Here is a 112,235-nt window from a genome sequence, read left to right on the forward strand (position 1 = left end):
GCCTTGAGGTCGTTGAACCACACACCCAGGCCATACACGGTGATCAACAGCCCAAACGTGGCAATTATTGGCCATTTGCTTTGCGCTGGTACGTAGTACGTATCATGAGTCGACATGTATCCATTCTCCTAATCGAGCCCGCAGGCACGCCTAGCCGCCGGTATGGACAGCCACGGGCGGTTGGCGCGCAGTGATATCGAACAGCGTGTACGCCAGGGTCAAATGCTTCACATCCTTGGGCATGTCGCGATCGACAATGAAGCGCACCGGCATCTCGATGCGCTCTCCCGGCTGCAGCACTTGCTGGGTGAAGCAAAAGCACTCGGTCTTGTGGAAGTACATCGCCGCTTCGGCCGGGGAAATACTCGGGATCGCCTGGGCGGTCATCGGCTTGTCGGTGGGGTTGAAGGCCACGAACACCATCTCGTTGACCGCACCGGGGTGGACCACGATTTCGTCGGCCCTGGAGTGAAATTCCCAGACCATATCGATGGCATTGGTCGACAGGAACTGCACCCGTATCTGACGTGACGGATCGACCACCTGCGAGCCTTCGTACTGCCCCGCGGTCTTGCCGTTGATGCCGAACGCCTTGCACATCACGTCGTAGATCGGCACCAGGGCAAAACCGAAGGCGAACATCGCCAACACCAGGATCAGCAGGCGCGTGACCAGGCGGTTGAGGGGGACGGAGTCAGCCATGGCGCCCACCTGGGCGAGCTGGCTTCGCGATGAGGCCCTCAAGCTCTGCAGGGGTCTTGAGGCCGCCATCGCGGGCAAGCCCGCTCCCACAGGGGATCGGGAGTGTTTTCATGACCGGGCTCATTTGACCTCCGGCGGCGTGGTGAAGGTGTGATACGGCGCCGGCGAAGGAATGCTCCACTCCAGCCCTTCGGCGCCATCCCACGGCTTGGCCGGCGCCGGCTTACCGCCCCGGATGCACTTGATCACGATAAACAGGAAGAAGATCTGCGTGGCGCCGAACATAAAGGCGCCAATCGACGACACCATGTTGAAGTCGGCGAACTGCAGGTTGTAGTCCGGCACCCGCCGTGGCATGCCGGCCAGCCCCACGAAGTGCATCGGGAAGAACGCCATGTTCATCCCCACGAACGACAGCCAGAAGTGCAGCTTGCCCAGGGTTTCGTCGTACATATGGCCGGTCCATTTCGGCAGCCAGTAGTAAGCCGAGGCGAAGATCCCGAAGATCGCTCCAGGCACCAGTACGTAATGGAAATGCGCCACCACAAAGTAGGTGTCGTGGTACTGGAAGTCCGCTGGGGCAATCGCCAGCATCAGCCCGGAAAAGCCGCCGATGGTGAACAGGATCACAAAGGCCACGGCAAACAGCATGGGCGTCTCGAACGTCAGCGAGCCTTGCCACATGGTGCTGACCCAGTTGAACACCTTGACCCCGGTGGGCACCGCGATCAGCAGGGTGGCGTACATGAAGAACAGCTCGCCCACCAGCGGAATACCCACCACGAACATGTGGTGCGCCCACACGATAAACGACAGGAACGCGATGCTCGCCGTGGCGTAGACCATCGAGGTGTAGCCAAACAGCGGCTTGCGCGAAAAGGTCGGGATGATCGAGCTGACGGCACCGAAGGCCGGCAGGATCATGATGTACACCTCAGGATGGCCGAAGAACCAGAACACATGCTGGAACAACACCGGGTCACCACCGCCGGCAGCGCTGAAGAAGCTGGTGCCGAAGTGGATATCCATCAGCATCATCGTCACGCAACCGGCCAGCACCGGCATCACCGCAATCAGCAGGAAGGCGGTGATCAGCCAGGTCCAGACGAACAGCGGCATCTTCATCAGGGTCATGCCCGGTGCGCGCAGGTTGAGGATGGTGGCGACCACGTTGATCGCGCCCATGATCGAGCTGATACCCATCAGGTGGATGGCAAAGATAAAGAACGTCACGCTTTCCGGGGCGTAGGTGGTGGAAAGCGGCGCGTAGAAGGTCCAGCCAAAATTCGGCCCGCCACCGGGGGTGAACAGGGTCGAGACCAGCAGCAGGAACGCCGCCGGCAGCAGCCAGAAGCTGAAGTTGTTCATGCGCGGCAAGGCCATGTCCGGCGCGCCGATCATCAGTGGGATCATCCAGTTGGCCAGGCCGACAAACGCCGGCATCACCGCGCCAAACACCATGATCAAGCCATGCATGGTGGTCATCTGGTTGAAGAACGCCGGCTCGACGATCTGCAAGCCCGGCTGGAACAACTCGGCACGGATCACCATGGCGAACGAGCCGCCGAGCAGGAACATGGCGAAGCTGAACCACAGGTACATGGTCCCGATGTCTTTGTGGTTGGTGGTCAGCACCCAGCGCATCAGGCCCTTGGCGGGACCGTGGGCGTGGTCAGCGGCATGACCGTGGTCATCGATCACAGTGCTCATGGCCGTTCTCCTGCAAGCGGATGGGCGGGGCGGTTCAGGGCATACGCAATGAAGAGGTTCATTTGCTTTCCGCCTGTTTGATGGCCAGCACGTCTTTGGGCGTGACCATGTCGCCTTTGTTGTTGCCCCAGGCGTTACGCTCGTAGGTCACGACCGCCGCAATATCGACTTCCGACAGTTGTTTGCCAAAGGCCGCCATCGCCGTACCGGGCTTACCGTGGTAGACGATGCTCAGGTGGTCTGCCGCCGGTCCAGTGGCGATTTTCGAGCCTTTGAGCGCCGGGAACATCGGCGGCAGGCCCTGGCCTTCGGCCTGGTGACAGGCCACGCAGGTGGTGTGATAGACCTTGTCGCCACGGGCCACCAGCTCTTCGCGCGTCCATTCTTTAGAGGTCAGCTCCTTGAGCTTGGCGGCTTCCTCCTTGCGCTCGCCAAGCCAGGTTTCGTAGTCGGCCTTGGACTTGACCTCGACCACGATGGGCATGAAGCCGTGATCCTTGCCGCACAGCTCCGCGCACTGGCCACGGTAGATGCCGGGCTTCTCGACCCGGGTCCAGGCCTCGTTGACGAAGCCTGGGATCGCATCGCGCTTGACCGCAAACGCCGGCACCCACCACGAATGGATCACGTCGGCGGCCGTCACCAAAAAGCGCACCTTGGCGCCCACCGGCAGCACCAGCGGTTGGTCGACTTCCAGCAGATAGTGTTCGCCCTTGGTGGCCTGGTTATGGATCTGCTCGGCGGGAGTGGCCAGGTTGCTGAAGAACTCGACGTCCTGGCCCAGGTACTTGTAGTGCCACTTCCACTGGTAGCCGGTGACCTGGATATCGATATCCGATTCACTGCTGTCGTAGATGTTGATCAGGGTCTTGGTCGCCGGAATGGCCATGGCGACGAGGATCAGCAAGGGCACCACCGTCCAGAGAATCTCGACCGTCGTGCTTTCGTGGAACTTGGCCGCCACCTGGCCCGTGGAGCGTCGATGCACAATCATCGACCAGAACATGGCGCCAAACACGATGATGCCGATCACCACACAGATCCAGAAAATGGTCATGTGCAGGTCGAACACGGCGTGACTGACTTCAGTGGCCCCTGGTGCCATATTCACCGTCCAGGCGGCTTGCGCCTGGCTGAATACTGACCACAAGAGTAAGCCCATCCAAACATGTGGATGTCGCGTCATTGCGGGTTCCCCTTATCGTTCTTGTTATCCCGCCGGTTTGCACCTGCGGCCAAGGGGGCGGCTTCCAAACTGCTTACATCCGCCAAGCCTTGCCTGCCTAATGCAGTCGGGCGTCATCAGCTAATTGCGTACAAACCCGAGTATAGACAGCGACTGCGACCCCGCAATGTGTGGGGACAAATCAGTAAAAAGAGACGAACGGCATTGGCCGGCCAGCAGATTCAGGGCCTATCCGACGAACGATGGCATTTCGATATAACAGCGGCGCATAACCATGAAATAATTATGACAAATGCGTCTTAGGGGCTCGTATAAACGAGCTACCTTATGCAATCCCCTTTCCTACGCCCGTATTCCTGGAGCTTTCATGAACACCGCCGCATTGCGCGAGCAGATTTCCCGTGCCCATCAACACGAAGCGTCCACCGGCCAATTGGCTAAACAACTGGACGCACAGTTGCCACACCTGCACTCGGCCATTTCCCTGGCCGACGGTGATCGCAATGCCGTGATGACGCGTTTCGTCACCGCCTACATCGACCAGGTCCCGGACCTGCTGGACGCCGCCAACGACGTGGCCCGGGAAGCCGGGATTGAAAGCCAGATCAAGCCGGTGCTGAAAATCGCCGAGCATTTCTTTCTACAGCCGCCGGCGATCCTGACGGCCCATGAAGGCCTCAACGGCCTGTTGGACGAGGCCTACCTGGCCCACCGACTGGTGGAAGAAGTAAACGATCTGTATATCAAGCATTTCGGCCAGCCGTTGATTCCGGCAGACACCACCGTTGCCAACGTGATTGCCCACCAACTGATCGGCGAAGATTTCGCCAATCAGCTGGATGAAGCCGTGCACCTGGCGGTGGATGAAATGCTCAATGAAGAGAGCTTCGCCCTGGAGTCCGTCGAGGCCTATCGCGAACAGCTCAAGAGCCCGGCAACGGAAGCGGCGTGGAAGCGCTGGCCGTGCCTGTCGCGCCAGTTGGGCGTGGAGTTGGAGCTGGATCAGCCAGCCTGAATTTCCGGCCTGGCGTAGAACAAAGTGTGGGAGCGGGCAAGTCGAATCGTCGCACCGCCGCTCCCACATTTTTTTATCCGGTTTCGTCAGCCCACTGACGGGGCCGAACCAATCCGCGTCGTGGTACGTATCCGCCCTTCCAACCTGCGCTTCAACCCGCGCGCCTCGATCACCAACTTCGAGCCCTTGGCTGCATTGGCCCGCCCCCATTCCTCCAGCAATTCCAGGCACGAGTGATCCACGTAGCTCAGGTTATTGAGCGGCACATGCACCGTGGTCCCCGCAGGCACCGTCGCCAGCACCTGGGTCAATGCGGGCACTTTGAGAAAGGTCGCCGCACCGGTCAATCGCAACTCCATCTCACCGTCCTGGGGCAGGTCGATCAGGCTGACTTTCAACCGTGAAGCCTTCCACGCCAGTTTGACCAGGGTCAGGCCGAAGCCCACCAGCACTCCCGTCAGCAAATCGGTGAAGATGATCGCCAGGGCCGTGGCGGCGTAGGTGAACATCGGCATCCGGCCATAACGCGCCAGGCCACGGAACGCCTTGAGGTCCACCAGCTTGATGCCGGTGTACACCAGCACCCCCGCCAGGCTCGCCACCGGAATACTTTGCAGCACGCTCGACAACAGCAATACGAAGGCCAGTAGCCAAAGGCCGTGGAACATCGCCGACAAGCGCGTGGTTGCCCCCGCCTGGACGTTGGCCGAACTGCGCACGATCACCCCGGTCATGGGCAATGCGCCTACCAGGCCGCATAGCATGTTGCCTACACCCTGGGCGGACAATTCCTTGTCGAAGTCCGAACGCTGACCGTTGTGCATACGGTCCACAGCCGCCGCCGAAAGCAACGTTTCGGCACTGGCGATAAAGGCTACCGCGAAGGCCGCGATCAACAGGTTGGGGTCGGCCAGGTTCAGCAGGTCGCTGGGGCGCAACCAATCAATGGCATCGGCGAGGTTTTCCGGCACCTCCACGCGCTTGACCTGCAAGGCCAGCGCCAGGCTGGTCACAGTCGCCAGGCCCACGCCAAGCAATGCGCCGGGGACAAAACGCAGCTTTTGCGGGCGAAACCGGTCCCACAACCACATCACCAGCATGGTCGCCAAGCCCAGCAGGCCGGCTTGCCAACCGAGCCCGCCACCCAGGCTGGGAATGGCCTGGGCCACTGCGGCGGGGAAGCCCGCGAGGTTATCCAGCCCCGAAGGCTTGGGCGCCCCATCGAGCATCACATGCACTTGCGACAGGACGATCAACACCCCGATCCCCGCCAGCATGCCGTAGACCACCGCCGGCGCCGTCACCCGGAACCAGCAGCCCAGGCGCAGGCGCCCGGCCACCAGTTGCAGGAAACCCGCCAACAGCAGGATCGGCCCGAGCATCAGCATGCCGTGCTGGCGCACCAGTTCGAACACCAACACCGCCAGGCCCGCCGCCGGGCCGCTGACTTGCAGGGGCGAACCGGCCAGCCAGCCCACCACCAGGCCACCGATAATCCCGGTGATCAGGCCCTTGGCCGGTGGCATCCCGGATGCAATGGCGATCCCCATGCACAGGGGCAAGGCCACCAGAAACACCACCACCGAAGCCAACAGCTCCCGTGGCAGCACTGTTTTTAATTGAGCTGCACGCATGATGACTCTCCCGAGGCATTCGCCGGGCGTGGCAAGGCCTGGCTGCATCCATGGCAGCCATCGCATTACCCGGCAGGGGATTGTTTTAGAAGCGCGCTTTGGGCGTCGCCGAAGGGATCGGTCCGGACCCGCTCAGCGGCCGGAACGTGGCCTGGTCCGCATCGTAGGCTTTGATCTCGCTGGTCTCGATGTTGTAGATCCAGCCGTGGATGAACAAATGGCCGTTGGCCATGCGCGAAGCCACAGAGGGGTGGGTGCGCAAGTGTTGCAACTGGGCGATGACGTTTTCTTCGGTCAGCACCTGCATGCTTTCGCCTTCATTGGCGCAATCACAGTTGTCCTGGACCATGGTCTTGGCGACCTCGGCGTGGCGCAGCCAGGCTTTGACCGTGGGCATTTTTTCCAGGCTCTGGGGGTTGAGCACGGCCCGCATGGCGCCACAATCGGAGTGGCCGCAAACGATGATGTGCTGCACGCCAAGCGCCAGCACCGCGTACTCGATGGCCGTGGACACACCGCCGTTCATCTGCCCGTAAGGCGGCACGACGTTACCCACGTTACGGGTGACGAACAAATCGCCCGGGGAGCTCTGGGTGATCAGTTCCGGAACAATGCGCGAGTCGGCACAGGTGATAAACATCGCCCGTGGGCTCTGGGCCGTGGCGAGTTTCTTGAAGAGCTCTTCCTGCTGGGGAAAGACCTCGTTATGGAAATGCAAAAAGCCATCAACGATGTGCTGCAGCGCTGCATCGGCGGACTCCGCCTCGTGAGGGGCTGAAGCCGACGCAGCCAACGGCTGTTTATCCTTGTCACTCATGATTCATCCTCGTGGTTGGGGCAGGAGAGTCTTGCAGTTGAGGTCGACGCGCGATCACCGGGAAACAACACATGCAAACCACCCAGCCAGCGCCGCCGACCCATCAGTCACTCGATGAACAAGGTACCTGCCGAAACTTAACTCAAACTGAATCAACCGCTCTATCTCGCGGGTTTCAGTGATATCAAAACGCGACCACCCTGGCCGGGAAACCCGCGCATTTGTATCAGTCTACAACAAAGCCAGCTGCCTGCCGGGTGGACAGAATGCACTGCAATCGAGATTGAAGCCCTCACGCCGGTCAAGCCCCAAACGCTTGATCGCCTTGGCAAATCGTTGCGCCAGCAGGTCGGCAAACGGTCCTTCACCGCGCATGCGCACACCGAAGCGGCTGTCATAGACTTCGCCACCGCGCACCTGGCGTACCAGGCTCATCACATGGGCCGCCCGTTGCGGGTAATGGGCCGCCAACCACTCCTCGAACAGCGGCGCCACCTCAAGGGGCAGGCGCAGCATCATATAGGCGGCGCTCTGCGCCCCGGCGGCATGGGCCTCGACGAGCAGGCTTTCCAGTTCGCTGTCGTTGATCATCGGAATCATCGGCGAGCACAGCACGCCTACCGGGATCCCTGCCTCGCGCATCACCCGGATCGCCCGCAGCCGCGCCTTGGGCGCCGCTGCACGAGGTTCCAGGATGCGCTTGAGTTCGTCGTCCAGGCTAGTAAGGCTGATCATCACCGCCACCAGCCGCTGGCGGGCCAGTTCGGTGAGCAGGTCAAGGTCACGCAGGATCAACGAACCCTTGGTCACGATAGTCACCGGGTGGCGATAGCGCAGCAGCACTTGCAGGGTTTGCCGGGTGATCTGGTACTCGCGCTCGATGGGCTGGTACGGGTCCGTGTTGGAGCCCAGGTTGATCGGCGCGCACACATAACCGGGCTTGGACAATTGTTGCTCCAGCACCTGGGCGGCGTTGCTCTTGGCGATCAGCTTGGTTTCAAAATCCAGGCCCGGGGACATGTCCCAATAGGCATGGCTGGGCCGCGCATAACAATAAATGCAACCGTGCTCACACCCCCGGTAAGGGTTGATGGAGCGGTCGAACGGCAGGTCCGGCGAGGTGTTGCGGGTGATGATGGTCTTTGCCGTCTCGATGCGCACTTCGGTGCCCTGGGTCGGCGGCACTTCCTGATACCAGCCGTCATCCTCGGCCACACTCACCGTGGGCGCGAAGCGATTGTGCAGGTTGGTGGCGGTGCCTCGCCCGCGCGGCGGCAGAGGAGTGGACATGAAAGCGCCTCGATACTGTTTTTATATACAGTATCGAGGCGCAGCGTATCTGACCAGTGCCGTTGGGCGGCAAAGGCAAAATCAGTGACTCGTCACTTGCCCCAGATCGTCGCCCGAGGTGGTGTGTTTATCGCTTTTGCGCAGGTCGGCCACGTCACCAGCCTTCACCGGCGCGCCCTGGTTACCCCAGCTGCCCCGAATAAAGCTGACCACATCCGCCACTTCCTGATCCGACAAGCGCCAGGCAAAGGCCGGCATGGTGAATGTAGAAGGCGCTGCGTGTGTGGCCGGCAGGGTTCCACCATTCAACACAATGTTGATCAACGATGTGGCATCCGCCGTCTGCAACACCGGGTTGCCCGCCAGCGCCGGGAACACCCGGGTGTAGCCATGGCCATCGGTGCGATGGCAGGCCGCGCAGTTGTCGATGTACACCGCAGCGCCCGGCTGGCTGTCATCGCCTTTCCATAAAGCCTCGGCCACCTGCTTGTCGTACTGGTGCGGCTGATCCTTGGGATCGACTGCCGGCAGGCTCTTGAGGTAACGGGCGATAGCGGTCAGGTCGTCTTCAGACATGTACTGCATGCTGTGGACTACAACGTCGCTCATGCCGCCAAACACGGCGCTGCGATCACTGCGGCCGGTCTTGAGAAACTGCACCAGTTGCTCTTCGCTCCAACTGCCCAGGCCATCCTTGTGGTCACCGCGCAGGCTTTTGGCGATCCAGCCTTCCAGGGGCGCACTGCCGGACAGGAACGCCGCACCTTGCGACGCGCTCAGGGCCTTTTCCTGCATGGTCAGGGCCCGCGGGGTATGGCAGGCGCCACAGTGACCGAGGCCTTCCACCAGGTAGGCGCCACGGCTGATCACCGGGTCGGCATCGGCCGGGGCCTGATAGCCCGCCACCTCGGGCGCAAACATCCAACGCCATGCCGCCAGGGGCCAGCGCATGCTCAAGGGCCAGGGAATATCACTGTCCTGGTTCGCCTGGGCGACCGGTTCCACGCCTTTCATAAAGTACGCATACAGCGCCTGCATGTCGGTTTCGCTGACACGTGCGTAAGACGGGTAAGGCATCGCCGGGTAAAGGGTACTACCGCTTTTGGCGACGCCATGGCGCACGGCCTTGTCGAAATCTTCAAAGCTGTAGTCCCCCAGGCCGGTTTTGTCCGGGGTGATGTTGGTGGAGTAGATCACGCCGATCGGGGTTTCCATCGCCAGGCCACCGGCAAACGGCTTGCCGCCCTTGGCGGTGTGGCAGGCCACGCAGTCACCGGCGCGAGCCAGGTATTCGCCCTGTTTGACCAGATCAGTTTCAGCGGCGCTCACCGAGCAACTGCTGAACAGGGCCAGGGTTGCGATAACAAATGCTTTCATAGTCGTCGCTCCTTATGCCTGAACCAGCGGGCCGGGATTTTTCAGGTACTGCTCGCGTATCGCCCGGGCCGACCAATAGGTCAGCGCCGCCACCAGGCCCGTAGGGTTGTAGCCCAAGCCTTGTGGGAAAGCGGATGCGCCTGGGACAAACACGTTGTGCACATCCCAGCACTGCAGGTAGCGGTTCAACGCGCTGGTCTTCGGGTCGGTACCCATGATCGCGCCACCGTTGAGGTGCGTGGTCTGGTAAGACGCGGTGTTGAAGTGCTCGCCGACCTTCTTGCCGAGTACGGCAATCGCCTTGGGGTTCATCGCTTCGGCGATCTTGCCCATTTTCTCGACCATGAAGCGGTTCATCTTGATGTCGTTTTCCTGCCAGTCGAAGGTCATGCGCAGCAACGGCAGGCCGTAGGCATCACGGTAAACCGGGTCCAGATCGAGGTAGTTGCCCCGGTAGGATTGATGAGCGCCATGGGCGTCCATCGACACTTGGTGGGTGTAGTAATCGGCCGTGGCGCGCTTCCACGCACTGCCCCAGGCCGGCGTGCCCGGTGGGTTGGAGGTACCGGCAATCGGCCGGCTGCCCGCCTGGTTGACCCACATCGGCGAGCCGCCGACGAAGCCATGGGGGCCATGATCAAAGTTATCGGCGTTGAAGTCGTCCACCGCCACGCCATTGCCGCCAGCGCCGATGAAGTTGTTGGTGTGCACGTCTTTGTCGAAGTAGGCCTTGATGGTGGCCATGTTCTGGTAGGCGAAGTTCTTGCCCACCACCCCTTCGCCCGTGATCGGGTCGTAGGGCTTGCCGATGCCCGAGAGCAGCATCAGGCGCACGTTGTGGAACTGGAAGGCGCCAAGAATCACCAGGTCTGCCGGTTGCTCGATCTCGCGGCCCTGGGCGTCGATATAGGTCACGCCAGTGGCCTTGCGCTTGGTGCTGTCGAGATTGACTTTGAGCACGTGGGAATTTGGCCGCAGTTCAAAGTTCGGCACCTGGCGCAGGGCCGGCAGGATGTTCACGTTGGGCGATGCCTTGGAGTACATGTAGCAGACATACCCGCTGCAAAAACCACAGAAGTTGCACGGCCCCATCTGCGCGCCATAGGGGTTGGTGTAAGGCCCCGAGGTATTGGCCGAAGGCAGGTTGTAGGGCTTGTAGCCCACGGCAGTGGCGGCCTGCTGAAACAGCTGCGCCGAGTAGGTATTTTTCTGCGATTCCAGTGGGAAATGGCTGGAACGATCCGGCGCGTAAGGGTTGCCGCCCTTGCCTTCACCCACCAGTTGGCCCTTCACGGTCCAGGCCTGGCCGGAGGTGCCGAAGACCTTTTCGGCGTAGTCAAAGAACGGTTCCAGTTCTTCGTAGCTGACGCCGAAGTCCTGGATGGTCATGTCCTTGGGAATGAAGTTTTTGCCGTAGCGTTCTTCGTAGTGGCTGCGCATGCGCAGTTCGATAGGGTCCACCCGAAAATGCACGCCCGACCAGTGCAGGCCCGCGCCGCCTACGCCGTTGCCCGGGAGGAAGGCGCCCAACTGACGGTTGGGCAGGGCGATGTCATTCACGCTATGGCGAATGGTCACAGTTTCCTTGGAAATGTCCTGGAACAGCTTTTTGCGCACGCTGTAGGTCAGTTCGTCGATCACTTGTGGGTAATTGCCGTCCGGGTAGGTGTCCTGCATCGGGCCGCGCTCCAGCGCTACCACGTGCAAGCCGGCTTCCGTCAGCTCCTTGGCCATGATCGCGCCAGTCCAGCCAAAGCCGACGATGACTGCATCCACTTTCTTCATGATGGTCGCCACGTTTATGCCCTCTCGCCACGGATGGAAACAGCCGGGAAGGGGTATTGCTCGTTGCGTTCAACCCAATCCATGAAATCGGCGCGGGCGCCGGGGAAGCCGATCATGGTCCAGCCGACCATGCCTTTGTTGCCGCCGTGGATCGGGTCGCAGAAGAACCCTTCCTTGGTGTTTTGCAGCAACAAGTTGAAGAAAATCTTCGGCGGGACCGCGGCGAAATGCTCGCCGGTTTCGGCACCTCCCGCCTCCAGGCGGCGCAGCAAATCATCCTGGGTAGCGCTGTCTTGCCCAGCAAATGTTTTACCGTTGAACGCTTTCGACCAGGAATCCGTGGCAGCAATACCCAGGCGATAGATCTCCTTGGGCACCAGTTTGCTCTGCCAGCCCATCTCGGGCGGTGCGTCGGCATTGAACGGGCCTTGCATGAACCACAGGGCGCCGCTGGCGTAGGGCGTGTTCATCTGCCGGTCGATGTATTCCGGTGCACCGGCTTCCAGGGCACCTGGGCCTTGGGCATCTGCGGGGATCAGGCGCGCGACGGCCGCGTTGACGAAGGCCCACTCCTCAGCGGTGAAGTAACTGGGCTCGTAGGTCTTTTCGCTGGTAGGTGCCTTGGCCGGGCTGGCCTGGACAGGCTCGGGCGTGGCCATCAGCATCGAGCCGCCAAGGCCGGTGCTGGCAACCGTGACCACCGGGATCAAGGTCAAGGATTTGCGCAAAAAGTCACGCCGGGGGTTGTCTCGATCTTGATCAGACATGGTGGCACCTCATCATGTGGTCACGGGTTTGAGCAGTCGCTTCATGGAGCGGCTTGTCGTTGTGGATGTAATCAATGGTTACAAATGATAGCAGGCTAAGGAATGAGAGAACCGTTTCAGCCAGGAAAATCGAGAAATGCGCGCAAAAAAAAGTGGGAACAGGCTTGTGTAGGAGCTGGCTTGCCTGCGATGCAGACACCTCGGTGTATCAGTGACACCGAGGTGATGCTATCGCTGGCAAGCCAGCTCCTACATGAGCCTGTTCCCACAGGTTGGACGGAGTAAGGTCCGTCAGTCTTTTTTCAGCTTGGGATTAGGGAAGAACTGCACCGCCTGCACCTTGGGGTCCGCCGGCGCTTTCAACGCCGAGGTGTTGACCCGCGTGCCCAATTCCTTGGGCACCGACAAACCCTGGTCGTTGAGCGTGTCGGTATAGCCACAGGCCACGCATTCGCGATGGGGCACGCTGTCTTCGGTCCACATCTTCAACTTGTCCGGCTCGCTGCACGCCGGGCACACGGCGCCGGCGATAAATTGCTTTTTGGTGATCACAGGCCCGTCACTCATGCTGCCGCGTCCTCACTCAGGCCGCTGTGGCGCAAGAGTGCGTCAATCGACGGTGCGCGTCCGCGGAAGTCGACGAACAGCACCATCGGCGCCTGGGAGCCGCCACGGGCCAGGATCGCCTCGCGGAAGGCCCGGCCAGTCTCGGCATTGAGCACGCCGTCTTCTTCGAACTTGGAGAAGGCATCTGCCGACAATACTTCGGCCCACTTGTAGCTGTAGTACCCCGCCGCGTAACCGCCGGCGAAGATATGCGCGAAGCTGTTGGGGAAGCGGTTATAGGCCGGCGGACGCATCACCGACACCTCGTCGCGCACGCCTTCGAGCACCTGCGCCACGCTGCGGCCATCACCGTGGGTGGCATGCAGTTCAAAGTCGAACAGCGAGAATTCCAGCTGGCGCACCATCATCAGGCCAGACTGGAAGTTCTTCGCCGCGAGCATTTTTTGCAGCAGGTCCTGGGGCAATGCTTCGCCACTTTCATAGTGACCGGAAATCAGCGCCAGGCCTTCAGGTTCCCAGCACCAGTTCTCCATGAACTGGCTCGGCAACTCCACCGCGTCCCAGGCCACGCCGTTGATGCCGGACACGCCCGCATGTTCGACGCGGGTCAGCAGGTGGTGCAGGCCGTGACCGAATTCGTGGAACAGGGTGGTGACTTCATCGTGGGTCAGCAGGGCTGGCTTGCCGCTGTCGGCCGGGGTGAAGTTGCACACAAGGTTAGCCACCGGGCTTTGCAGCACACCCTCGGCGGTGCGCCGACGATCCCGGGCGCCGTCCATCCAGGCACCGCCACGCTTGTTGGCGCGGGCATACAGGTCGAAGAAGAAGCGGCCGACGTGCTGGCCGTTTTCCTTGATTTCGAACAGGCGAACATCCGGGTGCCAGGTGTCGAAGCCTTTCTGCTCGGCGATCTCGATGCCATACAGGCGCTGGACGATGGCAAACAGCCCGCCCAGCACTTTGTCGATCGGGAAGTAGGCACGCAGGGCTTCCTGGGACACGCTGTAGCGCTGTTCACGCAGCTTTTCGCCGTAGAAACCACTGTCCCAGCTTTGCAGGTCGTTGCAGCCTTGTTCGGCGGCGTAGGCCTTGAGCTGTTGCAGGTCCTGGTTGGCGAATGGCTTGCTGCGTTTGGCCAGGTCGCGTAGGAAACTGAGTACCTGGTCGCTGGATTCGGCCATTTTGGTGGCCAGGCTCAGTTCGGAGAAAGAAGCGAAACCGAGCAGTTGGGCCAGTTCCTGACGCAAGTCGAGGATCTGTTCCATCACCGGGCCGTTATCGTTCTGACCGGCATTCGGGCCTTGGTCCGACGCACGGGTGCAGTAGGCCGCGTAGATTTCTTCGCGCAGGGCGCGGTCGTGGGCGTAGGTCATCACCGCGTAGTAGCTGGGGAACTCCAGGCTGATCAGCCAGCCGTCGAGGCCTTTGGCCTGGGCCGCAGCCGCCATTTGCGCCTTGGCCGAGTCGGTCAGGCCGGCGAGGGTGGCTTCGTCGGTGACGTGCTTGGTCCAGGCCTGGGTGGCGTCGAGCAATTGGTTGGAGAACTTGCTGCCCAGTTCGGAGAGTTTGCTCTGCACCTCGGCGTAGCGCTTCTGCTGCTCAGGCGGCAGGTCGATACCCGACAGGCGGAAGTCGCGCAGTGCGTGCTCCAGAATGGTTTTTTGCGCCACGTCGAAACCGGCCGCTTGCGGGCTGTTGGCCAGGGCTTCGAAGGCCTGGAACAGCTCGCGGTTCTGGCCCATCTCGGTGGAATAGGCGCTCAATGCCGGCAGGCAGGCCTCATAGGCCTCACGCAGTTCAGCGCTGTTGCACACGGCATTGAGATGGCTGACCGGGCTCCAGGCGGCGCCCAGGCGGTCGTTGAGTTCATCCATGGCCAGGACCAGGCCGGCCCAGGTCGGATTTTTCCCCTGGCTTTGCAGGATGCCTTCGATGGCGACGCGGTTGTCGGCCAGGATCTGTTCGATGGCCGGTTGGACGTGCTCGGCACGGATCGCCGAGAACGGCGGCAGGTCGTAGGACTGCAAAAGAGGGTTGTTCGCGCTCACGGTTGGCACCTTGGCTGAAGAAACAGGTAAGACAAAGATGGGGCCATCTTAATTACAATCAACGTCCACCGCAGCTATCAACCAAACAGAGAGAGGCTATCGTGACCCTTCGCACCTATCAGAATCACACGCCAACCCTCGGCGCCGGGGCTTTCGTCGATGCTTCGGCGGTGGTGATCGGCGATGTTCAAATCGGCGCCGACAGCTCGGTCTGGCCGCTGACGGTGATTCGCGGCGACATGCACCGCATCCGCATCGGCGCGCGCACCAGCGTGCAGGACGGCTGCGTGCTGCACATTACCCACGCCGGGCCCTTCAATCCTGACGGTTTCCCGCTGCTGATCGGCGACGATGTGACCATCGCCCACAAGGTCATGCTCCATGGCTGCACCGTCGGCAGTCGTATCCTGATCGGCATGGGCAGCATTGTGATGGACGGCGCGGTGGTTGAAGACGATGTGATCATCGGCGCCGGCAGCCTGGTGCCGCCGGGCAAAAAACTTGAAAGCGGCTTTTTGTATGTGGGCAGCCCGGTTAAACAAGTCCGCGCGCTTTCTGACAAGGAACGCGCCTTTTTCACCTACAGCGCAGCGAACTACGTGAAGCTCAAGGACCTGCACCTGGCAGAAGGATTCGACCGATGACCCTGGATTACCAAACCGTCCTGTTTGACCTGGACGGCACCCTGACCGATCCACGGGAAGGCATCACCCGCTCGATCCAGTACGCCTTGGCCAAGCTGGGCATCGATGAGCCGGACCTGACCAAGCTCGAACACTTTATCGGCCCGCCGCTGCTGCAAGCCTTTATGCAGTTCTACGATTTCGACGAGGCGCGGGCCTGGGAGGCGGTGAATTTCTATCGCGAGCGCTTCAAAGTCACCGGGCTCTATGAAAACCGGGTGTTCGATGGGGTCATGCCGTTGCTGGAGGAGCTCAATGCCCAGGGTCGCCAACTGTATGTGGCCACCTCCAAACCGTGGGAATTTGCCCGGGAGATCGCCCGGCATTTCGATTTCGCCAAGCACTTCAAGGTGATTTACGGCAGTGAATTGGACGGTACCCGCACCAACAAGGTCGAGCTGATCGCCCATTTGATGCACGAGGAAGGCCTGGATCCGGCCAGTACCTTGATGATCGGCGACCGCAAGCACGACCTGATCGGCGCACGTAGCAACGGGCTGGATGCAGCGGCGGTGGGGTATGGGTTTGGTAGTTTTGCCGAGTTGAATGCTGAAGCGCCGCGCTGGCATTTTGAGACGCTGGAGGAGATGCATCAGGCGTTTTTGCGGCGGGCTTGAGACCGCTATCGCGGGCAGGCCCGCTCCCACATTGGACGGTGTTCACACATCAACATGTGGGAGCTGGCTTGCCTGCGATGAGGCCCTAAACGTCACCGCTTACCAACTGCCGCAACGCTAATTTGCGCTGTTCCACCGGCAAGCGCCCCAACTGCTCCACGGCGCCGTAGAACCTCAGCCAATCCCCGCCCTCCCGGCGAAACAACGCCGCAAACGCCGGTACCCACTGGTCATACAGCCCAAACGGCAACAACCGCGCATTGTTCATCGGCTGATTGACCCAGGCGTCATAACGCGGGTCGCCGCCCCACTGGCTGTCGCGCATCTGCCGATACTCACGGCGCAAGCGCTCGAATTCGGCCGCCTTGGCCTGGCGCATCGCATCTGCGGCCAACGGCTGCGCATACAGGCGCTCCAGGCGACTGCGGGTGTCGAGGATCAGTTGGATAAACTGGTCGCGCTGCTTCAGCGTCGATTCGCTTGCAGGCGCCAGGCCACGGGCCGCGCGCCATTGCCGGGTGCCTTCCTGCTCGACGAAGGTGGCAAACGACTCATTGAACTCCGTGTCGTCCTTCACATAAAAACGCTGGTGCGCCAGCTCGTGAAAAATCACCGTGGCCAGGCGCTCATCACCCCAGCGCATCATCGAACTCATGATCGGGTCATTGAACCAGCCGAGGGTGGAATAGGCCTCGACGCCGCCAATCGACACATCCATGCCACGCAGTTGCAACAACGCAGCCTCGCCCCGGGCCGCGCCCTGAGTGTAATAACCGCGATAGGCCACGCAGCCGGCAATCGGGAAACAATGGGTCTGGGGTAACAAAGAAAACTCTGATGTAGCAAAGACATTCCAGACTACGTACGGCCGGCCGATATCGGCGTAAAGGCGGTAGCTCTGGTTGTCGGGCAAATGCAACTGTTGGCTGGCAAAGGTGCGTGCCTTCTGGGATTGCGCCAAATGCTCACGCAACACTTGCGGGCGCGTCGGATCGGCGATCACCTTGGCCACCGGCTCCCGCGCCTGCAGCAGCTGCCATTGGCCGCTGGCCAACTGGCTGTAATAGCTGACACTGGAACAGCCACCGAGCAATAGGCACGTCAGCCCCGCCAATAAATGCCGCACCATCTCAAACCGCTCCACAATCTTTGGCCCGCCAGACTAACTGGCTGGCAGGGGTTATGCTCATACCATTCCTACGGTTGAGTGCCCACTATGCGTCAGCTCTTGCTTCCCTTGGCGGCGATTTTTCTCAGCGCCTGCGCCTCCACCCCGATCCCGCCAGCCGACCCGCAACAGGCCTGGGTCGATTTTGCCACCCCGACACCCGGCGCCAAGCTGGTCATGGCGCAACGCCTGGACGGCAAGGCCCTGGACGATGGGCGCTACTTCCAGGTGCCACCGGGCAGCCACGAGTTGATGGTGCGTTTTGATTTTGAAGTGTATGCCGGCGCAGGCCTGGGTGGCGGGCTGAACCAGCCCCAGGAGCGCACCTGTTTTATCACCCTGCAATACGACCAGTTCCAGGCCGGCCAGCGCTACCGCCTGGAAGGGCGCTCGCTGGGCTTCACCCCGAATATCCGGCTGTATGACGCCCAGCGTCAGTTGCTGGCCGAGGAACGCAGCGTCAACTGCATTCCCTGATCAGTCATCGTTGCGCTGGTAGATGATGCGCTTGGTGCCGTTTTCGCAGGAGCCGACGATCATGGCTTCGTCATGATTCTTGGCTTCTTCGGCGGTGATGATTTCCAGGGTGTAGGACGGGATTGCCTTGGCCTGTAGGCCGACTTCAATCTCTTTCCTGAGCTCTTCACAGTCTTTGGGCGCGGCCATTGCCGATGTGGCCAAAACACCGCAGATAATCGCCAAGGCAAAACGTTTCATGTGTGAAGCTCCCTAAATGCGCTGCGCACGGGTGTGCGCCAAAGGCTGCATGGGTATGAGACCACATTTGCGAAACGCGAGTTCTGATTTAACGCAGAACAAAATGTGGGGGCGAGCAAGCCCGCTCCCACATTGGACCTGCGCAGATCAGTTGACGAGGGTGCCATCCAGGGTGATGGTGGCGTTCAGCACCTTGGATACCGGGCATCCTTCCTTGGCCTTCTTGCTCAGTTCATCGAACTGCGCCTGGCTCGCGCCGGGGATCTTGGCCTTGAGGATCAGGTGGACTGCGGTGATCGCAAAACCACCGTCCACCTGGTCCAGGGTCACTTCGGCCTGGGTGTCGATACTGTCAGCCTTGAGGCCGGCATCGCCAAGAATCATGGAAAAGGCCATGGAGAAGCAGCCGGCATGGGCCGCGCCGATCAGTTCTTCAGGGTTGGTACCCTTGCCACCTTCGAAACGTGCCTTGAAGCCGTAGGGGGCTTCGCGCAATACGCCGGTTTCGGTCGAGATCGAGCCCAGACCGGTTTTCAGGTCGCCTTCCCAGTGTGCGGAGGCTTTTTTCACGATACTCATAGCGTTCTCCCAAGCAGTGGTTGTGCATCAGTAAGGTTCTGAGGATAGAACCTCTGGCAAAGTTCACCCTGTCGGAAAAACCAAGCGGGCAAGTAGGAAATTTCATGTCCGCTATTGAATCTCGGGTATATGCCCTCATTGCATAGGGCATGCACATGAAGCGGCAGGTTTTGGTTCGTCACAAGCCTGCGCCCCTATGGAGAAGCAGGCTTATGAAACCACTGTCCGATGTGAAGTTCTCGACCCTCGACCTGGTACCGGTGCGCGCCAATGGCAGCCCGGCGCAGTCGTTGCGCAATTCCCTGGACCTGGCCCAGCACGTGGAAAAGCTCGGCTACACCCGCTTCTGGGTGGCCGAGCACCACAATATGGATGGCATCGCCAGCTCCGCGACCTCGGTGCTGCTCGGCTACCTGGCCGGTGGCACTTCGACTATCCGGGTCGGCGCAGGCGGCGTGATGCTGCCCAACCATGCGCCACTGGTGATCGCTGAACAGTTCGGCACCCTGGAAAGCCTGTACCCCGGCCGGATCGACCTGGGCCTGGGCCGCGCACCCGGCTCAGACCAGATGACCGCCCGCGCCCTGCGCCGCGAACGCTCCGGCAGCGCCGATGACTTCCCGGAAGATGTGGCCGAGTTGATGGCCTACCTGGGCCCGCGCACCCCCGACCAACGGGTGATCGCCGTACCGGGCACCGGCACCAACGTCCCGGTGTGGCTGCTCGGTTCCAGCCTGTTCAGCGCCCAACTGGCCGGCGAGCGCGGTTTGCCCTACGCCTTCGCCTCCCATTTCGCACCGCGCATGATGCATGAGGCGATTCGCGTCTATCGCAATCACTTCAAGCCTTCGGCAGTGCTCGACAAGCCCTATGTGATGCTCGGTGTGCCGCTGGTGGCCGCTGATACCGATGAGCAGGCCAATTACCTGGCCACCTCGGTCTACCAGCGAATTCTCGCGCTGATGCGTGGGCAAAGCCTGGTGCAACGCCCGCCGGTCGACAGCATGGACGGCCTGTGGCTGCCCCATGAGAAGGACGCGGTAGGCAGTTTCCTAGGCCTGGCGATGGTAGGCAGCCCGGCGAAGATTCGCGCCAAACTGGAGGTGTTGATCGAGCAGACGGGCGCCGATGAGCTGATCTTTACCTGCGACCTGTACGAACATGCTGATCGGATTCATTCCTATGAGCTACTGGCCCAGGTGATGAAAGGCTGATCGGCAGACATAAAAACCGACGCTCTGGCGTCGGTTTTTATGTCTGCCGCACGGGATCACCTGCGGTTGTAGACGATTTCCTTGGTACCACCTTCGCAACTGCCGACCACTTCGCCGTTGGTTGCGCTGCCTTTTTCGACAATTTCCAGGGTGTACCCGGACGCACCATTGGCCTGGATCTTGGCGTCGATTTCGCTTTTCAGCTCGCCACAATCCTTGCCAGCCGCCAGGGCTGTACCTGCCAGGCTCAACAAACCTACCGCTAACAGAAACTTTTTCATCCGTTACTTTCCTTGCGCTGATCAAAAAATGTACGCCGACGCATAGGGCATCGGCGCCCAAAGGGTGTAGCGCAGGTTATGGCAATCGGCCAGCGTGCAAGTTCAACCAACCCCGTCAACTATTGGCAATACGAAAGCCCACCTTGAGTGTCACCTGGAAGTGCGCGGCCTTGCCGTCCTTGATGTGGCCACGGGTTTCGGTGACCTCAAACCACTCCAGGTGCTTGATGCTCTTGCTGGCCTCGGCCAGCGCATTGTTGATGGCGTCCTCGATACTGGTTGGGGACGAGCCCACCAGTTCGACTTTCTTGTAGGTGTGATGATCAGTCATGAGTGTTCTCCTGGGTCGATGAATGAAGCCTAGCAGTGATTCTTCTTACTGCTTCTGGCGACTCTTCTCACTTGAAAGTTCAGATTTACTGCACTTTCTGAAACCCCCGCAGTCGGAATCAACACACGTTACTCATTCACTCCAGGAGAGCCCACATGGCCAACACCTCTTTACGCAAAGCGTCATTGGAAAGCATGGAAGCCGAGATTTCGAGCCTGCTCAAATCCCTTGAGAGCCTCAAGGACGATGCGTCTGACGAGTCGCGCAAAACCCTGAAGGCCCTCAAAAGCAATGCCGAGAATGCCCTCAAGCACTCCCGCCACTTGATCAGCGACGCCTACGAAGAAAGCAAAGTGAAAATCCGCGAAACCGGGGCTGCCACCCGTGACTACGCACAGGAGCACCCTTGGACCACCGCCGGCGTTGCCGTTGGCGCACTGGGCCTGCTGGCGGCTTACCTGCTGTGCAAACGCGGTGACTAAACCGGCTGGCGCGCAAGCTCAGCCTTGAGCCATTGCGCCAGCTGCCGGGCGCGCCCATCCGCGGCGCGCTTGGGTAGCCACAACGCCAGTTGCGCCGGGGTTTGACTAAAACCCCATGGCGCAACCAGGCGACCGGCGCGCACGTCCTCCGCCACCAGCGGTTGCGGTGCGATCGCCACCCCAAGGCCAGCCACGGCCGCCTCCAGCAAATAATACAAATGCTCAAACCCCTGGCCGTACTTCAATGCCCCGGGCTCGATGCCATGGTGCTGTGCCCAATTGGGCCAGGCTTGCGGGCGCGAAGTGGTGTGCAACAGGGCTTCGCCCAGCAGGGCTTGGGCGGGTGCCTGGCGCAGGGCTTGGTAGTGGGCAAAGTGCGGGCTCATCACCGGGCCAATCCGCTCGCTCGCCAGCTCGTAGACCTGCATATCCGCAGGCCACGGCGGCTCGGCAAACAGCAGCAGGGCGTCCAGGCCCGGGCGCCTTGGATCAAGGTCGCCTTCGCCCGCCGATAGATGCAGGCGCAAATCCGGCAAGTCGGCATTCAAGCGCCCCAGGCGCGGAATAAACCAACGCGCCAGCAGACTGCCGGAGCAGCCAAGGACAAACGGCGCGTCGGCGCTGCTTTGGGTCAACTCCCCGCACACATCCCGCAGACGCTCGAACGCCTCGAAGCTGGCATCGCGCAGCCGCACGCCGGCATCTGTGAGTTTAATGCCGCGTCCATCCTTGACGAAAAGACTCACCCCAAGGTGTTCTTCCAACACTTTCAGTTGTCGGCTGACCGCACCGTGGGTCACATGCAATTGCTCGGCTGCCTGGCTGACGCTGTTGAGGCGGGCGGTGGCTTCAAATGCACGCAGGGCATTAAGCGGCGGAAGGTCTCGGCTCATCTGTGAGTTTTCCTGACAGGTTGCAGCGATCTTATCGGTTTTCACGGTCCGGCGTCAGGGGTAGAGTGGCCGTCATTGCCTCTCCCAACTTTCTTCCTGGAGCGCACCATGACTCAGTCCCAGACCGATTTACGCAACGGCCCTGACGCCAACGGCCTGTTTGGCGCGTTCGGCGGCCGCTACGTGGCGGAAACCCTGATGCCGTTGATCCTCGACCTGGCCCGCGAATACGAAGCAGCCAAGATCGATCCGGCCTTCAACGAAGAACTGGCCTACTTCCAGCGCGACTATGTCGGACGCCCCAGCCCGCTGTACTTTGCCGAACGCCTGACCGAGTTCTGCGGCGGCGCCAAGATCTACCTCAAGCGCGAAGAGCTCAACCACACCGGCGCGCACAAGATCAACAACTGCATCGGCCAGATCCTGTTGGCGCGGCGCATGGGCAAGAAACGCATCATCGCCGAGACCGGCGCCGGCATGCACGGCGTGGCCACCGCCACCGTTGCCGCGCGGTTTGGCCTGCAATGTGTGATCTACATGGGCACCACTGATATCGAGCGCCAGCAGGCCAACGTGTTCCGCATGAAGCTTTTGGGCGCCGAAGTGATCCCGGTGGTGGCCGGCACCGGCACCCTCAAGGACGCGATGAACGAAGCCCTGCGCGACTGGGTGACCAACGTCGACAGCACCTTCTACCTGATCGGCACCGTGGCCGGCCCGCACCCGTACCCGGCCATGGTCCGCGACTTCCAGGCCGTGATCGGCAAGGAAACCCGTACCCAGTTGCAAGCCCAGGAAGGCCGCCTGCCCGACAGCCTGGTGGCGTGCATCGGCGGTGGCTCGAATGCCATGGGCCTGTTCCACCCGTTTCTCGATGACACCAGTGTCCAGATCATTGGCGTCGAAGCCGCAGGCTACGGCATCGAGACCGGCAAGCACGCGGCCAGCCTCAATGGCGGCGTACCAGGCGTGCTGCACGGTAACCGCACCTTCCTGTTACAGGACGACGACGGCCAGATCATCGACGCCCACTCGATTTCCGCGGGCCTCGACTACCCCGGCATCGGCCCTGAGCATGCGTGGTTGCACGATATCGGCCGCGTCCAATACACCTCGGTAACTGACGACGAAGCCCTCGACGCCTTTCACAAATGCTGCCGCCTGGAAGGGATTATTCCTGCACTGGAAAGCGCCCACGCCCTGGCCGAAGTGTTCAAGCGCGCACCGAGCCTGCCCAAGGATCACCTGATGGTGGTCAACCTGTCGGGCCGTGGCGACAAGGACATGCAGACCGTGATGCACCATATGGAACAGTCTCAGCAGGAGAAACACTAAATGAGCCGCCTGCAAACCCGCTTTGCGCAACTCAAGGAACAAAACCGCGCCGCCCTGGTGACCTTCGTCACCGCCGGCGACCCGGGGTATGACACCTCCCTGGCGATCCTCAAGGGCTTGCCGGCAGCCGGCGCCGATGTGATCGAGCTGGGCATGCCCTTCACCGATCCGATGGCCGACGGTCCGGCGATCCAACTGGCCAATATCCGCGCGTTGGGCGCCAAGCAGAACCTGCTGAAAACCCTGCAGATGGTGCGCGAGTTCCGCCAGGGCAACAGCGATACGCCGCTGGTGCTGATGGGCTACTTCAACCCGATCCACATGTACGGCGTGCCGCGCTTTATCCATGACGCAAAAGAGGCCGGCGTGGACGGCCTGATCGTGGTCGACATGCCGCCGGAACATAACAGCGAACTGTGCGACCCGGCCCAGGCCGCAGGCATCGACTTTATCCGCCTGACCACGCCCACCACCGACGATGCGCGCCTGCCCACCGTGCTCAACGGCAGCTCCGGGTTTGTGTACTACGTGTCGGTGGCCGGTGTGACCGGTGCCGGTGCCGCCACCCTGGAACACGTGGAAGAGGCCGTCGGCCGCCTGCGCCGGCATACCGACCTGCCGATCAGCATCGGCTTCGGCATCCGCACCCCGGAACAGGCCGCCGCCATCGCCCGCCTGGCGGACGGTGTGGTGGTGGGGTCGGCGCTGATCGACCACATCGCCAATGCCAGCAACGACCAGCAAGCGATTGATGGGGTGTTGAGTCTGTGTGCAGCGCTGTCGGAAGGTGTGCGTAACGCCCGTAAATAAACGCCCCCCTTGTAGGAGCGAGCCAAGCTCGCTTCTACAACAGCTTTATTCCTTCAGCTCGATCCGCTCGACCTTACCCACCAGCAATATGTAGGACAGCGCCCCCAGCAACGCCAACACCGCAATGTAGGTAATCGCCGGCGCAAACGAATCGCCCGTGGCCAGAAAGCCAATGACGATAGGCGTGGTAATCGCCGCCAGGTTGCCGATGAAGTTGAACACCCCACCCGTCAACCCCAACAGTCGCGCCGGCGCCAGTGTCGAGACCAGCGACCAGGTGATCGACGCCAGGCCGTTGCCGAAGAACGCCACCGCCAGGAATGCAATCACCAGTGGCGTGGAATCCACGAAGTTGGCGCCGATGATCGCCGTGGAGATCAGCAGGCCACTGATGATCGGCAACTTGCGCGCAAACCCCACCGAGGCGCCACGGCGGATCAGCCAGTCGGAAAACAGCCCGGAACACAACACCCCGACAAACGCCGCGAGAAACGGCAGCGAGGCAAGCAGGCCGGACTTGATGAAGTCCATGCCGCGATATTTCACCAGGTAGGTTGGGAACCATGTCAGGAAAAACCACAGGGTCGAGTTCAGGCAGAACTGGCCCAGGTAGATGCCCCACAGCTTGCGTTTAGTCAGCACGATACCCAGGTCGACCCAACTGAAAGGCGCCTTGCGCTTGGCGGTTTGTGCATCCAGGTCCACCAGGCCGCCGCCTGCGCGGATCAACTCGATTTCTGCGCTGTTGACCCCTTTGAAATCCCGCGGCTCGCGGTACACCGCATACCACACCAGTGCCCAGAGGATGCCCACCGCGCCGGTGCTGATAAACACCATGTGCCAGCCATAGTGATGCTGCAACCACGCCAGTACCGGGGTAAGGAACGCCAGCCCGACGAACTGCCCGGACGTGTAGAAACCAATGGCCGTGGCGCGCTCACGCTCGGGAAACCAGCTGGTGACGACCCGACTGTTGATCGGATAAGCCGGCGCTTCCAGGGCACCCACCGCCATGCGCAACACAAACAGCGCGATAAAGCTTGCGGCGAACCCCAGCATCACCGTGGCAATCGACCACAACAGCAAAGCCACGGTGTACAAAATGCGCGGTGGCACCCGGTCCACCAGCCAGCCGCCGGGGATTTGCATGGCGGCGTAGGTCCAGCCGAACGCCGAGAAAATCAGCCCCACATGCACCGGGTCGATCCCCAGCTCGCTGGTCAGGGCCGGCGCGGCAATCGACAGGTTGCTGCGGTCCAGGTAGTTGATCACCACCGTGATAAACAGCAGGACCATGATGAAGTAACGCTTGCGGCTGGGCGTGACGAGGGACGCCTGGCCGGTGAGGGTTTCAGGGTGCATGGGGGGAGCCTCTTATTATGTTTATTGAGGTCGGTTAACGGCTACCGGGTTGAAAGTGGGAGCTGGCTTGCCTGCGATGGCGGCGGAACATTCAACATTGCTATCGCAGGCAAGCCAGCTCCCACACTGACCGCGTTCCGTCAGGTGACAATCACCACTCGGCAAAACTGCCATCGGCATGCCGCCAGATCGGGTTGCGCCAGCGGTGACCAATGGCCGCGCGCTCGATCACGTATTCCTCGTTGATCTCAATCCCCAGCCCCGGCCCGTTGGGGATTTTCACAAAGCCCTGGTCGTAGTCGAAAACTCCCGGATCGCGCACGTAGTCGAGCAAATCGTTGCTCTCGTTGTAGTGAATGCCCAGGCTTTGCTCCTGGATAAACGCGTTGTAGCAAACCGCATCCAGTTGCAGGCACGCCGCCAGGGCAATCGGGCCCAGCGGGCAGTGCAGGGCCAGGGCCACGTCGTAGGCTTCGGCCATGTTGGCGATCTTGCGGGTTTCGGTGATGCCGCCGGCGTGGGACGCATCCGGCTGGATGATGTCGACGTAACCTTCACTGAGCACACGCTTGAAATCCCAGCGCGAGAACAGCCGCTCGCCCAGGGCAATCGGGGTGCTGGTCAAAGGCGCCAGTTCCTTGAGCGCTTCGTAGTTTTCGCTGAGTACCGGCTCTTCGATAAACATCAGCTTGTACGGGTCCAGCTCTTTCATCAGCACCTTGGCCATGGGCTTGTGGACGCGGCCATGGAAGTCCACGCCAATGCCGACATTCGGGCCGACCGCGTCGCGCACGGCGGCCACGTTGGCCAGGGCCTGGTCGACCTTGTCGAAGGTGTCGAGAAATTGCAGCTCCTCGGTGCCATTCATCTTCACCGCCGTAAACCCCCGGGCCACGGCTTCCTTGGCCGCACGGGCGGTGTCGGCCGGGCGGTCGCCGCCGATCCACGAGTAGACGCGGATCTTGTCCCGCACCTGGCCGCCCAGCAGGTCGCTGACCGACACGCCGAGGGCCTTGCCCTTGATGTCCCACAACGCCTGGTCGATCCCGGCCAGGGCGCTCATATGAATCGCGCCGCCCCGGTAGAAGCCGCCGCGATACAGCACGGTCCAGATATCTTCGATATTGCGCGGGTCTTTGCCGATCAAGTAGTCGGACAATTCCTCGACCGCCGCCGCCACGGTGTGGGCGCGGCCTTCAACCACGGGCTCGCCCCAACCGGTTACACCCTGGTCGGTTTCCACTTTGAGGAAGCACCAGCGCGGCGGCACGATAAAGGTGGTCAGTTTGGTGATTTTCATCTTCTTATCTCTCTTGTCGGATGCGGCGCCTGAGGCGCCAGGCACACTCAGTTCAAGGCATTCCAGGCAGCGACATACGCCTGGGCACGGCTCGCCACCTGCTCGACCGTCATGCCGGGCTTGAACAGCCCGGAGCCCAGGCCAAAGCCCTTGACCCCGGCGTCGACGAACACTTGCATGTTGTCCGGGGTAATCCCGCCCACCGGCAGCAGGACCGTGCCGGCCGGCAACACCGCCAGCCAGGCCTTGACCACCGCCGGGCCCATTTGCTCGGCCGGGAACAGCTTGAGCACATCGGCCCCTTCGGCCAGGGCGGCGAAGGCTTCAGTGGGCGTCGCGACCCCAGGCGACAGGTACAGGCCCGCAGCTTTTGCGGCACGCAGCACCTTGGCATCGCTGTGGGGCATGACGATCACCTGGCCACCCGCCGCCTTCACCCGCTCCACCTGCTCGGGCGTCAGCACGGTGCCAGCGCCGATCAGGCAGTCGGCGGGCAACGTCTCACGCAGGGTGCGGATGCTGGTGTAGGGATCTGGCGAATTGAGCGGCACTTCGATCACCCGGAACCCGGCCTGGTACAGCACCTGGCCGACAGCGCCAGCCTCATCCGGGAGCAGGCCCCGCAGGATCGCGATCAAACCGTTGTGTGTGAGTGCTTGCTTGAGCATGTCAGGCCTCGATTGCAGGTTGAATGAGCCCGGCGGCCAGCGCCAGTTGCCACAGGCCGCGCTCGGTCGCTGCTTGCGCGAGGCTGACGTGGTGCAAACCACACAGGGCGAGGGCACGTTGGTAGCGGGCGCAGAGGGCGGCGGCGCCCACCAGGATGATCGGCGTGTGGCGCGCACGGTCGGGCAAGCCGGCCAGTTCATGACCGATCAGCAGGCCGGACAGGTAGTCGGGCTGCTGCTCAGGAGTCAGTTCTGCGGTCAACCCCAGGGTGCGCGCGCTGAACAGGGTCGACAGCACACCGCGCCGGCCATCCTCTGAAAGTGCCACGCGCACGCCCCGGTCAAAGGCGTCGGCCTGAAACTGCCCGACGCTCTTTTGCGTACGCCCCAGAATGCTGTGCGTGCTCAGCACTGCGAACAGTTCGCCGGTCATGAAGGTGTCGAAGTGGGTGATGCGGCCTGCGACTACCTCGACCCATTTGGAATGGCTGCCGGGCAGGCCGATCAATAATTCAGCGCTGGCTGGCTGGCTTTGCAGCACGCCGAGCACCTGGGTTTCTTCGCCGCGCATCACGTTGGGCACGATATGCACATCCACACCGCGCAAACTGCGCACCTTGTGCAGCGCCAAGCCCAGGCTGGCGACGTCGACCGGCGTATTGCGGTAGGCCGCCTCACCCCAACCCTGGGCGCTGCCGACCATGCCGCAGGCGATCACCGGCAGCTCGGGCTGGGCGTCGAGCCAGTCGCCGCACGCGGTATCAAAGGCCAGCTCAAACCCATCGCTGCAATGAACACCACCGATCAATCGCGGTGCACTGGGCAAATGCATGATCCCCGACGCCAGCGAGCGCTGTTCGAGGACCTGGCCACCTGGGCCGAGCTTATAGGCACGAAGGGAACTGGTTCCCCAATCGAGCGCGATCAATTGCGCCGGCATCGCTTCACCTGGAATGTGGCAGATGGCCGACTATAAACCTAAGGCTGAAAATATCTCAATATATAAATATCAATCCCATATAGTGGAACAACCCAGAAAAAATCCCCACGTCCCTGTGCTGTTCTTCGCACCAGAACGTGAGGACTTAACTGACAGCAACTGGTTAAAAAATCGACAAATCCAACGGCCGCATGGCGCCCATCCAGATCGCATAGTCGGTGTGATCCTTCAGGTCATCGCCGGTATCCGGGTGCAGAAACACCACCAACCCGTTGCGGTTGAGCGCCAGCCACGGCAGCGCCACGCCGATGTACTCGGGGTCGAACGCCAGCTGGCAGCTCCAGTCCGGATGCGGGCCCACCGGGCGCTCGTGCATGCGCCCCATGCGCACCGGGAAGATGGCCGCCGCGTCTTCGCAGAGCTTGCGCGCCTGGTCGAGGGTGCTGGCGTCGAAGTAGATATGGGCGTGGTAGCCCTTGATACGTTGCATGACTGGCTCCGGACTCGTTGATCGGCCGATCCTAGACCGCAATCGACGGCAGGGCCAGCCCGGCCAGGGACTGCGCGCTGCTGGCCTGCTCGGCCGCCAGCCAGTCGACAAACCGTTCGATCAACTGCCCGCGCCGTTTGCGCTGGGGCAACACCACGTAATAACCAAAGCGCGAGATCACCGTGTCGCCAATCGGCCGGCACAGCCATTTCTGCTCCAGCAGGTTATCCACCAGATGGCGCCAGCCGATGGCCACGCCCTGGCCGGCAATCGCCGCCTGGATCAACAGGGTGTAATTGTCGAAACGCAGCAGGCCGGGGGTCGGCGCGGCGGTGATGCCCAGTTCGCGAAACACCCCGTTCCAGTCGAACCACTGGCTGTTTTCCTGGCGCAGGTGCAATAGCGGCAGCTCCTGCAGGCTTTGTAGCGACAGCGGCGTGGCGCGGCCCTTGAGCAGTTGCGGGCTGCACACCGGGAACACTTCCTCGTTGAACAACCACTGGCTGTGGCCCTGGCGAAAACGCCCGTCGCCAAACAACACCGCCACATCGATGTCACTGCGCAAGGCCGCGTGGTTGCGCTCGCTGGTGACCAGGCTCACATCCACTTGCGGGTTGGCCTCATGAAAGCGATGCAGACGCGGCATCAGCCAGTAGGCGGCGAAGGCGAAGTCGGTCGCCACTTGCAACACTTCGTGCTGGTCCTGCTCCGTGATTAGCCCCAGGCCCGCATCAATGCTCTGCAATCCGGCCTGGACGTGCTCGAACAACAGCATGCCCGCGTCAGTCAATTCGATGCCCCGGTAGATACGGTCGAACAGGCGTACTGCCAGCTGTTCTTCCAGGCGCTTGATCTGCTGGCTGACGGCCGGCTGGGTGGTGCCCAGCTCCATCGCCGCCGCTGTAAAGCTGCGATGACGGGCGGCGGCTTCAAAGGCGCGCAACAGATCCAGCGACAGGTTTCCCAGGGCTTTATACATAAGCGGTGCTTATCCTAGACATTGCTTTTCATGGGCTTTACCACGGTTTCCATGGCCTGCATGCTCAATCGCATAAACACTGACTATGGAATGCCGAGAGACCATGAAGCGCAAGAACATTCTTTTCATCATGGCCGATCAAATGGCCGCGCCGTTGCTTCCGTTCTACGGCCCTTCGCCGATCAAACTGCCCAACCTCAGCCGCCTGGCCGCACAAGGCGTGGTGTTCGACGCTGCGTACTGCAACAGCCCGCTGTGTGCGCCGTCGCGTTTTACCCTGGTCAGCGGCCAGTTGCCGAGCAAGATTGGCGCCTACGACAACGCGGCGGATTTCCCCGCCGATGTACCGACCTATGCCCACTACCTGCGCCGCCTCGGCTACCGCACGGCGCTGTCGGGCAAGATGCATTTCTGCGGGCCGGACCAGTTGCACGGCTATGAAGAGCGCCTCACCAGCGATATCTACCCCGCCGACTACGGCTGGGCGGTGAACTGGGATGAGCCCGACGTGCGCCCCACCTGGTATCACAACATGTCGTCGGTGCTGCAAGCCGGCCCGTGTGTGCGCACCAACCAGCTGGATTTCGACGAAGAGGTGGTGTTCAAGGCCCAGCAGTACCTGTTCGACCATATTCGCGAGGACGGCGACCAGCCATTCTGCCTCACGGTTTCCATGACTCACCCCCACGACCCGTACACCATTCCCAAACCGTTCTGGGATCTGTACGACGACAATGACATCCCAATGCCTACAACGCCGGCCCAGGCCGACCTGGACCCGCATTCCCAGCGCCTGCTCAAGGTCTACGACCTGTGGGACAAGCCGCTGCCTGTGGATAAGATCCGCGATGCGCGGCGCGCTTACTTCGGAGCGTGCAGCTACATTGACAGCAACGTCGGCAAACTCCTGCAAACCCTGCAGGACACAGGCCTGGCCGAGGACACCATCATCGTGTTCTCCGGCGACCACGGCGACATGCTCGGCGAGCGGGGGCTCTGGTACAAAATGCACTGGTTTGAAATGGCCGCGCGAGTGCCGCTGCTGGTCAGTGCACCGGGGCAATTCAAGGCCGGGCGGGTGAGTGCGGCGGTGTCCACCGCCGACCTTCTGCCGACCCTGGTGGAGCTGGCCGGCGGCGAGCTGGACCCCAACCTGCCGCTGGACGGCCGCTCACTGGTCCCGCACTTGCAAGGGCAGGGCGGGCATGACGAGGTGTTCGGCGAGTACATGGCCGAAGGCACCATCGGCCCATTGATGATGATTCGCCGGGAGGCCTACAAATTCATCTACAGCGAGGACGATCCTTGCCTACTGTTTGATGTGCACCACGACCCACGTGAGCAAGAAGAACTCAGTCAGTCGCCGGCCCATCGTGCGTTGTTCGAGGCGTTCCTGGCCGAAGCGCGGGCCAAGTGGGACATGCCGGCGATCCACCAGCAAGTGCTCGCCAGCCAACGCCGTCGGCGCCTGGTATGCGAGGCGCTGGCGGTGGGCAAACTCAAGAGCTGGGATCACCAGCCGCTGGTAGACGCAAGCCAGCAGTACATGCGCAACCATATCGACCTCGACGATCTGGAGCGCAAGGCCCGTTATCCACAACCCTGCCAAAACCAATAAATCAGTAAGGGGAAGGCCATGCAAAAGTTATCCACAATCGTGAGTGCAGTGTTGTTGCTCAGTGCCACCCATGCGTATGCCGACACCCGTTGCGAGACGGTAAAGATGGCCGACCCCGGCTGGAGCGACATTGCCGCCACCAATGCCATCGCCGGTGTTTTGCTCAGCGGCATGGGCTACAAGGCCAAGATCGATACCCTGGCGGTGCCGATCACGTTTGGCGGGCTCAAGGACGGCCAGGTGGATGTGTTTCTGGGCAACTGGATGCCGGCGCAGCAGGGCTTCTATGACAAGTTCGTGGCCAATGGCGATGTGGTGCAACTGGCGAAAAACCTCGAGGGCACCCAGTTCACCCTCGCGGTGCCGGACTATGTGTGGGAGGCCGGTGTGCGTGACTTTGCCGACCTGAACAAATTTGCCGACAAGTTCGACAAAAAGATCTACGGCATCGGCTCCGGCGCGCCGGCCAACCTTTCGCTGCAGGAGATCATCAAGAAAAACGACTTCGACCTCGGCCAGTGGAAGCTGATCGAATCCAGCGAACAGGCGATGCTCGCCGAAGTGTCCAGGGCGGTGAAGCGCGAGCGTTTCGTCACCTTCCTGGGCTGGACACCGCACCCGATGAACGTGCAGTTGAAGATGCGTTACCTCAAGGGCGGCGAAAAATACTTCGGCGACACCGGCAATGTGTACACCCTGACCCGCAAAGGTTATGCACAGGCCTGCCCGAATGTGGCCAGACTGCTGACCAACCTTACGTTTACCCAGGATATGGAAAACAGCATCATGGCCGAGGTGGTGAACAACAAGGTCAGCAATGCTGACGCGGCGAAGGCATGGATCAAGGCCAATCCGGCGGTTTTGGACAAGTGGCTGGAGGGGGTTGAAACCCTCGATGGCCAGGATGCATTGGCGGCGGTCAAAGCCAAACTCTAAATATTGCCCTGGTTCCTACAGGTCTTCCTATCACCCTGTAGGAGCCGGCTGCCGGCGAAGAATTCGAAAACGCCGCGTTTTTTCAGGCAACCCGCGTTATCGTTATCCATCTTCGCGAGCAAGCTCGCTCCTACAGTATTTCGAGCGATCCATGTCCCGGCCCCACACTCTGCTCCCATTCCTGCGCTGGCTGCCACGCCAGACCCGCGCCAGCGTCGGCCGGGATGCGCTGGTCGGCCTCAGCGGCGCGGTGCTGGCCTTGCCGCAATCGATCGCCTACGCCCTGATCGCCGGCCTGCCCCCCGAATACGGCCTGTATGCGGCGATCATCCCGGTGCTGATTGCCTGCCTGTGGGGTTCGTCCTGGCATTTGATCTGCGGCCCGACGGCGGCAATTTCCATCGTGCTCTACGCCAGCATCAGCCCGCTGGCGGTGCCTGGCTCCCAGGACTACATCACCCTGATCCTGCTGCTGACCTTACTCGCCGGCGTATTCCAATGGCTGTTGGGCATGTTGCGCTTTGGCGCGCTGGTCAATTTCGTCTCCCATTCCGTCGTCCTCGGCTTCACCCTCGGCGCGGCAGTGGTCATCGCCCTGGGCCAGTTGCCCAACCTGCTGGGGCTCGACCTGCCCAGCCAGGCCACGGCGATCAACAGCCTGCTGGCGATGATCGACCATGGTGGCGAGTGGGATCGTCCGTCACTGGCCCTTGGCCTGGGCACCTTGCTGGTGGGCGCGCTGCTTAAATACTGCGTGCCGCGCTGGCCAAGCCTGTTGATTGCCCTGGCGGTAGGCAGCCTGGCGGCGTGGGCGTGGCCGGCGATGTTCGGGCATGTGGCGCGGGTCAGCTCATTTGTTGGCCAACTGCCGCCGTTCAGCCCGTTGCCGCTGGACCTGGACATGGTCCTGCGCCTGCTACCCAGCGCCGTGGCGGTGGGCATGCTGGGGCTGGTGACCAGCCTGTCGATTGCCCGCTCGCTGTCGGCGCGTTCGCAACAGTTGCTCGACGCCAACCAGGAAGTACGCGCCCAGGGTTTATCCAATATCGTCGGCGGATTTTTCTCCGGCTACCTGTCGGCCGGATCCTTCACCCGCTCGGGCCTGAGTTACGAGGCGGGCGCCTGTTCGCCGCTGGCGGGGGTGTTTTCGGCGTTGTGGGTCGCACTGTTTGCGCTGTTTGGCGCGGCGGTGATTGCGCACATCCCGATCCCGAGCATGGCCGCCAGCATCCTGCTGATCTGCTGGGGCCTGGTGGATCATCGGGGCATCCGCGCGCTGTGGCGGGTCAGCCGTGCAGAGTGTGTGGTGATGGGCCTGACGTGCCTGGCCACCTTGCTGCTGGAGCTGCAAACGGCAATCTATGCCGGGGTGCTGGCATCGCTGTTCTTCTACCTCAAGCGCACCTCGCAGCCACGGGTGCAGCAATGGCGCGATGGGGACGACGATGTGCTGCGGGTCGGTGGCTCGATCTTCTTTGGCGCCAGCCATTACCTGCAAGTGCGCTTGCAGCGCCTGCAAGGCCAGCGGGTGGTGATCGAGGCGCAGCAGATCAACTTTATCGACTATTCCGGGGTGGAGATGCTGCACCAGGAAGCGCGGCGGTTGCAGGGGTTGGGACGCAGCCTGACGCTGCGCCGGGCGCGGCCGCAAGTGGTGGAGGAGTTGAGGAAGCTGGAAGGGGCGGACAAATGCCCGATCCTTTTCGAAGACTGACACGGTAAAAACCTGTAGGAGCTGGCTTGCCTGCGATAGCGGTGTATCAGTGGCGCATCCGGCGCTGACCCACCGCTATCGCAGGCAAGCTCCTACAGTTGATCTTCAGTGGCCTGCCAACTGGCGACGTAACTCGGCCAGCACCGGCGCCGAATCCGGCCGTACACCGCGCCACAGGTAGAAGGCTTCCGCCGCCTGCTCCACCAGCATGCCCAAGCCATCCATCGCCACCGCCGCAGCGTGTTCAGTGGCCCAGCGGCAGAAGGCGGTCGGCTCCTTGGCGTACATCATGTCGTAGCAAAAGGTCTTGCCCGGCTCGATCAGGCTGCTGGCAATCGGCGGTACATCGCCTGACAGGCTCGCAGAGGTGGCGTTGATGATCAGGTCCACCGGTTCACTCAGCCAGTCGAAACCACTGGCGGAGACCGGCCCCAGGTCATCGAACAGTTCGGCCAGCCGCTCGGCCTTTTCCACGGTGCGGTTGGCGATGATCAGCGAGGCGGGCTGTTGCGCCAGCAGTGGCTCCAGTGCACCGCGCACTGCGCCGCCGGCACCGAGCAGCAGGATGCGCTTGCCGGCCAGGCTCAGGCCGGCGTTGACGGTCAAGTCGCGCACCAGGCCGGCACCGTCGGTGTTATCGCCCAGCAGGCTGCCATCGGCCAGCTTGCTCAGGGTGTTCACCGCGCCTGCGCGTTGCGCACGCTCGGTCAGGGCGTTGGCCAGGCGGTAGGCCTCCTCTTTGAAGGGCACGGTGACGTTGGCACCGCGCCCATGCAGGAAAAATTCCTGAGCACAGCCGGTGAAATCCTCGAGCGGCGCCAGCAGGGTGCTGTAGTCCAGCGCCTGGCCGGTCTGCTCGGCAAACAGGCGATGGATCAGCGGCGATTTGCTGTGGCCGATGGGGTTGCCGAACACCACATAACGATCCATCAGCTGGCCACCTGGGGCGCAGCAAGGCCGAGCCAGTCACGGTCTTGCAGGAAGTAGTCGGTCAGGCGCGCTTCTTCGCTGCCGGCAGCGGCCTTCCAGTCATAGCTCCAGCGCACTTGCGGGGGCAACGACATCAGGATCGACTCGGTACGCCCGCCCGATTGCAGGCCAAACAGCGTGCCACGGTCATAAACCAGGTTGAATTCCACGTAGCGCCCACGGCGAAACTCCTGGAACTGGCGTTGCTGCTCGGTATAAGCCATTGCCTGGCGGCGCTGGATGATCGGCAGGTAAGCGTCGATGTAGGCGTCGCCAATCGCTCGGATAAAGGCGAAGCAGGTGTCGAAGTCCCACTCGTTCAAATCATCGAAGAACAGGCCGCCAATACCCCGGGGCTCGTTGCGATGCTTGATATGGAAGTAGCTGTCGCACCAGGCCTTGTAGCGCGGGTAAACGTCCGCGCCAAAGGGCGCGCAGGCCTGCTCGGCCACGCGGTGCCAGTGGATGCAGTCTTCTTCGTGGGCGTAGTAGGGCGTCAGGTCGAAGCCGCCACCGAACCACCACACCGGCTCTTCACCGTCTTTCTCGGCGATGAAAAATCGCACGTTGGCGTGGGACGTTGGCACATGGGGGTTATGCGGGTGGATCACCAGCGACACGCCGAGGGCTTCAAAACCACGACCGGCGAGCTCCGGGCGGTGGGCACTGGCGGACGGTGGGAGGCCGCTGCCAAAGACGTGGGAAAAGTTGACGCCGCCTTTCTCGATCACGGTCCCGTTCTCGATCACCCGCGTGCGGCCACCGCCACCAGCTGGGCGGGTCCAGGCGTCTTCGATAAAGCGTGTATGCGCCTCGAAGGTTTCCAGGGCACTGCAAATGCGGTCTTGCAGGTCGAGCAGGTAGGCTTTTACAGCCTCGGTGCGGGTAGTCATGGCATCACCTTGAATCGGGCAAAGCTACGCGAGGCCATTGGGCGTCGGCGGCAAAGGGGCGCACAGGATACCACCGCGCCGGGCACTGCCACAGTTGACGAAGGTCAAGCATAGGAGTCCGATAGGAGCCTTTCGCGAAACAGACTTGAGGACAGAACAGATGGCCAAACGTATCCAGTTCAGCGCCCATGGCGGCCCCGAAGTACTTGAGTATGTGGACTACACACCCGTGGAGCCCGGCCCACAGCAGGTTCGGGTGCGGAACAAGGCCATTGGCCTGAACTTCATCGACACCTATTACCGCAGCGGCCTGTATGCACCGCCAGCCTTGCCCTCGGGCCTGGGCGCGGAGGGCGCTGGCGTGGTGGATGCGGTGGGCAGCGCAGTCACTCAATTCAAGGTCGGCGACCGCGTGGCCTACGGCAGCGGCCCGCTGGGTGCCTACAGCGAACTGCATGTGTTGCCAGCGGCCAACCTGGTGCACCTGCCGGACGCGATCAGCTTCGAACAAGCGGCTGGCGCCATGCTCAAGGGCTTGACCGTGCAGTACCTGCTGCGCCAGACCTATGAGTTGCAAGGCGGTGAAACCATCCTGTTCCACGCCGCTGCCGGTGGCGTCGGTTCCCTGGCCTGCCAATGGGCAAAGGCCCTGGGCGTGAAGCTGATCGGTACGGTCAGTTCGCCGGAAAAAGCCGCCCTGGCCAAATCCCTCGGCGCCTGGGAAACCATCGACTACAGCCAGGAAAATGTCCCACAGCGGGTGCTGGAACTGACCGACGGCAAAAAATGCCCGGTGGTGTACGACGGCGTCGGCAAGGACACCTGGCTCGCCTCGCTGGACAGCGTGGCGCCACGTGGCCTGCTGGTGAGTTTCGGCAATGCCTCGGGCGCGGTGGACGGGGTGAACCTGGGGATTCTGGCGGCGAAAGGCTCGCTGTACATGACCCGGCCGACGCTGGCGACCTACGCCAACAATCCGCAGAACCTGCAGGCCATGGCCGATGACCTGTTTGGCATGATCGCAAGCGGCAAGGTGCGCATTGATATCAACCAGCGCTTTTCGTTGGCGGATGCGGCGAAGGCGCAGGTGGAGTTGTCGGGGCGGCGGACGACGGGGTCGACCATTCTGTTGCCTTGAGATCTCGGTGGTTTGGCAGACCGCTATCGCGGGCAAGCCCGCTCCCACATTCGACCGATTTCCAGCATGGGAATGCGCTCGAATGTGGGAGCGAGCTTGCTCGCGATGGCCACGCCTGGGTCTCAGGACGGGCGCCGAACCTCGCCCGTCGCCAGGTCCCGAATCAAACTCGGGTTCTTGCGCCCACCCAGGCTACCGCCCAGCACCAAATCCACCTGCCCACGGAAATACTGCTCCACCCGGATCCGCGTGCGCGCTGCCGGCCGGCCTTGCGGGTTGGCCGAGGTGGAAATCAACGGGCCCACCAATGCACACAAATCCCGCACCAGCGGATGATCACTGACTCGCAACGCCACGGTGTCGTGCTTGCCGGTAATCCACTCAGGCAGCAAGTCTTGATGGGGTACCAGCCAGGTATTGGGTCCCGGCCAGGTACTGGCCATGCGGTCGATCCAGGTGTCCGGGAAGTCTTCGAACAGAAAATCGAACTGCCGGATATTGTCGGCGACCAGGATCAAGCCCTTGTCCACCGAGCGGCCCTTGATCGCCAGCAAGCGCTCCACCGCCTCCTCGTTCCATGGGTCGCAGCCCAGGCCCCACACCGCCTCGGTCGGATAGGCAATCACCGCGCCTGCGCGAATTTCTCGTGCGGCTTCTTGCACACGCCACCTGTTGACCATTACTCACTCTCCGGACTAAAGCTCTGCGCAGTTTACCGATCTTCGTTACAAAACCTAACTGCGCGCGAGCCAGCGACCACTTTCGCAGATCACCCGGCCCTCCAGCTCCAGTTCGGTGAGGCTCGCCAACACCTGGGACAGGCTCTGCCCGCTGGCGATGGCCAGGCCTTCGCTGGTGTGGGGCGCCGCGTGCAGCAACGCCAGCAGCGGATGGGTCACCGCCACCGGCGCGGGCCGCGACAACGCCTGCCAGCCGCGCAGCCCCTCCAGGATGTGCTCGATGGTCTCCACCAGCACCGCCCCTTCACGGATCAGTTGGTGACAACCCCTGGCCCCCGGGTGATGAATCGACCCCGGTATGGCGTACACCTCGCGGCCCTGCTCGGCCGCCAGCCGCGCGGTGATCAGCGAACCGCTGGCCACGCTGGCTTCCACCACCAGCACGCCCAGGGACAGGCCACTGATAATGCGGTTGCGTCGCGGGAAGTTGCCGGCCTGGGGCCCGGCGTCCAGCGGGAACTCGGAAACCACCGCGCTGCCCTGGGCAATCATCGCCTCGGCGAGCCGGCGGTGGCGCTGTGGATAAAAATTTTCCAGGCCGGTGCCCAACACCCCGATTGTCTGCCCCCCGACATCTAATGCCGCCTGGTGCGCCGCCCCATCGATGCCCAGGGCCAGGCCGCTGGTGATCACAAAACCGGCGCCCGCCAGGCTGCGGGAAAAGGCCGCCGCCGTATCCATTCCGGGTCGGGAAGCACGGCGGCTGCCGACCATGGCCAGCTGCGGTTTTTCCAGGGTGGCGGGATTGCCGGCGACGAATAACAAGGGTGGCGCATCGCCCAACTCGGCCAGCAGGGCCGGGTAGTCGGGCTGGTCCCACATCAGCAAATGTTGGGCCGGATGCTCAAGCCAAGCCAATGCGACGCTGGCGCCATCACGCACCCGCACGCTGCGCCGGGCTTCGGCGCAGGCGGCCGGCAACCCCAGGGAGCGCCAGGCACTGGCCGGTGCGCCGATGGCTTTCGAGGCGCAACCAAAGGCCTCGATCAACGTCTTGAAACGCCTGGGCCCCAGCTCCGGCATGCGGTGCAAACGCAGGCGGGCTTCGAGCTCGGCAGGGGAAATATCTGCAGTAGGGATTGCTGACATATGATCATCCTTGATCAGGAACAAGCTGTGGATAACTCTGTTGGTAACTTATTTAGCAGGCTAATTATTGCAACTGGTTATTGCCGCCCAACCTGGCGCCCCGTTTTGAAGACGAGTAGCGATTTCCTCATGGGGGCAATCTCCTTTATTATGTCGGTTCGCGTGAAATGCCTTGGCCTTCGCGGCCTGCGAGCGTTTCACACCGGCCGTGCGGGGTGTCCCGAGGCCGATTTGCCTTTACCTCACATGTGCAGCAATTACGCTTATGGCTATTTTGAACATCCTCGAATTCCCGGACTCGCGCCTGCGCACTATCGCCAAACCGGTGGCCGTAGTGGACGACAAGGTTCGTCAGCTGGTCGATGACATGTTTGAAACAATGTATGAAGCCCCGGGCATCGGCCTCGCCGCCACCCAGGTCAACGTGCACCTGCGCGTGGTGGTCATGGACCTGTCCGAAGACCGCAGCGAACCGATGGTGTACATCAACCCGGAATTCGAGCCGCTGACCGACGAGATGGGCGAATACCAGGAAGGCTGCCTGTCGGTGCCGGAGTTCTACGAGAACGTCGAACGCCCACTGCGCGTCAAGATCAAGGCCCTGGACCGCGACGGAAAGCCATTCGAGCTGATTGCCGAAGGCCTGCTGGCGGTGTGCATCCAGCACGAGTGCGACCACCTCAACGGCAAGCTGTTTGTCGATTACCTGTCCACGCTCAAACGCGACCGGATCAAGAAGAAACTGGAAAAGAAGCATCGCCAGCAAGCTTGATTCCCTTCTTTCAAAGGCTTGCTCCGGCAAGCCTTTTTCTTTTGTGAGACGTTTCCCATGACCGAGCCACTGCGCATCGTTTTTGCCGGCACCCCTGAATTTGCCGCCGAACACCTCAAGGCCCTGCTTGCCAGCCCTTATGAAATCGTCGCGGTGTACACCCAGCCGGATCGCCCGGCCGGCCGTGGGCAAAAACTGATGCCCAGCCCGGTCAAGCAACTGGCGCTGGAAAACGGCATCGTCGTGCTGCAACCGCCGACCCTGCGCAATGCCGAGGCCCAGGCTGAACTGGCAGCACTGCAGCCGGACCTGCTGGTGGTGGTGGCCTACGGCCTGATCCTCCCCCAAGCAGTGCTGGATATCCCGCGCCTGGGTTGCATCAACAGCCACGCCTCGCTGCTGCCGCGCTGGCGCGGTGCGGCGCCGATCCAGCGCGCGGTGCAAGCCGGTGACGCACAAAGCGGCGTGACCGTGATGCGCATGGAAGCTGGCCTGGACACCGGGCCGATGCTGCTCAAGGTCACCACGCCCATCACCGCCCAAGACACCGGCGGCAGCCTGCACGACCGCCTGGCCGAGATGGGCCCGCCAGCGGTGGTCGAGGCGATTGCCGGCCTCGCGGCTGGCACCTTGCACGGTGAAGCGCAGGACGACAGCCTCGCCACCTACGCCCACAAGCTGAACAAGGACGAAGCGCGCATCGACTGGAGCCGCCCGGCCGTGGAACTGGAGCGCCTGGTACGTGCCTTCAACCCGTGGCCGATCTGCCACAGCACCCTCAATGGCGAAGCCTTGAAAGTCCTCGCCGCCACCCTGGCCGACGGCAGCGGCGCCCCTGGTGAAATCATCGGCGCCAGCAAGGAAGGCCTGCTGGTGGCCTGCGGCGAACAGGCACTGTGTCTGACTCGTCTGCAATTGCCCGGCGGCAAGGCGCTGAACTTCAGCGACTTGTTCAACAGCCGTCGTGAGAAATTTGCCCCCGGCATCATCCTCGGAGTGGACGCTTGATGAACCCGCGTTTGGCCGCCGCCAAGGCCCTGGCCGCCGTGCTCAATGGCAAGGCTTCCCTGAACAGCTCGTTGCCGGTGCAACTGGATAAAGTCGAAGACCGCGATCGCGGCTTCACCCAGGACCTGGCCTTTGGCACCGCCCGCTGGCAGCCGCGTCTGTCGGCGCTGGCGGCCAAGTTGCTGCAAAAGCCGTTCAAGGCTGCCGATGCCGACGTCGAGGCGCTGCTGCTGGTGGGCCTCTACCAGTTGCTCTACAGCCGCGTGCCGGCCCACGCCGCCATCGGCGAAACCGTGGGGTGCGCCGACAAGCTGAAAAAGCCCTGGGCCAAGGCCTTGCTCAACGCCGTGCTGCGCCGTGCCCAGCGCGAAAGCGAGGGGTTGCTGGCCGAGCTCGAACACGACCCGGTAGTGCGCACCGCGCACCCGCGCTGGCTGCAAAAATCCCTCAAGGCATTCTGGCCAGAGCAGTGGGAAGCCATCTGCGCCGCCAACAATGCCCACCCGCCGATGATTCTGCGGGTCAATCGCCGCTATCACAGCCGCGATGCCTATCTCCAATTACTGGCAGAGGCCGGTATCAATGCCAGCGCCTGCGTGTACAGCCAGGACGGCATCGTGCTGGAGACCGCAGGCGATGTGCGCAGCCTGCCAGGCTTTGCCGAAGGCTGGATCAGCGTGCAGGACGAAGCCGCGCAACTGGCCGCCGACCTGCTCGACCTGGCACCGGGCCAGCGGGTGCTGGACGCCTGCTGCGCCCCAGGCGGCAAGACCTGCCACATCATGGAAGTGCAGCCGGGCCTGGCCGGCGTCGTCGCCGTCGACCTGGAAGCCAAGCGCCTGGTGCGCGTGCGCGAAAACCTCGCGCGCCTGGGCCTGGACGCCGAGCTGATTGCCGCCGATGGGCGCGACACCGCCGCCTGGTGGGATGGCAAGCCGTTCCAGCGCATCCTGCTGGACGCACCCTGTTCCGCCACCGGTGTGATCCGCCGTCACCCGGATATCAAGCTCACCCGCCAACCCGACGACATCGCCGCCCTGGCTGTGCTGCAAGGCGAGTTGCTGGACGCGCTGTGGCCGACGCTGGAGGTCGGTGGCATCCTGCTCTACGCCACCTGCTCGACCTTGCCGACCGAAAACACCGACGTGATCGAAGCCTTCCTCGCCCGCACCAGCGGCGCGCGGGAGTTGGACATTGCCACTACCGCCGGCATCAAGCAGCCCCACGGCCGCCAGTTGCTGGCGCAGGAAGGCGGGCACGATGGCTTCTATTACGCCAAGCTGATCAAGATTGCCGCGGCACGCGGTTGAATGGTTTTTAAGGGAGTGACCGGATGAAGATCATCATCCTTGGCGCAGGGCAGGTCGGCGGTACGCTGGCCGAGCATTTGGCCAGTGAAGCCAACGACATTACCGTGGTCGACACCGACGCCGAACGCCTGCGCGGTCTGGGCGATCGCCTGGATATCCGTACGGTCCAGGGCCGTGCCTCGTTCCCCACCGTGCTGCGCCAGGCCGGCGCCGACGATGCCGACATGCTGGTGGCGGTGACCAACAGTGACGAGACCAATATGGTCGCCTGCCAGGTCGCCCACACCCTGTTCCACACCCCGACCAAGATCGCCCGGGTGCGTGAAGCGGCCTACCTGACCCGCGCCGGCCTGTTCGACAACGACGCGATTCCGGTGGACGTGCTGATCAGCCCCGAGCAAGTGGTTACCCACTACATCAAGCGCCTGATCGAAATCCCCGGCGCGCTGCAGGTGATCGACTTTGCCGAAGGCAAGGCGCAACTGGTGGCGGTCAAGGCCTACTACGGCGGGCCGCTGGTGGGCCAGCAACTGCGCCAATTGCGCGAACATATGCCGAATGTGGAAACCCGCGTGGCCGCGATTTTCCGTCGCGACCGGCCGATCCTGCCCCAGGGCGACACGGTGATCGAAGCCGACGACGAAGTCTTCTTCATCGCCGCCAAGGCCAATATTCGTGCCGTGATGAGCGAAATGCGCCGGCTCGACGAGAGCTACAAGCGCATCGTCATCGCCGGCGGCGGGCAGATCGGCGAGCGCCTGGCCGAGGCCATCGAAAGCCGCTACCAGGTGAAGATCATCGAGATGAACGCCGCGCGCTGCCGCTACTTGTCCGATACCCTCGACAGCACCGTGGTGCTGCAAGGCAGCGCTTCGGATCGCGACCTGCTGATGGAAGAGAACATCGCCGACGCCGATATCTTCCTGGCCCTGACCAACGACGACGAGGCCAATATCATGTCGTCACTGCTGGCCAAGCGGCTGGGGGCGAAGAAGGTGATGACCATCATCAACAACCCGGCCTATGTGGACCTGATCCAGGGTGGTGACATCGACATTGCCATCAGCCCGCAATTGGCCACCATCGGTACCCTGCTGGCCCACGTGCGGCGCGGCGATATCGTCAGCGTGCACTCATTGCGCCGGGGGGCGGCGGAAGCCATCGAGGCGATCGCCCACGGTGACTCCAAGTCGAGCAAGGTGATCGGCCGGGCGATCCGCGATATCGGCTTGCCACCGGGCACCACCATTGGCGCGATCATCCGCGATGAAGAAGTGATCATCGCCCATGACGATACGGTGATCGCCACGGGCGATCATGTGATCCTGTTCCTGGTGGATAAAAAACATATCCGCGATGTGGAGAAGCTGTTCCACGTGGGGTTGAGCTTTTTCTGATCTGACGGAGAGACCGACATGCTCGAATCCCTGGAAAAAATGCTCGCCAAGGGTGTGGATAACTCGCTGCTGCGCTTTGGCTTGGGCAAGGGTTACCTGGATTTGAAGGACAATGCCAAGGCAGCCGAGCATTTAGGCAAGTGCGTCGGGTTTGACCCGAAGTATTCGGCGGCGTGGAAGCTGTTGGGCAAGGCGCATGCTGCGCTGGGCGATAAAAGCGCGGCACGCCAGGCATGGGAGCAGGGTATTGAAGCGGCCCAGGCCCATGGCGACAAGCAGGCCGAGAAAGAGATGGCCGTATTCCTGAAAAAACTCGATCGCCAAGCCTGAGGCACCCCTGTGGGAGCTGGCTTGCCTGCGATGCAGGCGACTCGGTCTCTCAGTGACACCGAGGCGATGCTATCGCAGGCAAGCCAGCTCCTACATTTGATCTTCGTTGCTTGCAGAGCCGGGTGTATCAGTACCAACGCGCCTCGCCCGGCGGGCGTTTCTTGAAGCGCTTCATGCTCCACATGTACTGGCTCGGGTAGGCGCCGACATAACGCTCCACCACCTTGCTCATCGCCGCGCAGGACGTGGCCGTGTCGGTGCTGTACATGTCTTCTGGCGCCGCTTCCAGGATCACTTTGTAACCCGAGCCGTCCGGCAACCGCAGGGCATGCAGGAACACGCCCACTGCCTTATGGCCGGCGAGCATATTCGGCACAAACTTGCTGGTCAGCGCCTGGGTGGCGAAGAACGGTACGAAGATCCCGGCCGATTCTGCCGGCTCCGGGTCAGCGGGAATCCCCACCTGGCCGCCCTTGCGCACTTCCTTGATGACGCTGAGGATGCCTTCTTTGGTCGACGCCGCCACCCGGTTGCCCAACTGCACGCGTTGCTTGCGCAGCAGGTCATCCACCGCCTTGAGCTTGGGCGGGCGATAGAAAATGATCGGTTTGCACTGGCTGCAATAGAAGTGGTTCAACACTTCCCAGTTGCCCAGGTGGCTGGTGATGCCGACCACGCCTTTGCCAGAGGCCAGGGCTTGCTGCAGCACTTCCAGGCCTTCGACTTCACGTACCAGGTCAATAGAACGCTGGGCCGGCCAGATCCAGGCGCACGCGCTCTCGGTCAGGGACTTGCCGATGTCCATCAGGCTCTGGCCAACCAGGCGCTCGCGCTCGGCCGGGTCCATGTCCGGGAAACACTTGGAGAGGTTGATCCGCACCGTGTCGCGGGAGCGGTTGGGGGTCTTCCACATGATCCAGCCAATCGCCGAACCCACGGCTTGCACGGCGCGCCAGGGCAGCAGGGCAAACAATCGCAGAGCGCCTACCAGCAAGGCGCCTTTTAACTTTTCCACAGGTCACTCCTGATCGTGTGTGGTGCGCAAAGCGGCCATTCTACCCGGCGTTGACCAAGTCCGCGTAACGGTCGCAGTCCTGGGTGTGGTCCATGACCATCCCTGAGGCCTGCATGAACGCGTAGCAGATGGTCGGCCCGACGAACGTGAAGCCGGCTTTCTTGAGGGCTTTGCTCATGGCTTCGGCCTCTGGCGTAATCGCCGGGACCTGGCTGCGATCCTTGAAGTGATTGACCTTGGGCACGCCGCCGACAAACGACCAGAGCAACCCCACCGGGTCCTCCAGCGCCAGCCAGGCCGCGGCATTGCGCCGGGTGGCATTGAGTTTCAAGCGGTTGCGCACAATGCCTGGGTCGAGCATCAACTGCTCGATCTGGGCATCGCTCAACTGCGCCAGGCGCTTTGGATCAAAACCGAACAAGACCTTTCGATAATGCTCGCGTTTGCGTAAAACGGTGATCCAGGACAGGCCCGCCTGGAACCCTTCGAGCAAAAGCAACTCGAACAAACCCTGCGCATCGCGCAGCGGCGTTCCCCACTCTTGATCGTGATAAGCCATGTACAGCGGATCTTCAGAACACCAAAAGCAGCGTGGCATAAGGCTCCAGGGAGTGGTGGCGGGGCCGAATCGGGTATACTCCCGCCCTTTAAATCGCAGCCCAAGTAACAGGTGAATTTTGTGAGCCAGCCTACGCCAGCCGTGCGTACCTTCCAAGACTTGATCCTCGCCCTCCAGCAATACTGGGCCGAGCAAGGTTGTGTGGTACTTCAGCCCTACGATATGGAAGTAGGCGCCGGCACTTTCCACACCGCAACATTCCTGCGGGCCATCGGCCCGGAAACCTGGAACGCCGCTTATGTGCAGCCCAGTCGTCGCCCGACTGACGGCCGCTACGGCGAAAACCCCAACCGCCTGCAGCACTACTATCAGTTCCAGGTGGTCCTCAAGCCCAACCCGGACAACTTCCAGGAGCTGTACCTGGGTTCGCTGAAACATGTCGGCCTGGACCCACTGGTCCACGACATCCGTTTCGTCGAAGACAACTGGGAATCGCCAACCCTCGGCGCCTGGGGCCTGGGCTGGGAAGTCTGGCTCAACGGCATGGAAGTCACGCAGTTCACCTACTTCCAGCAGGCGGGCGGCATCGAGTGCTACCCGGTGACCGGCGAAATCACCTACGGCCTGGAACGCCTGGCCATGTACCTGCAGGGTGTGGACTCGGTCTACGACCTGGTGTGGGCTGACGGCCCGTTCGGCAAAGTGACGTATGGCGATGTGTTCCACCAGAACGAAGTGGAGCAGTCGACCTACAACTTCGAACACGCCAACGTCGAGAAGCTGTTTGAACTGTTCGACTTCTACGAAAGCGAAGCCAAGCGCCTGATCGAACTGGATCAGCCGCTGCCGTTGCCAAGCTACGAAATGGTCCTGAAGGCATCCCACACCTTCAACCTGCTGGACGCCCGCCGTGCCATCTCGGTAACTGCACGCCAGCAATACATCCTGCGTGTCCGCACCCTGGCGCGTTCCGTTGCGCAAGCCTACCTGCTGGCTCGCGCCAAGCTGGGCTTCCCGATGGCGACCCCGGATCTGCGTGATGAAGTGTTGGCTAAGCTGGAGGCTGCACAATGAGTGCTCAAGATTTCCTGGTTGAACTGGGTACCGAAGAGCTGCCACCCAAGGCCCTCAACACCCTGGCCGATGCATTTTTGGCCGGCATCGAGAAAGGCCTGCAGACTGCCGGCCTGAAGTTTGAAGCCAAGAAGGTCTACGCCGCGCCACGTCGCCTGGCAGTATTGCTGACCGCGCTGGAAACCCAGCAGCCGGACCGCAACATCAACCTCGACGGCCCACCACGCCAGGCCGCCTTTGATGCTGAAGGCAACCCGACCCAGGCTGCCCTTGGTTTTGCCAAGAAGTGCGGCGTCGAGCTGAGCGAGATCGACCAGAGCGGCCCGAAACTGCGTTTCAGCCAAGTCATCAAGGGCAAGCCGACCGCCAGCCTGTTGCCGACTATCGTTGAAGATTCTCTCAATGACCTGCCGATCCCCAAGCGCATGCGCTGGGGTGCACGCAAGGAAGAGTTCGTACGTCCGACCCAATGGTTGGTGATGCTGCTCGGTGACGAAGTCATCGATTGCACCATCCTCGCCCAGAAGGCCGGTCGTGAGTCCCGTGGTCACCGCTTCCATCATCCTGAAGCCGTGCGCATCACCTCGCCGGCCAACTACGCCACTGACCTGCGTGCCGCCTACGTGCTGGCCGATGCCAACGAGCGTCGCGAGCTGATCAGCAAGCGCACCGAAGAGCTGGCCCGTTTGCAGGAAGGCACGGCCATCGTGCCGCCAAGCCTGCTCGATGAAGTGACCGCGTTGGTTGAATGGCCGGTGCCGCTGGTGTGCTCGTTCGAAGAGCGCTTCCTCGATGTGCCGCAAGAAGCCCTGATCACCACCATGCAGGACAACCAGAAGTATTTCTGCCTGCTGGATGTGGACGGCAAGTTGCTGCCGCGCTTTATCACCGTGGCCAACATCGAAAGCAAGGACCCGCAGCAGATCATCGCCGGTAACGAGAAAGTCGTACGCCCGCGCCTGACCGACGCCGAGTTCTTCTTCAAGCAAGACAAGAAGCAGAAGCTCGAAGACTTCAACCTGCGCCTGCAGAACGTGGTGTTCCAGGAGAAGCTGGGCAGCGTCTACGACAAGGCTGTGCGGGTTTCCAAGCTGGCGGCCTACATCGCCCCACGCATTGGCGGCGACGCTGCCTTGGCCGCACGCGCGGGCCTGCTGTGCAAATGCGACCTGGCCACCGAGATGGTCGGCGAGTTCCCGGAAATGCAAGGCGTGGCCGGTTACTACTACGCGCTCAATGACGGCGAGCCTGAAGACGTCGCCCTGGCCTTGAACGAGCAGTACATGCCGCGTGGCGCTGGCGCCGAGCTGCCAACCACCCTGACCGGTGCGGCCGTGGCCATCGCCGACAAGCTGGATACCCTGGTCGGTATCTTTGGCATCGGCATGTTGCCGACCGGCAGCAAAGACCCATATGCCCTGCGCCGTGCCGCCCTGGGCGTGCTGCGCATCCTGATCGACAAAAAGCTCGACCTCGACCTGACCCAGGCCGTGGTATTTGCCGTCGGCCAGTTTGGTGGCAAGGTCAAGCAAGCCGGCCTGGCCGAGCAAGTGCTGGAGTTCGTGTTCGACCGCCTGCGTGCGCGCTACGAAGACGAAGGCGTGGACGTTTCCGTCTACCTGTCGGTACGTGCCCTGCAACCGGGTTCGGCACTGGACTTCGACCAGCGTGTGCAAGCCGTACAAGCGTTCCGCAAGCTGCCGGAAGCGGACGCCCTGGCCGCCGTGAACAAGCGCGTGTCGAACCTGCTGAGCAAGGCCGAAGGCCTGGGCAATGCCGATGTCGACCCTGGCCTGTTTGCCGATGCCAAGGAGTTCTCGCTGAACTCGGCCATCGCCAAGGCAGAAAACGCAGTGAAGCCGCTGATCGCCGAGCGCAACTACGCCGAAGCACTGGCGCGCCTGGCCACCTTGCGTGAGCCGGTGGATGCGTTCTTCGAAGCGGTGATGATCAATGCCGAAGATGCTGGCGTGCGGAAAAACCGCTACGCCATGCTGGCGCGCCTGCGCGGCTTGTTCGTCAACATCGCTGACATTTCGACACTGAGCTGATCATGTTGAAACTGCTGATTCTCGATCGGGACGGGGTGATCAATTACGACTCCGACGCTTACATCAAGTCGGTGGAGGAGTGGATCCCGCTGCCCGGCTCGGTCGAGGCCATCGCGCAGTTGAGCAAGGCCGGCTGGACGGTAGCCATCGCTACCAACCAGTCCGGCATCGCCCGCGGCTACTACGACATCGCCACCCTGGACGCCATGCACGCGCGCCTGCGCGCATTGGTGGCCGAGCAGGGCGGTGAGGTGGGGCTGGTGGTGTACTGCCCCCACGGGCCGGATGAGGGCTGCGATTGCCGCAAACCCAAGCCTGGCATGTTGAAAATCATTTCAGAACATTACAAGGTGCCCCTGGCTGGGATATGGTTCGTCGGGGACAGTCTCGGTGACCTGGAGGCGGCCAAAGCCGTCGACTCTCAGCCAGTTTTGGTAAAGACCGGGAAAGGCGAAAAGACCCAGGCGAAAAACCTGCCGGTCGGCACCTTGATTTTTGACGATCTGGCGGCGGTTGCCGCAGAACTTATCAACAACTAGTCGCCCTCGACTTCCTGACCAAGGATTGTTCGGGAGTGCACTTTTAACAGGCGGGCGTTGTCCCGCAACGGTAAATGCTGCCATGTCGATTTTGCAGGCCATCAGAACCTTCTTCTTTTACCTGCTGCTGGGCACCAGTTCGTTTCTCTGGTGCACCCTGAGCTTTTTTATCGCGCCCTTTTTGCCATTCAAGGCGCGCTATCGCTTTATCAACGTCTATTGGTGCCGCTGCGCGTTGTGGCTGACCAAGGTGTTCCTGGGCATTCGTTTCGAGGTCAAGGGTGCCGAGAATGTGCCGGACCAGCCGTGCGTGATCCTGTCGAACCACCAGAGCACCTGGGAGACCTTCTTTCTTTCCGCGTATTTCTCGCCCCTGAGCCAGGTGCTCAAGCGTGAGTTGCTGTTCGTGCCGTTCTTTGGCTGGGCGATGGCCATGCTGCGCCCGATTGCCATCGATCGCGACAACCCCAAGGCCGCACTCAAGCATGTGGCGAAGAAGGGTGATGAGCTGCTCAAGGATGGGGTGTGGGTACTGATCTTCCCGGAGGGCACTCGCGTACCCTTTGGCACTGTAGGCAAGTTCTCCCGGGGCGGTACGGCATTGGCGGTCAACGCCAATCTTCCAGTACTGCCGATTGCCCACAATGCCGGCAAGTTCTGGCCCAAGGAAGGCTGGGCCAAGCGTAAAGGCACCATCACCGTGGTGATCGGCGAGCCGATGTATGCGCAAGGGGAAGGACCGCGTGCAATTGCCGCGCTCAATGACCGCGCTGCAGCGTGGAATGAGGCGCAGCAACGGGCCATGGGTTCGCTGCCGCCACTGCCGATTGCAGCGGACCAGGCGGTGATCTGACGTTCTGTGGATAACCTGTGCACGGTTTGTTGGCGAAATGCAGTTTTTCGCTTGTAGACTTATGATTCTATTACATATTTCTTAAGCTAATAAAACACCGGAAAACGTGCATAAGTTTTTTCGAGCGTTGAAGACCGGCCCTTGCGGCCGGTTTTTTATGCACAGCTGTTTACTCCTCCCACAACGGCATCTGCAGGCTGAAAACCGTGCCTTGCCCCACCACACTCACACAGTCGATCCCCCCCCCATGGCGGTCCATCACCGCCTTGACCATGGTCAGGCCCAGCCCCAGGCCTTCGCTGCCCTGAGCCGAAGCAAAACGTCGGTATTGGCTGAACAGTTCAGGCAGCTCCTGGGCCGCGATGCCGGGGCCCTGGTCCTGGATATGACAAGCCAGCCATTGGCCGTTGCGTTCCAGGCGCACCGTCACCGTGGTGCCGGCTGGGCTGTACTTGATCGCATTCTCCATCAGGTTGAACAAGGCTCGGGTGAGCAGCGACTGATCCGCCAGGACCATTTGCTCACCAGCCTCGTCCAGGTCGTGGACCAATTGGATATGTTTCAATTGGGCCAGCAGCGCGACCTGGTCAAACGCATCCAGCACCAGCATGGCAAACAGGCTGGGCTCAAACTGATAACCGTCGGACTCGGCCTTGGCCAGTTGAACGAACGATTCGGTCAAATTCAATGCGCGTCGCACTTGCTGTTCGATCTGGGTAAAGACCTGCGAAACGTCTGAGGCTTCATGCCGTTGCACATCCAGCAACGCGAGGATCGCCGAGTGGGGCGCCCGTAGATCATGGGAGAGAAACCGCAGCAGGGTTTCACGTTGCTGCTGGGCGTCGCGTTCGATACTCAGGTCAGTCAGGCTCAACAGCCACCCCAACGCCACATCACCGTCGGCCGGTAACAGAGGCGCCAGTTCCAGGCGCAGGCTGCGTTGATGGGTATCGCGGAACTCGATGATTTCCAGGGCCGACAGCGGCGTATGTACCTGGCCTTGCAAGGGCGGGTAACCCAGTGCCGCCAGTTGCTGCAGCAGGTTCTGGGCAATCAGTTCGTTGCCAAACACATCGCGGGCGATCCGATTGGCCAACAGGATCTCGCCTGTGGGATCGGTAATCAGCGTAGCGACCGGCAGGCACTCCAGGCCATCGGCCATAAAACGCCGGGTGTCGCGGGTACGGCTGACCGCTTGCTCCAGGGCCACGATACGGCCCTGCAACACATCACCGTTGCTGACGGCCGCGCGACGGCGTTCCGGCAGCACCTTGGGCTCGCTGTCCAGGCGCGCCAATTCCCAGCCGAAGTAGGCGAGGATTACGCTCAGGCGGCGCCAGTTCCAGATCAGGTAGCCCAGCAGCATGCCGATCAGCGTGGCCGCTGGCGACCACCAGAGCCCCAGGCGCAACAAGCCCCAGGAAGCGAGGAGGGCGCCCGCCATGCAGCCCAGGGTCAGCCACAGCGCATAACGCGGGCGCAACAGCAGCAGGCCCAGCAACAAGGCCACCATCGCGGTGGACAGCAGCGTGGCCAGCCAGCCAGGCAACACGGTAATGCTGCGCCCTTGCAGCAGGCCGTTGAGGATATTGGCCTGGATCTCGACGCCCGGGGTGGTACCGACGCTGGCCGAAAGCGGTGTCACATAGCGATCGCCCATGCCCGGTGCAGTGGCCCCCACCAGAATGATCCGATCACGCAACAGTTGGGCAGGGACCTCACCGCGCAAGACACTGACATACGGCACGCTGGGAAAGCCGTGGTCGGTGGCGATAAAAGGGATGCGGATGGCATTGTCACGCTGCCAATCGGTTACTTCAGAAGACGCTGACAGCCCTGGCATATCGGTGTGCTGGCCGGTCAGCTCGAAGGCCAACCAGGCCAGTTGCGGGACCAGTTGCCCCGGCGGCCCCTCACGCAGGTACAGGCTGCGCACAATACCGTCGCTGTCCGCTTCCACATTGATATGTCCCACCCCCCTCGCACAATCGCGCAGTGGCAGCACAGGGAGGATCTGCGCGATGGGTTGCCCCAGGCGCGGCGTGCCTTCGCGAATCAAAGGCAGCAGGACATTGCCGGCATTGCACATAGCCTGGGCCAGGCGTTGATCATTGGCCGGCTCGCGCGCCGGTTCGCTGAAGATCACATCGAGCAGGATCCCGGCGGGTTTGGCCGCACTCAACTGGTCAATCAGGTCGGCATGCAGGCGCCGCGACCACGGCCATTGACCGAGTTCCTTGAGGCTCATGTCGTCAATGTTCACCAGCAGGATGCGCGGATCCACCGGCAACGGCGCCATGCGCCGCAGGCTGTCGTACAGCAGGTTATTCAGGGCAAGGCCGGGGCTTAGCGACAGAAAGGCCGTCATCGGCAGCAGAAGCAGACCGATCCACAGCCACTCCCTGACCAGCCCATTGAACAGGCGTTGGGCCTGGGTCGGCTGGCGCTGTTCAGCCCGGCGCCACCACTTCACCGTGCGAGCGCCGCGCTGCTACTGCACACGGGTGGCAGGTGGGTAGTAGAAGATGTCATAAACGCCTGCTTCTCCTTCCAGTCCCTGGTCATCAAAGGCCGACACGCGCACGTGATAGAACGAGGCCTTGAGTCCAGTGAAGCTCAAGCGCGGCTCACTGGAGAAGTTTTCCTGCTTGATGTTCATGAAGGTTTTATCGGTAGCCACTTGCGCACGGTAGCGCTGGGCCCCCGGTTGCGGGTGCAGGATCAATGTCCATACCGGCGCATCGCCTTTCTGGCCGTCCTGGCCCATCAGGCGCGGCGCGGGCAATAGGTCGACTGTCTTCAACTCGCCCTGGGGCTTGAGCAGCACACCTTGTCGAGCGCCGACCTTCAGTTCACCTTCCACCGGGCCCGTCTGCGGCTTGTTCTTCAGCTGTTTGCCTACCGGCTGCGGTTCGGTACGGCTGGCGGCTACCTGGCCGTTGAGCACTTCGACCACCGATTGCTGATCGTCGTTACGCACACGAAAGTGCGTACCGCGCACGCCCAGTACGCCCACCGGGGTCACGATCTGAAAACGGTCATAGTCACTGGTGCGCTTGAGTACGTAGGCCTCGACCTGGCCTTGTTGCAGGATGACCTGGGGGATCGCCTGTTCTTCCACCAAATGCAAACGCACCTCGGAGCTGGAGGGCAGGACGATGCGTGAGCCATCGCCCAGCAACAGGCTGACAAACGCCGATGGCGAGGTTTTTACGCTTTCCTGCTCATCGATCAGCATGCCTTCTTCCAACACACTGGGGCGCCCCTTGGCGTCCAGCTTCCAGGCTTCACCGGTAAGGTTCTGCACGACTGCCGGCAGCGGCTGTGCCCGGCACATCAGGTTGTCATCAATGTAGGGCGCGCGCACAGGTGCAGGCTTGGCGAGGACTTGTGGGCTGGTGACAACCAGGGCCAGGGCCAGGCTTGAGCCAAACAAAGAGGAAAGGGAATAGCGACGAGGAAAGAGGGTCATGGCGCTCATCAAGGTTCTAGTTCTAAAGGTCCGTCAGACTGCACATTCAGAAAGCGTCTTGCGGCGGCAGGACCTTGAATCTCGCCTACGATACCCGATGACGCATCGAACTCGATAGCCGTAGTGGTAGGGATGAGGCGCCAAGAAAGGTGACACATCCCTGTGTCTGCCGGATCGACGACGTCGAACCGGATGTACATCGAAGAAATACTGTCCCTCACATCCCTCCGACAGCAGCCCATGGCGAACCGCGGACTACAGATGATACGTCCGTGTATCGAGAGCGCTTCCCGCGCACGCCCTCCATGTGTCACTCAGCGAAAGAGAATTTACCTACAAGAGTGGTGCATAGGGGAGTAGTGCAACATTTGTTCAGATTTAGAAGATCCATCGTTGATCCTGGTCCAGCAAGCTTCCGTGTTGAAACGCCTGCGGGGCATCGATTTCCCTGAGTCCTGCGTAACCGAGGCCGTCTACGGATTCGGCGTACACCGTCATTTCGTCAAGTGGGGCAGACTGTGCCGGGCTGCAGGCATCCACCATTTCTGTGCCAAAACCTGTTGCCATCACCAGCATGAACATCTTTCCCCACACTCTGACCTTCTGCACGAGACACACCTGTCCCGACAGCGCATAAAACCTGATTGGCATTGATCCTTTTCCTGAGGGGCTTGAGCCGGTATCTTTCCAGCTGGGTACGCGATGTTTAACGGCCTTAGGGCTATCTGATATCAGCGTACCGAGAGATTCAGGGAGCTTGAGAAACTGGCCACAATTGTTCAGATTCAACGGTGAACCATTACGCTCTCTTCAACCGCTGCAACATTCTTCAAGAAGAAAGGACCCTGCCATGCGTGTCGCGATACTGGATGACGAACCTGCCGAATTGCGGCGGGTGGAACAGACACTGCGACAAATCCCAAGTGCCTCGGAGCAGCCATGGACGCTGCATTGCTTCGAACGTGGCGAAGACTTGCTGCGCCAACTGCGCCGAGAAACCTTCGACTTGCTGGTACTCGACTGGCAGTTGCCGGACCTGAGCGGCATCGCGATCCTGCGCTGGACCCGTGAGCACATGGAGGCGCCACCGCCCGTGATTATGCTGACCAGCCGCGATGCCGAGAGCGATATCGTCCAGGCCCTGAACAGCGGTGCCGATGACTACGTCAGCAAACCGTTTCGCCCCAACGAACTGAAGGCACGGGTGAGTGCCGTCCTGCGTCGTCACGGCCTGCAGAAATCTGCTGCCACCGAAGTGCTGGTTTTCAACGACCTGACCTTCGACGATGCCGAACTGACCGTCAGCCGCGCGGGTGATCCAATCAACCTGACCGAAAGGGAATACCGCCTGGCACGCTGCCTCTTCGCCAACCTGGCCCGGCCGCTGTCACGGGAATATCTCTATGAACGGTTCTGGACCCATGAAGAAATGGTGTCTTCGCGCCCGCTGGATACCCACATTTATCGGCTACGAAACAAGCTTGGGCTGACGCCGGAGCGGGGTTGGCAGCTGCTGACGATCTATGGGTACGGCTATCGGTTGGAGAGCGTGACCGCAGCGACGGCGTAGCCGATGTTCCACGTGGAGCATTTAAAAAGGGCTCCAAAATCTGGGCAATAAAAAAGGCCAACGTTAAACGTTGGCCTTTTTTGTTTGGCAATAGCGTTATCAGAAGTCCAGGTTGGACACTGCCAAGGCATTGCTCTCGATGAAGTCACGACGTGGCTCGACCGCATCACCCATCAGGGTGTTGAAGATCTGGTCCGCGCCAATGGCGTCTTCGATGGTCACACGCAGCATACGGCGCTGGGCTGGGTCCATGGTGGTTTCCCACAGCTGGTCAGGGTTCATTTCGCCCAGACCTTTGTATCGCTGGATGGTGTGACGCTTGGTGCTTTCTGCCATCAACCAGTCCAGGGCTTCCTTGAACTCCTTGACCTGCTTCTTGCGTTCGCCGCGCTGGATGTACGCGCCGTCGTCCAGCAGGGTGCTCAGTTGCGCGCCCAGGGTTACTACGGTCTTGTAGTCGTTACTGCCGAAGAAGTCGCGGTTGAAGGTGACGTAGTTCGACAGGCCGTGGGAGATCAGTTCGACCTCTGGCAGCCAGACGTTACGTTCACGGTCTTCACGCAGGCTGGCTTTGTACACCAGGCCAGACTTCTCGACGGTGCGCAGGCGCACTTCGTACTGGGCCAGCCAATCCTGCATCGCTGCGTGATCGCCCAACTGCTCCAGGCTGACGGCCGGCAGGTAGATGAAGTGCTCGGTCAGCTCCTGAGGGTACAGGCGCGACAAACGCTTGAGGGTCTTCATCACCATGCGGAAGTCGTTTACCAGACGCTCCAGCGCCTCACCCGAGATGCCCGGGGCTTCGTCGTTCAGGTGCAGGCTGGCATCTTCCAGGGCCGACTGCGTCATGTACTCTTCCATGGCGTCGTCGTCTTTGATGTATTGCTCTTGCTTGCCCTTTTTCACTTTGTACAACGGCGGCTGGGCGATGTAGATGTAGCCACGCTCGATCAGCTCCGGCAACTGACGGAAGAAGAAGGTCAGCAGCAGGGTACGGATGTGCGAACCGTCGACGTCAGCATCGGTCATGATGATGATGTTGTGATAGCGCAACTTGTCGATGTTGTACTCGTCGCGACCAATGCCACAGCCCAGGGCGGTGATCAAGGTGCCGACTTCCTGGGAGGAAATCATCTTGTCGAAACGGGCCTTCTCGACGTTGAGGATCTTACCCTTCAACGGCAGGATCGCCTGGGTGCGACGGTTACGACCCTGCTTGGCGGAACCGCCAGCAGAGTCACCTTCCACCAGGTACAGTTCGGAGAGGGCAGGGTCCTTCTCCTGGCAGTCCGCCAGTTTGCCCGGCAGGCCAGCGATATCCAGCGCGCCTTTACGACGGGTCATTTCACGGGCTTTACGCGCCGCTTCACGGGCCCGTGCCGCGTCGATCATCTTGCCGACGACCAGCTTGGCTTCGTTGGGGTTTTCCAGCAGGAAGTCGGAGAAGTACTTGCCCATTTCCTGTTCGACAGCCGTCTTCACTTCAGAAGAAACCAGCTTGTCTTTGGTCTGGGAACTGAACTTCGGATCCGGGACCTTGACCGAAATAATCGCGGTCAGGCCTTCGCGGGCATCGTCACCAGTAGTGGCGACTTTATGCTTCTTCGCCAGGCCTTCGGCTTCGATGTAGGTGTTCAGGTTACGCGTCAGTGCGGAACGGAAACCCACCAGGTGAGTACCGCCATCGCGCTGTGGAATGTTGTTGGTGAAGCACAACAGATTCTCGTTGAAGCTGTCGTTCCACTGCAAGGCGATTTCCACGCCGATGCCGTCTTCACGCTGGATGTTGAAGTGGAACACCTGGTTGACCGCAGTCTTGTTGGTGTTCAGGTATTCAACGAATGCACGCAGGCCGCCTTCGTACTTGAACAGCTCTTCCTTGCCGCTGCGCTCGTCCTTGAGGACGATACCCACACCGGAGTTGAGGAAGGACAGCTCACGAATCCGCTTGGCCAGGATGTCCCAGCTGAAGTGGATATTCTTGAAGGTGTCAGCCGAAGGCTTGAAGTGAATCTGGGTGCCTGTGGTTTCGCTGTCGCCAACGATCGCCATAGGTGCTTGAGGCACGCCGTGGACGTAGGTCTGTTCCCAGATCTTACCGCTGCGGCGCACAGTCAGGATCAGTTCTTCCGACAGGGCGTTTACCACCGACACACCTACACCGTGCAAACCGCCGGATACTTTATAGGAGTTGTCGTCGAACTTACCGCCGGCGTGGAGCACGGTCATGATGACCTCTGCTGCCGATACGCCTTCTTCTTTATGCACATCTACCGGAATGCCGCGACCGTTGTCGCGTACGGTGATGGATTCATCCGGGTGGATGATGATGCTGATGTCGTCGCAATGGCCGGCGAGCGCTTCGTCGATGGAGTTGTCGACCACCTCGAACACCATGTGGTGCAGACCGCTACCATCATCGGTGTCGCCAATGTACATACCGGGACGTTTGCGTACGGCATCCAAACCTTTCAGCACTTTAATGCTGGTCGAGTCGTACGTGTTTTCTTCGCTCATGCCTTCACTCCCGATGGTCGTGGGTCTGGGTGATACGGCCTTGTTCCACGTGGAACAAAGCGACTGGCGTTTCCGTCTGCCAGCCTTCCCTCAATAATTCGTGGTCTACACAGGTAATAAATACCTGGCAGCGTAAGTCTTCCAACAAGCGGCATAGCGCGCGGCGGTGTTGCTCGTCCAATTCGGACGGCAAGTCATCCACCAGATAAATACACTGCCCGCGCCGGGCCTGGCTAACCAAGTGCCCCTGGGCGATACGCAACGCGCAGACCACCAACTTCTGCTGGCCACGGGACAAGATATCCGCGGCGTTATGTGCACCTAATCTAAGGCGCAAATCAGCGCGTTGCGGCCCTGCCTGGGTGTGGCCAATTTGCTGATCCCGTTGCAAAGAGGTGGCGAGTACTGCACTCAAGTCACGCTCTTTGTCCCAACCACGGTAGTAGCTCAGCGTCAGTCCCTCGAGTTCCAGCAACTCACTCAAGGTCTGTTCAAAGACTGGTTTCAAGGCTTTGATGTAGGTGCGGCGGTATTCATCTATTTCGTCGCTGGCCAGGCACAGTTCACGGTCCCAGGCCGCTTGCGAAGCGGCGTCAAGTGTACCATGCCGCAGCCATGAGTTCCGCTGCCGCAGGGCCTTCTGCAGGCGCTGCCACGTGGCCATGAACCTCGGTTCCACGTGGAACACTCCCCAATCGAGGAACTGCCGGCGAATTTTTGGTGCCCCCTCCAGTAAACGGAAGCTGTCAGGGTTGATCAATTGCAGGGGTAGGATTTCCGCCAACTGCGCTGCACTGCGCGCATTCTGTCCATCGATACGGATCTGGAACTCTCCCTGCCGATCACGAGATATCCCCAGGCTGCTGTGCCCGCCTTGCGCCAGTTCGACCTGGCCAAAAACGGTGCACGCCAATTGCTCGTATTGAATCACCGGTAACAGGCGGGCGCTGCGGAAGGAACGAGCCAGGCCCAGCAAGTGAATGGCTTCCAGCACGCTGGTTTTGCCACTGCCGTTGGCGCCATGGAGGATATTGATGCGGGGGGAGGGGGAGAAGGTCACCGGGTGCAGATTGCGCACCGCGGTGACCGAGACGCGACTGAGGGACATCTAGCTTCTGCTGAGCATGATTACAGGCGCATCGGCATAACAACATAAGCCGAGTCGTCGTTATCGGATTCTTGCACCAGGGCGCTGCTGTTGGAGTCCGACAGGATCAGACGCACTTGCTCGGTGGTCATCACACCCAGCACGTCCAGCAGGTAGCTCACGTTGAAGCCGATTTCCAGGGATCCACCGTTGTAGTCGACGCCTACTTCTTCTTCCGCTTCTTCCTGTTCCGGGTTGTTGGCCTGGATTTTCAGCTGGCCGTTGGCCAATTGCAGGCGAATACCACGGTACTTCTCGTTGGACAGGATCGCAGTACGGCTGAACGCTTCACGTAGCGCCTGGCGATCACCGATCACCAGCTTGTCGCCGCCTTTGGGTAGCACGCGCTCGTAGTCCGGGAACTTGCCGTCTACCAGTTTGGAGGTGAAGGTGAACTCGCCCGTGGTGGCACGGATATGGTGCTGGCCCAGGACGATGCTGACGTTACCGTCCGGCTCGGTGAGCAGGCGCGCCAGTTCAAGGATACCTTTGCGCGGCACGATGACCTGGTGGCGGTCCGGCTGACCGATATCGGCCTTCATCGAGCACATTGCCAGACGGTGACCGTCGGTGGCCACGGCACGGATGATGCCTTCGGAGACTTCCAGCAGCATGCCGTTGAGGTAGTAACGCACATCCTGCTGGGCCATGGCGAAGCTGGTGCGTTCGATCAAACGGCGCAGGCGGCTTTGCTCCAGGCTGCAAGTCAGCGAACCGGGACCTTCTTCTACCGTCGGGAAATCGTTGGCCGGCAGGGTCGACAAGGTGAAACGACTGCGCCCAGCCTTGACCACCAACTTCTGCTCATCAACCTTGATGTCGATCAGCGCATCATTGGGCAGGCTTTTGCAGATATCCATCAGCTTGCGCGCAGGCACGGTGATCTCACCGGGCTCGGCGGGTTCTTCCAGCTGTACGCGACCAACCAGTTCGACTTCCAGGTCGGTACCGGTCAACGACAACTGCTGGCCTTCGACAACCAACAATACGTTGGAAAGTACCGGCAAGGTCTGTCGGCGCTCGACGACGCCTGCGACCAGTTGCAGGGGTTTCAACAGGGCTTCGCGTTGAATGGTGAAATGCATGGTCTAGTCCCTTGCCTTAATAAGCTGCGCTGGTGTTCATCAAGTTGTCAGTGTACGCAGCAGGTTCTTGTAGTCCTCGCGAATATCCGCGTCGGATTCCTTAAGTTCATTGATCTTGCGGCACGCGTGCAAGACCGTGGTGTGGTCGCGACCACCAAACACATCGCCAATTTCCGGCAGGCTGTGGTTGGTCAGCTCCTTGGAGAGCGCCATGGCCACCTGACGGGGACGCGCTACCGAGCGCGAGCGGCGCTTGGACAGCAGGTCGGAAATCTTGATCTTGTAGTACTCGGCCACGGTGCGTTGAATGTTATCCACACTGACCAGCTTGTCTTGCAGCGCCAACAGGTCCTTCAGGGATTCGCGAATCAGCTCGATAGTGATATCGCGGCCCATGAAGTGCGAGTGAGCGATAACGCGCTTGAGCGCACCTTCGAGCTCACGCACGTTGGAGCGAATACGCTGGGCAATGAAGAATGCCGCATCGTGAGGCAGATCGACTTTCGCCTGGTCGGCTTTCTTCATCAGGATCGCGACCCGGGTTTCCAGTTCCGGCGGCTCTACCGCAACGGTCAGGCCCCAGCCGAAGCGCGATTTGAGGCGCTCTTCCAGGCCTTCGATTTCCTTCGGGTAACGGTCGCTGGTGAGGATGACCTGCTGGCCGCCTTCAAGCAGGGCGTTGAACGTGTGGAAAAACTCTTCCTGGGAACGTTCCTTGCGCGCGAAGAATTGAATGTCATCGATCAGCAGCGCATCGACGGAGCGATAGAAGCGCTTGAATTCGTTGATCGCATTGAGTTGCAATGCCTTGACCATGTCGGCTACGAAGCGCTCCGAGTGCAGGTACACGACCTTGGCATTCGGATTCTTCTTTAATAGGTGGTTACCCACAGCATGCATCAAGTGCGTCTTACCCAAGCCGACGCCGCCGTAAAGGAAGAGCGGGTTGTAACCGTGCTTGGGATTGTCGGCCACCTGCCAGGCGGCGGCGCGGGCCAACTGGTTGGATTTACCTTCGACGAAGTTTTCAAAGGTAAAGGTGCGGTTCAGGTAACTGGTGTGCTTGAGCGCACCTTCGACCTGGACCGTGCGCTGCTCGGCGCGCACCGGGGCCTGCTGCGAACTGGCTCCTGCCATGGGGTCGAAGCTGTCGCGGGACGGCTCTTCGCTCACTGGCGCATTTTTTTGCGCCACGGATTTGCTCGGGGCTGGCGCAGCGGTGGCTGGTGCGTGGTTAACCGGGGCTGCCGCAGCCTGGGCGTGCGAGGCAGCCGCGGCCAGCGGCGCATTCGGCGCGGCACGCGGCGCGGAGCTGCGTTTGCTGCCTATTAATAAGGAGAGCGCTGGAGCCATCCCATTGCCATGTTCGTCGAACAATTCGAGAACGCGGCTTAGGTACTTCTCGTTGACCCAGTCGAGAACAAAACGATTGGGTGCGTAGACACGCAACTCGTCGCCTTCGGCTTCGACCTGTAGTGGACGGATCCAGGTGTTGAATTGCTGGGCAGGCAGCTCATCGCGCAAAAGCTCCACGCACTGCTGCCAAAGTTCCACTGACACGGATATCCCCTAAGTTGAAAGCCGGTGAGGCAAAAACAGCCGCCATTGTAGCGGCGAGCGGCCCACTTATCCACATGTAGGTTGCTCACAGGCCGCCAAGAATCAATGCCTTAACCGTAAAAAAGGCGACAAATGGTCTGTGCATAAGCTCTGTGGATAAGCGCCCCTAAGCTCGTTGTACAAGTGGGGTCGAAAGTCTGTGGGTAACCGGCCTGTGGATAAGTAGCCATTCCACACACAGCTTATCCGATAGCGCAGCACAGGCAGAGCACCGTTTCTCCCCCGTGTTGTCATTCTCTGTACAGCACGTGGAATATGGTCTAAAGGTAGTTATCCACAGAAGATCGCGTGCCTAGCTTTTATAAGCTTTACAGAAAAGCTTTAAATAACTTCCTTCTTTATTTTTATATCTATGGCATTGCTCGTCAAAGTCGAACCGCACGGAATCGGTCCCGATGCCTTCAGATATCTAATTGAAGGAATAGCTGGTTGGAAATTGACCTAGAGGCTTGCTTTCTCTAGAATCCCCGGTCTCTTAAAACGGGGGCCATTCCGGCCCGTTGTGGACGAACCAGGTAACACGCCATGAAACGTACTTTCCAACCAAGCACCATCAAACGCGCCCGTACCCACGGTTTCCGTGCTCGCATGGCTACCAAGAACGGCCGTGCTGTCCTGTCGCGTCGCCGCGCCAAAGGTCGTGCGCGTCTGGCAGTTTGATAATCCGGTACTGGTGGTGAGTCAGGACTTCAGTCGGGAAAAGCGTCTGCTAACCCCCCGGCACTTCAAGGCAGTCTTTGACTCCCCCACCGGCAAGGTTCCGGGGAAAAATCTCCTGCTCCTTGCGCGTAACAACGATCTGGATCACCCCCGTCTCGGGTTGGTGATCGGCAAGAAGAGCGTAAAGCTCTCCGTTGAGCGCAATCGCCTCAAGCGTCTGATGCGCGAATCGTTTCGCCTCCACCAGGAGACTCTGGTTGGTTGGGATATTGTTATCGTCGCGCGCAAAGGCTTGGGGGACGTAGAAAACCCCGAATTGATTCAGCATTTCGGCAAGCTCTGGAAACGTTTGGCTCGCACCAGCAAGCCGACCCCAGCAGTCAGCCCCGAAACTGTAGGGGTAGACAGCACTGATGCGTAAACTGGCCCTCGTTCCGATCCAGTTTTACCGTTATGCCATTAGTCCGCTGATGGCCAGCCACTGTCGTTTCTACCCCAGTTGTTCCTGCTACGCGTATGAAGCCATAGAAAATCATGGCCTTCTACGCGGTGGCTGGCTGACCTTTCGTCGTTTAGGTCGCTGTCATCCGTGGAATCCCGGTGGTTATGACCCGGTTCCGCCTATCCCTACCTCCCGTTCTTCTTCGATGGCCGAGTAATCATGGATATTAAACGCACGATCCTGATCGTCGCCCTGGCAATCGTGTCCTACGTTATGGTTCTGAAATGGAACCAGGACTATGGCCAGGCTGCCCTGCCGACTCAGAATGTTGCTACCAATCAGTCTGCTCCTGCTATTGCAGATGCACCGTTGGGTAACAATGCTTCCGCCAGTGCCGATGTACCCAGCGCGAATGCCGATACCAGCACCCCTGTAGATAACGCGGTCATCACCAATAAAGACCTCATCCACGTCAAGACGGATGTGTTGGACCTGGCGATCGATCCACAGGGCGGCGATATCGCCCAGCTGAAATTGCCACTGTACCCACGTCGCCAAGACCATCCGGATGTTCCATTCCAGTTGTTCGATAACGGTGGCGAGCGTGTTTATCTGGCACAAAGCGGCCTGACTGGCACTGATGGCCCTGATGCTCGTGCTACCGGTCGTCCGGTTTATTCGACCGAACAGAAGACTTATCAACTGGCTGATGGCCAAAACCAGTTGAACGTCGACCTGAAATTCAGTCACGACGGCGTCAATTACATCAAGCGCTTCAGCTTCACGCGCGGTTTGTACGATCTGAAAGTCACCTACCTGATCGATAACACCAGCGAAAAGACCTGGACTGGCAACCTGTTTGCCCAGCTCAAGCGTGATGGCAGTTCCGATCCATCTTCCAGCACTGCCACCGGCACCGCGACTTACCTGGGCGCCGCCCTGTGGACAAGTAACGAGCCGTACAAGAAAGTGTCGATGAAAGACATCGACAAGGGCGCGCTGAAAGAAACGGTCCAAGGTGGTTGGGTAGCCTGGCTGCAACACTACTTTGTAACCGCGTGGATCCCGAATAAGGGCGAAGCCAACCTGGTCCAGACCCGCAAGGACAACCAGGGTAACTACATCATTGGTTTCACTGGCCCGGCGTTGACCGTTGCACCAGGAGCCAAGGCTGAAACCAGCGCCACCCTGTATGCCGGCCCGAAAAGCCAGGCGGTACTCAAGGAGTTATCCCCAGGTCTGGAACTGACTGTGGATTACGGCATCCTGTGGTTCATTGCCCAGCCGATCTTCTGGTTGCTGCAACATATCCACAGCATCGTCGGTAACTGGGGCTGGTCGATCATCTTCCTGACCATGCTGATCAAAGGGATTTTCTTCCCTCTGTCGGCCGCCAGCTACAAGTCGATGGCCCGTATGCGCGCCGTTGCGCCGAAACTGGCTGCACTCAAAGAGCAACATGGCGATGACCGGCAGAAAATGTCGCAAGCCATGATGGAGCTGTACAAGAAAGAGAAGATCAACCCGCTGGGTGGATGCTTGCCGATTCTGGTACAGATGCCGGTGTTCCTGTCGCTGTACTGGGTACTCCTGGAAAGCGTGGAAATGCGCCAGGCGCCGTTCATGCTGTGGATAACTGACCTGTCGATCAAAGACCCGTTCTTTATCCTGCCGATCATCATGGGCGCAACCATGTTCATCCAGCAGCGTCTGAACCCGACGCCTCCGGATCCGATGCAGGCCAAGGTAATGAAAATGATGCCAATCATCTTCACCTTCTTCTTCCTGTGGTTCCCGGCTGGTCTGGTTCTGTACTGGGTGGTCAACAACGTGTTGTCGATCTCTCAACAGTGGTACATCACACGTAAGATCGAAGCGGCTGCCAAAAAAGCCGAGGCGTAACTTACTCTGTGGATAACCACTCAAGACGCCCCCTCGTGGGGCGTTTTGCATTCTGTCACTTTTGTCTGGGAAACCGCTGATGAGCGCTCCTCGTGAAACCATCGCTGCCGTCGCCACCGCTCAAGGCCGGGGCGGTGTCGGCATCGTTCGTATTTCCGGGCCACTTGCGGGCATTGCCGCCCAAGCGATCAGCGGCCGCGAGCTCAAGCCCCGGTATGCGCATTACGGGCCTTTTTTCGGCGAGGATCTTGAGGTACTGGATGAGGGCCTGGCCCTGTATTTCCCGGGCCCAAACTCTTTCACCGGTGAGGATGTGCTGGAACTGCAAGGCCATGGCGGGCCTATCGTCCTCGACATGCTGCTACAGCGCTGCCTGCAGTTGGGCTGCCGTCTGGCGCGGCCTGGTGAGTTCAGCGAGCGCGCGTTTCTCAACGACAAGCTCGACCTGGCCCAGGCCGAGGCGATTGCCGACCTGATCGAGGCCAGTTCTGCACAGGCGGCGCGCAATGCCTTGCGCTCGTTGCAGGGGGCATTTTCCCTGCGTGTGCATAACCTCACCGAGCAATTGATCAGTTTGCGCATCTATGTCGAGGCCGCGATTGATTTCCCGGAAGAAGAAATCGACTTTCTTGCCGATGGCCATGTCCTGGCCATGCTCGATAAGGTACGAGACGAGTTATCCACAGTTTTGAAGGAAGCCGGGCAGGGCGCATTGCTGCGCGATGGCATGACCGTGGTGATTGCCGGCCGGCCCAACGCCGGCAAGTCCAGCTTGCTCAACGCCCTGGCGGGGCGTGAAGCGGCGATTGTCACCGAAATTGCCGGCACCACCCGGGATATCCTGCGCGAACATATCCACATTGATGGCATGCCGCTGCACGTGGTCGATACCGCCGGTTTGCGTGACACCGATGACCAGGTGGAAAAAATCGGCGTGCAACGGGCGCTCAAGGCCATCGGGGAAGCCGATCGGGTGTTGCTGGTGGTGGATGCCACCGCGCCAGAGGCCGTGGATCCTTTTGCCCTGTGGCCGGAGTTCCTTGAGCAACGGCCGGACCCGGCCAAGGTCACGCTGATTCGCAACAAGGCAGACCTCACGGGTGAGGCGATTGCCCTGGAGGTCAGCGACGATGGCCATGTCACCATCAGCCTCAGCGCCAAGTCTGCCGGCGATGGCCTGGAGCTGCTGCGCGATCATCTCAAGGCCTGCATGGGCTATGAACAGACTTCGGAAAGCAGCTTCAGTGCGCGTCGCCGCCACCTTGAGGCGTTGCGCCATGCCAGTGCCGCCCTTGAGCATGGCCGGGCGCAGTTGACCCTGGCAGGTGCTGGGGAGCTTCTGGCTGAGGATTTGCGCCAGGCACAGCAGCTTCTGGGGGAGATTACCGGGGCATTCAGTTCCGATGACCTGCTCGGCAGGATCTTTTCCAGTTTCTGCATCGGTAAATAACCCTTCGTAGTTCACAGACAGGCCATTGGTGCCTGTCTGTTTTGTCCGTTTCAGGACACCCCTGAGTATTTTCTGACAATAACCTCGCCCCGAGGTGGCCTTGCCGTGGACGGAATTTGCCGCGGCTGATGCTTTTCTGTGGATTAAGCCCTGTGAATAACCGCCCCTGTGCCCAGTTGATAACAGGGCTTGAAACCTGAGTAAAAACCCCTCTGTGGATAACCACCTGTTTAATCCACAGGCTTAAAGCACTTATCCAAGGGCCTCATTGGCACCTAACCACAGACTTTTGAATCTCTGTACAGTACGTAAATAAAGGGCTATAGAGATCTATCCACAGAAAGTAGGCTCAGTAGAAATAAACATAAAAACAAAGATTTAATAAATTTCTCTCTTTTAATTTCTATTGTCTGTGATTCATCCACAGCTGGTTAAATTTTGTGCAAAGGGTTCTTTAGGAACGGCTAAGTCCCTATACTTGCCGCCATAGCTCTAAAACTCTTTCAACAAACAATTCCTGATTACCTACATAAGCAGGCACGAGGTGCGTGGTGGATTTCCCTTCCCGTTTTGAAGTGATCGTCATCGGCGGCGGTCATGCCGGTACCGAGGCAGCACTGGCGTCAGCCCGCATGGGGGTCAAAACCCTGTTGCTGACGCACAACGTGGAAACCCTCGGTGCCATGAGTTGCAACCCCGCCATTGGTGGGATCGGCAAAAGCCATCTGGTCAAGGAAATCGACGCCCTTGGCGGTGTGATGGCCATGGCTACCGACAAGGGTGGTATTCAATTTCGCGTGCTCAACAGCCGCAAAGGCCCGGCGGTGCGTGCTACTCGGGCACAAGCCGACCGCATCCTGTACAAGGCCGCGGTGCGCGAAACCCTGGAAAACCAGGCCAACCTGTGGATATTTCAACAGGCCGCAGATGACCTGATCGTCGAACAGGACCAGGTGCGCGGTGTTGTTACGCAAATGGGCCTGCGTTTCTTCGCAGAATCCGTGGTGTTGACCACTGGTACCTTCCTCGGTGGACTTATCCACATCGGGATGCAGAACTATTCCGGCGGCCGCGCCGGCGATCCGCCGTCCATCGCCCTGGCTCATCGCCTGCGCGAACTGCCACTGCGTGTCGGTCGCCTGAAAACCGGGACCCCGCCGCGTATCGACGGGCGTTCTGTGGATTTCTCGGTGATGACCGAACAGGCCGGGGATACGCCGATTCCGGTGATGTCGTTCATGGGTTCCAAGGAGCAGCACCCCAAGCAGGTGAGCTGCTGGATTACCCACACCAACGCGCGCACTCACGAAATCATCGCTGCCAACCTTGATCGTTCGCCGATGTACTCGGGCGTGATCGAAGGCATCGGCCCGCGTTATTGCCCGTCGATCGAGGACAAGATCCACCGCTTTGCCGACAAGGAAAGCCACCAGGTCTTCATCGAGCCGGAAGGTTTGACTACCCACGAGCTGTACCCGAACGGAATTTCCACTTCCCTGCCGTTCGACGTGCAAATCCAGATCGTGCAGTCGATTCGCGGCATGGAAAACGCCCACATCGTGCGCCCCGGCTACGCCATCGAGTACGACTACTTCGATCCGCGGGACTTGAAATACAGCCTGGAAACCAAAGTGATCGGCGGCCTGTTCTTCGCTGGGCAAATCAACGGCACCACCGGTTACGAAGAGGCCGGCGCCCAGGGTTTGCTGGCCGGGACCAACGCCGCATTGCGCGCCCAGGGCAAAGACAGCTGGTGCCCGCGTCGCGATGAAGCGTACATCGGGGTGTTGGTCGACGACCTGATTACCCTGGGTACCCAGGAACCGTACCGGATGTTCACTTCCCGGGCCGAATATCGCCTGATCCTGCGCGAAGACAACGCCGACCTGCGCCTGACCGAAAAAGGTCGCGAGCTGGGCCTGGTCGATGACGCACGTTGGGCAGCGTTCTGCAAAAAACGCGAAAGCATCGAACTGGAAGAGCAGCGCCTGAAAAGTACCTGGGTCCGCCCGGGCACCGAACAGGGCGATGCCATTGCCGAAAAATTCGGCACGCCGCTGACCCACGAGTACAACCTGTTGAACCTGCTGTCCCGCCCGGAAATCGACTACGCTGGTCTAGTCTCGGTAACCGGCGGCGGCGCAGAAGATCCACAGGTGGCCGAGCAGGTCGAAATCAAGACCAAATACGCCGGTTACATTGACCGCCAGCAGGACGAGATCGCCCGGCTGCGCGCCAGTGAAGACACCAAGCTGCCTGTGGATATCGATTACACCGGGATTTCCGGGCTGTCCAAAGAGATTCAAAGCAAGCTGGGGATAACTCGTCCCGAGACGTTGGGCCAGGCTTCCCGTATCCCGGGCGTCACCCCGGCAGCCATTTCGCTGTTGATGATTCATTTGAAAAAACGCGGCGCGGGCCGTCAGTTGGAGCAAAGCGCTTGAGTTCGTTGGTCACCTCGCAACACGCCGAAGAGTTATCCACAGGTGCACGCCAGTTGGGTGTGGACCTGACCGCAGCCCAGCACGAGTTGCTGTTGGGCTACCTGGCCCTGTTGATCAAGTGGAACAAGGCCTACAACCTCACTGCGGTGCGCGATCCGGACGAAATGGTTTCGCGGCATCTGCTCGACAGCTTGAGCGTGATGCCCTTCATCGAAAACGGCCGCTGGCTGGACGTTGGCAGTGGCGGTGGCATGCCTGGCATCCCGTTGGCGATCCTGTTTCCCGAGTCGCAAGTGACTTGCCTGGACAGCAACGGCAAGAAAACCCGCTTCCTGACCCAGGTCAAACTCGAACTCAAGCTGGACAACCTGCAAGTTATCCACAGCCGCGTCGAAGCCTTCACGCCTGAACTGCCTTTCAATGGAATTGTTTCCAGGGCCTTCAGCAGCATGGAGAACTTCAGCAACTGGACCCGCCACCTGGGCGACCTGAACACCCGTTGGCTGGCAATGAAGGGCGTTCATCCAAGCGACGAGCTGTTAGCATTGCCGGCAGACTTCCACCTCGATAGCGAACACGCCTTGGCCGTACCCGGTTGCCAAGGCCAACGCCATCTGCTGATACTGCGCCGCACGGCATGATTGGGAACACAAGCAAGAATGGCTAAGGTATTCGCGATAGCGAACCAGAAAGGTGGCGTGGGCAAAACCACCACCTGCATCAACCTCGCAGCATCCCTGGTCGCTACCAAGCGTCGGGTGCTGTTGATCGATCTCGATCCACAGGGCAACGCCACCATGGGTAGCGGTGTGGATAAACACGGCCTGGAAAACTCGGTCTACGACTTGCTGATAGGCGAGTGCGACCTGGCCCAGGCTATGCACTACTCCGAACACGGCGGTTATCAACTGCTGCCGGCCAACCGCGACCTGACCGCGGCGGAAGTGGTGCTGCTGGAAATGCAGATGAAAGAAAGCCGTCTGCGCAGCGCCCTGGCGCCGATCCGCGAGAATTACGACTACATTTTGATCGACTGCCCGCCGTCGCTGTCGATGCTGACGCTCAACGCGTTGGTCGCCGCCGATGGGGTGATCATCCCCATGCAGTGCGAGTACTTCGCCCTCGAGGGTTTGAGCGACCTTGTGGATAACATCAAGCGTATCGCCGAGTTGCTCAACCCGAACCTGAAGGTCGAAGGCCTGCTGCGGACCATGTATGACCCGCGCCTGAGCCTGATGAACGATGTGTCGGCGCAGCTCAAGGAACACTTCGGCGACCAGCTCTACGACACAGTGATCCCGCGTAACATCCGCCTGGCCGAAGCGCCAAGCTATGGCATGCCCGCGCTGGCGTACGACAAGTCATCGCGTGGTGCCATTGCCTACCTGGCGCTGGCCGGCGAGATGGTTCGTCGCCAACGTCGCAACTCACGCACCGCTGCAGCCCAGCCAACTTAAGGAATCCCCATGGCCGTCAAGAAACGAGGTCTCGGACGTGGACTGGATGCACTGCTGAGTGGTCCGACTGTTACTTCGCTGGAAGAGCAAGCGGTCCAGGCCGACTCCCGTGAACTGCAACACCTGCCCCTGGACCTGATCCAGCGTGGCAAGTACCAGCCGCGCCGGGACATGGACCCGCAGGCGCTGGAGGAGTTGGCGAACTCGATCAAGGCCCAGGGCGTGATGCAGCCGATTGTCGTGCGCCCCATTGGCGGCGGTCGGTTTGAAATCATCGCCGGTGAACGCCGCTGGCGCGCCAGCCAGCAGGCCGGCCAGGAAACCATCCCGGCGATGGTGCGTGATGTGCCGGATGAAACGGCCATTGCCATGGCGCTGATCGAGAATATCCAGCGTGAAGACCTCAATCCCATCGAGGAAGCCATTGCCCTGCAGCGTCTGCAGCAGGAATTCAAGCTGACCCAGCAGGAAGTGGCCGATGCGGTGGGCAAATCCCGTGTCACGGTTTCCAACCTGTTGCGCCTGATTGCGCTTCCGGAAGTGATCAAGACCATGCTGTCCCACGGTGACCTGGAAATGGGTCATGCCCGTGCTTTGCTCGGTTTGCCGGAAAATCAACAGGTTGAAGGGGCGCGACACGTTGTCGCACGAGGTCTCACCGTTCGTCAGACCGAGGCCTTGGTTCGCCAGTGGCTCAGTGGTAAACCTGCACCGGTCGAGACGGTCAAAACTGATCCGGATATTGCGCGCCTTGAGCAGCGCCTGGCCGAGCGGCTGGGCTCTGCGGTGCAAATTCGCCACGGTAAGAAGGGCAAAGGGCAATTGGTTATCGGATATAACTCCCTCGATGAGCTTCAGGGCGTTCTTTCCCACATCCGCTGAAACATTTGCTTATGTAGCGTGCAGTCGGAAATCACTACCCGGCAGTTGAATAGGGGCAGAACCGCCCCTATACTCTGCGCGCATTTTGTCGGCACAAATTATGCCAAGTTATTGATTTCCGGCAGCCGACCATTGAGGAGCAAGAGTGATGGAAACCCGCACGCCAAACACGTTGCCGTTCCATCGCTTGGCCGTTTTTCCGGTTTTATTGGCCCAATTTGTCATTTTGCTGATCGCCGCATTGGCGCTTTGGTATTGGCATGGGGTCGTAGCCGGATACTCAGGACTCTGCGGAGGCCTGATAGCCTTGCTGCCCAATATGTATTTTGCTCACAGGGCCTTTCGGTTTTCCGGCGCCCGGGCAGCCCAGGCTATCGTCCGGTCCTTTTATGCCGGCGAGGCAGGGAAACTGATTTTGACGGCAGTGCTGTTTGCACTGACCTTTGCAGGTGTGAAGCCATTGGCGCCGCTAGCTGTATTCGGCGTCTTCGTGTTGACCCAACTGGTCAGCTGGTTCGCTCCCCTGCTAATGAAAACAAGACTTTCGAAACCTTAGGGCGTTTGAGGCAACCATGGCAGAAACAACCGCTTCGGGCTATATCCAGCACCACTTGCAGAACCTGACCTTCGGTCAGCTTCCCAACGGCGGCTGGGGCTTTGCCCACTCCGCAGCAGAAGCCAAAGAAATGGGCTTCTGGGCTTTCCACCTGGATACTCTGGGCTGGTCGGTCGCATTGGGTCTGATCTTCGTCCTGATTTTCCGCATGGCGGCAAAGAAGGCGACTTCCGGTCAGCCAGGTGCTTTGCAGAACTTCGTTGAAGTATTGGTCGAATTCGTCGATGGCAGCGTGAAAGACAGCTTCCATGGCCGTAGCCCGGTGATTTCACCGCTGGCACTGACCATCTTCGTCTGGGTGTTCCTGATGAACGCCGTCGACCTGATCCCGGTGGACTGGATCCCGCAAGTGGCCATGTGGATCAGCGGCGACCCGCACATCCCATTCCGCGCGGTATCGACCACTGACCCGAACGCTACCTTGGGCATGGCCCTGTCGGTGTTCGCGTTGATCATTTTCTACAGCATCAAGATCAAGGGCATCGGCGGCTTCATCGGCGAACTGACCCTGCACCCGTTCGGCAGCAAGAACATCTTCGTTCAAGCCCTGCTGATCCCGGTGAACTTCCTGCTGGAATTCGTCACCCTGATCGCCAAGCCGATTTCCCTGGCCCTGCGACTGTTCGGCAACATGTATGCCGGCGAGCTGGTGTTCATCCTGATCGCTGTGATGTTCGGCAGCGGCCTGCTCTGGCTTAGCGGCCTGGGCATTGTTCTGCAGTGGGCGTGGGCTGTGTTCCACATCCTGATCATCACCCTGCAGGCGTTTATCTTCATGATGCTGACCATCGTCTACCTGTCGATGGCGCACGAAGAGAACCATTAAGACCAGTCTCGACTAGTCTGATGTCCTTCCCGGTGAAACGGGAAGGTGGCCCCAAAGGGCTATGAAACGATTTGTTTTACCGCTTTAAAATCTAAAAAACCTAAACCATACGACGTAAAAGTCGGGAGGAAAGATGGAAACTGTAGTTGGTCTAACCGCTATCGCTGTTGCACTGTTGATCGGCCTGGGCGCCCTGGGTACTGCCATTGGTTTCGGCCTGTTGGGCGGCAAGTTCCTGGAAGGCGCAGCGCGTCAGCCAGAAATGGTTCCAATGCTGCAAGTTAAAATGTTCATCGTTGCCGGCCTGCTCGACGCCGTGACCATGATCGGTGTTGGTATCGCTCTGTTCTTCACCTTCGCGAACCCCTTCGTTGGTCAACTCGCCGGTTAATCACTCGTTTTTTCGAGTGATTGGTGTGTTGTGCAACGAACGAGCGAGGTATTGGCGTGAACATTAATGCAACCATTATTGGTCAGTCCTTAGCGTTCTTGATTTTTGTTGTTTTCTGCATGAAGTTCGTATGGCCTCCGGTCATCGCGGCTTTGCACGAACGTCAGAAGAAGATCGCGGATGGACTGGACGCTGCCGCACGAGCAGCTCGCGACCTGGAGTTGGCCCAAGATAAAGCGGGTCAGCAACTGCGCGAAGCGAAGGCTCAGGCAGCTGAAATCATTGAGCAAGCCAAGAAACGCGGTAACCAGATTGTTGAAGAGGCTGTTGAAAAAGCCCGTATCGACGCTGACCGTGTGAAGGTTCAGGCTCAGGCCGAGATCGAACAGGAACTGAATGGTGTCAAAGATGCGCTGCGTGCCCAACTGGGTGCTCTGGCCGTCGGCGGTGCTGAGAAGATCCTGGGTGCCACAATCGATCAAAACGCGCACGCGGAGCTGGTAAACAAACTGGCTGCTGAAATTTAAGCGAGGGCGATCATGGCAGAATTGACCACGTTGGCCCGACCTTACGCTAAGGCAGCCTTCGAGCACGCCCAGGCCCACCAGCAGCTGGCCTCTTGGTCAGCCATGCTCGGCCTGGCTGCAGCAGTGTCGCAAGACGACACCATGCAGCGCGTGCTCAAGGCCCCGCGACTGACGAGCGCAGACAAGGCCGCTACGTTTATTGACGTGTGCGGCGACAAGTTTGATGTGAAAGTGCAGAACTTCATCCACGTCGTTGCCGAAAACGACCGTCTCCCGCTTTTGCCGGAGATTGCCGCTCTGTTCGACCTGTACAAGGCCGAGCAAGAGAAGTCGGTAGACGTTGAAGTGACCAGTGCTTTTGCATTGAACCAAGAACAGCAAGACAAACTCGCCAAGGTTCTCAGTGCACGACTCGACCGGGAAGTGCGCCTGCAAGTTGCGGAAGACCCATCCCTTATTGGGGGTGTTGTCATTCGCGCCGGCGACCTGGTTATCGATGGCTCGATTCGCGGCAAACTCGCGAATCTTGCCGAAGCATTGAAATCTTGAGTTTGAAGGGGCAGCAGAGCAATGCAGCAACTCAATCCTTCCGAAATAAGTGAAATTATCAAGGGCCGCATCGACAAGCTCGATGTGACCTCCCAAGCCCGTAACGAAGGCACTGTCGTCAGCGTATCTGACGGCATCGTGCGGATTCACGGTCTGGCCGACGTAATGTACGGCGAGATGATCGAGTTTCCGGGCGGCGTCTACGGTATGGCCCTCAACCTGGAGCAAGACTCCGTAGGTGCCGTTGTATTGGGCGCGTACACCAGTCTGGCTGAAGGCATGAGCGCCAAGTGCACAGGCCGCATCCTGGAAGTTCCGGTTGGTAAGGAACTGCTGGGTCGCGTTGTCGACGCACTGGGTAACCCTGTTGACGGTAAAGGTCCACTGGGCAACACCGAGACCGACGCGGTCGAGAAAGTTGCTCCAGGCGTGATCTGGCGTAAGTCGGTAGACCAGCCTGTACAGACTGGCTACAAGGCTGTCGATGCCATGATCCCAGTCGGCCGTGGCCAGCGTGAGCTGATCATCGGTGACCGTCAGATCGGTAAGACCGCTCTGGCGATCGACGCGATCATCAACCAGAAAGACAGCGGCATTTTCTGCGTCTACGTAGCGATCGGTCAGAAACAATCGACCATCGCCAACGTGGTTCGCAAGCTGGAAGAAAACGGCGCCCTGGCCAACACGATCATCGTGGCTGCCAGTGCTTCGGAATCTCCTGCGCTGCAATTCCTGGCACCGTACTCCGGTTGCACCATGGGTGAATTCTTCCGCGACCGCGGTGAAGACGCGCTGATCGTTTATGACGATCTGTCCAAGCAAGCAGTGGCTTACCGCCAGATTTCCCTGCTGCTGCGCCGTCCACCAGGCCGTGAAGCCTACCCAGGCGACGTGTTCTATCTCCACTCCCGTCTGCTGGAGCGCGCATCCCGCGTTTCCGAAGAGTACGTAGAGAAGTTCACCAACGGCGCAGTGACCGGCAAAACCGGTTCCCTGACCGCACTGCCGATCATCGAAACCCAGGCTGGCGACGTTTCCGCGTTCGTTCCGACCAACGTGATTTCCATCACCGACGGTCAGATCTTCCTGGAATCGGCCATGTTCAACTCCGGGATCCGTCCTGCTGTGAACGCCGGTGTTTCGGTATCCCGTGTGGGTGGTGCCGCTCAGACCAAGATCATCAAGAAGCTCTCCGGTGGTATCCGTACCGCTCTGGCTCAGTACCGTGAACTGGCGGCATTCGCCCAGTTCGCTTCTGACCTGGACGAAGCGACCCGTAAGCAACTTGAGCATGGTCAGCGCGTTACCGAGCTGATGAAGCAGAAGCAATACGCGCCAATGTCGATCGCTGACATGTCGCTGTCGCTGTATGCCGCTGAGCGTGGGTTCCTGACTGACGTCGAAATCGCCAAGGTCGGCAGCTTTGAACAAGCGCTGATTGCTTACTTCAACCGAGATCATGCCGATTTGATGGCCAAGATCAACGTGAAGGGTGACTTCAATGACGAAATCGACGCTGGCCTGAAGGCTGGTATCGAGAAGTTCAAGGCCACCCAAACCTGGTAAGCCGCAGCGGGAGCCGCAAGGCTCCCGCTTGCTAACCTGATAGGTGTTACATGGCAGGCGCAAAAGAGATTCGCAGTAAGATTGCGAGCATCAAAAGCACGCAAAAAATTACCAGCGCCATGGAGAAAGTGGCGGTCAGCAAAATGCGCAAGGCACAAATGCGCATGTCGGCTAGCCGTCCTTATGCGGAGCGTATCCGCCAGGTAATTGGGCATCTGGCCAACGCCAACCCGGAATACCGCCACCCGTTCATGATCGAGCGCGCCGTCAAGCGTGCAGGTTATGTGGTAGTGAGCAGTGACCGTGGTTTGTGCGGTGGTTTGAATACCAACCTGTTCAAGGCCCTGGTCAAGGACATGGCGGTAAACCGCGAAAACGGCGTCGAGATTGATCTGTGTGTTGTTGGTAGCAAGGGTGCGGCCTTTTTCCGCAACTTCGGCGGTAACGTCGTTGCAGCTATCAGCCACCTGGGTGAAGAGCCGTCGATCAATGACTTGATCGGCAGTGTGAAGGTGATGCTGGATGCGTACCTGGAAGGCCGGATTGACCGCCTGTCCGTGGTATCCAACAAGTTCATCAACACCATGACCCAGCAGCCAACCGTGGAGCAATTGATTCCACTGGTGGCGACTCCGGATCAGGAACTCAAGCACCACTGGGACTACCTCTACGAACCAGACGCCAAAGAGCTGCTTGACGGCTTGATGGTGCGCTACGTGGAGTCGCAGGTGTACCAGGCGGTGGTCGAGAACAACGCAGCTGAACAAGCGGCGCGGATGATCGCGATGAAAAACGCTACCGACAACGCCGGTGATCTGATCAGCGATTTGCAGCTGATCTACAACAAGGCGCGTCAGGCTGCGATCACCCAAGAGATCTCGGAAATCGTCGGCGGCGCTGCCGCGGTTTAACGGTTCAAATATTCAGAGGATCCAGCTATGAGTAGCGGACGTATCGTTCAAATCATCGGCGCCGTTATCGACGTGGAATTCCCACGCGACAGCGTACCGAGCATCTACAACGCGCTGAAAGTACAAGGCGCGGAAACTACTCTGGAAGTTCAGCAGCAGCTGGGCGACGGCGTAGTTCGTACCATTGCGATGGGTTCCACCGAAGGCTTGAAGCGCGGTCTGGACGTTGTCGACACTGGCGCTGCCATCTCCGTACCGGTCGGTAAAGCGACCCTGGGCCGGATCATGGACGTACTGGGCAACCCGATTGACGAAGCTGGCCCGATCGATACCGAAGAGCGTTGGGGCATTCACCGTCCAGCACCTTCGTTCGCCGAGCAAGCTGGCGGCAACGACCTGCTGGAAACCGGCATCAAGGTTATCGACCTGGTCTGCCCGTTCGCCAAAGGCGGTAAAGTGGGTCTGTTCGGTGGTGCCGGTGTAGGCAAGACCGTAAACATGATGGAACTGATCCGTAACATCGCCATCGAGCACAGCGGTTATTCCGTGTTCGCCGGTGTGGGTGAGCGTACTCGTGAGGGTAACGACTTCTACCACGAGATGAAGGACTCCAACGTTCTGGACAAAGTGGCACTGGTCTACGGTCAGATGAACGAGCCGCCGGGTAACCGTCTGCGCGTAGCACTGACTGGCCTGACCATGGCCGAGAAGTTCCGTGACGAAGGTAACGACGTTCTGCTGTTCGTCGACAACATCTACCGTTACACCCTGGCCGGTACCGAAGTATCCGCACTGCTGGGCCGTATGCCTTCGGCAGTAGGCTACCAGCCGACCCTGGCTGAAGAGATGGGCGTTCTGCAAGAACGTATCACTTCGACCAAGGAAGGTTCGATCACTTCGATCCAAGCGGTATACGTACCTGCGGATGACTTGACCGACCCGTCGCCTGCGACCACCTTCGCCCACTTGGACGCCACCGTCGTACTGTCCCGTGACATCGCTTCCCTGGGTATCTACCCAGCGGTCGATCCACTGGACTCGACTTCGCGCCAGCTGGACCCGAACGTGATCGGCCAGGAGCACTACGACACCGCTCGCGGCGTTCAGTACGTGCTGCAGCGCTACAAAGAGCTGAAGGACATCATTGCGATCCTGGGTATGGACGAGCTGTCGGAAACCGACAAGCAGTTGGTATCCCGCGCTCGTAAGATCCAGCGCTTCTTGTCGCAGCCGTTCTTCGTGGCTGAAGTCTTCACCGGTGCCTCGGGTAAATACGTTTCCCTGAAAGACACCATTGCTGGCTTCAAAGGCATCCTCAACGGTGACTACGACCACCTGCCAGAACAAGCGTTCTACATGGTCGGCGGCATCGAAGAAGCGATCGAGAAAGCCAAGAAACTGTAATCCAGGCGCCCGGCAACGGGCGCTCATCAGGTTGAGGCAATCAGATGGCTATGACAGTCCATTGCGATATCGTCAGCGCGGAAGGGGAAATCTTCTCCGGTCTGGTAGAGATGGTAATTGCACACGGCGAGTTGGGTGACCTGGGTATTGCCTTGGGCCACGCACCGCTGATCACCAGCTTGAAGCCCGGTCCGATTACTCTGACCAAGCAGGGCGGGGAAAAGGAGGTGTTCTACATCTCTGGCGGTTTCCTCGAAGTTCAGCCGAACATGGTCAAGGTTCTTGCCGACACCGTGCAACGTGCTGGCGACCTGGATGAAGCCTCCGCTCAGGAAGCCGTCAAGGCTGCCGAGAAGGCTCTGCACGAAAAAGGTGCAGACTTCGACTACAGCGCTGCTGCTGTACGTCTGGCCGAGGCTGCAGCCCAGCTGCGCACGCTCCAGCAGATCCGCAAGAAGTAAGCGGCCAAGCCGTCATGCTTCATGCGCGATTGATTAAAAAGGGTAGCCTCGGCTACCCTTTTTCTTTTTTTGCAAAACACTTCTTTGGTCTGAAGCCGGACCGCCCAGGATTGGTAGCCATTCATGTCTCTTGAAATCGTCATTCTCGCCGCTGGCCAGGGCACCCGCATGCGTTCAGCCCTGCCCAAGGTACTGCACCCGGTTGCGGGTAACTCCATGCTTGGCCATGTTATCCACAGCGCCCGGCAACTGGACCCACAACGTATCCACGTAGTGATTGGCCACGGTGCCGATGCGGTACGTGAGCGTCTGGCAGCCGATGACTTGAATTTCGTATTGCAGGACAAGCAACTGGGTACCGGTCATGCCACCGCGCAAGCCGTACCGTTCATCAAGGCCGACACCGTGCTGATCCTCTACGGTGATGTGCCGCTGATCGAAGTGGAAACCCTGCAGCGCCTGCTCAAGCACGTAGTGCCGGGCCAGATGGGCCTGCTGACGGTAGAGCTGGACGACCCGACAGGTTATGGCCGCATCGTGCGCGATGCCGGCGGCAAGGTAGCCGCCATCGTCGAGCATAAAGATGCCAGCGAGGCACAACGGGCGATAAGCGAAGGCAATACCGGGATTCTCGCGGTGCCGGCGGCTCACCTGGCAGACTGGATGAGTCGTTTGTCGAATAACAATGTCCAGGGCGAGTACTACCTCACCGACGTCATCGAGATGGCCGTCAGCGACGGCCTGCTGGTCGCCACCGAGCAGCCCCACGACCCAATGGAAGTGCAGGGTGCCAACGACCGCAAGCAACTGGCGGAACTGGAGCGTCACTACCAACTGCGCGAAGGCCGCCGCCTGATGGCGCAGGGCGTGACACTGCGTGACCCGGCGCGTTTCGATGTACGCGGTGAGGTGACCGTGGGCCGCGACGTGCTGATCGATATCAATGTGATCCTCGAAGGCCGCGTGATCATCGAAGACGATGTGGTAATTGGCCCCAATTGCGTGATCAAGGACAGCACCCTGCGCAAAGGCGTGGTGGTCAAGGCCAACAGCCACATCGACGGTGCCGTGATGGGTGAGGGCAGCGATGCGGGGCCGTTTGCGCGGTTGCGCCCGGGCAGCGTGCTGGGCGCCAGGGCCCATGTGGGTAACTTCGTTGAGCTGAAAAACGCACGGATGGGCGACGATGCGAAGGCGGGGCACCTGGCCTACCTCGGCGATGCAGTGATTGGGGCCCGCAGCAACATTGGCGCCGGCGCCATTACTTGCAATTACGATGGTGCCAACAAGTATCAGACGACGATCGGTGAAGACGTCTTTATTGGCTCCAACAATTCACTGATTGCGCCCGTCACCATTGGCGATGGTTCAAACACAGCGGCAGGCTCAACCATCAACCAGGATGTGGATAAGTCGCAATTGGCGGTGGCCCGCGCCCGCCAACGCAACATCGACGGCTGGAAACGCCCGGTCAAAATCAAAAAGACCTGAGTTATCCACAACCTTCAGCCACCACCCATCAATGTGGGAGCTGGCTTGCCTGCGATGGCGATATTTCAGTCACGTTTTCATCGACTGATACACCTCTATCGCAGGCAGCCAGCTCCTACATTTTTGATCTGGGCTTCAATAAAATTTCATTCTTCTGCTTGACGATCCTTCGTCAATAGGTTTTGATTGCCTTCGTTATCTTTCGAAACGAAACTTATCATCACCATGTCGAAACGAAATACACCACAACGACGCCACAACATCCTCACCTTGCTCAACGAGCAGGGCGAAGTGAGCGTGGATGAATTGGCTAAGCGTTTCGAAACCTCCGAAGTGACCATCCGCAAGGACCTCGCCGCGCTGGAAAGCAACGGCTTGCTGCTGCGGCGCTACGGTGGCGCCATCACCATGCCCCAGGAACTGGTGGGCGATCCTGCCCAACCGATTTCTGTGCATAAGCGCGCCATCGCCCGGGCGGCGGTCAAGCGCCTGCGTGAACATGCGCGGATCATCATCGACAGCGGCAGCACCACCGCCGCGATGATTCCCGAACTGGGCCATCAGCCCGGCCTGGTAGTGATGACCAACTCCCTGCATGTGGCCAGTGCCCTGAGTGAACTTGAGCATGAACCGGTGCTGCTGATGACCGGCGGTACCTGGGACCCGCACTCGGACTCGTTCCAGGGACAGGTCGCCGAACAGGTGCTGCGTTCCTATGACTTCGACCAACTGTTTATAGGCGCTGACGGCATCGACCTGCAGCGCGGTACCACCACCTTCAATGAATTGTTGGGCTTGAGCCGAGTGATGGCCGAAGTCGCCCGCGAAGTGGTGGTGATGGTCGAATCCGACAAGATCGGCCGCAAGATTCCCAACCTGGAACTGCCCTGGAGCAGCGTCCATACCCTTATTACCGATGATCGCCTGCCGCTTGAGGCCCGCGACCAGATTCAAGCCCGCGGCATTACGCTGATTTGCGCGGCAGTCATCTAGGAGAGAAACCATGTGTGGAATTGTAGGCGCAGTCGCTGAACGAAACGTTACCGCCATTTTGCTCGAAGGCCTCAAGCGCCTGGAATACCGCGGCTATGACAGTGCCGGCGTGGCGGTCTTCAGCAACGCGGGCAAGCTCGAGCGCATGCGTCGCCCAGGCAAAGTCAGCGAACTGGAACAGGCCCTGGCCGGTGAGCCCCTGGCGGGCCGCCTGGGCATCGCCCACACCCGCTGGGCGACCCACGGGGCACCGTGCGAGCGCAATGCGCACCCGCACTTCTCCGGTGATATCGCGGTGGTGCACAACGGCATCATCGAAAACCACGAAGTGCTGCGTGAACAACTCAAGGGCCTGGGCTACGTCTTTACCTCGGACACCGACACCGAAGTCATCGCCCACCTGCTCAACCACAAGCTCAAGGACCACAGCGACCTGACCACCGCCCTCAAGGCCACGGTCAAGGAACTGCATGGCGCCTACGGCCTGGCGGTGATCAGCGCTAGCCAACCGGACCGTGTGGTTGCCGCCCGCAGTGGCAGCCCGCTGGTGATTGGCCTGGGCCTGGGGGAGAACTTCCTCGCTTCCGATCAGTTGGCCCTGCGTCAAGTCACCGACCGCTTCATGTACCTTGAAGAAGGCGATATCGCCGACATCCGCCGTGAAAGCGTGGCGATTTGGGATGTGGACGGCAACTCCGTCGAGCGTGAAGCGGTGCAATACCGCGACGGCGCCGAAGCTGCCGACAAGGGCGAGTTCCGCCACTTCATGCTCAAGGAAATCCACGAGCAACCGGCCGTGGTGCAACGCACCCTGGAAGGTCGCCTTGGCGACAAGCAAGTACTGGTAAACGCGTTCGGCCCGCAAGCCGCCGAGCTGTTCGCCAAAGTGCGCAATGTGCAGATCGTCGCCTGTGGCACCAGTTATCACGCCGGCATGGTCGCGCGTTACTGGCTCGAAGAACTGGCGGGCATCCCGTGCCAGGTCGAAGTGGCCAGCGAGTTCCGCTACCGCAAGGTGGTGGTGCAGCCCGACACCCTGTTCGTGACCATCTCCCAGTCCGGCGAGACCGCTGACACCCTGGCCGCCCTGCGCAATGCCAAAGAGCTGGGCTACCTGGCGAGCCTGGCGATCTGCAACGTCAGCATCAGCTCCCTGGTACGTGAGTCGGACCTGACCCTGCTGACCCAGGCCGGTCGCGAAATCGGCGTAGCCTCCACCAAGGCCTTCACCACCCAGTTGGTGGGCTTGCTGCTGCTGACCCTGTCCCTGGGCCAGGTGCGCGGCACATTGGCTGCGGGCGTGGAAGCCACCCTGGTAGAAGAACTGCGCCGCCTGCCGACCCGCCTGGGCGAAGCCCTGGCCATGGACAGCACCGTAGAGAAAGTCGCCGAGCTGTTTGCCGACAAGAACCACACCCTGTTCCTCGGCCGTGGCGCGCAGTACCCAGTGGCGATGGAAGGCTCCCTGAAACTCAAGGAAATCTCCTATATCCACGCCGAAGCCTACCCGGCCGGTGAACTCAAGCACGGCCCATTGGCCCTGGTGGACGATGACATGCCGGTGGTCACCGTGGCGCCAAACAATGAACTGCTGGAGAAGCTCAAGTCCAACTTGCAGGAAGTTCGCGCCCGTGGCGGCCAACTGATCGTGTTCGCCGACGAAAAGGCCGGCATGACCAACGGCGAAGGCACCCACGTGATCAACATGCCGCACATCCACGACACCCTGTCGCCGATTCTCTACACCATCCCACTGCAATTGCTGTCGTACTACGTGGCGGTGCTCAAGGGCACGGACGTTGACCAGCCGCGTAACTTGGCCAAGTCGGTGACGGTTGAGTAATGTTTAGCGGTAACGAGAAAGGGTGATCGTAAGCATTAGAGTCTGTCTCGTTTGGAGCCTCCGTGGGCTCCAAGCGACGATCTTCTCTCCCGCTTCTTTTGTGCCGAGTGCTCCACGTTGCGGCTCACCTTCCAGATTCAGATTTACAAAAAAAATTCGCGGAGATTGGCAAGTCGTAAATTGCGGTTGATCGTGAATATCTTCATGTACAGCCTGGATATTATAGGCGTCATAGCAACTGTGCATGGGAGCTTCGCTGGTATGCTAGATAGCCTGCGTAGAAAAGGTGGATTGGTCCGAAAAACAGATGATCTAAAACGTCGTTTAGTTGATGAACCTCTGGCTGTTTCGATAATTAAAACGGTAAATAACTTACTCAGTCTATTATGGCGTACGCACGTTCTTCATCTCGCAGTTATATTGAGGGCGGGCTGGCCTATTGCAGATCATGATGCCCACTATAATCAGTGCGCCCCCCATAAATGTGGGAGCGCTGAGCTGCTCATCCAACAAAATAGCACCCAGTAACACCGCGGTCAGCGGATTGAGCGCGATGAACACTCCGGCACGTGTTGCGCCGATCTGCTCGATTCCCTTGTAATACCAGATGTATGCCAGCGCTGAGCCTATGGCACCCAAGTACAGCAAGCTGGAAAAGTCGGCAAGGGTTAGAGCCCGCAGTGATGCCTGATTGAATTGACCAGTGACGATAGCGGTCGCCGTCAGCATCGCGGCCCCCGCGAAGATGGAGTAGGTCACCGTATGTAGGGCGCCGATTTCTTTGACTACCGACTTACCGAATACGCTGAAGGCGACCCAACTGAGTACGCAACCAAAGATCAAAAGGTCTCCGCGCCAGTCGCTTTTATCCACGATTAATGTGCCTGACGACTTATTGAGAATCACGACAGCCGCCCCTATCAGGCAAAGAAAAATGCCTGCGGTTTTCATTGCAGACATTTTTTCTCGGAAAAACACATAAGAGAAAAGAGCCATGACGGCGGGATTCAGGGCTACGATCAATGACGCGCGGGAGGCTGCTGTGTAATGTAGGCCATAAAAAAAACAGAGGTTATAAGTATAAATTCCGCAAAATCCCAATCCTACGATCTTGACTAGTTGCGACCGATCAAGCCGGACAAAGCTCTTTTTTAGAAAGAAACCTAGGAACAGTCCGAGTGTGATTCCGGCGAATATAAATCTGACACTGGCGGCTAATAGCGCGGGTGTGTCTGCGGATAGATACCGACCAGCGACAAAGGTACCTCCCCAGATCATTGCTACCAGAGAAAGCTTAAGATAGGTAAGGCTGTCTGGAGTAAGGACCAGTGGATGAGAATGGCTGGTCATGCAGGTGCCCTCTCTTCAACGATCGGTCGGGTCTTGAGTTCTATGTATTCGAGAGTCAGATCAAGGACTTCGCGTTGGGCACGGCTCCCTCCTAACAACGGCCACTGGTCTCGGCTGGTACGCAAGAGCGCCAGGCTTTCGTGATAACGCTTCAAGGTGAACAGTAGAATGCCTTTGAGCACGTCTAAGCCTGCTCGGTGCGCTTCGGGCTCGATGCCGAAGCCGTCGCTTTCGGCGATTTGCTTCTCGATGAGGAGAGTCTGATTGGTCGCAGAAAAGGCAAGCGCAGCATGGATTTTGTGAAAGTAAGAGGTTGATCCAGAGACGCTGCCGGTCCACAAAAGAGCGAGACGTTCCCAGATAGCGGCGAACTTGCTGTCTGTGGCTTTCAAACGCAGGCGCCAGAGAAAACCCACCGCATCCAGATCCTGCTTCGCGAAGGGGCTGTCCTTTAATTCATACAGTTCCTCGAACGCTTGGAGTGCCTGATCGACCTCGTTGCATCGCTCGTGGGCTATAGCCATGTGCCAATAGACGTGCATGCGCATGCCGCTATTTTCGATCCAGTCAGGCTTGCAGTCGATCAGGAAACTCGAAAGTTCCTGCCAGCGGCCCATCTCATGCAATGCATGGGCAGTAGCATGGATGCCGTAGATGTTATGGGGAATCAGCCTAACCGCCTCAAGGCCCAGTTCAAGGGCTTCTTGGAAGCGCTGGTCTTCACACAAAACAAAAGATTTTATTGCCAGGTAGTAGGAGTACAAGGCATGAGTGTGCGGTATGTGTGGTTCGCAAAACGAAAATTCTGCCGTTAATCTAGGCGTCTTACCAGTACAGAAGTCGAGCATGTGCACAAAAAAAATTGTGATGATGTCGGAGGGGTACGCTTTCAGGTGTTGCGTAAAGAGTGTACGTGCTCGCTCATATTCAAAGTTTACCCAAGCTATAAATGCCTTATGGATCAGTAACAACTCCGGGGGTAAGTTCGATCGTTGATGCATCCGATTGAGAAACAGTTTGAACTTGTAAAGTTCTTTCATCTCGCAACTCGTGATTGCATCGAACCCTAATAGAAGGTCTTTGTACAGTTCCTGAGTCTGGGTGACCGGCATCAGATGCTCGGGTATACCTCGCAGGGACAGGAATGGGCCGTTGATTTCAGGCCACAGTGCCGAAATCCCATCAGTCTTCCATTGGGCGACCATAAAACAATCCTTGGATATAAGTTGGCGAAAAGGGCTGGCCTATCTCGTTATGCCTGTTTCATCTATGCTTACGCAAAATCATGGTCATATGAAAATGAGCGATTACTCATGGATGAAAAATGACGCTGACCCAATTGGAAATTTTTGTCGCTGTCGCAGAGCGGCGTGGCTTCACCCTCGCAGCCGCCCAACTGAAAATATCCCAATCTGCGGTTTCTCACGCAATAAGGGCTCTGGAGCAGGAGTGGGGTGTTGAACTGCTACTTCGGCATCAAGGCCAGATTGAACTGACAGACATAGGGGCGCGAATCCTTCTACGTGTGCAACCTATGCTTGGTCTGGCGGATGCAATTAGGCAGGATGCCAGCGATGCCCGCGGCATGAAACTTGGCACCCTGCGAATTGGTTCATTTGGCCCAACCTCATCCCAGCTTTTGTTGCCGCGGATTCTTACAGACTACCGCCGCCTTTACCCCAATATTGAAGTTCATGTGAGTGAGGGGCCTGATCGCCAAGTGACGGAATGGTTGTTAGACAGAGAGGTGGACGTAGGGTTTGTCACCTTACCTGAAGCCCAGTTTGATACCTGGTCTTTACTTGAGGACCAAATGGTTGCCTTGCTACCGATTGCGCACCCTCTCGCTTCAAACGAAAGAGTGACATTGGAGGACTTATGTTCTGATCCGTTTGTACTAACCGAGGCTGGTTCAGCCGAACTGGTCTCGCAGCTCTTTGCTGCTGTCAAATTGAAGCCGCGTATTCGCTACAAGACCTCTCAGTTGATGAGTACCTTGGCCGCGGTGGCTCGCGGAGATGGGGTAACGATTGTCGCTGAGTCTTCGTTGCCCGAGGATAGCGAGAAGCTTTATGTGGTCAGGACACTCGATCCGGCAGTCAGGCGCCAAGTCGGAATCGCGGTGCTGGATTGCAGCGAGACTACTGCTGCAGCTCAAGCATTCATTGAGTTGGCAGAGAAGATTTACCGGAGTCGTAAGAGTGATTTGAAGGGAAATGGCTTGTAAAGAGGGAGCCCCTCCGGTCATTTCAATGCTGTCGAGCGGGTTGATTCGCTGCGCGATGCCGTGCTGTAGGCCAGCCTGCCTAGTTGCGCATTACCTTATTCCAATCAATTTCGTATCCAGCATCCTGGAGCGCCCGGCTGAAGGCTTGCTTCCAACCATCTTCGTTGATCGACGTCCAGACCAAGGGCACGGTCTTCAGGATTAAAAACGGTCCCGTTTGGGGCCCCTCGGGGCTCCAAACGACGTCCTTCTGTGCTTATCCCTCCTAGCAAAACACGCAATTACAGGTGGAAATCGCCCGCCGCCTCCGGCTGGTAAAGCACTTTCCTGATCTCAATGCGGCGGGTCCGATCAGAAATTCGCCAGTCGATGGCGTCCCCCTCCTGATAGCCCAGGATGGCGGCGCCGATGTCGGAATACACGGAATGCTTCCCTGCGGTGCTGTCCGCGTCTTCAGGGTAAACCAGGGCCACTTCGATCTCTTCTTCGTCCAGTTGCAGCAAGGCCCTGGAGTTCATCGTGACGACATTGCACGCCACCTGCTGCGGTTTGACGACAATGGCTCGCTCAAGCTCATGTTCGAGTTCAACAACGGTCGGGCCTTGCTCGAGCGCGATCAGGCTCTCGAGCCTGGCCTTGTCGATTTCAGTAATGTAGATCCTGGTGGAGTCGCCAGCGGCACCTTCGCGCAAGAGCTGGAGATAGCGCCCCGCCGTCATGGAAAATGACTTCAATGCCGGCGCTTCGCTCTCAAGCACAAAGCCGCTGCGCAGAAAGGCTTTCAGCGAGCGCGCGTTGTCCGGGTGGATCTTGGCGATGAGCTTCTTGGCCCGCATGTCGAGGAAGGCCAGTTTCATGCCTTCGCGGATCGTGCGGGCACCAAGGTTTTGGCCCCACTTGTCGCTGTCTCCGATGACCAGGACTATCTCGCAATCTGAGCCGGTCTTGATTAGACGCACAAAGCCCACCGGGGCGTCATGCCGGTCATAGGCCATGAAGAATCGCCCGCCCTGGTTGAATAGATGGGTCAGGATCGGCGATTGAGTCCGATCGATGGCTTGCTCGATGGAGCGGGAGACATGACGCGAATCGCTCAGATAGCAGGTGACGCGCTCATCCTCCAACCAATCCATCAGCGTCAGCGCGTGGGCCCGAGTAATTTCAGGGCACAGCGAAATGAAAGGCTTGTTCATCTTCATCACACTTACTTGTAAAGGATGGAAGCCCGTCATGGCTTTGGCCAGGACGGCTCTTTGGGCAACCGACCATGTTAAGACATAACGCGAGCAATGCCGAACAGCCTGGAGAGGCCGAGCAAATCATCTTTTGCCGAACCCTGTCCCTTGGTCCTACCCTGAGGCTCGCCGTAAGCGGCTCCATCAAGTCTTCCAGAAGTCTCGGTGAGTTGATCTTCCCCATACCCTGCGAGTGCCATGTCTTTGCGGGATGTTTTATTTGCGCTGGTCATCCCGATAAGTCCTGGTGCTTGATCTGAGATTAACTACTTACAGTTATCCTGACGGAATACCGCCGACCGACTTGAACAATAGAAATGAATAAAATTTATAATTAATTAACTTTTTTGAAACGATGGTTTAGTGGACGGCTCAAGATGTTCATTATCCCGGTTTCAAGGCTGGCAAAACGCCAGTTCGGCGTCGTTGAGGCGCCTTTTTTTGTGTTATGATCCTGCGCAACTTTGGGCTGGCACCAGGTTCGATAGCGATTGTCTATTTTGCCGCGCCCCAGGTTTTCCTGGCTTGGCCGCTGTTTCGGGCGTGCTTTGAGCCAACTGCTTCAAGGAAGAGCGATTTGAACGTTTGGCAATGGCTACCCCTTCCCGGCAGTGATGACCCTGCGGCTCTGAAACTCTCGGTCAGTGGTGTGAGGTATTCCGGCTATCTATGGCGATCTCGGATAAACGACTCATCCAGTCTTTTAATTAATTTTTGCGAGAGTTGGTGATGGCTTATTTTCCCTGTTTTTTATCTGTCGTTTTTGTCGTTCGTAATCAGGGCGATAAAATAGAAAAAATACTGTCCGAAGCTGCCGAAGTCATTGCGAAAACAGTCAGCGACTATGAGCTGATCGTTGTTGATAACGCGTCCGATGATGACAGTGTCATGGTCTTGAAGGGCCTGACAAGTGAGAAGGGCCTGGCCAACTTGCAGGTCTATGCGCTGACCAAGGAAGTGGACACCGACACAGCGTCCTGGGTCGGCCTGGAAAACGCCTTGGGTGACTATGTCGCGGTCATCGATCCCCTGGTGGACGACATCAACTTCGTCCCCCAGATGCTTGATCAAGCCGTCAGCGGTGCCGATGTGGTCTTTGCCCACAACGAACAAAAGAGCACCCAGAGCCTGGCCTATCGTTGGGCCAACGCGGTGTTCCACAGCATGTACAACCGCTTCAACGGGGTTCATCTTGCCAAGGAAGCGCCTCAGTACCGCATTCTCAGCAAGCGCGTGATCAATTTCATCCTGCAACACCCCCAGCCTTCGATGACGTATCGGCATCTGCCGGCCACCGGTGGTTTTGCCCGGGCCTACCTCAAGTACAGCGCCGTGCCCCAGGCCTCCAGCCCCAAGCGGCTGGGCGACAGTATTGATCGTGGCGTGCGCTTGCTGGTTTCCACCACGCGCGCGCCTATGCGCCTGGTGACCTACCTTTCGCTGTTTGGCGCGGTTGCCAACCTGGTGTACTGCGCCTATGTGATCTCGGTGGGTATCTTCAAGGCTGATGTAGCGCCTGGCTGGATCAGTTTCTCGCTCCAGCAGTCGGGCATGTTTTTCCTGATCTCACTGGTGCTGCTGGTGCTGGGTGAATACATCCTCAACATGGCCAGCCTGTCGAATGAAGGGCCGCTTTACCATGTAGGCCAGGAGTTCACCAGCGCGCGCATGACCCGGCGCGAGAAGCTGAACATTGAAGAGGTAGCACCAGCTTCGGTCGCGCCCAAGGCTCAGCCCAGCGAACGAGTTTCCTGATGTCGAGCGCCCAAGCCAGCCAGCCTGAGCAGGATGCCGTCATCATTGGTGGGGGGTTTTACGGAGCAGCCATTGCGGTCTACCTGGCCAAGCAACGGGGCTTGAAACGGATCCTGCTGGTAGAGCGCGAGCCGGCACTGATGATGCGCGCCAGTTACAACAACCAGGCACGTGTGCATAACGGCTATCACTATCCGCGCAGCTTCACCACGGCCTATCGCAGCCGGGTCAACCTGCCCAAGTTTGTGCAGGACTGGCCGCAGGTGGTCAAGCAGGACTTTACCAAGCTGTACGCCATTGCCCGGCGCAACTCCAAGGTCACGGCCAAGCAGTTCGAGCGTTTTTGCCGGGACATCGGTGCGGACCTCAAACCCGCCGATCCAGCGCTGCGCGACTTGTTCGAACCACGTTTGATCGAAGAAGTATTCCTGGTCGAAGAGTATGCGTTCGACACCACTCGCCTGGCAGCCTGGGCGGCTCGCGAGCTGGCAGAAAGCGCTGTGCAGATCCGTTACCAGACACGGGTCACTTCAATTTCCAGGGGCGCCGAGGCGCCTTTGCAGGTGGTCACCCAAACCTCCCAGGGCGAGGAAGCGCTGACGACTTGTCGCTACGTCTTCAACTGTACGTACAGTGGCCTCAATCAGTTTGCGGGTGATTTCGCGGGGGTCAGTACCGGCCTCAAGCAAGAGATCACGGAAATGGCCTTGATGCAGATGCCCGAATCCCTCGAGGGTTTGGGCGTCACGGTGATGGACGGCCCGTTCTTTTCACTGATGCCATTCCCGGCCCGTGGGCTGCATACCTTGTCCCATGTACGCTATACGCCGCACTTGCACTGGAACGATGAAAAAGGCTTCGACCCCTACGAAAAGCTACGGCTTTATGAGCGCGATACACGGGTCGATCGCATGGTCAGGGACGTCGGGCGGTATATCCCCGAAGTGCTCAAGGCCCAACACAAGGATTCGCTGTTCGAGGTCAAGACCATCCTGGTGAAGAACGAAGGGGATGATGGACGCCCGATTCTTTTCGAAAAGCACGCCGAGTTGCCAGGTTGCTTTTCCGTGCTGGGTGGCAAGATAGACAACATTTACGATGTGCTTGAAAAACTGGATACCGAGAGTTTTTCCCATCAAGGTCAATAAAACTTCAGGTTTGGAGCGGAAAAAGATGAATTCGCTTATTGGTTTCTCCGGGTTTGTCGGGGGCACGCTTCTTAAGCAGGCTTGCTTCGAGGACTTGTACCGGTCCACCAACATCGGTGAGATAGAAGGCAAATCCTTCGACCTCGTGGTCTGTGCCGGCGCCCCGGCGCAAAAATGGATTGCCAACCGCGAGCCTGAGGCGGACCGCCAGAAGATCGAAGCACTGATCGCCCATCTGAAAACCATCCAGTGCAAGACCTTCGTGCTGATCAGCACAGTGGATGTGTTCAAAAGCCCTATCGGCGTTGATGAAGACACCCCGGTCGATGAGTCCGGCCTGCATGCCTATGGCCTGCACCGTCGGCTGCTGGAAACCTTCGTTGAAAGTCATTTTCCGAATCACTTGATCGTTCGCCTGCCGGGGCTCGTCGGGCCTGGATTGCGTAAAAACGTGATTTTTGACTTCCTCAACGACAACAACCTGCAGGCGATCGATAGCCGGGGCGTGTTCCAGTTCTACCCGATGATCAACTTGTGGTACGACATCCAGACCGCACTCGAGGCGGGGCTCAAGCTGGTCCACCTGACTGCCCAGGCAGTGAGTGTCGCCGACATTTCGCAGAAGGGCTTCGGCAAGCCTTTCACCAATACCCTGGCCAATGCGGCTGCTACCTATGACATGCAGACCAAGCATGCGCAGCTGTTTGGCGGCACTGGGCGCTATCAGTACAGCGCTCGCGAAACCGTGCAGGCCGTACGGGCCTATGCGCAGTCGGAGCCGCTCAAGGCCGCATCGGGAGCACAGGCATGAGGCTGGCGATTTCCAATATCGCGTGGGAAACCACCGAGGACGAAGTCATCGCTGAACTGCTTGCGCGCTTTGCCGTGGATGCGATTGATATTGCACCGGGCAAATACTTCCCCGAGCCTGCCAAGGCCACGGACGCAGAGATTGCGCGGGTCAAGGACTGGTGGGCGCAACGTGGTATTGCATTGACCGGCATGCAGGCACTGTTGTTTGGCACGACGGGCCTGAATGTCTTCGGCTCCGTACAAAGCCAGGCGGCCTTGCTGCAACACCTCGCGGGCGTGTGCCGCATTGGCGCAGGCCTGGGTGCAACACGGATTGTATTTGGCTCGCCAAAGAACCGAGATCGCAGTGGTTTGACCGACCAGCAGGCGCAGGATGGCGCTGTGGCGTTCTTCCGGCAATTGGGCGATATCGCCCAGGCGAGCGGTGTGACGATCTGCCTGGAGCCCAACCCCACCTGCTACGGGGCGAACTTCATGACCAACAGTGCACAAACCGCAGTGGTGGTGCGGGCAATCGACCACCCGGCGATCCGCATGCAACTGGATACCGGGGCGCTTGCGATCAACGGTGAAGACCCATTCACCGTGCTTGAGGATTGTGCCGAGTTGATCGGGCATATCCACGCCAGTGAACCAGACTTGCTCCCGCTGGGTGACGGCGGTACTGACCATGGAAAAATGGCACGTGCCGTAGCCCACTACTTGCCCGGGCATGTGGTCACCATTGAGATGGTGGCGACCAAGACCGAAGCCCATGCGCAATCGATCGAGCGTGCGCTGCAGGTTGCCCGCCAGCATTACCGCGCCTGCGACGAGGTGACGGCATGAGCATCAAATGGATCATCTTGATCCTCGGTATTTTGTCGAACGCCTCCGCCAGCGTCCTGGTGAAGATGGCGATGATGCCCCCGCGCAAATTCCCTTCCTTGAGCGACCCGATGGCGGCACTCAGCAACTGGCCGTTCTGGGTCGGGCTGGTCCTGTATGGTGCTGCGTTCCTGCTTTATGCCGCAGCATTGGCCCGTTTGCCGCTGAACGTGGCACACCCGGTCCTGACGGCCGGGGCTATCGCGACGGTCGCCCTGTTTTCCCTGCTGTTTTTCCGTGAGTCCTTCCACTGGACCACGGGAGTCGGCATCGCCCTGGTTATTGCTGGCGTAGGGCTGATCACAGCTCGCGTCGTTTGATGGAAATTAAAATGACTTCTTCTGATATTGCTCCCGATGTACGTGCCGGCTGGCAGGTACCGTCCTATGACACGCCACTCTGGCTAGGTCGCCAGCACCCCTGGTGCGTGGTCATTCCGGTCATCAACGAAGGTGACCGGATCAAGAACCTGCTCGCCCGTATGGCGGCGTTCAACATCGCGGACATGGCCGACATCATCATCGTCGATGGTGGCAGTTCTGATGGCTCGCTCGAGTTGCAATCACTGCAACAGGTGGGTGTGCGCGGCCTGCTGGTCAAGACTGCCCCGGGCAAGTTGAGCGCGCAGTTGCGCTGCGCCTACGCCTTCGCCCTGGACCAGGGCTATGAAGGTATCGTGACCATCGATGGCAACGACAAGGATGACCCAGAGGCCATCCCGCGCTTTATCGAAGCGCTGCAGCAGGGTGTGGATTTTGTCCAGGCCTCGCGTTTTGTCCAGGGCGGTGTTGCCGAGAACACCCCCAAGTCCCGTGATTTTGCTATCCGTTTTATCCATGCGCCGATGCTGAGCCTGTTTTCCGGCTTCAAGTGGACAGATACCACCCAGGGCTTTCGTGCCTACAGCCGCAAGATGCTGATTGATCCGAAGATGGCGATCTTCCGTGATGTGTTCGATACCTACGAGCTGCTTGCCTACCTGTCGTATCGCGCGCCGAAACTGGGCTATCGCTGCGTAGAACTGGCGACCGTGCGCCGCTACCCCCAAGGTGAAGTACCTACCAAGATCAGTAGCGTAAAAGGCAATCTTTCGGTGCTGGCGGTATTGTTCCGAGCCTGTTTTGGCAAGTACAACTAAAGATCTGGTAGTGAAATGTTCAAGCATCTGGAAATGAATGAAAGGGTTTCTTCAGTGCTGGCGTGCGTGGTTATCACGGCGTTTGCACTGTTGTTATGTCTGGGTATCTCGACCGCACCCAAGTATGCCGACTTCATCGTGGGCTACATCAGTTGGACCGCAGATACCAAGTTTCAGGACCAGGTGGTTGCTCCAGTATTCATCGCCGTTCTTTTCTGTGCGTTGCTGTTTTTTACCTCCTTGATGGGGCGCCAGAAGAAACAATTCGGTAGCGACAGCGCACTGGTTTTATCCAACCAATGGTTGTGGTGGTCGCTCCCTGCGATTACCGCTATTGCATGCATGGTGCTTGGCACGGATTTCGAGCCGAAAGTCCTCTACTGCTCGGTGTTTGGTGTCTCGTTTATCGCTTTGGCAGCCACGGTTGGCGCGGTCAAAAAAATCAATGTGGACCCTCGGATATTCGGCCTGGGGGCGCTCGGTATCCTGTTGCTGGCGCTGGTACAGCTGGAGGTGGTGTTGGCGCTGGGCCGCGCGCCAGCTGCCTGGAGCGATGGGGTTGAGTTGTCCAGATACGCCAAGCCCACCTATGGGATAGCCATCGTCGGATGGATCCTGGGTATGGCATACATCGTGTGGAGCCCCAAGGGTTTTGCGCGAATTGCCCCATGGCTGTTGATGGCTGGTCAATTGGGTCTGTCGACCTTTTACCTGGCGCTGTATCCCGCTCGCATACAAGAGCCAGATGGCAGTATTTCCAAATACGAGACCACGGTCTGGTTGAAGATACTGGTTATCGGAATGCTGGTTTGGGGCGTGGTGGATGTACTGCGGCGTTTGCGTCGGTATACATCAACCAGCGACATTGCCACGCTGCTTTCGCCTATCGCGTTTTTCGGCTTGCTGGTGGGCTTGAAAATGGGCACGACCATTTTCCCCAACATCAGCGCCGACGATTATCACTTCGGTGAAAGCTTGTTGGGCTGGTGGTCCTATATGCAGGGGGCTATTCCCTATATTGACTACGTTCCTGCCCACGGCATCATCGGCGATGACCTGACCCAGTTCTTATCATTTGTGTTTTATGACGGTTCTGCCGGCAGCATTATTCATGTCGGTAATCTCAGCATCGCGCTGTTGTCTTTTGCCGCCTTCCTGTCGCTCTACTATTTTTCGCGCAGTATCGGGTTGGCGTTTGCCGCCATCTTCTTCCTGACGGCCAATATTATCTGGCTGTTTCTGATCCCGTTTCTCTGCCTGTGGTTGAGCCCGTCGTTGCGCCAGCGTCCCGAGCGCTGGCTGCTGGTCTGGATGATCACGGCGCCGCTGGTAGTCCTCGGAATCCCGCCACAAGGGCTGCTGCTTGCGGCGGCGTCTGGGGTGATGGCTGCTTATTACGCCTGGCACCTCTGGAAAGCTCCACGCCCCCGCAAGCTGAAGGGCATTCTGATTACAGGCGTAGTGCTACTGGTGTTGGCGGTGGTTACGCCCGCAGGGATCATGCTGTTGGGGGCTATCCGTTATGTCCTGGAAAATGGCCCTATCAACCAGGTTGCCTACGGCGTGCCATGGGCGTTGAGCTGGGAGGGCGCGCGCAAAGGCTTTGTGTTTGAAGCCTTGCGCATGTCCTGGATCGCTATTCCTCTGGCGTGCCTGATGTTGGTACATCGCTGGTTCCAGACACCCGAGCGTCGTCTCGACACCTTGCTGCCATTGCTGGTGGTGTTCCTCTTTGCGCTGTTGTTGATCCCTTATTCGATGGGACGCGTCGACCCAGGTGGTATGTCTCGTCCGGGGTTGGCGGCGAGTTTCGGCTGGGCGATCCTGTTGCCTGTCGCGTGTTGGGGCATGCTCAGTGCGCGCAATAAAGTGGTCATGGTTGTCCTGGCTGCGAGCATGAGCGCATCCCTGGGGTTCTCGCCGGTATCGATCAATAACCTGGTCAAATCCACTACGGCTGTTATCAGCACTCAAGGGTTGGGAATCAGTGATGGCGCCGCTGCAGGCCTGCCGAATATCGGCCGCTCCTTTGTACAGCCTTTTCACTGGGACAGGCTGACCCGTTTGTCGCGAGTATTGGCGGACAATGTTCCGGCTGGCGAAACCTATCTGGACCTGACTTCCCGCAACGCCCAGTACTTCTACCTGGGTTATCGGCCCCTGCTGCCGGTCACTGCGGCGTACAACATGGTGTCGCCATCCCAGCAGTTGCGGGCTATCGAGACCCTCAAACAAGACCTGCCGACCATCGCCTTGCTGGAAGGGATGAACATCATCCACGACGGCGGCGGCCTGGCGCTGCGTAATCCGTACCTGTATCGGTTCGTTGTCGATCACTACGACCCGGTCTATGTGGATGGCTTCATTCTCGGGCGTAAAAAGGGCAGCGCCTCGGCGCCAGTCACCAGTATCGAAATACCCCTGATGGACTTCACCGATGCGAACTGGAGCCACGGCATCAATCGCACTGTCGCAGCGCTCTATGTGTCCGATCCGGGTATGTTGGCGGCGTTGAAGGTGGGTGATCAGATTCAGGTCAACCAGAGCGAGATTCGCCGGATTCGCGAGATACGTGCCGCGGGTCAAAGCATATGGCTGGAGGGCCCGGCGTTGCAGGTTTCCGACGCTGACCCGATCAGCCACCCACGCTTGATCGAACCTCGTCCCGAAGCGATAGCCGAGTACCAGGCAGCCTTGCTGCAGCGCGCTTTTGCATCACCGGACCTGAAGAAAATCCCGGTTGCCTGGGGCCGTTCCCAAGTCTCCCTGAACAACAAGATGGCACTGATCAACAGTCTGGATGACGTAAAGCCGAGCCTCAATCAATTGGTGGCACAAGAAAGCAGCTACCGAGTGGATGGCGGTGATCCGTCGATGAGTTTCGATCTTGCGGCGTTGAATCTGTCTGGTCACGACGCTGGCCTGCTCAAGTTCGAGTTCCGCTGCTCCGGCCGCGCCGCCGAGCCGCGTATGCAGGTGTTCTGGTGGGGGGATGGGCAGCAGGGGCCGTTCGAGGCCTCCAGCGTTCGTTTCAATGCAGAGGACGGGACGTTGATCGTGCCACTGGATGCGTCACCGCGCTGGTTGACGTTGCAGCATGTGAAGGGCATCCGGATTGATCTGGACAATGCCGGCGCTTGCAGCAGTTTCAAGGTCGATAACCTGGGGCTCTACCAGCGACAGCACTGATGTAAGGTGCTCGCAACCCACAAGACCCGATGTCCCTGGCGGACATCGGGTTTTGTCGTTTCAGTACTGTGGGGTGCTTCAGGTCCACCAATACCGCACCAAATGAAAGAAAATCGGCGCCGCAAAACACACTGAATCCAACCGATCCAGCATCCCGCCGTGTCCTTCGATCATATGTCCCCAATCCTTCACGCCTCGGTCGCGCTTGATCGCCGACATCACAATCCCGCCGGCAAAGCCCAGCAGGTTGATCAGCAGTGCAATCAGGAAGGACTGCCAGGGGTTGAACGGGGTGGTCCACCAAAGCGCTGCGCCGATCAGGGAGGACAGCAGGATCCCGCCGACAAAGCCTTCGACGGTTTTCGACGGTGACAGGTTGGGCGCGATCTTGTGTTTGCCGAACAGTTTGCCGCACACGTACTGCAATACATCCGAGAGCTGCACCACGATCACCAGGTAGGCGATCAGCAGCAGGTTGCGGCCCTCGTAGCCGACGATATCGAGGGTCAGCAGCGCAGGCACGAAGGACACGCAGAACACCGCGATCATCAGCCCCCATTGCACTTTCGATGCGCGCTCCAGGAAGTGCGTGCTGTCGCCGCCCAGCGACGCCAGGATGGGCAGCAGCAGGAACACGTAGACCGGGATAAAGATCGAGAACAGGCCGTACCAGTCAAAGTAGATCAACAGGTATTGCAGGGGCAGCGCCAGGTAGAACGCGGCGACCAGTGCCGGGTAGTCGCTGCGGCGGGTGGGCGTGAGGGTGAGGAATTCGCGCAGGGCGTAGAACGATACGGCGTAGAACAGCAGGATCACCGCGCCGGTGCCGAGCCAGAAAGCGATGCCGATCACCACCACCATCACCCACCAGGCATTGATGCGGGCGTTGAGGTTGTCGATCACCGCGTTGGCTGTGCCACGGGTGCGCAGCTTGAGGATCAGGCCGATCAGCGAGGCGAGCACCAGGATCATGCCGATGCCGCCGAACAACATCAGGGTTTGGCTATCCATGTCAGGAATGCTCCGGGGCGAGGGCGAGCAGGGCGTCGCGGCTGCGGGCGAGAAACAGGGCCTTGTCTTCACCGTCCTGCAATTGCAGCGGTGCGCCGAAGCTGGTGGTGCACAGCAGCGGCAGCGGTAGCACCCGGCCCTTGGGCATCACACGGTTGAGGTTGGCGATCCACACCGGGATCAGTTGTGCCTGTGGGTAACTTTTTGCCAGGTGATACAGGCCGCTCTTGAAGGGCAACAGGCCATCTTCGAGGTTGCGCGTGCCTTCGGGGAAAATGATCAGCGAGTCGCCCTGTTCCAGGGCCTCGAGCATCGGTTGCAAGGGGTTATCCACAGGGTCTTTGCGCTCGCGGTCGATCAGCACGCCGTTGAACACCCGGTTGATGATGTAGCGGCGCAAGGCGCTCTTGTTCCAGTAGTCGGTGCCGGCCACCGGGCGCGTGGCTTTGCGCAGGTTCTGCGGCAGCGAGGCCCACAGCAGCACGAAGTCGCCGTGGCTGCTGTGGTTGGCAAAATAGATGCGCTGCACCGGTTCCGGGGCGCAGCCCAGCCACAGGCTGCGGGCACCGGTCACTGTGCGGGCCATGGAGGTAATCAGGGTCGCGACCACGGGTTCGAACATGAGGATTCCTTATCCGGCGAAGGGCAGCCACGGGCTGGCCAGGATGACGGCCAATGTCAGTAACACTTGCGCGCCCAGCAGGTAGGCCTGTTTGCGCAGCAATTTGAGGGCACCACGCCGACGTTCGGTCCAGGGGCGGCTGGGGCGATTGGCAGGTTGCAGGCTCAGGGCCTGCAGGGTCTGGTCCAGTTCGGCGGTACGTTCTATGTCCTTGGCCATCAGCGCAAACAGGTCGGCGTCGAAGGCCACCCGCAGCGCCCAGTACTTTTGCAGCAGCCCGAGGATAATCATCCACAGACTGAGCAGCAGGCAGATCGGCGTGATACTGACCATCAACAATTGCGCCAGGCCAAACAGCACCCCGAGCAAGGTCAGGCCTGTGGATAACTGATCCAGCGAACGGCCGCGGCGCAGCAGGCTGGCGACTACCTGAAGGTGCATGTCAGCGGGCATAAGGCAGTGCTCCCAAGGCTTGACGGTGATTGGCGTGCAGGACCACATCCGGTCGTGCTGTACGAATAATAGCCAGTGCCTCGTCTACCGTGCTCGCCCGCCCGCTGTGCAGCAGCCATGCCGCCACGGCGCTGGCACTGCGCGAGTAGCCGAGGGCGCAGCACACCAACAACGGCCCGTGTTCGCGCAAGCGCTCAATGGCTTGGGCCGCCTCCAGGCACTGTGCCGGTGTGGGGGCAGTCAGGTCGAGGACGGGCAGGGCATGGTAAGCGCGGCCTTGTGGATAAACAGGCAACTCGGCACACAGATCGACCACCGCATTGAATGAACTCAGCTGTGCTGGCGTCGGAATTCGCCCCAACCACACGTTATCCACAACCCGGTCAGGCTGTGGATGCTTGCGCGTCCACAGCCGCGAGTTGAGCCACGCCGCCGCGAGGTAAGGCGCATACAGCCAGCGTGCTGCCGGGCTGAGGCGGCCATCGGCGCGTTTCTGGAAGCCTGCGGCGCCCAGCAGCCAGTAGTTGAGCGCCACCAGCAACACCGCAACGGCAGGCCACAGCAGCCATAACCAGGCGCCGCCCCCGGTAAAGGCCGCTATCGCCAGCACCAGGGCGCCCACGGCGTAACGCACACCCAGGCGCCAGCGTTTCGGGTCTTTGGCCAGGCGCGCATGCGACAGCGGGCTTGGATGATCCACCGGCCAGAGCCACACGCACAGCCAGCCGGCCAGGGCGCCTGTGGGTAAGTCGATAAAGTGATGTTGGTACGTGGTCAGCACCGAAACACCAATCAAAGCGAACCAGCCATGCACCAGCCAGCGCCACAGGCCTTGGCTATGCCGCTGGTACATGACCCACAGGATCACCAGCAAAGCGATATGCAGCGACGGCGCCTGGTTGAACGGTTTGTCGAACCCCGCCAGCACTGCGAACAGCCAGCCGAACACGCCGTCCATTTCCGGGCGCTCAAAGGTGAACCGCAACGGCCAGAGCAGGAAGCAGCTCACGGCAATCACCTGGGCACTGAGCAGGCGCAGGGCATGTTGCTTGAGCTCGTGGCGACTGTTGGGCAGCAACAGGGAGAAGCCGTAGAGCAGGTCGATCGACCAGTAGGGCACGATGGTCCAGGCCCAGAACGGCATATGGGTTTCCCAGCCGAACACCAGGGTGCCGACATCGCTGCGCTGGCTGGTGACCCAGGTGGCAAAGCCGTAGGTGCTGAAAAACAGCGGCGCCAGAAGCAGCAGCCACAGCAACGCTGGTTTGAAGAGGCCCGGTTCGCGCATGGTCAGATCTTCTGCGCCAGCGACACGCTGAAGATGCCCCATTCATCCACACGCTGGGTGATCTTGCGAAAGCCTGCCGCTGCCACCAGTTGATCCATCTCTGCCTGGCTGCGACGGCGCATCACCCAGGCCTGGCCCTGGCGATGGCTGGTCAGGGCACGGGCGATCAGTTCCAGTTGCGGGTGCCACGGTTGGCCGGTGTACACCAGGTAGCCCCCGGGCTCCACGGCTTCGGCCAGGCCGGCGAGGGAACCCCCGACCATGGCGTTATCGGCAAACAGCTCATACAGCCCGGACACCACCGCCAGCGTCGGCTTGGGCGCCAGCGCTGCGAGGTCGGCCCGGTCGAAGGCATCGCCTTTGACGAATTGCGCAATATCCCCCAGGCCTTTCTCGCGAATCAGCGCGCCACCGTCGCGCACGTTGATATCGCTGTAGTCGCGCAACAGGATCGATTCCGGCAGTGGAGAAACGCCCTGCAAGGCTTCCAGAATGTACCTACCGTGCCCAGCGGCGATGTCGACGATGCGCACTTCGCGCCCGTCGTCGCGCAGCTTGGCCATGGCCAGGCGCAGCAACTCTTCAACGTGCAGTTTGCGCTGGCGGATCCCGCGCCAGCCGATGGAGTTCAGGTAGTTGGTGTCGATCATCCGCCCCAGCGCGCCTTTGCCGGTGGGGGTGTTGCGGTACACGTAGTCCAGGGTGCTGCCCGAGTCGAAACCGGTGTCGAAGCCCAGCTTCACCCCCTCGGACAACTTGCGGCCCAGGCCCATGCTGGCGCGGGTCATGCGCCAGTACAGGTCACGCAGGGAGTTGCGCGGCAGCGGCGCGGCGAGGGATTCGGATTCGGCGCAGGTCGCGCCGATCTTGTCGGCGTCCAGCAGGCTGGCGCGGTCCAGCGGGTGGGCAAAGTTTTGCAGGATAAAACGCCTGGCGCTGGCCAACGCCACGGCGCGATCCCGTTCGCCGAGGGTGTCGTGGAAAAAGCCGGGCAGGATGTGCAGTTCCTTTTTCAGGCTGCCAAGGCGCTCGAAGAACTGTTGCTGGGGTTTGCGATGCACCACGAAGTCCGAGCCGGAGATCAACAGCTGGGTCGGCACCTGGATCGCCTGGGCATCGGCGACCACGCGGTCGGCCGCTTCGTACAGGCCCAGCAGCACATTCACCGAGATCGCCTTGGTGATCAGTGGGTCAGTGTCGTAGGACGCAACGCGCTCTGGGTCATGGCTGAGGAACTTGGCCTTGACGTAGCTGTTGACGAAAAAGTTGCCACGAAAGCGCCGCATCAACCCCAGGCCCGGGCGGGCGAAGGGCACGTAGAGCTTGACCTTGAACGCCGGGGAGGCGAGCACCAGGGCGCGGATGTTCGGCGCGTAGTCGTGGACCCAGGTGGCGGCGATCACCGCGCCGACGCTCTGGGCGATGACCGCGAGGTTTTCTGCCTCGATGCCATAGGTGGCGCCGATATGGTCGCAGAACGTCTGCACATCCCGCGCGCTGGTGGCAAAGCTCGGGCTGTCGCCCCGCTCGCCGGGGGACTGGCCGTGGCCACGGGCGTCCCAGGCGAAGAAATCGAAATGCGGCAGGTCCAGTTCATCCACCAGGTGCGCAATGCGCCCCGAATGCTCGTGGCCTCGATGGAACAGCAGGATCGCCTGGCGTGGCTCAGGCCCGGTGGCACTGGTCGCGGGCCAATGCCGATAAAAAAGCGCTACGCCGTCGTGGGTGCTGAAGGTGTGCTGTTGCTGTTCGCGCATCGCAAGATCCTCATGCCGTCGGAGGGGTGTCGGGTTGTTCTTTGAGGCCCTGGCGTACACGGTTGACCAGGGTGTAGGCGAGCAAGGCCGCCACCAGCCACATCACCCCGTCGACCCAGCCGGCACCGAGCCAGCCCAGGGCCACGCCAGTGGCCAGTACGCCGAGGACGAACGCCCGATCACTCTTGCCCATGGGCCCGTCATAGCGTCGCGATGCGCCGACCATCGGCCCGAGCACACCGGCGTACTCGCTGAACACCGCCAGCAGTGTCACCAGCAACACCGGCGCCAGGCCGACCCCGGGGATCAGCGCAAACGGCAGGATCAGCGCGCTGTCGGCGATCACATCGCACAGTTCATTGAGGTAGGCGCCCAGGCGTGACTGTTGGCCGAATTCCCGGGCGAGCATGCCGTCGATGGCATTGAGGGCCATGCGCAGGATCATCCACAGCGGGATCAATACGAACACCCAGGCGTGCTGGGCGAAACCGGCGATCAGCAGGCCCACCAGCAGCGACACGATGCCCGCCAGCATGGTGATCTGGTTGGCGGTGGTGCCGTTGTCATACAGGCGCTGCACCAGGGGCCGCAGCAGGTTCTGAAAGCGCGGTTTGAGCTGATAGATCGAAATCATGAGAGTGACGCTTCCTTGTCCGTGATCCCGCGAAAAAGCTGCTGCGAGTGTGACGATAAATCGCGGTGCGCACTAGTGATGGCTCCTACAAGGATTCAGGAAACCAGGAAAATTTTCACAGCGCTGTAACGCCCCTCCGGCATCTCACTCTAGTGCTGTGTCGGGACTGAACAAACCGTTTAGCCGACCCCCTAGACCCATGAGGAATACCACAATGAACTTCAAGAACGCTGTTTCCGGTGCTGCCCTGGCCATCGCTGCCGCCACGCTGTTTGCCGGTGTCGCGACCCAGGCACAAGCCGCCGATGAAGCGAATGTGCACTGCTATGGCGTGACCTCCTGCAAAGGCATGAACGATTGCAAGACCGCTGAAAACGCCTGTAAAGGCCAGGCTGTCTGCAAGGGCCATGGTTTCAAGGCCATGACCAAGGCTGCTTGTGATGCAGCTGGCGGCAAAGTCGGCGAATAACCGCGAATACGTGATCCCGCAGCGGTGTGCACGTCGCTGCGGACACTTTCCAGGAGTTCGTCATGTCGGCATCGGTTCCTTGCCTGGGCTACGGCCTGGGACTACGCAGCACTTACTATCAGCAGATTATCGAGCAGTCGCCGGCGGTGGACTGGTTCGAAATCGTCTCCGAGAATTATCTGGTCCAGGGCGGCAAAGCCCTGTACTACCTGGACGCCATCGCCGAGCGCTATCCGCTGGTGATGCATGGCGTGTCCCTGTCCATCGGCGGGCCCCATGCCCTCGATAGGGACTACCTCACGCAACTCAAGCAATTGGCCGACCGGGTCAAGCCGGCGTGGGTGTCCGATCACCTGTGTTGGAGCCGGGGCAACGCCCATCAGTTGCATGACTTGTTGCCGCTGCCCTACACCGAAGAAAGCCTCTACCACGTTGCTACCCGCGTGCGGCAGGTGCAGGAGGTGCTGCAGCGGCCGCTGGTGCTGGAAAATGTCTCCAGCTATGTGCGCTCAAAGGCCGATGAGTTTACCGAGTGGGAGTTTCTAAGCGCCTTGAGCCACCTCAGTGGTTGCGAGCTGCTGTTGGACGTGAATAACGTGTATGTCAGCTCGCGCAATCATGGCTTCGATGCCTGGACCTTTATCCGCAACCTGCCGCCGCACAGCATCCGCCAACTGCATTTGGCCGGGCATATGGACTACGGCGACTACGTGGTCGATACCCATGACCACCCGGTATGCGATCCGGTGTGGCAGCTGTTTCAACAGACCCTGGAACACCTGGGGCCGGTGGCGACGTTGTTGGAGCGCGATGACCATTTCCCGCCGTTTGCCGAGTTGCTCGACGAACTGGGCAAGGCCCGTGAGCTGGGGGCTGGCGCCCTGGCCCGGAGATCGCTATGCGCTTGATCGATTGGCAACTGGCATTTGAACGGCATCTATTGGCAGACACCGACGCCAGCGGCTTTGCCAGCACCTTGATCGGTGGCCCGACCCTGGATGTCGACACGGGCCTGGCGATCTATCACCACGCCTATCGGGCCCGTTTACTGGAAGTGATGCAGGGGGATTTCCCGGCTGTGTGGCACTGGCTGGGGGATGAGGAGTTTGCCGGGCTGGTTGCGGCCTATGTGCAGCGATATCCATCGGCGCATTTCAGCTTGCGCTGGTTGGGGCAACGGTTTGCAGGCTTTATCGGCGAGCATCTGGTCGCCGAACAAAGCGCGCCGCTGGCAGAGCTGGCGTGCCTGGAATGGGCCTTTACCTTGGCGTTTGATGCGTCCCCCGGCCAACCCCTGAGCCTGCACGACATGGCGCAACTGGCGCCTGAAGATTGGCCGGTGTTGCAGGTCGAGTGGGTGCCGGCGGTACAGCAAGTGTTGTGTCGCTTCAACAGCCTGGAGATCTGGCGCGGGGTCAAGGCACAGGCGACGTTTCCCGGCAGCCAGCCGTTGTCGTTGGCCCAGGTGTGCCTGATCTGGCGTGACCAGCAGGTGTGCCGCTTCCGTAGCCTGGAGCCCGCCGAGGCTTATGCCCTGGCCGGGATGGCCGACGGCGGTTGGAGTTTTTCAGAACTGTGCGCCGAATTGGCAGTCACTTATCAAGAGGGCGCGCCGCTACAAGCTGTCACGTGGTTGAAACAGTGGGTTGAGGACGGTTTGCTGCAACGTCGGGCACCATAGAAGGCGGCTATTGAATCGATAGCCAGCTACTTTTTCGTGGATGGTCTACCCTCATTCCAGACGTCTGAAACAGGGGGGACTACTCATGCTCGCGCAACTTCCACCGGCCTTACAGAATCTTCAGCTACCGCTGCGTCTGCGACTCTGGGATGGCCATGAGTTCAACCTGGGCCCGGAGCCCAGCGTCACGATCGTGGTCAAGGACCCGGTGATGGTGACGCAACTGACCCATCCCACGCTCGATTCCCTGGGCGCTGCCTTCGTCGAAGGCAAACTGGAGCTGGAAGGCTCCATCAGCGATGTGATCCGGGTGTGTGACGAACTGAGCCACGCCCTGGTGGATGAAGATGAGCACGCCGGACCGGTGCGCTCGATCCACGACAAGGCTACGGATGCCGCCGCGATTTCCTACCACTACGACCTGTCGAACGAGTTCTACCAGCTCTGGCTGGACCGTGACATGGCCTACTCCTGCGGTTACTTCGAGACCGGCAGCGAATCCCTCGACCAGGCCCAGCAAGATAAATTCCGCCACCTGTGCCGCAAGTTGCGCCTGCAGCCTGGGGAATATCTGTTGGACGTCGGTTGCGGCTGGGGCGGGCTGGCGCGTTATGCGGCGCGCGAATTCGGGGTCAAGGTGTTCGGCATCACCCTGAGCAAGGAACAACTGGCATTGGCCAGGGAACGCGTGCTCGCCGAGGGCCTGGAAGACCAAGTGGAACTGGCGTTGCTCGACTACCGCGACCTGCCCCAGGACGGGCGGTTCGATAAAGTGGTCAGCGTCGGCATGTTCGAACATGTTGGCCACGCCAACCTGGCGCAGTACTGCCAGACCCTGTTCGGCGCCGTGCGCGAAGGAGGCCTGGTGCTCAACCATGGCATCACCGCCAAACACACCGATGGCCGCCCGGTGGGACGTGGCGCGGGGGACTTTATCGAGCGCTACGTATTCCCCAATGGCGAGTTGCCGCACTTGGTGATGATCAGCGCCGAGATCAGCGAAGTCGGCCTGGAAGTGGTCGACGTGGAAAGCCTGCGTCTGCATTACGCACGCACCCTGGACCATTGGAGCGAACGCCTGGAAGACAACCTGGAAGCGGCGGCGAAAATGGTCCCGCCCCAGGCACTGCGTATCTGGCGCCTGTACCTGGCAGGATGTGCGTATGCGTTTGCCCGCGGGTGGATCAACCTGCATCAGATCCTGGCGGTCAAGCCCCATGCCGATGGCAGCCATGAGTTGCCGTGGACGCGGGAAGATCTCTATCGCTGAGGTCTTGGCTACGCTGCAATACTAAATGTGGGAGCTGAGCTTGTGTGGGAGCTGGCTTGCCTGCGATTGCATCACCGTGCTGTAACTGCAAGAACGCGGAGTCTGCATCGCAGGCAAGCCAGCTCCCACATTTTGTCCGGTGCAATTTATAGGATCGGGGAAATCAACCGCGCCACCCGCATGCCCAGTTGCTGCAGGCGGCGGGTCTGTTGGCTTTCTTCCTGGCTGGTTTCGTGGGCCTGGGCGAAGTCGTCCAGCAGCATGTGTTCCACTTCGCTGGCGAAGGTTTTATCGACCGTCAGCAACATCACTTCAAAGTTGAGGCGGAACGAACGGTTGTCCAGGTTCGCACTGCCGATGGCGCTGATTTCGCGGTCTACCAACACCACTTTCTGATGCAGGAAGCCCGGCTTGAAGCGGAATACCCGAACCCCGGCGCGCACCGCTTCAATCGCGTACAGGCTGGATGCGGCGTAGACAATGCGATGGTCGGGGCGTGACGGCAGCAGCAGGCGTACGTCCACGCCACGCAACACCGCCAGGCGCAACGCGGCGAATACTGCCTCATCGGGGATGAAGTAAGGGCTGGTGATCCACACTCGCTCAGTTGCCGCATGAATGGCTTCGACGAAAAACAGCGAGCAGGTCTCATAGGGGTCCGCCGGACCGCTGGCCAGCAATTGGCAGAGCACACCGTCGTCGGCGTAGGTATCAGGCAGGATCAGCGGCGGCAGTTCGCGCGCGGCCCAGAACCAGTCTTCGGCAAACGACTCCTGCAGGCAGGCCACCACCGGGCCGCTGACGTGCACATGGGTGTCGCGCCAGGGCGCCAGCGGCGGTTTCTTGCCCATGTATTCGTCGCCGACGTTATGCCCACCGACAAACCCGCTCAGGCCATCGACCACGACGATCTTGCGGTGGTTGCGGAAATTTACCTGGAAACGATTGAGCCAGCCGCTGCGGGTGGCAAACGCCTTGATCTGCACCCCGGCGTCGCGCAGCGAATGCACATAGCGGTGGGGCAGGGAGTGGCTGCCGATGCGGTCATACAGCACGTAGATGGCCACGCCCTCGGCGGCCTTGGCCTTGAGCAGGTTGTGCAACTGGCGGCCGAGTTCGTCGTCATGAATGATGAAAAACTGCACCAGCACAGCCGTCTTGGCGGCGCGGATGGCGTCGAAGATGGCGCTGAAGGTGGCGTCGCCATTGACCAGCAAACGCACCTGGTTATTGGCCAGGCACGGCATGCGCCCCAGCTTGGGCATGGCGCGCAGGGAGGCGTAGGCGTGGGAGTTGCGTGCGGCCAGGGCTTCTTCGACCCAGGGGCGCCAGTTCAACTCGGTGATGGCCTTGTGCATTTCCTGGTTGGCCTGGCGGCGCGCCTGGATATAGGCATCGAAGCTGCTGCGGCCAAAGATCAGGTAGGGGATCAGGGTCAGGTACGGCATGAACATCAGCGACAGCGCCCAGGCAATCGAGCCTTGGGCGGTACGTACGGTCAGCACCGCGTGCAGGGCGGCCAGCGAGCCGAGAAAATGCAGGGTGGCGATGAAGTAACCAAGCAAGTGCGGGCCGAAGAAATCCATGGACAACATTACTCCTGACAATCCAATGCGTAACAGACCATGTTCGGCGGCGATTGTCGCTATTTTATTGAGCATGCAACGCCGACCACTTTACGACGTCTAACGCCGACAATTACCCAGGAGTTACCCGATGAATGCTCGTCTGCTTGGTTTGGCCATGGTTGTTGGTTTGACGCTGCCGGTGGCAGCGCAGGCGCAGATGTTGGCGCCGGGCTTGTGGGAATTGACCACCAGCAACATGAAAGTCGATAACCAGAACCTGCCGGACTTGTCGTTGATCCTCGGTCAGCTGAAACAACAGATGACCCCGGAACAGCGCGCCATGCTGGAAAAACAAGGCATTACCATGGCCGGCAAGGGCGTGCAGGTGTGCCTGACACCGGCCCAGGTGGCCTCCGACTCCATCCCGCTGACCGACCCGCAATCGGGTTGCAAGCAAGAGGTGACAGACAAGACCGGCAACCAGTGGAAATTCCGCTTCAGCTGCCCGAAAGCCCAGGGCACTGGCGTGGCCACGTTCCAGAGCCAGAAGGCATTTACCACCACGGTCAACGGCACCTTCAATGCCACCGGCGTGCAGCAGAACGGCAGCCTCGACACCCAGGCGCAGTGGCTGGGCAACGACTGCGGCACGGTCAAGCCCCGCGCCTGATCACACGCCCTGCAGGAGCCGGCAAGCCGGCCCCTGCGTTTAGCGCAGAAAATGCAGGGGCAGCCCCTGGCAACTGTCCACCACCTGCCCCTGGTGCCAGGCCACATGGCCTGACACCAGGGTAGTGCTGACGCTATGGCGAAAGCTGCGTTCGGCAAACGGCGTCCAGCCGCACCGGGCGAGGATCGGTTGGCTGCTCACGGGCTTGCCTTCGGGCTCGGGTTTGATCAGCACCAGGTCGGCCCAGTAGCCCTCGCGCAGATAACCCCGCTGGGGAATGGCGAACAGGTCGGCGACGCGATGACTGGTTTTTGCCACCAGCGTAGTCAGTGGCAACAAGCCGTCGGCCACCAATTCCAGCAATGCAGGCAACGCGTGTTGCACCAGGGGCAATCCTGCCGGTGCCTCACGGTACGCCTGCTGTTTTTGCGCCCAGGTATGCGGGGCGTGGTCGGTGCCAATCACATCCAACCGGTTGCTCAGCAGTGCCAGGCGCAGGGCATTGCGGTCGGCCCGGGTCTTGATCGCCGGGTTGCATTTGATCTGGTGGCCGAGGCGGGCATAGTCGCGGTCATCGAACAGCAAGTGATGCACGCACACTTCTGCCGTGATGCGTTTTTCTGCCAGCGGTTTGTCTTCGAACAGCGGCAATTCCCGCGCGCTGGTCAGGTGCAGCACATGCAGGCGCGTGCCATGGCGGCGCGCCAGCTCCACCGCCAGGGATGACGAGCGATAGCAGGCTTCGGCGTCGCGAATCAGCGGGTGGGCTACAGCGGGGATCTTCTCGCCGAAGCGATCGCGCAGCCGTTGTTCGTTGGCGTGGATGCTCGGCGTGTGCTCGCAATGGGCGAGGAGAATGGTCGGCACCTCAGCAAATAAACGCTCCAGGACGCGTGGATCATCCACCAGCATATTGCCGGTGGAGGCGCCCATAAACACTTTGACCCCGGCGACCTGCCGCGGATCAAGGGCAGCCACGGTGTCGAGGTTGTCGTTGCTGACGCCAAAGTGAAAGCCATAGTTGGCCACCGAGTGCAGCGCCGCGCGGCGTTTCTTGTCGGCCAGTGCTTCCAGGGTCAGGGTCGCCGGTTGGGTGTTGGGCATGTCCATGAAGCTGGTGATGCCACCGGCCACCGCCGCGCGGGACTCGCTGTAGAAGCTGCCTTTGTCCGGCGCGCCGGGTTCGCGAAAGTGCACCTGGTCGTCGATCATGCCTGGCAGCAACCATTGGCCTTGGGCGTCAATCTCGATAGCGGCTGTTTGCCCGTGGATGCTGCTGGCGATTTTCTCGATACGGCCGTTGGCGACCAGCAAGTCGGCGTCGAATTCCTGGCCCTCATTCACCAGGCGGGCGTTGCGGATCAGCAGGCGGCTCATGCTCAGAACTCGTTTTGCAGGGCTTTGTAGCCAAGCACCAGATCGACATTGGTACGCGCCACATCTTCAGAAAACTCCGAGGCGCTGACGCTGACGGGCGGGAACTGCGACAGGTCGGTGTTGGGACCGATGCGCGTGGTGGACGGCACATAGAAGGCGGCGGGCAAGTCGCGGCCATCCACCACCGAGTTGTGCCGCACCACGCAGCCGTCGCCAACCGCGCAGTTGAACAGCACGCTGTTGAAACCGATGAACACCCGGTCGCCGACGGTGCAGGGGCCGTGGACAATCGAGCGATGGGCGATGGAACTGAACTCGCCGATAGTCACCGCCGCACCGGATTTGGAGTGGATCACCACGCCGTCCTGGATATTGGAATTGGCGCCGATGGTGATCGGGTCCATGTCGCCGGTGGCGTCCACTTCATCGGCGCGGATCACCGCATAGGGGCCGACAAAGACGTTCTCGCCGATGATCACCTTGCCGCAGATGATCGCGGTTTTATCGACGTAGGCCGATTCGGCAATGACCGGCAGATCGCCGGAAGGGTTCTTGCGGATCATGCTGCAGGTTCCTTGAGGGGCGCGGTGAGGATATGCACGTGGTCGTCTTCGATAGCGTTGTAAAAACAGTTCGGGCGGCCGGTGTGACAGGCCGGGCCCTGTTGGTCGACGATCAGCAACACAGCATCGCCGTCGCAATCCAGGCGTGCTTCGACCAACTGCTGGCGGTGGCCGGAGCTTTCACCTTTGCGCCACAACTGCTGGCGTGAGCGTGACCAGTAGCAGACCTGGCCGCTGGCGAGGGTTTCTTCGAGGGCCTGGCGATTCATCCAGGCCAGCATCAATACCTCGCCGCTGCCGTGTTGCTGGGCGATGGCGGCGATCAGGCCGTCGCGGTTCCACGGCAAGGCATTCAGTACCGGGGCCAGGGCAAAGCGACTGCCTACACTGGCGGCTTCGAGGTCGAGCATTGTCAGCGTCATGGGGTGCCCGAGACGTTTCTCGTCCAATGGCTTTCGGCTACGGCGTCATGGGCGTGCAGGCTTTCGGCGTGGATGACTTTGAGGTGAATGGCTTGCACTGCATCCGAGCGTTTTAGCGCCAGGTTCAGACGGCGCGCGGCGTCTTCGCAGAACATCAGGTTCTGGCCGTTGGCTAGGGCAAACGCCTGTTCATCGGCGCGCTTTACGGCGGTTTGGACGGCGGTGCCGAGGGCGGCTTCGGCCTGGTCGATCAAGTCGGCCAGGGGCAACGTTTGTACGCCGGGTTGCAGTTGGACCTGCAACAGCGCACTGCTGCGTTGGCTATGGGGCGTGGCGACGATGCCATTGGCACTGCCGAGCCAGGCCAGTACATCTTCGTGCTGCAACGACTTATTGCCGAAGTCATCGACAAATTGCTGTTGAATCAACTGCCTGGCGAGGGCCGCAGAGCAAGGGCAGGTGGACGAGTAGGTCACGTCAATTTTTAGTTCCACGTGGAACATCTGCTTTTCCAGACGCGCTTCGATGGTCACCGGATAAGTCTTCCAGCCCGATAGCGGGCTGACCAATGCCGGGCGTTTAAGCAGCAAGTCGGTGTGAATCCGCAGGTAGGCGCTGCTCGATAACCCTTCATGGCTATCAAGGAATCGCTGTAAAACCTGGCGCAGCAACACGGGTTGCAGGTCTTGTTGCTCGAGCATCTCCAGCGCCAGGTACAGGCGCGACATATGAATGCCTCGCGCCTCGCCGTCATCCAGGCTCACGCCGGCATCGGCCTTGGCACTCAAGCGTTGGCCGTCGATCAGGATAGGAAGGGCAATGCCGCACATGCCCACCCAGTCGAGAGGCAAGGCTTGGCGAGAAGCCTGCGCGGCGATATCCGGCAGAGTCAGCGCATTCATGAGCAGGTCCATCGTTGGAAATAATCTGACATGTTATAGTATAACAATTAGATCTACGATGATTTTTCTACGACCGCCCTAGCACCCGCTGATACGGCTGCAGGTGAACTTGGCGCTGGAGCCTCCGGAACTGGAGAACCGGTTGATCGTGGTCCAGCCCACACGCCGGGTGTAGCCCACCCACGCCTCGCCGTCGGAAGCCAGCCCGGTAAAGAACGTCAGTTGGCCATAGCGGCTGTTGGTCTGTGCCCAATAGCGCTTGCCGATCACCTCGAACCCGCGCAGATACGTGGTGTTGCCTGCGGTCGCGACACTGTAGGCATTGCCTTGGGCATCGACGCAGGCCAGCAGGGTGGCGCTGCGAGTGCAAGTGGCCAGCGTGCCGGGCATTTGGGCGCTGGCCTGGGTCGCCACCAGTAGCAACACGCTGCATATCAGGTATTTCATCGCGCTTCTCGGGGCCTGGAGAGAATCAAGGATTACGCCCTTCGTCGTGTCGAGCAAGAGGGCGTTGGCTTATTTGTATTGTTATAATATAACATCAATGCACAGCCTGACCCGTGAATCGTCCCGATGACTGAACAAGACCTGCTTGCCCAGCCGCCCGCTGATTACATGAATGAGGCCCAGCAAGCCTTTTTCCGCGAGCTGTTGTTGGCCCAGCGCTATGACCTGCAAGCGCGCATCGAAGCCGAATTCATCGTGCTGCGCGAGCAGGAGCCCAACAGCGACCCCGCCGATGTGGGCAGCGCCGAAGAACAGCGCCAGTGGCAACTGCGCCTGCTGGAGCGAGAAAAGAAGCTGCTGGACAAGATCGACGAAGCCTTGGAGCACCTCGCCCGTGGTGAATACGGCTGGTGCCGCGAGACGGGCGAGCCGATTGGCCTCAAGCGCCTGTTGCTGCGGCCCACGGCCACCCTGTGTATTGAAGCCAAAGAACGTGAAGAGCTGCGCGAACGCCATCAACGGGCGATTTGACCGGCCACCCTGATGAGGAACACCCGATGACCGACCGTCTACCCGTTACCGTGCTGTCCGGATTTCTCGGCGCCGGTAAAAGCACGCTGCTCAATTACGTCCTGCGCAACCGCGAAAACCTGCGGGTGGCGGTGATCGTCAACGACATGAGCGAAATCAACATTGATGGCGCCGCAGTCCAGCGCGACGTCAGCCTCAATCGCGCCGAAGAAAAACTGGTGGAGATGAGCAACGGCTGTATCTGCTGCACCCTGCGTGAAGACTTGCTGGTCGAGGTAGGAAAGCTCGCCAGGGAGGGCCGGTTCGATTACCTGCTGATCGAATCCACCGGCATTTCCGAGCCGCTGCCGGTGGCGGAAACGTTCACCTTCCGCGATGAAAACGGCCAGAGCCTGGCCGACATTGCACGTTTGGACACCATGGTCACCGTGGTCGATGGCATGAACTTCCTGCTCGACTACCAGGCCGCCGAAAGCCTCGCGTCCCGCGGCGAAACCCTGGGCGAGGACGATGAGCGCTCCATCACTGACCTGTTGATCGAACAGATCGAGTTCGCCGACGTCATCCTGGTCAGCAAGATCGACCTGATCAGCCGCCACGAGCGTGAAGAACTGGTGGCCATCCTTGAACGCCTGAATGCCCAGGCGCGCATCATTCCCATGGTCATGGGCGAGGTGCCGCTGGCCGAGATCCTCAACACCGGGCGTTTTGACTTTGAGCGCGCGGCCCAGGCACCGGGCTGGCTGCAGGAACTACGCGGCGAGCATGTGCCGGAGACTGAGGAATATGGCATCGCCTCCACGGCCTACCGGGCGCGCCGGCCATTCCATCCCCAACGCTTTTTCGACTTTATCGACCGCCCATGGGTCA

110 protein-coding genes (2 of these 110 running past the window's edge) are annotated in these 112,235 nt (G+C 60.0%); 58 read left to right on the forward strand and 52 right to left on the reverse strand.

The window, feature by feature from the left end; genetic code table 11:
• The 4 genes from AC19YY_RS05985 to coxB all read right to left on the reverse strand — a co-directional run.
• Window positions 1–116: the 5' end (the start) of a cytochrome c oxidase subunit 3 gene (locus tag AC19YY_RS05985; protein WP_169954106.1), read on the reverse strand. Its footprint begins 772 nt before the window's first position; the window shows 116 of its 888 coding nt (coding positions 1–116); its start codon is at window positions 114–116; the stop codon falls past the left edge of the window.
• Between the two features lie 34 nt (window positions 117–150).
• On the reverse strand, window positions 151–702 hold the full coding sequence (locus tag AC19YY_RS05990) for a cytochrome c oxidase assembly protein (RefSeq protein WP_057439257.1): 552 nt from the start codon (window positions 700–702) through the stop codon (window positions 151–153).
• 120 nt (window positions 703–822) lie between these two features.
• Window positions 823–2,412 (reverse strand): cytochrome c oxidase subunit I, encoded by a 1,590-nt coding sequence (ctaD, locus tag AC19YY_RS05995; protein ID WP_038444815.1) that lies wholly within the window; start codon window positions 2,410–2,412, stop codon window positions 823–825.
• A 58-nt stretch (window positions 2,413–2,470) separates the two neighbouring features.
• Window positions 2,471–3,598 carry a cytochrome c oxidase subunit II gene (coxB, locus tag AC19YY_RS06000; protein WP_169954105.1) on the reverse strand — a complete coding sequence of 376 codons (1,128 nt, stop codon included), beginning with the start codon at window positions 3,596–3,598 and terminating at the stop codon, window positions 2,471–2,473.
• Window positions 3,599–3,965: 367 nt separating this feature from the next.
• On the opposite strand from coxB, the gene AC19YY_RS06005 reads away from it, so the two are divergent.
• The gene (locus AC19YY_RS06005; protein ID WP_169954104.1) at window positions 3,966–4,613 is read left to right on the forward strand and encodes a hypothetical protein; all 648 of its coding nucleotides are present in this window, start codon (window positions 3,966–3,968) and stop codon (window positions 4,611–4,613) included.
• A gap of 86 nt (window positions 4,614–4,699) precedes the next feature.
• Here AC19YY_RS06005 and AC19YY_RS06010 read toward each other — a convergent pair whose 3' ends face one another.
• The 8 genes from AC19YY_RS06010 to prlC form a co-directional block, all read right to left on the reverse strand.
• Window positions 4,700–6,247 carry a SulP family inorganic anion transporter gene (locus AC19YY_RS06010; protein ID WP_169954103.1) on the reverse strand — a complete coding sequence of 516 codons (1,548 nt, stop codon included), beginning with the start codon at window positions 6,245–6,247 and terminating at the stop codon, window positions 4,700–4,702.
• An 85-nt stretch (window positions 6,248–6,332) separates the two neighbouring features.
• On the reverse strand, window positions 6,333–7,064 hold the full coding sequence (locus tag AC19YY_RS06015) for a carbonic anhydrase (protein ID WP_057957895.1): 732 nt from the start codon (window positions 7,062–7,064) through the stop codon (window positions 6,333–6,335).
• Between the two features lie 231 nt (window positions 7,065–7,295).
• The gene (locus tag AC19YY_RS06020) at window positions 7,296–8,354 is read right to left on the reverse strand and encodes a PA0069 family radical SAM protein (protein ID WP_500603960.1); all 1,059 of its coding nucleotides are present in this window, start codon (window positions 8,352–8,354) and stop codon (window positions 7,296–7,298) included.
• 81 nt (window positions 8,355–8,435) lie between these two features.
• Window positions 8,436–9,731, reverse strand: coding sequence for a c-type cytochrome (locus tag AC19YY_RS06025; protein ID WP_169954101.1), 1,296 nt, complete (start codon window positions 9,729–9,731; stop codon window positions 8,436–8,438).
• Window positions 9,732–9,743: 12 nt separating this feature from the next.
• Complete coding sequence (locus AC19YY_RS06030) at window positions 9,744–11,528, reverse strand: GMC oxidoreductase (protein ID WP_169954100.1); 1,785 nt, start codon at window positions 11,526–11,528, stop codon at window positions 9,744–9,746.
• A gap of 2 nt (window positions 11,529–11,530) precedes the next feature.
• Window positions 11,531–12,283 (reverse strand): gluconate 2-dehydrogenase subunit 3 family protein, encoded by a 753-nt coding sequence (locus AC19YY_RS06035; RefSeq protein WP_500603961.1) that lies wholly within the window; start codon window positions 12,281–12,283, stop codon window positions 11,531–11,533.
• A 291-nt stretch (window positions 12,284–12,574) separates the two neighbouring features.
• Window positions 12,575–12,850, reverse strand: coding sequence for a YheV family putative zinc ribbon protein (locus tag AC19YY_RS06040; protein WP_029290288.1), 276 nt, complete (start codon window positions 12,848–12,850; stop codon window positions 12,575–12,577).
• Complete coding sequence (prlC, locus tag AC19YY_RS06045) at window positions 12,847–14,898, reverse strand: oligopeptidase A (RefSeq protein ID WP_500603962.1); 2,052 nt, start codon at window positions 14,896–14,898, stop codon at window positions 12,847–12,849. Before prlC ends, AC19YY_RS06040 begins: the two co-directional genes overlap by 4 nt.
• 101 nt (window positions 14,899–14,999) lie before the next feature.
• On the opposite strand from prlC, the gene AC19YY_RS06050 reads away from it, so the two are divergent.
• Window positions 15,000–15,542: a gamma carbonic anhydrase family protein gene (locus tag AC19YY_RS06050; RefSeq protein WP_170041989.1), complete on the forward strand. Its 543-nt coding sequence runs from the start codon at window positions 15,000–15,002 to the stop codon at window positions 15,540–15,542.
• Complete coding sequence (locus AC19YY_RS06055) at window positions 15,539–16,198, forward strand: HAD family hydrolase (protein ID WP_500603963.1); 660 nt, start codon at window positions 15,539–15,541, stop codon at window positions 16,196–16,198. Before AC19YY_RS06050 ends, AC19YY_RS06055 begins: the two co-directional genes overlap by 4 nt.
• An 85-nt stretch (window positions 16,199–16,283) precedes the next feature.
• Here the strand turns inward: AC19YY_RS06055 and AC19YY_RS06060 are convergent, their stop codons facing one another.
• A complete protein-coding gene (locus AC19YY_RS06060; RefSeq protein WP_170041990.1) occupies window positions 16,284–17,327 on the reverse strand; it encodes an aminopeptidase in 1,044 nt (347 codons plus the stop codon).
• An 87-nt stretch (window positions 17,328–17,414) separates the two neighbouring features.
• Between AC19YY_RS06060 and AC19YY_RS06065 the strand changes: the two genes are divergently transcribed.
• Window positions 17,415–17,843, forward strand: coding sequence for a PA0061/PA0062 family lipoprotein (locus AC19YY_RS06065; RefSeq protein WP_170041991.1), 429 nt, complete (start codon window positions 17,415–17,417; stop codon window positions 17,841–17,843).
• Here AC19YY_RS06065 and AC19YY_RS06070 read toward each other — a convergent pair whose 3' ends face one another.
• Complete coding sequence (locus AC19YY_RS06070; protein ID WP_057439267.1) at window positions 17,844–18,083, reverse strand: DUF1161 domain-containing protein; 240 nt, start codon at window positions 18,081–18,083, stop codon at window positions 17,844–17,846.
• A 147-nt stretch (window positions 18,084–18,230) separates the two neighbouring features.
• Window positions 18,231–18,662 (reverse strand): OsmC family protein, encoded by a 432-nt coding sequence (locus AC19YY_RS06075; RefSeq protein ID WP_003170750.1) that lies wholly within the window; start codon window positions 18,660–18,662, stop codon window positions 18,231–18,233.
• Between the two features lie 212 nt (window positions 18,663–18,874).
• On the opposite strand from AC19YY_RS06075, the gene AC19YY_RS06080 reads away from it, so the two are divergent.
• Window positions 18,875–19,876, forward strand: a complete 1,002-nt coding sequence (locus tag AC19YY_RS06080; protein ID WP_029290274.1) for an LLM class flavin-dependent oxidoreductase — start codon at window positions 18,875–18,877, stop codon at window positions 19,874–19,876.
• A 56-nt stretch (window positions 19,877–19,932) separates the two neighbouring features.
• Here the strand turns inward: AC19YY_RS06080 and AC19YY_RS06085 are convergent, their stop codons facing one another.
• Together AC19YY_RS06085 and AC19YY_RS06090 are read right to left on the reverse strand one after the other, a co-directional pair.
• Window positions 19,933–20,157 carry a DUF1161 domain-containing protein gene (locus AC19YY_RS06085; RefSeq protein WP_169954092.1) on the reverse strand — a complete coding sequence of 75 codons (225 nt, stop codon included), beginning with the start codon at window positions 20,155–20,157 and terminating at the stop codon, window positions 19,933–19,935.
• A 115-nt stretch (window positions 20,158–20,272) separates the two neighbouring features.
• Complete coding sequence (locus AC19YY_RS06090) at window positions 20,273–20,488, reverse strand: dodecin (protein WP_029290270.1); 216 nt, start codon at window positions 20,486–20,488, stop codon at window positions 20,273–20,275.
• A 155-nt stretch (window positions 20,489–20,643) separates the two neighbouring features.
• On the opposite strand from AC19YY_RS06090, the gene AC19YY_RS06095 reads away from it, so the two are divergent.
• Window positions 20,644–20,970, forward strand: coding sequence for an ElaB/YgaM/YqjD family protein (locus AC19YY_RS06095; protein WP_016969656.1), 327 nt, complete (start codon window positions 20,644–20,646; stop codon window positions 20,968–20,970).
• On the opposite strand, the gene AC19YY_RS06100 is transcribed toward AC19YY_RS06095, so the two are convergent.
• Window positions 20,967–21,863, reverse strand: a complete 897-nt coding sequence (locus AC19YY_RS06100) for a LysR family transcriptional regulator (RefSeq protein ID WP_170041993.1) — start codon at window positions 21,861–21,863, stop codon at window positions 20,967–20,969. The genes AC19YY_RS06095 and AC19YY_RS06100 overlap by 4 nt on opposite strands.
• Before the next feature lie 108 nt (window positions 21,864–21,971).
• Between AC19YY_RS06100 and trpB the strand changes: the two genes are divergently transcribed.
• Both trpB and trpA read left to right on the forward strand, forming a co-directional pair.
• Window positions 21,972–23,198, forward strand: a complete 1,227-nt coding sequence (trpB, locus tag AC19YY_RS06105; protein WP_169954090.1) for a tryptophan synthase subunit beta — start codon at window positions 21,972–21,974, stop codon at window positions 23,196–23,198.
• Complete coding sequence (trpA, locus tag AC19YY_RS06110; RefSeq protein ID WP_172313863.1) at window positions 23,199–24,008, forward strand: tryptophan synthase subunit alpha; 810 nt, start codon at window positions 23,199–23,201, stop codon at window positions 24,006–24,008.
• Between the two features lie 45 nt (window positions 24,009–24,053).
• On the opposite strand, the gene AC19YY_RS06115 is transcribed toward trpA, so the two are convergent.
• The 6 genes from AC19YY_RS06115 to AC19YY_RS06140 all read right to left on the reverse strand — a co-directional run bounded on the left by AC19YY_RS06115 (window position 24,054) and on the right by AC19YY_RS06140 (window position 29,747).
• Window positions 24,054–25,370 (reverse strand): MFS transporter, encoded by a 1,317-nt coding sequence (locus AC19YY_RS06115; protein WP_029290257.1) that lies wholly within the window; start codon window positions 25,368–25,370, stop codon window positions 24,054–24,056.
• Window positions 25,371–25,521: 151 nt separating this feature from the next.
• Entirely contained in the window at window positions 25,522–26,670 is a 1,149-nt protein-coding gene (gene dgoD / locus AC19YY_RS06120; RefSeq protein ID WP_032857121.1) for a galactonate dehydratase, read from the reverse strand.
• 47 nt (window positions 26,671–26,717) lie between these two features.
• Entirely contained in the window at window positions 26,718–27,338 is a 621-nt protein-coding gene (locus AC19YY_RS06125) for a 2-dehydro-3-deoxy-6-phosphogalactonate aldolase (protein WP_170057455.1), read from the reverse strand.
• Between the two features lies 1 nt (window position 27,339).
• On the reverse strand, window positions 27,340–28,278 hold the full coding sequence (locus AC19YY_RS06130; protein WP_500603964.1) for a 2-dehydro-3-deoxygalactonokinase: 939 nt from the start codon (window positions 28,276–28,278) through the stop codon (window positions 27,340–27,342).
• Between the two features lie 163 nt (window positions 28,279–28,441).
• The gene (locus AC19YY_RS06135) at window positions 28,442–28,768 is read right to left on the reverse strand and encodes a DOPA 4,5-dioxygenase family protein (RefSeq protein ID WP_169954086.1); all 327 of its coding nucleotides are present in this window, start codon (window positions 28,766–28,768) and stop codon (window positions 28,442–28,444) included.
• A gap of 31 nt (window positions 28,769–28,799) precedes the next feature.
• Window positions 28,800–29,747: a choline sulfate utilization transcriptional regulator gene (locus tag AC19YY_RS06140; protein ID WP_432754821.1), complete on the reverse strand. Its 948-nt coding sequence runs from the start codon at window positions 29,745–29,747 to the stop codon at window positions 28,800–28,802.
• A 103-nt stretch (window positions 29,748–29,850) separates the two neighbouring features.
• Here AC19YY_RS06140 and betC point away from each other — a divergent pair, with 103 nt between their 5' ends.
• The 3 genes from betC to AC19YY_RS06155 all read left to right on the forward strand — a co-directional run bounded on the left by betC (window position 29,851) and on the right by AC19YY_RS06155 (window position 34,015).
• Window positions 29,851–31,365 carry a choline-sulfatase gene (gene betC / locus AC19YY_RS06145; protein WP_172313857.1) on the forward strand — a complete coding sequence of 505 codons (1,515 nt, stop codon included), beginning with the start codon at window positions 29,851–29,853 and terminating at the stop codon, window positions 31,363–31,365.
• Window positions 31,366–31,383: 18 nt separating this feature from the next.
• Window positions 31,384–32,301, forward strand: coding sequence for a choline ABC transporter substrate-binding protein (choX, locus tag AC19YY_RS06150; protein ID WP_432754819.1), 918 nt, complete (start codon window positions 31,384–31,386; stop codon window positions 32,299–32,301).
• 151 nt (window positions 32,302–32,452) lie between these two features.
• The gene (locus AC19YY_RS06155) at window positions 32,453–34,015 is read left to right on the forward strand and encodes a SulP family inorganic anion transporter (RefSeq protein WP_500603965.1); all 1,563 of its coding nucleotides are present in this window, start codon (window positions 32,453–32,455) and stop codon (window positions 34,013–34,015) included.
• Between the two features lie 105 nt (window positions 34,016–34,120).
• Here the strand turns inward: AC19YY_RS06155 and aroE are convergent, their stop codons facing one another.
• Both aroE and hemF read right to left on the reverse strand, forming a co-directional pair.
• Window positions 34,121–34,945, reverse strand: a complete 825-nt coding sequence (aroE, locus tag AC19YY_RS06160; protein WP_500603966.1) for a shikimate dehydrogenase — start codon at window positions 34,943–34,945, stop codon at window positions 34,121–34,123.
• Window positions 34,945–35,877 (reverse strand): oxygen-dependent coproporphyrinogen oxidase, encoded by a 933-nt coding sequence (hemF, locus tag AC19YY_RS06165; RefSeq protein WP_500603967.1) that lies wholly within the window; start codon window positions 35,875–35,877, stop codon window positions 34,945–34,947. The genes aroE and hemF overlap by 1 nt, the downstream gene beginning before the upstream one ends.
• Before the next feature lie 160 nt (window positions 35,878–36,037).
• On the opposite strand from hemF, the gene AC19YY_RS06170 reads away from it, so the two are divergent.
• Window positions 36,038–37,015: an NADPH:quinone reductase gene (locus AC19YY_RS06170; RefSeq protein ID WP_500603968.1), complete on the forward strand. Its 978-nt coding sequence runs from the start codon at window positions 36,038–36,040 to the stop codon at window positions 37,013–37,015.
• Window positions 37,016–37,137: 122 nt separating this feature from the next.
• On the opposite strand, the gene tsaC is transcribed toward AC19YY_RS06170, so the two are convergent.
• Both tsaC and dprA read right to left on the reverse strand, forming a co-directional pair.
• Window positions 37,138–37,695 (reverse strand): L-threonylcarbamoyladenylate synthase type 1 TsaC, encoded by a 558-nt coding sequence (tsaC, locus tag AC19YY_RS06175; RefSeq protein ID WP_169954078.1) that lies wholly within the window; start codon window positions 37,693–37,695, stop codon window positions 37,138–37,140.
• Between the two features lie 54 nt (window positions 37,696–37,749).
• Window positions 37,750–38,844, reverse strand: coding sequence for a DNA-processing protein DprA (dprA, locus tag AC19YY_RS06180; protein ID WP_500603969.1), 1,095 nt, complete (start codon window positions 38,842–38,844; stop codon window positions 37,750–37,752).
• A 265-nt stretch (window positions 38,845–39,109) separates the two neighbouring features.
• Here dprA and def point away from each other — a divergent pair, with 265 nt between their 5' ends.
• From def to AC19YY_RS06205, 5 genes are read left to right on the forward strand one after another with little or no spacing between them, the layout of a single operon-like run.
• Complete coding sequence (gene def, locus AC19YY_RS06185) at window positions 39,110–39,616, forward strand: peptide deformylase (protein WP_029290229.1); 507 nt, start codon at window positions 39,110–39,112, stop codon at window positions 39,614–39,616.
• A gap of 57 nt (window positions 39,617–39,673) precedes the next feature.
• The gene (gene fmt, locus AC19YY_RS06190) at window positions 39,674–40,624 is read left to right on the forward strand and encodes a methionyl-tRNA formyltransferase (protein ID WP_172313849.1); all 951 of its coding nucleotides are present in this window, start codon (window positions 39,674–39,676) and stop codon (window positions 40,622–40,624) included.
• Complete coding sequence (gene rsmB / locus AC19YY_RS06195; protein WP_500603970.1) at window positions 40,624–41,934, forward strand: 16S rRNA (cytosine(967)-C(5))-methyltransferase RsmB; 1,311 nt, start codon at window positions 40,624–40,626, stop codon at window positions 41,932–41,934. Before fmt ends, rsmB begins: the two co-directional genes overlap by 1 nt.
• Before the next feature lie 23 nt (window positions 41,935–41,957).
• Entirely contained in the window at window positions 41,958–43,331 is a 1,374-nt protein-coding gene (gene trkA, locus AC19YY_RS06200; protein ID WP_057957876.1) for a Trk system potassium transporter TrkA, read from the forward strand.
• An 18-nt stretch (window positions 43,332–43,349) separates the two neighbouring features.
• Window positions 43,350–43,661 (forward strand): tetratricopeptide repeat protein, encoded by a 312-nt coding sequence (locus AC19YY_RS06205; RefSeq protein ID WP_170042005.1) that lies wholly within the window; start codon window positions 43,350–43,352, stop codon window positions 43,659–43,661.
• A 127-nt stretch (window positions 43,662–43,788) separates the two neighbouring features.
• Here AC19YY_RS06205 and AC19YY_RS06210 read toward each other — a convergent pair whose 3' ends face one another.
• Window positions 43,789–44,676, reverse strand: a complete 888-nt coding sequence (locus tag AC19YY_RS06210; RefSeq protein WP_057439284.1) for a lysophospholipid acyltransferase — start codon at window positions 44,674–44,676, stop codon at window positions 43,789–43,791.
• A gap of 40 nt (window positions 44,677–44,716) precedes the next feature.
• Entirely contained in the window at window positions 44,717–45,274 is a 558-nt protein-coding gene (locus AC19YY_RS06215; RefSeq protein ID WP_169954072.1) for a DNA-3-methyladenine glycosylase I, read from the reverse strand.
• A gap of 81 nt (window positions 45,275–45,355) precedes the next feature.
• Here AC19YY_RS06215 and glyQ point away from each other — a divergent pair, with 81 nt between their 5' ends.
• The 4 genes from glyQ to AC19YY_RS06235 all read left to right on the forward strand — a co-directional run bounded on the left by glyQ (window position 45,356) and on the right by AC19YY_RS06235 (window position 49,752).
• Window positions 45,356–46,309: a glycine--tRNA ligase subunit alpha gene (gene glyQ, locus AC19YY_RS06220; protein ID WP_003213601.1), complete on the forward strand. Its 954-nt coding sequence runs from the start codon at window positions 45,356–45,358 to the stop codon at window positions 46,307–46,309.
• Window positions 46,306–48,360, forward strand: coding sequence for a glycine--tRNA ligase subunit beta (gene glyS / locus AC19YY_RS06225; RefSeq protein WP_170042006.1), 2,055 nt, complete (start codon window positions 46,306–46,308; stop codon window positions 48,358–48,360). The genes glyQ and glyS overlap by 4 nt, the downstream gene beginning before the upstream one ends.
• Entirely contained in the window at window positions 48,360–48,899 is a 540-nt protein-coding gene (gmhB, locus tag AC19YY_RS06230; RefSeq protein WP_169954151.1) for a D-glycero-beta-D-manno-heptose 1,7-bisphosphate 7-phosphatase, read from the forward strand. The genes glyS and gmhB overlap by 1 nt, the downstream gene beginning before the upstream one ends.
• A gap of 82 nt (window positions 48,900–48,981) precedes the next feature.
• Window positions 48,982–49,752: a lysophospholipid acyltransferase family protein gene (locus tag AC19YY_RS06235; protein WP_170057467.1), complete on the forward strand. Its 771-nt coding sequence runs from the start codon at window positions 48,982–48,984 to the stop codon at window positions 49,750–49,752.
• Between the two features lie 169 nt (window positions 49,753–49,921).
• Here the strand turns inward: AC19YY_RS06235 and AC19YY_RS06240 are convergent, their stop codons facing one another.
• From AC19YY_RS06240 to AC19YY_RS06250, 3 genes are all read right to left on the reverse strand, one after another.
• Window positions 49,922–52,225 carry a CHASE2 domain-containing protein gene (locus AC19YY_RS06240; RefSeq protein ID WP_500603971.1) on the reverse strand — a complete coding sequence of 768 codons (2,304 nt, stop codon included), beginning with the start codon at window positions 52,223–52,225 and terminating at the stop codon, window positions 49,922–49,924.
• Window positions 52,226–52,243: 18 nt separating this feature from the next.
• Complete coding sequence (locus tag AC19YY_RS06245; RefSeq protein ID WP_169954068.1) at window positions 52,244–53,233, reverse strand: FecR family protein; 990 nt, start codon at window positions 53,231–53,233, stop codon at window positions 52,244–52,246.
• Between the two features lie 369 nt (window positions 53,234–53,602).
• Window positions 53,603–53,875 (reverse strand): hypothetical protein, encoded by a 273-nt coding sequence (locus AC19YY_RS06250; RefSeq protein WP_170042009.1) that lies wholly within the window; start codon window positions 53,873–53,875, stop codon window positions 53,603–53,605.
• Window positions 53,876–54,074: 199 nt separating this feature from the next.
• Between AC19YY_RS06250 and AC19YY_RS06255 the strand changes: the two genes are divergently transcribed.
• Complete coding sequence (locus tag AC19YY_RS06255; protein WP_032857163.1) at window positions 54,075–54,794, forward strand: response regulator transcription factor; 720 nt, start codon at window positions 54,075–54,077, stop codon at window positions 54,792–54,794.
• Window positions 54,795–54,893: 99 nt separating this feature from the next.
• Here AC19YY_RS06255 and gyrB read toward each other — a convergent pair whose 3' ends face one another.
• Genes gyrB through dnaA form a run of 4 tightly spaced genes read right to left on the reverse strand, consistent with a single transcriptional unit; the run spans window position 54,894 to window position 61,103 of the window.
• Window positions 54,894–57,311 (reverse strand): DNA topoisomerase (ATP-hydrolyzing) subunit B, encoded by a 2,418-nt coding sequence (gene gyrB / locus AC19YY_RS06260; protein ID WP_032857164.1) that lies wholly within the window; start codon window positions 57,309–57,311, stop codon window positions 54,894–54,896.
• A gap of 4 nt (window positions 57,312–57,315) precedes the next feature.
• The gene (gene recF / locus AC19YY_RS06265) at window positions 57,316–58,419 is read right to left on the reverse strand and encodes a DNA replication/repair protein RecF (protein WP_029290195.1); all 1,104 of its coding nucleotides are present in this window, start codon (window positions 58,417–58,419) and stop codon (window positions 57,316–57,318) included.
• Between the two features lie 20 nt (window positions 58,420–58,439).
• Window positions 58,440–59,543 (reverse strand): DNA polymerase III subunit beta, encoded by a 1,104-nt coding sequence (gene dnaN / locus AC19YY_RS06270; protein ID WP_057439291.1) that lies wholly within the window; start codon window positions 59,541–59,543, stop codon window positions 58,440–58,442.
• A 39-nt stretch (window positions 59,544–59,582) separates the two neighbouring features.
• Complete coding sequence (gene dnaA / locus AC19YY_RS06275; protein ID WP_169954065.1) at window positions 59,583–61,103, reverse strand: chromosomal replication initiator protein DnaA; 1,521 nt, start codon at window positions 61,101–61,103, stop codon at window positions 59,583–59,585.
• Window positions 61,104–61,688: 585 nt separating this feature from the next.
• Between dnaA and rpmH the strand changes: the two genes are divergently transcribed.
• The 21 genes from rpmH to glmS all read left to right on the forward strand — a co-directional run bounded on the left by rpmH (window position 61,689) and on the right by glmS (window position 81,978).
• On the forward strand, window positions 61,689–61,823 hold the full coding sequence (gene rpmH, locus AC19YY_RS06280) for a 50S ribosomal protein L34 (protein WP_003213577.1): 135 nt from the start codon (window positions 61,689–61,691) through the stop codon (window positions 61,821–61,823).
• Between the two features lie 16 nt (window positions 61,824–61,839).
• Window positions 61,840–62,244 carry a ribonuclease P protein component gene (gene rnpA / locus AC19YY_RS06285; RefSeq protein WP_308936377.1) on the forward strand — a complete coding sequence of 135 codons (405 nt, stop codon included), beginning with the start codon at window positions 61,840–61,842 and terminating at the stop codon, window positions 62,242–62,244.
• Window positions 62,237–62,482, forward strand: coding sequence for a membrane protein insertion efficiency factor YidD (yidD, locus tag AC19YY_RS06290; protein WP_010465488.1), 246 nt, complete (start codon window positions 62,237–62,239; stop codon window positions 62,480–62,482). The genes rnpA and yidD overlap by 8 nt, the downstream gene beginning before the upstream one ends.
• A gap of 2 nt (window positions 62,483–62,484) precedes the next feature.
• Window positions 62,485–64,167, forward strand: coding sequence for a membrane protein insertase YidC (gene yidC, locus AC19YY_RS06295; protein WP_172313841.1), 1,683 nt, complete (start codon window positions 62,485–62,487; stop codon window positions 64,165–64,167).
• 79 nt (window positions 64,168–64,246) lie between these two features.
• Window positions 64,247–65,617 carry a tRNA uridine-5-carboxymethylaminomethyl(34) synthesis GTPase MnmE gene (gene mnmE, locus AC19YY_RS06300; RefSeq protein ID WP_169954063.1) on the forward strand — a complete coding sequence of 457 codons (1,371 nt, stop codon included), beginning with the start codon at window positions 64,247–64,249 and terminating at the stop codon, window positions 65,615–65,617.
• Window positions 65,618–66,168: 551 nt separating this feature from the next.
• Entirely contained in the window at window positions 66,169–68,061 is a 1,893-nt protein-coding gene (mnmG, locus tag AC19YY_RS06305; protein WP_170042010.1) for a tRNA uridine-5-carboxymethylaminomethyl(34) synthesis enzyme MnmG, read from the forward strand.
• Complete coding sequence (gene rsmG, locus AC19YY_RS06310; protein WP_169902059.1) at window positions 68,058–68,702, forward strand: 16S rRNA (guanine(527)-N(7))-methyltransferase RsmG; 645 nt, start codon at window positions 68,058–68,060, stop codon at window positions 68,700–68,702. Before mnmG ends, rsmG begins: the two co-directional genes overlap by 4 nt.
• An 18-nt stretch (window positions 68,703–68,720) precedes the next feature.
• Window positions 68,721–69,518 (forward strand): ParA family protein, encoded by a 798-nt coding sequence (locus tag AC19YY_RS06315; protein ID WP_005792605.1) that lies wholly within the window; start codon window positions 68,721–68,723, stop codon window positions 69,516–69,518.
• 9 nt (window positions 69,519–69,527) lie between these two features.
• Window positions 69,528–70,400, forward strand: a complete 873-nt coding sequence (locus tag AC19YY_RS06320) for a ParB/RepB/Spo0J family partition protein (RefSeq protein WP_032857179.1) — start codon at window positions 69,528–69,530, stop codon at window positions 70,398–70,400.
• A 148-nt stretch (window positions 70,401–70,548) separates the two neighbouring features.
• Complete coding sequence (locus AC19YY_RS06325; RefSeq protein WP_010565865.1) at window positions 70,549–70,956, forward strand: F0F1 ATP synthase subunit I; 408 nt, start codon at window positions 70,549–70,551, stop codon at window positions 70,954–70,956.
• A 16-nt stretch (window positions 70,957–70,972) separates the two neighbouring features.
• Window positions 70,973–71,842 carry a F0F1 ATP synthase subunit A gene (gene atpB / locus AC19YY_RS06330; RefSeq protein ID WP_500603972.1) on the forward strand — a complete coding sequence of 290 codons (870 nt, stop codon included), beginning with the start codon at window positions 70,973–70,975 and terminating at the stop codon, window positions 71,840–71,842.
• A gap of 133 nt (window positions 71,843–71,975) precedes the next feature.
• The gene (gene atpE, locus AC19YY_RS06335) at window positions 71,976–72,233 is read left to right on the forward strand and encodes a F0F1 ATP synthase subunit C (protein WP_002555987.1); all 258 of its coding nucleotides are present in this window, start codon (window positions 71,976–71,978) and stop codon (window positions 72,231–72,233) included.
• Between the two features lie 56 nt (window positions 72,234–72,289).
• Entirely contained in the window at window positions 72,290–72,760 is a 471-nt protein-coding gene (locus tag AC19YY_RS06340; protein WP_008439543.1) for a F0F1 ATP synthase subunit B, read from the forward strand.
• A 12-nt stretch (window positions 72,761–72,772) separates the two neighbouring features.
• Window positions 72,773–73,309 (forward strand): F0F1 ATP synthase subunit delta, encoded by a 537-nt coding sequence (locus AC19YY_RS06345; protein WP_057439298.1) that lies wholly within the window; start codon window positions 72,773–72,775, stop codon window positions 73,307–73,309.
• 21 nt (window positions 73,310–73,330) lie between these two features.
• Window positions 73,331–74,875 (forward strand): F0F1 ATP synthase subunit alpha, encoded by a 1,545-nt coding sequence (gene atpA / locus AC19YY_RS06350; protein ID WP_029290137.1) that lies wholly within the window; start codon window positions 73,331–73,333, stop codon window positions 74,873–74,875.
• 50 nt (window positions 74,876–74,925) lie between these two features.
• Window positions 74,926–75,786 (forward strand): F0F1 ATP synthase subunit gamma, encoded by an 861-nt coding sequence (gene atpG, locus AC19YY_RS06355; RefSeq protein ID WP_057439299.1) that lies wholly within the window; start codon window positions 74,926–74,928, stop codon window positions 75,784–75,786.
• Between the two features lie 27 nt (window positions 75,787–75,813).
• Window positions 75,814–77,190 (forward strand): F0F1 ATP synthase subunit beta, encoded by a 1,377-nt coding sequence (gene atpD / locus AC19YY_RS06360; protein WP_015886645.1) that lies wholly within the window; start codon window positions 75,814–75,816, stop codon window positions 77,188–77,190.
• Between the two features lie 44 nt (window positions 77,191–77,234).
• Entirely contained in the window at window positions 77,235–77,651 is a 417-nt protein-coding gene (locus AC19YY_RS06365; protein ID WP_057439300.1) for a F0F1 ATP synthase subunit epsilon, read from the forward strand.
• A gap of 123 nt (window positions 77,652–77,774) precedes the next feature.
• Window positions 77,775–79,142, forward strand: coding sequence for a bifunctional UDP-N-acetylglucosamine diphosphorylase/glucosamine-1-phosphate N-acetyltransferase GlmU (gene glmU, locus AC19YY_RS06370; protein ID WP_432754811.1), 1,368 nt, complete (start codon window positions 77,775–77,777; stop codon window positions 79,140–79,142).
• 225 nt (window positions 79,143–79,367) lie between these two features.
• The gene (locus tag AC19YY_RS06375) at window positions 79,368–80,135 is read left to right on the forward strand and encodes a DeoR/GlpR family DNA-binding transcription regulator (protein ID WP_029290123.1); all 768 of its coding nucleotides are present in this window, start codon (window positions 79,368–79,370) and stop codon (window positions 80,133–80,135) included.
• 10 nt (window positions 80,136–80,145) lie between these two features.
• The gene (gene glmS, locus AC19YY_RS06380) at window positions 80,146–81,978 is read left to right on the forward strand and encodes a glutamine--fructose-6-phosphate transaminase (isomerizing) (RefSeq protein ID WP_057439302.1); all 1,833 of its coding nucleotides are present in this window, start codon (window positions 80,146–80,148) and stop codon (window positions 81,976–81,978) included.
• Window positions 81,979–82,362: 384 nt separating this feature from the next.
• Here the strand turns inward: glmS and AC19YY_RS06385 are convergent, their stop codons facing one another.
• Window positions 82,363–83,328 (reverse strand): DMT family transporter, encoded by a 966-nt coding sequence (locus tag AC19YY_RS06385; RefSeq protein ID WP_500603973.1) that lies wholly within the window; start codon window positions 83,326–83,328, stop codon window positions 82,363–82,365.
• A complete protein-coding gene (locus tag AC19YY_RS06390; protein WP_500603974.1) occupies window positions 83,325–84,533 on the reverse strand; it encodes a tetratricopeptide repeat protein in 1,209 nt (402 codons plus the stop codon). Before AC19YY_RS06390 ends, AC19YY_RS06385 begins: the two co-directional genes overlap by 4 nt.
• Window positions 84,534–84,652: 119 nt before the next feature.
• Between AC19YY_RS06390 and AC19YY_RS06395 the strand changes: the two genes are divergently transcribed.
• Entirely contained in the window at window positions 84,653–85,555 is a 903-nt protein-coding gene (locus AC19YY_RS06395; protein ID WP_500603975.1) for a LysR family transcriptional regulator, read from the forward strand.
• 281 nt (window positions 85,556–85,836) lie between these two features.
• On the opposite strand, the gene AC19YY_RS06400 is transcribed toward AC19YY_RS06395, so the two are convergent.
• Window positions 85,837–86,748, reverse strand: a complete 912-nt coding sequence (locus tag AC19YY_RS06400; protein ID WP_500604083.1) for a bifunctional GNAT family N-acetyltransferase/nucleoside diphosphate kinase regulator — start codon at window positions 86,746–86,748, stop codon at window positions 85,837–85,839.
• Window positions 86,749–87,519: 771 nt separating this feature from the next.
• Here AC19YY_RS06400 and AC19YY_RS06405 point away from each other — a divergent pair.
• Genes AC19YY_RS06405 through AC19YY_RS06435 form a run of 7 tightly spaced genes read left to right on the forward strand, consistent with a single transcriptional unit; the run spans window position 87,520 to window position 95,700 of the window.
• Complete coding sequence (locus tag AC19YY_RS06405; RefSeq protein ID WP_169954057.1) at window positions 87,520–88,545, forward strand: glycosyltransferase; 1,026 nt, start codon at window positions 87,520–87,522, stop codon at window positions 88,543–88,545.
• Window positions 88,545–89,693 (forward strand): NAD(P)/FAD-dependent oxidoreductase, encoded by a 1,149-nt coding sequence (locus AC19YY_RS06410; protein ID WP_500603976.1) that lies wholly within the window; start codon window positions 88,545–88,547, stop codon window positions 89,691–89,693. The genes AC19YY_RS06405 and AC19YY_RS06410 overlap by 1 nt, the downstream gene beginning before the upstream one ends.
• Window positions 89,694–89,718: 25 nt before the next feature.
• Window positions 89,719–90,504, forward strand: a complete 786-nt coding sequence (locus tag AC19YY_RS06415; RefSeq protein WP_169954055.1) for an NAD-dependent epimerase/dehydratase family protein — start codon at window positions 89,719–89,721, stop codon at window positions 90,502–90,504.
• Window positions 90,501–91,334 (forward strand): sugar phosphate isomerase/epimerase family protein, encoded by an 834-nt coding sequence (locus AC19YY_RS06420; RefSeq protein WP_500603977.1) that lies wholly within the window; start codon window positions 90,501–90,503, stop codon window positions 91,332–91,334. Before AC19YY_RS06415 ends, AC19YY_RS06420 begins: the two co-directional genes overlap by 4 nt.
• Window positions 91,335–91,336: 2 nt before the next feature.
• Complete coding sequence (locus AC19YY_RS06425; RefSeq protein WP_057440644.1) at window positions 91,337–91,693, forward strand: SMR family transporter; 357 nt, start codon at window positions 91,337–91,339, stop codon at window positions 91,691–91,693.
• An 11-nt stretch (window positions 91,694–91,704) separates the two neighbouring features.
• A complete protein-coding gene (locus AC19YY_RS06430; protein WP_169954053.1) occupies window positions 91,705–92,511 on the forward strand; it encodes a glycosyltransferase family 2 protein in 807 nt (268 codons plus the stop codon).
• Between the two features lie 15 nt (window positions 92,512–92,526).
• Window positions 92,527–95,700 carry a hypothetical protein gene (locus AC19YY_RS06435; protein WP_492633907.1) on the forward strand — a complete coding sequence of 1,058 codons (3,174 nt, stop codon included), beginning with the start codon at window positions 92,527–92,529 and terminating at the stop codon, window positions 95,698–95,700.
• Between the two features lie 78 nt (window positions 95,701–95,778).
• Here the strand turns inward: AC19YY_RS06435 and AC19YY_RS06440 are convergent, their stop codons facing one another.
• Genes AC19YY_RS06440 through AC19YY_RS06465 form a run of 6 tightly spaced genes read right to left on the reverse strand, consistent with a single transcriptional unit; the run spans window position 95,779 to window position 101,465 of the window.
• Window positions 95,779–96,711: a phosphatidate cytidylyltransferase gene (locus tag AC19YY_RS06440; RefSeq protein WP_170042018.1), complete on the reverse strand. Its 933-nt coding sequence runs from the start codon at window positions 96,709–96,711 to the stop codon at window positions 95,779–95,781.
• Between the two features lies 1 nt (window position 96,712).
• Window positions 96,713–97,333: a lysophospholipid acyltransferase family protein gene (locus tag AC19YY_RS06445; protein ID WP_169954050.1), complete on the reverse strand. Its 621-nt coding sequence runs from the start codon at window positions 97,331–97,333 to the stop codon at window positions 96,713–96,715.
• A 9-nt stretch (window positions 97,334–97,342) separates the two neighbouring features.
• Window positions 97,343–97,786 carry a hypothetical protein gene (locus AC19YY_RS06450; RefSeq protein WP_169954049.1) on the reverse strand — a complete coding sequence of 148 codons (444 nt, stop codon included), beginning with the start codon at window positions 97,784–97,786 and terminating at the stop codon, window positions 97,343–97,345.
• Window positions 97,776–99,074 carry a phosphatase PAP2/dual specificity phosphatase family protein gene (locus AC19YY_RS06455; RefSeq protein ID WP_492633906.1) on the reverse strand — a complete coding sequence of 433 codons (1,299 nt, stop codon included), beginning with the start codon at window positions 99,072–99,074 and terminating at the stop codon, window positions 97,776–97,778. The genes AC19YY_RS06450 and AC19YY_RS06455 overlap by 11 nt, the downstream gene beginning before the upstream one ends.
• A gap of 2 nt (window positions 99,075–99,076) precedes the next feature.
• Window positions 99,077–100,831, reverse strand: coding sequence for a bifunctional alpha/beta hydrolase/class I SAM-dependent methyltransferase (locus AC19YY_RS06460; RefSeq protein WP_500603978.1), 1,755 nt, complete (start codon window positions 100,829–100,831; stop codon window positions 99,077–99,079).
• 10 nt (window positions 100,832–100,841) lie between these two features.
• Window positions 100,842–101,465: a CDP-alcohol phosphatidyltransferase family protein gene (locus AC19YY_RS06465; protein WP_500603979.1), complete on the reverse strand. Its 624-nt coding sequence runs from the start codon at window positions 101,463–101,465 to the stop codon at window positions 100,842–100,844.
• Window positions 101,466–101,679: 214 nt separating this feature from the next.
• Here AC19YY_RS06465 and bufA2 point away from each other — a divergent pair, with 214 nt between their 5' ends.
• From bufA2 to cfaB, 4 genes are all read left to right on the forward strand, one after another.
• Window positions 101,680–101,934, forward strand: coding sequence for a BufA2 family periplasmic bufferin-type metallophore (bufA2, locus tag AC19YY_RS06470; protein ID WP_169954045.1), 255 nt, complete (start codon window positions 101,680–101,682; stop codon window positions 101,932–101,934).
• Between the two features lie 62 nt (window positions 101,935–101,996).
• Window positions 101,997–102,842 carry an MNIO family bufferin maturase gene (gene bufB, locus AC19YY_RS06475; RefSeq protein ID WP_172313820.1) on the forward strand — a complete coding sequence of 282 codons (846 nt, stop codon included), beginning with the start codon at window positions 101,997–101,999 and terminating at the stop codon, window positions 102,840–102,842.
• Complete coding sequence (locus tag AC19YY_RS06480) at window positions 102,833–103,615, forward strand: HvfC/BufC N-terminal domain-containing protein (protein ID WP_169954043.1); 783 nt, start codon at window positions 102,833–102,835, stop codon at window positions 103,613–103,615. Before bufB ends, AC19YY_RS06480 begins: the two co-directional genes overlap by 10 nt.
• A gap of 85 nt (window positions 103,616–103,700) precedes the next feature.
• Entirely contained in the window at window positions 103,701–104,885 is a 1,185-nt protein-coding gene (cfaB, locus tag AC19YY_RS06485) for a C17 cyclopropane fatty acid synthase CfaB (RefSeq protein ID WP_169954042.1), read from the forward strand.
• 146 nt (window positions 104,886–105,031) lie between these two features.
• Here the strand turns inward: cfaB and cls are convergent, their stop codons facing one another.
• Window positions 105,032–106,471 carry a cardiolipin synthase gene (cls, locus tag AC19YY_RS06490; protein WP_500603980.1) on the reverse strand — a complete coding sequence of 480 codons (1,440 nt, stop codon included), beginning with the start codon at window positions 106,469–106,471 and terminating at the stop codon, window positions 105,032–105,034.
• A 130-nt stretch (window positions 106,472–106,601) separates the two neighbouring features.
• On the opposite strand from cls, the gene AC19YY_RS06495 reads away from it, so the two are divergent.
• On the forward strand, window positions 106,602–107,123 hold the full coding sequence (locus tag AC19YY_RS06495) for a DUF3617 domain-containing protein (RefSeq protein ID WP_169954040.1): 522 nt from the start codon (window positions 106,602–106,604) through the stop codon (window positions 107,121–107,123).
• 39 nt (window positions 107,124–107,162) lie between these two features.
• Here the strand turns inward: AC19YY_RS06495 and AC19YY_RS06500 are convergent, their stop codons facing one another.
• The 5 genes from AC19YY_RS06500 to AC19YY_RS06520 all read right to left on the reverse strand — a co-directional run bounded on the left by AC19YY_RS06500 (window position 107,163) and on the right by AC19YY_RS06520 (window position 110,834).
• A complete protein-coding gene (locus tag AC19YY_RS06500) occupies window positions 107,163–108,500 on the reverse strand; it encodes a dihydroorotase (RefSeq protein ID WP_172313816.1) in 1,338 nt (445 codons plus the stop codon).
• Between the two features lie 2 nt (window positions 108,501–108,502).
• Window positions 108,503–109,063 carry a gamma carbonic anhydrase family protein gene (locus tag AC19YY_RS06505; protein ID WP_169954038.1) on the reverse strand — a complete coding sequence of 187 codons (561 nt, stop codon included), beginning with the start codon at window positions 109,061–109,063 and terminating at the stop codon, window positions 108,503–108,505.
• A complete protein-coding gene (gene hisI, locus AC19YY_RS06510; protein WP_169954037.1) occupies window positions 109,060–109,485 on the reverse strand; it encodes a phosphoribosyl-AMP cyclohydrolase in 426 nt (141 codons plus the stop codon). The genes AC19YY_RS06505 and hisI overlap by 4 nt, the downstream gene beginning before the upstream one ends.
• The gene (gene folE2, locus AC19YY_RS06515; RefSeq protein ID WP_432754801.1) at window positions 109,482–110,387 is read right to left on the reverse strand and encodes a GTP cyclohydrolase FolE2; all 906 of its coding nucleotides are present in this window, start codon (window positions 110,385–110,387) and stop codon (window positions 109,482–109,484) included. Before folE2 ends, hisI begins: the two co-directional genes overlap by 4 nt.
• Before the next feature lie 78 nt (window positions 110,388–110,465).
• Window positions 110,466–110,834, reverse strand: a complete 369-nt coding sequence (locus tag AC19YY_RS06520) for a glutamine synthetase (protein WP_169954035.1) — start codon at window positions 110,832–110,834, stop codon at window positions 110,466–110,468.
• Window positions 110,835–110,960: 126 nt separating this feature from the next.
• Between AC19YY_RS06520 and dksA the strand changes: the two genes are divergently transcribed.
• Window positions 110,961–111,365 carry an RNA polymerase-binding protein DksA gene (dksA, locus tag AC19YY_RS06525; RefSeq protein ID WP_169954034.1) on the forward strand — a complete coding sequence of 135 codons (405 nt, stop codon included), beginning with the start codon at window positions 110,961–110,963 and terminating at the stop codon, window positions 111,363–111,365.
• A 26-nt stretch (window positions 111,366–111,391) separates the two neighbouring features.
• On the forward strand, window positions 111,392–112,235 hold the 5' portion of the coding sequence (gene zigA / locus AC19YY_RS06530) for a zinc metallochaperone GTPase ZigA (RefSeq protein WP_500603981.1). It continues 365 nt past the right edge of the window; only the first 844 of its 1,209 coding nucleotides appear in the window; the start codon lies at window positions 111,392–111,394; the stop codon falls past the right edge of the window.

The sequence above is a fragment of the Pseudomonas sp. MF09156 genome, assembly GCF_059862305.1.

Excerpts from the sequence above, each read along its gene's own strand:
- AC19YY_RS05990 (WP_057439257.1), bottom strand. The coding sequence starts at position 702 with ATGGCTGACTCCGTCCCCCTCAACCGCCTGGTCACGCGCCTGCTGATC.
- ctaD (WP_038444815.1), bottom strand. The coding sequence starts at position 2,412 with ATGAGCACTGTGATCGATGACCACGGTCATGCCGCTGACCACGCCCAC.
- coxB (WP_169954105.1), bottom strand. The coding sequence starts at position 3,598 with ATGACGCGACATCCACATGTTTGGATGGGCTTACTCTTGTGGTCAGTA.
- AC19YY_RS06005 (WP_169954104.1), top strand. The coding sequence starts at position 3,966 with ATGAACACCGCCGCATTGCGCGAGCAGATTTCCCGTGCCCATCAACAC.
- AC19YY_RS06010 (WP_169954103.1), bottom strand. The coding sequence starts at position 6,247 with ATGCGTGCAGCTCAATTAAAAACAGTGCTGCCACGGGAGCTGTTGGCT.
- AC19YY_RS06015 (WP_057957895.1), bottom strand. The coding sequence starts at position 7,064 with ATGAGTGACAAGGATAAACAGCCGTTGGCTGCGTCGGCTTCAGCCCCT.
- AC19YY_RS06020 (WP_500603960.1), bottom strand. The coding sequence starts at position 8,354 with ATGTCCACTCCTCTGCCGCCGCGCGGGCGAGGCACCGCCACCAACCTG.
- AC19YY_RS06025 (WP_169954101.1), bottom strand. The coding sequence starts at position 9,731 with ATGAAAGCATTTGTTATCGCAACCCTGGCCCTGTTCAGCAGTTGCTCG.
- AC19YY_RS06035 (WP_500603961.1), bottom strand. The coding sequence starts at position 12,283 with ATGTCTGATCAAGATCGAGACAACCCCCGGCGTGACTTTTTGCGCAAA.
- AC19YY_RS06040 (WP_029290288.1), bottom strand. The coding sequence starts at position 12,850 with ATGAGTGACGGGCCTGTGATCACCAAAAAGCAATTTATCGCCGGCGCC.
- AC19YY_RS06055 (WP_500603963.1), top strand. The coding sequence starts at position 15,539 with ATGACCCTGGATTACCAAACCGTCCTGTTTGACCTGGACGGCACCCTG.
- AC19YY_RS06060 (WP_170041990.1), bottom strand. The coding sequence starts at position 17,327 with ATGGTGCGGCATTTATTGGCGGGGCTGACGTGCCTATTGCTCGGTGGC.
- AC19YY_RS06065 (WP_170041991.1), top strand. The coding sequence starts at position 17,415 with ATGCGTCAGCTCTTGCTTCCCTTGGCGGCGATTTTTCTCAGCGCCTGC.
- AC19YY_RS06070 (WP_057439267.1), bottom strand. The coding sequence starts at position 18,083 with ATGAAACGTTTTGCCTTGGCGATTATCTGCGGTGTTTTGGCCACATCG.
- AC19YY_RS06075 (WP_003170750.1), bottom strand. The coding sequence starts at position 18,662 with ATGAGTATCGTGAAAAAAGCCTCCGCACACTGGGAAGGCGACCTGAAA.
- AC19YY_RS06080 (WP_029290274.1), top strand. The coding sequence starts at position 18,875 with ATGAAACCACTGTCCGATGTGAAGTTCTCGACCCTCGACCTGGTACCG.
- AC19YY_RS06085 (WP_169954092.1), bottom strand. The coding sequence starts at position 20,157 with ATGAAAAAGTTTCTGTTAGCGGTAGGTTTGTTGAGCCTGGCAGGTACA.
- AC19YY_RS06090 (WP_029290270.1), bottom strand. The coding sequence starts at position 20,488 with ATGACTGATCATCACACCTACAAGAAAGTCGAACTGGTGGGCTCGTCC.
- AC19YY_RS06095 (WP_016969656.1), top strand. The coding sequence starts at position 20,644 with ATGGCCAACACCTCTTTACGCAAAGCGTCATTGGAAAGCATGGAAGCC.
- AC19YY_RS06100 (WP_170041993.1), bottom strand. The coding sequence starts at position 21,863 with ATGAGCCGAGACCTTCCGCCGCTTAATGCCCTGCGTGCATTTGAAGCC.
- trpB (WP_169954090.1), top strand. The coding sequence starts at position 21,972 with ATGACTCAGTCCCAGACCGATTTACGCAACGGCCCTGACGCCAACGGC.
- trpA (WP_172313863.1), top strand. The coding sequence starts at position 23,199 with ATGAGCCGCCTGCAAACCCGCTTTGCGCAACTCAAGGAACAAAACCGC.
- AC19YY_RS06115 (WP_029290257.1), bottom strand. The coding sequence starts at position 25,370 with ATGCACCCTGAAACCCTCACCGGCCAGGCGTCCCTCGTCACGCCCAGC.
- dgoD (WP_032857121.1), bottom strand. The coding sequence starts at position 26,670 with ATGAAAATCACCAAACTGACCACCTTTATCGTGCCGCCGCGCTGGTGC.
- AC19YY_RS06125 (WP_170057455.1), bottom strand. The coding sequence starts at position 27,338 with ATGCTCAAGCAAGCACTCACACACAACGGTTTGATCGCGATCCTGCGG.
- AC19YY_RS06130 (WP_500603964.1), bottom strand. The coding sequence starts at position 28,278 with ATGCCGGCGCAATTGATCGCGCTCGATTGGGGAACCAGTTCCCTTCGT.
- AC19YY_RS06135 (WP_169954086.1), bottom strand. The coding sequence starts at position 28,768 with ATGCAACGTATCAAGGGCTACCACGCCCATATCTACTTCGACGCCAGC.
- AC19YY_RS06140 (WP_432754821.1), bottom strand. The coding sequence starts at position 29,747 with ATGTATAAAGCCCTGGGAAACCTGTCGCTGGATCTGTTGCGCGCCTTT.
- betC (WP_172313857.1), top strand. The coding sequence starts at position 29,851 with ATGAAGCGCAAGAACATTCTTTTCATCATGGCCGATCAAATGGCCGCG.
- choX (WP_432754819.1), top strand. The coding sequence starts at position 31,384 with ATGCAAAAGTTATCCACAATCGTGAGTGCAGTGTTGTTGCTCAGTGCC.
- AC19YY_RS06155 (WP_500603965.1), top strand. The coding sequence starts at position 32,453 with ATGTCCCGGCCCCACACTCTGCTCCCATTCCTGCGCTGGCTGCCACGC.
- aroE (WP_500603966.1), bottom strand. The coding sequence starts at position 34,945 with ATGGATCGTTATGTGGTGTTCGGCAACCCCATCGGCCACAGCAAATCG.
- hemF (WP_500603967.1), bottom strand. The coding sequence starts at position 35,877 with ATGACTACCCGCACCGAGGCTGTAAAAGCCTACCTGCTCGACCTGCAA.
- AC19YY_RS06170 (WP_500603968.1), top strand. The coding sequence starts at position 36,038 with ATGGCCAAACGTATCCAGTTCAGCGCCCATGGCGGCCCCGAAGTACTT.
- tsaC (WP_169954078.1), bottom strand. The coding sequence starts at position 37,695 with ATGGTCAACAGGTGGCGTGTGCAAGAAGCCGCACGAGAAATTCGCGCA.
- dprA (WP_500603969.1), bottom strand. The coding sequence starts at position 38,844 with ATGTCAGCAATCCCTACTGCAGATATTTCCCCTGCCGAGCTCGAAGCC.
- def (WP_029290229.1), top strand. The coding sequence starts at position 39,110 with ATGGCTATTTTGAACATCCTCGAATTCCCGGACTCGCGCCTGCGCACT.
- fmt (WP_172313849.1), top strand. The coding sequence starts at position 39,674 with ATGACCGAGCCACTGCGCATCGTTTTTGCCGGCACCCCTGAATTTGCC.
- rsmB (WP_500603970.1), top strand. The coding sequence starts at position 40,624 with ATGAACCCGCGTTTGGCCGCCGCCAAGGCCCTGGCCGCCGTGCTCAAT.
- trkA (WP_057957876.1), top strand. The coding sequence starts at position 41,958 with ATGAAGATCATCATCCTTGGCGCAGGGCAGGTCGGCGGTACGCTGGCC.
- AC19YY_RS06205 (WP_170042005.1), top strand. The coding sequence starts at position 43,350 with ATGCTCGAATCCCTGGAAAAAATGCTCGCCAAGGGTGTGGATAACTCG.
- AC19YY_RS06215 (WP_169954072.1), bottom strand. The coding sequence starts at position 45,274 with ATGCCACGCTGCTTTTGGTGTTCTGAAGATCCGCTGTACATGGCTTAT.
- glyS (WP_170042006.1), top strand. The coding sequence starts at position 46,306 with ATGAGTGCTCAAGATTTCCTGGTTGAACTGGGTACCGAAGAGCTGCCA.
- AC19YY_RS06235 (WP_170057467.1), top strand. The coding sequence starts at position 48,982 with ATGTCGATTTTGCAGGCCATCAGAACCTTCTTCTTTTACCTGCTGCTG.
- AC19YY_RS06245 (WP_169954068.1), bottom strand. The coding sequence starts at position 53,233 with ATGAGCGCCATGACCCTCTTTCCTCGTCGCTATTCCCTTTCCTCTTTG.
- AC19YY_RS06250 (WP_170042009.1), bottom strand. The coding sequence starts at position 53,875 with ATGCCAATCAGGTTTTATGCGCTGTCGGGACAGGTGTGTCTCGTGCAG.
- AC19YY_RS06255 (WP_032857163.1), top strand. The coding sequence starts at position 54,075 with ATGCGTGTCGCGATACTGGATGACGAACCTGCCGAATTGCGGCGGGTG.
- gyrB (WP_032857164.1), bottom strand. The coding sequence starts at position 57,311 with ATGAGCGAAGAAAACACGTACGACTCGACCAGCATTAAAGTGCTGAAA.
- recF (WP_029290195.1), bottom strand. The coding sequence starts at position 58,419 with ATGTCCCTCAGTCGCGTCTCGGTCACCGCGGTGCGCAATCTGCACCCG.
- dnaN (WP_057439291.1), bottom strand. The coding sequence starts at position 59,543 with ATGCATTTCACCATTCAACGCGAAGCCCTGTTGAAACCCCTGCAACTG.
- rpmH (WP_003213577.1), top strand. The coding sequence starts at position 61,689 with ATGAAACGTACTTTCCAACCAAGCACCATCAAACGCGCCCGTACCCAC.
- yidD (WP_010465488.1), top strand. The coding sequence starts at position 62,237 with ATGCGTAAACTGGCCCTCGTTCCGATCCAGTTTTACCGTTATGCCATT.
- yidC (WP_172313841.1), top strand. The coding sequence starts at position 62,485 with ATGGATATTAAACGCACGATCCTGATCGTCGCCCTGGCAATCGTGTCC.
- mnmE (WP_169954063.1), top strand. The coding sequence starts at position 64,247 with ATGAGCGCTCCTCGTGAAACCATCGCTGCCGTCGCCACCGCTCAAGGC.
- AC19YY_RS06315 (WP_005792605.1), top strand. The coding sequence starts at position 68,721 with ATGGCTAAGGTATTCGCGATAGCGAACCAGAAAGGTGGCGTGGGCAAA.
- AC19YY_RS06320 (WP_032857179.1), top strand. The coding sequence starts at position 69,528 with ATGGCCGTCAAGAAACGAGGTCTCGGACGTGGACTGGATGCACTGCTG.
- AC19YY_RS06325 (WP_010565865.1), top strand. The coding sequence starts at position 70,549 with ATGGAAACCCGCACGCCAAACACGTTGCCGTTCCATCGCTTGGCCGTT.
- atpB (WP_500603972.1), top strand. The coding sequence starts at position 70,973 with ATGGCAGAAACAACCGCTTCGGGCTATATCCAGCACCACTTGCAGAAC.
- atpE (WP_002555987.1), top strand. The coding sequence starts at position 71,976 with ATGGAAACTGTAGTTGGTCTAACCGCTATCGCTGTTGCACTGTTGATC.
- AC19YY_RS06345 (WP_057439298.1), top strand. The coding sequence starts at position 72,773 with ATGGCAGAATTGACCACGTTGGCCCGACCTTACGCTAAGGCAGCCTTC.
- atpA (WP_029290137.1), top strand. The coding sequence starts at position 73,331 with ATGCAGCAACTCAATCCTTCCGAAATAAGTGAAATTATCAAGGGCCGC.
- atpG (WP_057439299.1), top strand. The coding sequence starts at position 74,926 with ATGGCAGGCGCAAAAGAGATTCGCAGTAAGATTGCGAGCATCAAAAGC.
- atpD (WP_015886645.1), top strand. The coding sequence starts at position 75,814 with ATGAGTAGCGGACGTATCGTTCAAATCATCGGCGCCGTTATCGACGTG.
- AC19YY_RS06365 (WP_057439300.1), top strand. The coding sequence starts at position 77,235 with ATGGCTATGACAGTCCATTGCGATATCGTCAGCGCGGAAGGGGAAATC.
- glmU (WP_432754811.1), top strand. The coding sequence starts at position 77,775 with ATGTCTCTTGAAATCGTCATTCTCGCCGCTGGCCAGGGCACCCGCATG.
- AC19YY_RS06375 (WP_029290123.1), top strand. The coding sequence starts at position 79,368 with ATGTCGAAACGAAATACACCACAACGACGCCACAACATCCTCACCTTG.
- glmS (WP_057439302.1), top strand. The coding sequence starts at position 80,146 with ATGTGTGGAATTGTAGGCGCAGTCGCTGAACGAAACGTTACCGCCATT.
- AC19YY_RS06385 (WP_500603973.1), bottom strand. The coding sequence starts at position 83,328 with ATGACCAGCCATTCTCATCCACTGGTCCTTACTCCAGACAGCCTTACC.
- AC19YY_RS06390 (WP_500603974.1), bottom strand. The coding sequence starts at position 84,533 with ATGGTCGCCCAATGGAAGACTGATGGGATTTCGGCACTGTGGCCTGAA.
- AC19YY_RS06395 (WP_500603975.1), top strand. The coding sequence starts at position 84,653 with ATGACGCTGACCCAATTGGAAATTTTTGTCGCTGTCGCAGAGCGGCGT.
- AC19YY_RS06400 (WP_500604083.1), bottom strand. The coding sequence starts at position 86,748 with ATGAACAAGCCTTTCATTTCGCTGTGCCCTGAAATTACTCGGGCCCAC.
- AC19YY_RS06405 (WP_169954057.1), top strand. The coding sequence starts at position 87,520 with ATGGCTTATTTTCCCTGTTTTTTATCTGTCGTTTTTGTCGTTCGTAAT.
- AC19YY_RS06410 (WP_500603976.1), top strand. The coding sequence starts at position 88,545 with ATGTCGAGCGCCCAAGCCAGCCAGCCTGAGCAGGATGCCGTCATCATT.
- AC19YY_RS06415 (WP_169954055.1), top strand. The coding sequence starts at position 89,719 with ATGAATTCGCTTATTGGTTTCTCCGGGTTTGTCGGGGGCACGCTTCTT.
- AC19YY_RS06420 (WP_500603977.1), top strand. The coding sequence starts at position 90,501 with ATGAGGCTGGCGATTTCCAATATCGCGTGGGAAACCACCGAGGACGAA.
- AC19YY_RS06430 (WP_169954053.1), top strand. The coding sequence starts at position 91,705 with ATGACTTCTTCTGATATTGCTCCCGATGTACGTGCCGGCTGGCAGGTA.
- AC19YY_RS06435 (WP_492633907.1), top strand. The coding sequence starts at position 92,527 with ATGTTCAAGCATCTGGAAATGAATGAAAGGGTTTCTTCAGTGCTGGCG.
- AC19YY_RS06440 (WP_170042018.1), bottom strand. The coding sequence starts at position 96,711 with ATGGATAGCCAAACCCTGATGTTGTTCGGCGGCATCGGCATGATCCTG.
- AC19YY_RS06445 (WP_169954050.1), bottom strand. The coding sequence starts at position 97,333 with ATGTTCGAACCCGTGGTCGCGACCCTGATTACCTCCATGGCCCGCACA.
- AC19YY_RS06450 (WP_169954049.1), bottom strand. The coding sequence starts at position 97,786 with ATGCCCGCTGACATGCACCTTCAGGTAGTCGCCAGCCTGCTGCGCCGC.
- AC19YY_RS06455 (WP_492633906.1), bottom strand. The coding sequence starts at position 99,074 with ATGCGCGAACCGGGCCTCTTCAAACCAGCGTTGCTGTGGCTGCTGCTT.
- AC19YY_RS06460 (WP_500603978.1), bottom strand. The coding sequence starts at position 100,831 with ATGCGCGAACAGCAACAGCACACCTTCAGCACCCACGACGGCGTAGCG.
- AC19YY_RS06465 (WP_500603979.1), bottom strand. The coding sequence starts at position 101,465 with ATGATTTCGATCTATCAGCTCAAACCGCGCTTTCAGAACCTGCTGCGG.
- bufA2 (WP_169954045.1), top strand. The coding sequence starts at position 101,680 with ATGAACTTCAAGAACGCTGTTTCCGGTGCTGCCCTGGCCATCGCTGCC.
- bufB (WP_172313820.1), top strand. The coding sequence starts at position 101,997 with ATGTCGGCATCGGTTCCTTGCCTGGGCTACGGCCTGGGACTACGCAGC.
- AC19YY_RS06480 (WP_169954043.1), top strand. The coding sequence starts at position 102,833 with ATGCGCTTGATCGATTGGCAACTGGCATTTGAACGGCATCTATTGGCA.
- cfaB (WP_169954042.1), top strand. The coding sequence starts at position 103,701 with ATGCTCGCGCAACTTCCACCGGCCTTACAGAATCTTCAGCTACCGCTG.
- cls (WP_500603980.1), bottom strand. The coding sequence starts at position 106,471 with ATGGATTTCTTCGGCCCGCACTTGCTTGGTTACTTCATCGCCACCCTG.
- AC19YY_RS06495 (WP_169954040.1), top strand. The coding sequence starts at position 106,602 with ATGAATGCTCGTCTGCTTGGTTTGGCCATGGTTGTTGGTTTGACGCTG.
- AC19YY_RS06500 (WP_172313816.1), bottom strand. The coding sequence starts at position 108,500 with ATGAGCCGCCTGCTGATCCGCAACGCCCGCCTGGTGAATGAGGGCCAG.
- AC19YY_RS06505 (WP_169954038.1), bottom strand. The coding sequence starts at position 109,063 with ATGATCCGCAAGAACCCTTCCGGCGATCTGCCGGTCATTGCCGAATCG.
- hisI (WP_169954037.1), bottom strand. The coding sequence starts at position 109,485 with ATGACGCTGACAATGCTCGACCTCGAAGCCGCCAGTGTAGGCAGTCGC.
- folE2 (WP_432754801.1), bottom strand. The coding sequence starts at position 110,387 with ATGAATGCGCTGACTCTGCCGGATATCGCCGCGCAGGCTTCTCGCCAA.
- AC19YY_RS06520 (WP_169954035.1), bottom strand. The coding sequence starts at position 110,834 with ATGAAATACCTGATATGCAGCGTGTTGCTACTGGTGGCGACCCAGGCC.
- dksA (WP_169954034.1), top strand. The coding sequence starts at position 110,961 with ATGACTGAACAAGACCTGCTTGCCCAGCCGCCCGCTGATTACATGAAT.